The following is a 115,343-nucleotide window of genomic DNA, read 5'->3' on the forward strand; positions in this document are numbered from 1 at the left end:
ATTTTGCAGGCATCCGTGCGTGCATTCTATTTTTAATCCGATAAACAATTTTAACGACTGGAGAGTCAAGATGCAGCCTCGGAGCAAATCCGCACTGGTCCACAGAACTGGTTTTACCCTGATTGAACTACTTGTTGTGATTGCCATTATTGCAATCCTGATTGCACTATTACTACCGGCGGTCCAACAGGCCCGGGAAGCCGCTCGACGCAGTACCTGCAAGAATAACGTGAAGCAGATGGGACTGGCGCTGCATAATTACCATGAAACGCATCGCAGTTTTCCTCCCGGCTGGGTGCAACCATCCACTTCAGCTTCCTGTCAGCCAAGTGTTACCAGTCCCAGCGGCTGTAAACCAGGCTGGGGCTGGGGAACCATGCTGCTCCCCTTCATTGATCAGGCCAACATGTATAATGCCTTGAATGTGAAGAGTACTCAACTGGTCGCCACTCCCTCTCCGGAATCAAAAACGACCATCCCTCTCTTCCGCTGTCCTTCCGACACTGGCAGCCAGCTGAATTCCGATCGAGGTGGCCATGCGACCTCCAACTACAAAACCATCTACGGCAGCCGCGGGACGGGCACATCGATTAACACCAGCCCGCATAATGCAGCCGGCGGTAACGGCTCTTTCTGGTCGAACAGTAATACTCGACTACGTGATCTCACCGATGGTGCCAGCAACACCGTGCTGATTGGCGAAACCGCACGGGGACGTGTGGGTTCGATCACTTACAATGGAGGCGTCTGGGTTGGTTACTACGATAATGGCAAAACAGCATCTGTCGTCTGGAAAACAGAAAACCATTCTGGCTCCCTCATAAACGGAACGTTGGCCTGGGCTTTCAGCAGTCAGCATACCGGCGGTGCCCACTTTCTGCTCGGCGATGGTGGCGTCCGCTTCCTGAGTGAGAATATCGACGGAACGACTTACGAAAACCTGGGAAAAATCAGCGACGGCAATGTGATCGGCGAATTTTAATTTCGGCGGATTTGAATCCACATAAAAACAAAAACTCCCCGATTCTGTTTGAACCGGGGAGTTTTTTTATGGATCCATTCTCAAATTATAGGATGAATTTGCTAAGGTCTTCATCTTCCACAATCGAATGCAGTTTCTGTTGAACATACGGCGCGTCGATCACAATCTTTTTCGTTTTGAGATCGGGTGCTTCAAAGCTGACTTCTTCCAGGAGACGTTCCAGAATGGTATGCAGACGGCGGGCACCAATATTCTGCGTCGTCTGATTCACTTGAAACGCAATTTTTGCCAGCTCTTCCAGACCATCCTGTTCGAATTTGATCTTCACGCCTTCGGTTTCCAGCAAAGCCTGATACTGCATCGTAATCGAACTGGTTGGCTCAGTCAGAATTCTGAGAAAATCATCTCGCGTCAGTTCCTGCAGTTCGACACGAATCGGAAAACGTCCCTGTAGTTCGGGCATCAGATCGGAAGGTTTCGTACGATGAAAGGCACCGGCTGCGATAAACAGCATATAGTCTGTTTTGACAGACCCACTGCGAGTCTGTACTGTGGTCCCTTCCACGATGGGCAGCAAGTCGCGCTGCACACCCTGGCGGCTCACATCGCCGCCTCGACTGCCACCTTCTTCTGAAGTACAGATCTTGTCAAGCTCATCGATAAAGACGATCCCGCTGCGTTCGGCCAGTTGCACGGCTTCTTCGGCAATGGCATCTTTATCCATCAAGCCTTCAACTTCCTGGTCGAGGAGAACTCCGCGTGCTTCTTTCACGGACATTTTACGATGCTTACTCTGCTGCGGCATAATGCGTTCAAACATGCCCTGCAGATCGACGTCCATCTGGTCCATGCCCATATTGGAAAAAACCTGCACGGGAGAGCTTTTCGGGTCGATCGAGATTTCGACTTCTTTCTCTTCGAGTGCCCCCTGGTTCAGCATTTTGCGAAACTTGTCGCGGGTTCGTTCGTAGCGTTCCGATGCGTTTTCTTCCTTACCTTCTTCGGTGGATTCAACGTAGGAAGCTTCCCATTCGGGTCGCGGAATCAACAGATCCAGCAGGCGTTCTTCCACACGGACTTTGGCTTTATCTACGACCTCCACGCGTTTGTTTTCACGGACCAGATTTTTAGCCGAGTCAACCAGGTCGCGGACCATGCTTTCCACATCGCGACCGTAATAACCCACTTCGGTATATTTGGTCGCTTCGACTTTGATGAAGGGTGCATTGATCAATTTCGCCAGCCGTCGTGTAATTTCGGTTTTCCCGACCCCCGTCGGCCCGATCATGATGATGTTTTTGGGCGTGATTTCATTCCGCAGTTCATCGGGGAGCTGCTGCCAGCGCCAGCGATTTCGCAGCGCGATGGCGACAGCGCGTTTCGCGTCATCCTGACCGACGATATGTTTATCCAGTTCCGCGACGATCTGTCGGGGTGTTAACTCTTGCACTGCAGCTCCTCCACGATGATATTATTATTCGTATAGATGTCGATATCTGATGCGATTCCCAGCGATGTTTTCACAATTTCCGCAGCCGACAGCTGGGAATGCCCAATCAGCGCCCGGGCTGCTGCCGTCGCAAAGTTGCCTCCGGAACCGATGCCGATGACTCCATCTGAGGGTACAACAACATCTCCCTGGCCGGTAATCAGTAGACTATGTTCGTCATTGACGACGATGATCAGTGCTTCCAGTTTTCGCAAGACGCGATCGGTGCGCCAGTCACGCGCCAGTTCAGTTGCCGCCCGCGGCATATTACCCGGGTAATCCCGGGCTTTGACTTCGAAGCGTTCCAGCAGAGAAAATGCATCGGCGGTCGAACCGGCAAAACCACAGATAACGTGGCCGTCGAGAATCTTGCGAATCTTGCGGGTATCGCTTTTCATGACAGTATCACCATGGGTCACCTGTCCATCTCCGCCGATGGCAACCTGACCGTTATGACGCACTGTTAATATCGTTGTGGAACGCCATTTCTTTTTATCTTTGGAACCCATATCTCTGATTTCATAAAAATAATTGCTGATGATTTGAATCTTTACCCTTCGCGGCAAGATACCATAGAACAGTCCCGGAAGACATGCAAGCTTATGCCGAGTGATTCAACGCTGACTCACTGTTCATTGTAACGTGTTTCAGATGATTGGAAACCAGCTGAATGGAATGCTTTTTCTCCCGAATACGCAACCTGCGATCATAGTCTTTCTGGAACGCGGTATTCAATCGCAGCCCGGTCGTATGTTTTTGTTCTGATGGGTGAGAAAACGTATTCCACAGCGGTTGAGATCAGAAAATCATCCATTTCGTGGACACAAGCTTGGCGTGGAAGCAAGGAAAATTCACGGATTCCTCCCTGTATTCGCTCATGCCTTGAACTCAAAAGATCGGGTTCAGGATCATTTTCAGCTAAAATATAAGCAGTCTGCACCGCCAACATCCAGGACATTATCCCCCTTAATAACAATGTCCACTCCGTGTTCTCGGTCCCACTTACAGACATAAGAGAATCCAACGGCCAGCGTATCGTTATGTAGTTGATGTATAGCATGTCATCTATCGCTTCCTTTCCAGTCAAGACTGTCATGTTCGCAACCCATTCTGGACCCGCTTTCTCATATTGAGACCTGATATCGCAATAATACCTGAATAATCCGGTGCGCACCAATTCGGCATAATGCGCATTCTCGCCGACGATACGCTTCCATAAGTCCACTTGAAGATAGTGAGGTGGTATTCGCTCCTCATCCTTCGTCTCTACGGGGTCTTCCATTTCCCTCCCGAGTGAACCAAGGTCCGCGACATGCCCTGACCAGTGGAACTCGTCCCACTCTAAGATCACATCTGTAAGCAATGTTGGTTTGTTATTCATACCTCTGACTAACGCTTGAATTAAATCGCGCCACGAAGCGGCGTCGGCTTGAATGAATTTTGTCAGGCCGCACCTTCTGCGCCATTTCTATGCTGCCCTCAGGACTGCGGGTCGAACCCAAAGCCGCGTAGCTCCTGGTCACAACGACAGGCCTTCGCCATGCGCGCGGCCCACGCGATGGCCTCCTCGCGCGACGGTAGTTCGAGTACCGTGAAGCCGCCATTGAGCGGAGGCGCCCACGAGTATCCTCCTGCGGCAAACGTGCCATCAGCCGAGACGAGCACCGGCGGGACTGCTTCGTCGATTACCGCGTGTGCGTCGCGACCAACCGCCTCCAGTTCGCCATCGGGTACGACCATCGCTGCGCCTGGAAATGGAAGACAGTCGTATGCGATGTTCTTTGCCGAACGCCACACTCGGTGGAAATTTGCGAACGCCAGTGTATAAATCTCTGTAGCAGCGCCTTGTCAGGAGCCATTCAACCACCCTTGCTCAACAGCATACTCTACCTTTGAAATAAACCACCCATATATTTCGTAATTTTCTTCCTCGATAAATTGATGCATTTTCAACACTTGATTCTTGTGTATTCCGTTATCCTGCCATGATCGACCTTCGCTATTGATGTTATGAAGAAAAGGCAACAAGCGATCAATCACTTTTAAGAGTTTCGCTTCCTTACTCTTTCCTGCCTCTTGTTCCTCCCAAAGTTCAATGATATTTCCTATAGGATTTCCTGGGTGCAAAGCAATTTTTTCTACACATTTGCGTTCTTCAATATGCGCATCACTTCTATTGGTACTGTAAAGAAAGGTATCTCCCGCTTCGATTTCACCAAGATCATGGAGTAACGCAAGCTTGATGAGCTTCGAAATGTCATAATCTTCCGGAAACAATTCTGCAAACGCCCAGCAGGCCATAGCTAAATGCCATGAATGCTCAGCCGAATTTTCCACTCGCTCGCCGCCATTGATGTAAGAGCGTCGATTTATCGACTTCAAAGCATCTAATTGTAGTAAAAAATCAGAGATATTTGAGATTCTCTCGGACAAACCTGGCCTCCTGACTTGTATCTCATCGATGTTAATAAGTGGTTCTTTTCCGTGATTGACATTGCATATCACGCATAACGCTCTGGGCGGGAACAATCGCTAAGCCATTCGTATTCGGGAATCACTTGTTGTGAGTTCTTCTTTGGCTTCTCCGCTTCTTGTTGCGCGTTATGCCGACGAGTTATCTGGGCGGGATCGGGGAATTCAAATAAAGTCCCAGCGGCCGACAGTCGGTGGCGACGGCCTGTACTCGCGTTAGCTCTGGAGGCATGGAGATCGCCCCTTCGTAAAATACCAAGCTCTCACGTGATGGTCCATCACGATCTCAGGGAAAATGCATCCATCTTACATAGACATAAAGCTATCTGAAATATTTTCGATGTCAAGCAGTATGTGAGGGGATCAGGGCTAGGCTGTGTCCAGTTTTACTGTAGCGTCTCCAGGGCCATTTGGACCGAGTATAATAGATTGTCAGACGCTATGGTTAAATGTGATGCGATTTAGGCTGCTTCACTTCGAACGCACACTGGTCAGATCAGAAAACCACCCACTTTTCTGGAAAGTACAAATTAAAAAACCCTTCTCCACAGGAAGAAGGGTTTGATTTAACTAACTGTCGTGTTGATTCAGTTTATGCCAGTATTCCGTGGGCGACATGACCGGCGACATCCGTCAGGCGGAAATCACGGCCCGCGTATCGGTACGTCAGTTTTTCGTGGTCCATTCCGAGGAGGTGCAATAGAGTGGCATGGAAATCGTGGATATGCATTTTATCTTTGGCGGCATAGTAACCGAACTCATCAGTGGCGCCATACTTGATTCCAGATTTCACGCCACCACCGGCGAGCCACATGGTGAAGCCTTCGGGATTGTGGTCGCGGCCATTTTTCCCTTGCGCAGTCGGAGTCCGACCGAACTCGCCTCCCCAGACGACCAGTGTATCTTTCAACAGACCGCGCTGTTTGAGGTCTTTCAATAACCCCGCGATCGGTTTATCAACTTCTTTGGCATTTTTGCCATGCCCTTCCAGCAGATTCCCATGCTGATCCCATTGGACTTTCTGATCGCTGTGTGAAACCTGAATAAAACGCACGCCCCGTTCCGCGAAACGACGGGCCATCAGACACTGTCGACCGAAATCAGCGGTTTTCTCTTCATCCAGTCCATACATTTTCATGGTGGCTTCGGTTTCGCCGGAGATATCCTGGATCTCGGGAACTTCTTCCTGCATGCGGAAGGCCAGTTCAAACGAACCAATGCGATCGTTCAGAATCTGGTTCGGGCCGGTCTCTGCCTGATGCATACGGTTCAAGTCATTGAGAAAATCGACCTGTTTCCGCTGAACTTTGCGGGAGAGAAAATCATTTTTGATATATTCGATCTGCGCCTGTTTTGCGGCGACCGCTGCATTCCCCAGTGGCGTTCCCTGATAAGGAGCCGGCAGGAATGCGGAGCTCCAGTTCTTCACTCCCCCATGTGCGAGTGTCGGACAAATCGTAATGAAGCCGGGCAGGTTCTGGTTTTCGGTTCCCAGTCCATACGTCACCCACGATCCCATACTGGGTCGCACAAAGGCATCGCTGCCGGTATGCAGTTTGAGTAAGGCGCCGCCGTGGGCCGCATTGGTTCCATGCAGTGAGTTAATGATACAGAGATCATCCACGCATTCTGCCACATTGGGGAACAGTTCGCTGACATGAATGCCACTTTCGCCGTACTGCTTAAACTTCCAAGGCGACTTCAACAGGTTACCGGTAGGGGCAAATTGAACCCGTGGTTTATCAAACGGGAGCGGTTTACCGTCATACTTCTGTAGCTGCGGCTTGTAATCGAACGTATCCATGTGGGAGGGGCCTCCCTTCATGAACAGAAAGATGACCCGCTTGGCCCGGGGCGTGAAATGGGGTTCTTTCGGCGCCAGAGGATCTTTCAATTGGGAGGCTTGCGCTTCATCATTCAACATAGAGAGTAAGGCGAGGTTTCCGAAACCGACGGCTGATTTTTTCAGCAGTTCCCGGCGGGAATATAATGATTGAGGTAGGATACTCATAACGTGTCTCGTTTATTATTGAACAGTTTCAAAATTGATTCTGGTTATTACATTCAGTGACTCTGTGCCCGATTAGCGGAGATAGATAAATTCGCTCGATGCAAAAATGGACTGACAGAGTATCTGCCAGGCACGGGTGATTCGTTTCTCGGAATCAACTTCTTTTGCCTGCAGTTCTTTTTCCAGTTCTTCCAGGAAGTGCAGGGACTTGCTGACTTCCATCTCGTTCGGTTGTCGTCCATAGGATTTCAGGAACAATTCCTGAATCTTCTGTTCGGGTGATAATGCGGTCTGATGTAACACTGTTTCCGCCATCCGATGTGATGCTTCTTCGACCAGTTCGCTGTTCAACAGAAACAGTGCCTGGGGGGCGACAGTGGTCGAGGCCCGATCACCGTTTAATACACTGGCGTCCGAATAATCAAACAACATAAACATCCCATACAGGTGATTGCGAATCACGGGCAGATAAATCGAACGCCGATTGAAATCGTAAGTGACGCCATCTTTAGATTCGTGATTGAAGACAAAGGCACGGTTATCCACATTCAGGAGTGAGCCTCCCAGGGCGGGATCCAGTCCGTCACTGACGCTGAGAATAGAATCCCGAATCGATTCTGCATCGAGTCGACGAATATCGGCACGCCACATCAGTCGATTATCAGGATCGACCGCGGCGGCATGAGCGTTAAATTCGCTGCTCATCTGCCATGTATTGGAGAGTAAAATCAGGCGATGCAGCTGCTTCAGAGACCAGTCTTCCTCCATCAGTTTGGCTGCCAGCCAGTCCAGTAGAGGTTGATTGCTTGGTTTGGCCCCCAGTTTTCCGAAATTATCGGGGGTAGCAACAATTCCTTTACCGAAATGCCAGCGCCAGACCCGGTTTGCAATTACGCGTGAGGTTAAGGGATGCTGTCTGTTGGTCAGCCATTCTGCGAACTTCAGACGGCCGCTCTGTTTCTCGGGAAACGGATTTTGTGGCTGCTGACTCAGTACCACAGGCACATGGCGGGGGACTGTTTCCCCCAGTGTCAGGTGACTGCCACGAATATGAATAGGAACGTCTATGGTCTCCCGTTCGGCTGCTCCCATTGCTGTGGGAACTTCAGGCCGTTCTTTTTTCAGTGATGCAACCTGGTCGCGCAGCGCTTTCAATTTTGCCTTGACCTCTTTGGAATAAGAGGGTTCCGGCTTCTCGGGCAGTTTAAATTCTTTGCCCCCCTCTGTCTGGAGCCGTTCATTTTCTGATTTGACCAGCGCGGCAATTTGATCTTCTTCTGCCTTGATCTTCCGATCCCAATCTGCCTGTACTTTCAGTTCCGCTTCTGTCGCGAGCGAGTTTTCGTTCCAGCGGCCAATTGTCTTGTAACTCTCCATGATTTTGGTGCTTTTCAAGATCCCCGCCAGTCCATAATAATCGTTCGCTGAAATCGGATCGAATTTGTGATCATGGCAACGGGCACAGCCGAGTGTCATGCCCATCAGCGAGACGCCAATCGTATTGATCTGTTCGTCGATGATGTCCATTTCCATTTTGGTTTTATCGACTTCGGCTAGAACTTTCGGACCTAATAACAGGAAACCGGTGGCTGTCAAACGCTCATTGCGTTCGACAACATCTTTCGCTGGCTCCAGCAAATCACCGGCGAGTTGCTCTTTGAGGAATAGATCGTAGGGCTTGTCTTTATTCAACGCATTCACGACATAGTCGCGATATTTCCATGCGGTCCCATACGCCACATTCTCGTCCAGGCCATTTGAGTCAGCATAACGGGCAACATCCAGCCAGTGACGGCCCCAGTGTTCGCCGTAGTGAGGTGAAGCCAGCAGCCGATCCACTACTTTTTCGAAGGCATCGGGAGAGGAGTCGTTCAGAAAGTTTTCGATTTCCTGTGGAGTCGGAGGCAAGCCGGTCAGATCAAAAGTCGTCCGTCGAATCAGTGTGCGTTTGTCTGCAGGGCGGGCGGGCGTCAATCCAGCCTGCTCCAGTTGCTGTAGAATAAACTGATCAATCGGATTCTTGACCCACGACTTCTGTTTAACTTCAGGCAGGACCGGTTTTTTCACTGCCTGGAATGACCAGAACTTGCGTTCTTTTTCCAGATCGTATTTTCCTTGGTCGCTGGGTGCACGCAGCAGACTTAAATCCGCATTAGGATAGGGTGCTCCCATTTTGACCCAGTTAGTCAGGTCTTCAATTTCCGCTTTACTCATTTTTTCGTCGGGAGGCATCTGCAGATCGTTGGACTGATAGTTGACCGCGGTGATCAACAGACTCTGCTCCGGTTTGCCTGGAACAATCAATGATCCCGCTTTGCCTCCCTGAGCAATACCTTTGAACGTATCGACGCGTAAATCAGATTCCTGAGTATCTTCGCCATGACAGTCATAGCAGTGCTTGATCAACAGCGGACGGATCTTCGCTTCAAAAAACTGGATCTGTTGCTGATTGGGTTCTTTCTCAGCAGCCTGAAGTGATGTGACACTCACTGCAGCGAGGGCGATTAATAATCCGCATGAACCCTGTGTTACGAAAGTACAGAAACAATCTCGTAAACGAGCAGACATCTTCATGATTTTTCCCAGCAGTTTCAGGTAGGAACCACACATTGATATTAGTGGAGCGAGAGTCTCTCTCACCAATAATGAGCGGCTATTGAGTGAAGGTAAGAACTTTTGAAGAATGAGCTTATGCCTTACCCTCTATTATATGATCTCTGGTTCAGAAGTCAGCAAAAATACCAACTTAAAACAGTTTCTCAGCGACTTTTTAATCGTTTGGCAGCCATAAACCGCCTAATTTCCAACAAAACTCTTAGAGAGTGCATGGTTCAATTCACTCAGGAATGTCTCGACATTTTCCATTGTATTATACCCATGCAAGGCCACGCGGATGCGTCCGGCATGGTACATAGGGTGAATTTGTTTACTGTGCAGATGCTGATAAATACGTTCTGCTTCGGGGTGACGAAATGCGATAATTCCAGCCAGATGTTCGGGACTGCGGGGCGAAATCAACTCAACGGACGTCTCTTTCAAGCCTTCCAGGCAGGCTTCGACCAGCGGTGTGGTCGCTCGATTGATCTCATCAACGCCGGTGGAAGTAATGTAATCCAATGCTGCCCGGATGGCATAGACGGCAGGGTAATTGGGCATACCCACGGTAAAGCTGGCAGCACCAGGCAGACTTTCCGCTGCTTCAAAACGCTGATCACCAAATGCGTCTTTCAGATTGAACCAGCCTCCGGCGGGAACCGTCCAATCGCGGGCTTTAGCGGAAGGGACGCCCACCAGTCCGCCACCGTGAGAAGCGAGAATCCATTTATGCGTACTACTGACGATTAAATCAATGTCAGTCAAATCCAGAGGAATCCGTCCCAGGGCCTGTGTCACATCCAGAGCGATCAGAGCAGAAGAGTTCGCACGAATGGTCTGAATCACATCCTGCAGAGGTATTTTATAGCCATTAAAAAAGCTGACCAGCGAAATACTGACCACCCGGGTTTTTTCACTGAGCAGCGACTGCAGATCTTCGAGGTTCAACTCCCAGTCTCGAGACTTCCAGACCTTCACGGTCGCCGGGCAACTCTGCTGCAGACCATAGGTATAGCTGGCAGGAAAATCCAGATCGCTGACAATAATTTCATCACCCGTTTTCAGTTGCAGTGCCTGGTATGCAAGATTGAATGCTTCCGAACTGCAGGAGCAGATACTGACTTCTTCAGAACTCAATCCGTACATCTGAGCCAGCAGTTCTTTTGCTGCATCCCATTGAGCTTCATGCAGCTTTCTGCCATCCATGCCCAGCAGTTTATCCTGAAAATACTGCTGAAACGCATTCCCGACGGATAACGGGGGAATGCCTTCAGCGGCCGTATTTAAATAGACGCGTTCCCCCAAACTGGGAAAATCCTGATCTCGCGTAGACTGATCTAACATGAAAACTCCGTTCGATTCACCCGTTAAGTTTTATTGACGCCATGGGCCGGGGCATCCTGTTGACTGATCATTGTCGGCCCAAACTCACTGGAAATTGCCTGCGAACATTCGAGCATGGCTGAAGAAATCCGGGCGCTGTCATCGGCTTCCCCGACCCGTAGAATATGGGAAACACATAAGACTGCCAACAGTCTGCCATCGGCGCCCAGAATCGGCGTCGCTGTATCCTGAACGCCTACAATCAGAGTACTTTCCATCGTGCGGAAACCGGACTGCCTGATGCTGGCAAACTCGCTTTCCCACTTGTTGATCTGCTCTACAGGCGGATCGGACTGCTCCCAGTATTTCTGACGCTGATCGGCCGTGTGGAAGGCCAACGCGACGTGACCGCTGTTGCGTTCGTGTAACTTGAAACTGGCACCGATGCGGACCGCCAGGGAAACGTCCGCGTCGCAGTCCACGCGGGCAATCACCAGCATCTTATTGCGGACGACCAGATTCAGATGACATGATTCGTTCAGTTCGTTTGTGAGCGATTCCATGTGTGGCGTGGCACGGGCGATCAAGGCTTCGGTGCTGGCATGTTTCGCCCCCAGCTCAAACAGCTTGGTACTCATGCGGTACCCCTGGTTGGCATCCCGGATCAGGTAACCCTGCTCATTCAGACACGCCATCACCCGGAACAACTCCTGTTTGGTGCGACCCAGACGTTCTGCAATGTCCGTTAAAGAGAGTGGCTGAGAGATCCCGGACAGGAGCTCCAGCACTTCCAGACCCTTTTCCAGAGCCGGTACCCGGTATGACAATCTTGATTCGGTGCGCTCTAATGTTTTACTCATGAAATATGATTTTACATATAAAACACCATTCGTCAAGCACGAAATCTGAATTTACAATGTAGACCTATCATCAAAAGAGAATACACCTTAGGTCTGTAGTCCCTAAGGTGTCTGGGTGGAAATCGTCTATCGATTATTCTGTCCCGGGGTTTATGGAACCGTATCCACAAGGTCTTCGACGAGCTTTTTGAGAACCTCATGAGTGACCTGCAGATCAACCTGGGTTCGACCCGTCTGGCCTTTCTGCGACTCAAAGCGTTTCAGACTGAAATTGCCATTCGCATGGGAGGACAGAATTACCTCATAAAACCGGGTGCCGGTCGGTTTCTGATCGGGGGGAGTCGATCGAATGAGTACCTGGGCTGCATCCTCGTCATATTCGAGTGGACCGATATTCTCAAGCAGGTATGTGATCCGCTGACAGAGTTTCTGTCCCCACTCTTTGAGTTTGTCAAACGTGGCCTGTGTCAGCGCTGGGACATTGACGCGGATTTCCTGAAAAGAACAGCTCATTGTGTCAACCGAAGTAAAATCGAGAATGACTTCGATCTTACCTTTTGCAGCCAGCGTTACCGTGCGCGGCTGAGCTGAATGAAAGCCGACCAGTTGAATCAGTTCATGATTGAGTTGGTTTAATACAGTCATAGGAGAATCCTCCTGACGAGGATCTTAGTTTTTTTCTTTGGAATTCGTGGAGTGTTTTTTGCCATCGTAGCTCAAAATCGTGGGGCGATCGTCAACGACGGTTTCGATATTCACGGGGCGTTTCCAGATGGTATGCAGGTTGACCAGTGTGTCCTGAGCATAATCCAGTTTGAGCTCTACTCCCAGGTATTCATGTTCCAGGTAGAGTTCGCCTCGATTTTTATAGTTTGCATCCTGCACGTAAATCACAGGACGACCATGATTGCTCAGGCTGTTCAACAGCTGCTGTTTGATCTGTTGAAATTCTCGTGACTGAATTTCATAAGTCTTGTTGGAATCGTTATAGGCAAACGAAAACATTTTCTGCTTATAACAGAATTCGGGGGTCAGAAAGGTATCGATAAAGGTAATATCATTATGGATCCTTCTGACCTCAAAGATCTTTTCGCGGCCTAAACCGAGATCCTGATCCCAGTGTTCCTTCTGATACATGTCGGTGCAGTTCTCGTATTCCGGCCCGAACTGTCCTTTATTCCAGCGTTCTTCAATATCTTTGAGTAGTTCAATCCCCAGTTTGTAGGGATTCAATCGATTGGGACTGGTTGCCATCGTGCCACTGTGATGGTCGGCATAATTGATGAGTCCTTCATCCGTCAGACCGTGCCGGGTCATGATGGTGGAGTGCCAGAAACTGGCCCAGCCTTCGTTCATAATTTTAGTCTGCCCCTGGGGAGCAAAGTAGCAGGCTTCATCGTGGATGATAGTCAGTACATCCCGCTGCCAGTCTTCCAGGGGCGCATATTGTATGAGAAAGTACAGAACATCCCGCATTCGCTCTTTGGGAAACTTCATTTGATCAGAGAGTTCCCGCGCTTTCTGCCGTTTCTGGCTGGCTTCTTCCTCGAGCACTTCTTCCGGATTGATATACCGATCCATATAATACTTGGCCGGAAAACGTCCGCCGGTACTTTCGCTCTCTTCGTCAGTACGTTTCTTCGTCTCTGCTCTGGTTTCTGTTTTCTGTGTTCTGCGAATGTGTGGTGAATACGGATCGATGAGGCTTTCGAGTGACAGACAGGTATCGATGAACGTCTCGACCACTTCGTAGCCGTGGTTGTCAATATGCCGATTCATGCGGGTGGCATGGTTGGCCATCTGATCCAGCATTTTCCGGTTCGTCTGCGAGAACCAGGCATTGTTCTTAAAAAAATCACAGTGACCATAAACGTGGGCAATCACCAGTTTCTGGTCGGTAATATCATTCGCACTGAGCAGATAGGCGTAACAGGGATCGGTGTTGATCACCATTTCGTAGATTTTCTGCAAGCCGTAAGAATAACCTTTCATCAACTCATCATACTGTGCCCCGAACCTCCAGTGCGGATACCGAACCGGGAACCCGCCATACGCGGCGAACATGCTCAGCTCTTCATAGTCCAGGACTTCAAAGATGGTTTTAAAGAAGTCCAGGCCGTAATCGAGCGCATGCTGTTCCATCTCCTGCTGGATATCGCTCAACTCTTTTGGCAAAGGTCGATAAGTTGTCACTACCATAATATTCTCCGTCAGCTCTTGTTGACTATTGAATGATACGCTGACTGGCTGCTGTCAATCACAACAGTTTTTTATTTCCCTGTTCCCAGGAATGTTTTAATGGAACCGTAAATTGCTTCTTTGTCATCAATTTCCGAGAGGATCAGATTATCGAACTCCTCTTCCACTTTGCGGAGTTCTTTTATGAAATCACCCGATCCATACGGACTGCGGACCTGCCCGTAACAGAACAGGTTACAGATTGGAAACAGATTTTGCTTAAGGTTTTCGATACAGTCCGAATTGTCTTCACCCCAATTGTCTCCATCCGAAAATTGAAAACAGTAAATATTCCATTGGGAGGGGGGAAAGTCGCGTTTGATAATGTGGTCGGCAGCCCGGTAAGCGGATGAGATACGTGTCCCGCCACTCTCTCGAATGCGGTAAAACGTATCCTCATCCACTTCATGAGCCACAGCATCATGCACAATATAACGGCGTTCAATGCCGTCATATTGCCGCTTGAGCCAGGTATCAATCCAGAAGGCTTCCGTGCGGACAATTTCTTTCTGCACATCGGTCATCGATCCGGACACATCCATCATATAAATGACCGCAGCATTCGTATGCGGCTCGGTAACGGTTTTCCAACTGCGAAAGCGTTCATCATCTTTCGTGGGAACAATAAACGGATCTTTGGGATCGTAATTATTCGTGGCAATCATCCGTCTGAGTGCGCGTTTGTAAGTACGTTTAAAATGGCGCAGTGAATCCGGACCTGTCGGACGGATCGAAGTATAACGGTCTTTCTGTGATGTAAGCGCATCTTCCCCCTTGGGTTCAATCCGCGGAAGCTCCAGCGCTTCGCCGAGCATGTCGGCCAGTTCTTCGAGCGTCAATTCAACTTCGCGAATATGCTGCCCGCGTTCGTTACCGGCCTGACCGGGACCATCGCCCTCCCCTTTACCGCGGCCAATGGGCTGTCCGACTTCGCCTTCTCCCTGCCCGACACCGCCGCTCCCTTTTTCGCCGTGCTGAAAATGGGGAATCTCGATATTCGGAACGGGGATACTGACAGTCTCGCGGCCTTTACGACCAATCATTTCACCATGATTGATATATTTCCGGAGCTGTTGTCGGACCTTCCCTTTGATAATTTTATCGAACCGTTGCTGGTCACGATCTATTCTTCGCACCATGGTATCGAGCCCCTTTCAGAACAGGGAATCAGAGTGAGTCGGCTCTCATTTAATTCCTTCTTATCCCGGGTTGAATCGTTCTATTCAGACCTGACAATGAATCAGGCAGCGTCACTGTTCTTTTTCGTATCGCCGCGAGCAAAAATGCTGGCAACGTACTGCAGGACGTCTGTCGCAGATTCTTCGTCGTAACCGTAATTTCGAATGAGCCGTGCTTTAACGATGTCGATCTTTTCCTGCGTTTCGGAATCGACGACATTTGAAACCAGACTCGTCAGTTTGATCGTATCCTTCTGGTCCTCAAACAGTTTCATTTCGAGGGCTTTCTGCAGACGATCATTCGTTTTGTAGTCGAACGATTTGCCATCCAGTGACAGGGCACCAATGTAGTTCATGATTTCGCGACGGAAATCATCCTTCCTGGTGTCCGGGATATCAATTCGTTCTTCAATGGATCGCATCAGGCGTTCATCCGGTTCTTCATATTCGCCGGTGAATTTGTTTTTCACGCGTTCTTTCTGCGTGTATGCCTTCACATTATCCAGATAATTGCCACACAGTCGCGTGAGTGCTTCCTCGTCGGCGGCAATCGCACGCTGAACTTCGTTCTTCACGATGTCGGTATACTCTTCCTTCACAACAGTGATAAGTTGACGGTAATGATCACGCATATCATCGTTGGCAATCAACGAGTGATGCTTCAGTCCCTCTTCAAGTTCATTCAGCAGCATGAACGGATTCAGGTTGGAACTATGTGAGTTGACCACCAGGGCGTTCGAGATTTTATCCTGCACATAGCGGGGAGAAATTCCAAACAGCCCTTCGGACTTGGCTTCCTTGCGAAGCTGTTCCACATTTTCGGTGGTGAAGCCCGGCAGGGATTTTCCGTTATACAGATTCATTTTCTGGATTAACGTCAGTCCGTGATGTTTGGGAGTTTCCAGCCTCGTGAGCACGGCCCACATCGCGGCGATTTCCAGCGTATGCGGGGCGATATGTTTACCACGAACGCGTTTGGTATTGTAGTCCTTCTCGTAAATCTTCACTTCTTCACTGAGTTTCGTGACATAGGGTACATCTATTTTTACCGTACGGTCGCGGAGTGCTTCCATGAATTCGTTGGACTGCAGTCGGCGATATTCCGGTTCGTTGGTATGACCGATAATCACGGTATCAATATCAGTCTGCGCGAATTTCTTCGGCTTGATTTTATGTTCCTGTGAAGCCCCCAGGAGGTCGTACAGAAACGCGACATCCAGTTTCAGAACTTCAATGAATTCAATCAATCCACGGTTGGAGATGTTGAATTCCCCATCGAAGTTAAAGGCACGGGGATCGCTTTCGCTTCCATACTGGGCAATTTTGCGATAATTGATATCGCCGGTCAGTTCGGTCGAGTCCTGATTTTTCTCATCTTTCGGCTGGAAGGTACCGATGCCGATCCGATCCTGTTCCGAAAAGGTGATACGTTTCACCACGATCTGATCCATGACTTTGGTCCAGTCGCCGTTGGCTTTTTCAAGACGTTCATTGAAGATAAATCGACTGAGCGGGCAGACTTCGCCTGTAATTTCTACTCCGTAGCCCGCATCTTTATCGGGATCACGCTCCGCATTCAGATAGTCGCAGATCTCCTGACGATTCTTGAGGGGTACCAGCTGCAACGGATCGCCATTCATGGGATCCCAGAGAATCGTGCCGTCTTCTTCTTTCCAGCCAAAGCTGTACAGGGCACCATCTTCGGTACGGGAATAGCGTTCTAGCCCCTGCTTGAGCAGACGGGCAATCGTACTTTTGGAACTACCGACCGGGCCATGCAGTAACAGCACACGGCGTTCGCTGCCATACTTGAGGGCGGCCGACTTGAAGACGTTGACCAGTTCCATCAGAGGTTGGGAAAGTCCGAAGATGCCATCTTTGCCATCGTTTACGGGATCGTCAAAGAAGCGGTAGCGGATGAGACTTTTTTTGCCTTCGACCGGGTAAGTTCCATAGCTCATGATCATGTCATAAACACGCTGGAACGCCGTTCGCGTCACCCGGGGATCCTGTCGAACAATATCGAGGTACTCTTCAAAAGACCCCTGCCAGTGTTCCTGAAGAAATGAGTCCGCATTCAGCTGACCCGAGATTTGATTTAAGATTGATCGACCATTTTCCATGGGACTCCTCCTCCTGGCATTACGAGTGGCATTCCTGCCCATCGATTTATCAGCCAATAAGTTTGAGGTAATTTGATAAGGGAAATTTTTCTAAAGTGCGAGAGCCTTTCACTATGTCCAGAATATTCAGTATCAAACAGACACGCATGGCGCAGGGATAGTTCCCTCATTCAAAATAAAATTGAAATGAGGTTGTTTAACAGACCGTCCATGGCCAACACCTAATTGTAAAAAGTGGGATTATCGTGTGGACGTGACTCGAGCATTTTCAGGGCATGCCACACAGGAATGTAAGGGACCTAATATCATGTTTCGAGCATTACTATTATTTCCCACGTCTTTATTTGAGACAATACCAATATTCAAGTCTGTGATTTTCGCTACGAAAAACGGCTGCATCCATCTACCTTTAAGTGACTACTTGATAACCAGTTAGTAAAACAAAACCGAACACAAACTGTTTCCGGGAATGCACGTGGAGATGCCTGAACGGACTGGCTCTGAGTGGATTAGACAGACTGGATTCGCTCTCTTACAGGAAACACGACCTGCTTCGATCAGCACTCTTCTTACGTCAATAAAAGTGTGAACAGTAAAATAATTTTCGTGGTTTTTTACTGAAGCGTTTGCCAGTCTGCTGAAACCAGGAGCATCCACTTAAGGCTCGAGCAGGGAATGGACCAGCTTAATTACACGGTCTTCGACACCAGGCTGAAAGGGGCCATGAATGCCGAAGTACTTCATGGCTCCGCCGCCTTCATATCCTCCCTCTTTCAAGACCCGTTCCGAGGGAACATAGGCGAAGACTTCATTACAGTAGCCAGCAACCCAGACCTGTCGTCCCGACAGCTCCTCGTGGAGACGGATGGCGTAATCAATTACGGTTTCTCCGCCGAGCCCGATGAGTGTCAGGTCATTGCCGAACTCGATCACCTGGGCAGAGAACGGATACGAGTCAGGAATCGCGCCCTGCTGATCCAACTGCTTGAGCAGGTGCTTTGTCAGTCGTTGAGAATAGATATCTCCCTGCCCCTGTCTGGCTAACAGTTCCTCGCGCGGTGGTGGTTTCACAAAGGATAAATTGGTCCGCTGAAATTGAACTCTCAAGGGGCTATGCAGTGGCTTCAATGGCTTATCCAAAGACCGCGTGACTGCTGACGCCAGCGAACGACCATGCTGCTCGGCCAGTTCCCGGGTGCCTCGGGGATCGGGATTCGCATCGCCACCAAAGCCCAGCATGAACAGCGCAGTGACGCCCGGATATTGTTTTTCCAGTTCGATCTGCGCAAAACCGGCGTAGTCGCCACAGAATTCAAAATAGGCCAGCGTGGTATTATGACAGGCATAGCCAAACAGAATCGCCCGAAGCTTCCCTGCAGGATCGCTGATTTTGAGGACGGGCACGGTATGATCAACGGGGCCATCCGGGTTGATGCGGCCGCGACGGTTAATGGCAAAAGTGGCCCGGTCTTCGCCGTAACTCAGCTGGGCCGGTTTCAACGACTGACTGGCGGAAACGATGACTTTGACCAGCTTGTCTTCAAGTACCTTCGCATAGTCATCGACGTCCTGCTGCTGGGCAGGAGTGAAATCATAAGCCAGCGGTGCACAGCCGCGCACGACGGGTGAACAATGCGTATGTGAGGAATTGAGCAGAATCTGCTCGCGGGTCATTCCTGTCTCCCGGGCAACTCGGGTACCGACACTATCGGAGAGTTCACGCGTCAAACCGATCAGATCAGTGGTGACAATTGCAGCCCGGTTTCCCTGCCCGTCTTTGAAAACGAGTGCCTTGGCCCATAAGGGATGGGTTGTTCCTTCAGCGGGTTTAGTGCGTGAGGCATAGCCGGCCAGCCAGATCTTTTTTGCAGGTGTGATGTCAATTCGCGCGATGCCAACCTGCCATTCAGCCGCGTGGAGAGGAATCTGCAGACTGACAACCAGCAGTACCAGCGAGTACAGAATTGTTCTTAACATGCAGTGACCTCATTGTTGTGTACCGGAATGATTCTCGTGGGAACGGTTCCCGTTTCTCACTGGTATTTTATCCTAGCATCGAGACAGGTGAATGCGAAGGCTGGCGGGCTTCGGCATGATGTTGACAAACCAGGTTCGCAAGTTACCATGTCGCCAGCAACCACTGACTGCAGATTCCTTTCACGACGGAGAGAAGCCATGGATGAGTTTATCGCCCGCTTGCCTAAAGCAGAACTGCACCTGCACATCGAAGGGACCCTTGAGCCGGAACTGGCGTTTCAACTGGCAGACAAGAACCGGATGAAACTGCCGTTTACCTCTGTGGAAGAAATGCGGGCGGCCTTTAATTTCAGCGACCTGCAGTCGTTTCTGGACCTGTATTATGCTTCGGTGAGTGTCGTCTGCAGTGAGGAAGATTTTTATGAACTCACGCTGACTTACCTGAAAAAAGCCGCTTCTCAGAATGTGAAACATGCGGAAATCTTCTTCGATCCCCAGACCCATACGGCCCGGGATATCCCGATGGGAACGATCGTCCATGGAATTTCGGCGGCTTTGAAAGACGGGCAGAGTCAACTTGGAATCTCATCCAAGCTGATCCTGAGCTTCCTCAGACACCTTTCTGCAGAATCAGCGATGGAGACGCTAGAGCAGGCAGCGCCTTTCCGCGATCATTTTATCGGCGTTGGGCTGGACTCTTCGGAACTGGGACACCCCCCTTCCCAATTTGTGAAGGTCTTTGACGCGGCACGCCAGCAAGGGTATCACGTGGTCTGTCACGCCGGGGAGGAAGGTCCACCCGAATATATTACCGAAGCACTGGACCTGCTGCACGCGGAACGCATCGACCATGGTGTGCGCTGCATGGAAGACCCCGAACTGGTCAAACGGCTGGCCGCCGAACAGATTCCGCTGACGGTCTGCCCGCTCTCCAACGTGCGACTGCGTGTCTTTAAGACGATGAAAGAACACACTCTGAAACAGATGATGGACGCAGGCTTGTTGGTGACCGTTAATTCAGACGATCCCCCCTACTTCGGCGGCTATGTGAATGAAAACTTCGCTGCGATTCAGGACGCCTTCGATCTGTCACAAAACGATCTGATCAAACTCGCCCGGAATTCGTTCGAAGCCTCATTCCTGACCGACAAGGAAAAGCAGACTCTGATCGCCGAACTGCCGACCACTTCGGTCTGATCGATTCTTACTTGAGTGTATCCAGCACCTGATTCAGGTACTGCTTCACCTGGGGATCGACTTTTTCGTACCCTTTTTCAGAGCGGGGTTGTCCCAGCGCGTGCCGCATGGCGTTGTGCATCAGGTAGCGGCCGGTATCGGTTTTCATGTGAATTGCATCGCGGTAAATATCGGTAATTTCATCGAAAGGCGCTTTGTTGTTTTTGATATCCGTATTCACCTGGTCCAGCAGATCGATGGCATGGGTCTGTTTGAATTTCCGCTCAGGATATTTTTTCTGCAAAGCAGCCAGCAACGCCTTCATATAAGTGGGGCTGTGCTGCATTTTCCCGGTGACCACTTTGCTGGCATATTCTTCAGCACGGGTCTTACTTCGTGCCCAGCCTGTATGAATGATAAAGATTGCATTGGGCTGCATATCCACCCATTTGGAAATCGTGGCGAGATCTTCGTCCAGCGTTGCACCGTAGTGTGTCTGCACGGAGATCAGATCGTACTGTTTTTCCTTGAGTGCCTGTGGCCAGAGTGTGGACGTTTTCACACAAGGCATCTCCGGGTGTGCCATGATGTAAGGCAGACTCTTGCCACAATCAACGTGCCACTGCACATCTCCCTCCAGTAATGAAGGAACCGTATCCCAGGTCAGCGAATTCCCGATCAGGTAATAACTTTTGGCGTTCTCTTCCGCCTGGAGCACCGAACTGGTTAAGACAAAACAGAGCGTGCTGAGACAGACTGCAAACACGGAAAGCGACTTGAGCATCAGATCTGTTCCTTCGTCTAGCGAGAAGTAATACGCAGAATGAGCATTTCCTGAGAAAACATACCCCCGGCAGGGTTCGAACCTGCGACCTATGCTTTAGGAAAGCATTGCTCTATCCAACTGAGCTACGGGGGCTGAAGTGTGACCTAATATAGTAGCAGTTCAGTGCTTTCGTCAAACGTCTGCTCTGCCGGAATTGAGAGTGACACCAAAAAGAGAGGTCGGGTGCGCCTGCAGCGTTCATTTCATGGGTTCGGCTTTGACATACAACTCTTGGGGGGCAGTTTCGTAATACTTGAACATCGCCGGGCAGATCCAGCCTTCCATGTCGGAATCGGAGAAGCGGTAGTAGTTACCCCCTCCATCGCCGCGGAGCCAGACCAGCTTCTTCTGATACTGGGGAAACGGATTGGCCGAAAACAGCAGACGGAAGCCTTTGTCGGCATCCGGAATGTCTTTGACGATCACATCGATCATTTCCGGGACGCCCGCCACGAATGGTTCCTGTACCAGGCCGGCAGAACTGTCGTCGAAGACCCAGGTTCCCTGATGTCGATAGGGGGCGATGACCATGATTGCGTTTTGTCGGGGTAGACCAGAAGCAAATGGGGGCAGTTTGAGTTGCCACGCGAAACCGCCCGCAATCAGAATCAGGATCAGGGCCAGCAGGCTGAGTCGTGCCCAGTTCGTGCGCGGTAACTTCGTTCCTTGTGGTACAGGTTCCTCAGACATGGGTTGCTCCTTTGATCGGATTTATCAGTTACCCGTTTCTATCAGTTTAACCGATTGTCCGTCGATTGCGAAAAAATTGTCTCTCGGTCATCTGATTGCCGACATTAATTAAAGAATGATATCTTAATTTGAGGTGGATCAGAAAACGTGGCGAAACGTAAGTCAATCGAACCAATCAATGTGAATCAGTGGATCGCGGCCTTTTGCGGGATGATACTGGGGCTGTTACTGGAAGCGATTATCGGCGGCTATTCCTGGATGGAAACCGGACCGATGATCCGGTTTCAAAGTGGTGTCCGCCTACCTGTTATCGGACCTCTCCTGGGCGGGATACTGGCCTATCTGTTTGCGTTGCGTTTCGGCGAGGTCAAAATCCGGGGTGTGTTGAAGCATTCGATTGTCGGAGCAATCGTCGGCCTGCTGATCGGCTATTTTCTGGGTGCCTGCGTCCTGGCCCCCATGCTGGCACAACAGGATCCGTATTACAGCTTCCTCAGAAGTAAGGTCACCGCCGGCTATACACGGTTTTTCATCTTGAACGGCATGCCTGTGTGTGCGATCATAGGATGTATGCTTGGTATGATTTACAGTGTGAAACTCAAACGACGGTAATGAAATGGCCCGTATCCTGAATCGTGCTCGTCTTATTATTTACAGGGCCATTTTTTATTGCGGGATTACTGCTTTACTCCTGCTGGTTGGATATGTCCTCAGCATCGGTCCCGTCTACGCTTTCATGTTTCACCATCCTGATGTTGTTCCGATTGAAACGAAATGGCAAATCATTTCTTTCTACTCTCCCCTCTATGTCCCCTGTGGTCAGGATTGGGTCAGTTCAATCACTGTCAGATATATCGGGTTTTGTCATTCACCCACATTTTATTTCTAAACCCGACAAAGTGTTCTGGAGCATGCTGCTTCAGTATTCATCCTGACTTCGATCACCAGTTGTATTCAAACCCCACGCCGGTCACCCCTGACCAGGAAATCGGATAGACGCTCCAGTGACGATCCGGATTTTGTGTCGCATCGACGGCGTTGGTGGCGATCCACGCCATCCACCAGCCGAGAAATACCTGTGAGGGGTAATGCCGATTGTCATTGATGCGGGAGAGAGGCACCAGCGTGGAACCGGCGTAGAACGCCAGTTTGAGTAAAGGTTTATCGGTCACTTTGGCGGCATCCAGAAACGGAATGGCTCCCATGAAGCTGTGGCCGCTGACACCGTTATTGTCCTGGAAGGGCTTCCACTTTGCATTCGCAGTGGTTTCCCCCGGACGCGAGGCACCGGTGGCTAACTGCATGGCCAGCATCGGGGGTGTGCCGACAATGATCGCGCGAATCGAGCGTTCCCCCCATTCCCCGGTCCGATTCACAAGCGGGATTGTTTCAAACATGGCCCCTGCCACCCAGGCTGCAGCAAACAGCGGAATAGTATAACGGCCATTGCCCAATTCTTTCTGCGCATGCAATCCGTGCAGCCATTCATCGGATGAGGCACTGAGTACACTGGATTGGCTGTGATTCTGTATGCCGCCATCCAATGAGGTATTCGCCATAATCGCGCCGATGCCGAACCCGCCTGCCAGCCAGGTCAATGACTCTTTCGAGTAATAATTGGCATGGTCGCTTTTGACTTGACTCCACAGCGTCAGCCGCTCACTTTCCATTTCGGTTTCGAAACTGGGATTCACGCAGCCGAACTCACCCAGAGGTTCTTCCGACAGAAAACCGGTCACAACTACAGATGCCGGCAATCCATCAGGTAAGGCTTCATCAGCCTGTACATATTCAGTCAATACTTCGCGGGGTGGATTAAGCCAGTCTGAACCCATAGGGTCGTCTCCCCTCAGTACAGCCAGTCCCAATTCTTCCTCTACTGCAGCAGAAGCCTGATCACTCTTGTGCTGAATGCCTGGTTTAGCATCACGCGATGTCGCTGGTGAAAGTTGGGGTGTTGATCTTAACCATTTCCCTCTGGAGGAAGTGTTTGTCGAAATACAGCCCGTTAACTGAACCAGCGCAAGCAGGCACACGGACAGCAGAAAGATGCGTCCGAAGCCCCGACTGCGTGCGCAGTTTGTCTGTAATATCAACGTCTGAGTTTGTTTCATCGAGTGATTTAAGAAGGGAGAAAAACTGAGATGTGAGTTGCTGAACTGAGCATAATGAGCTGAAGAAGGGGGAGGCGAGGAAAGGAATATCTGCCATGATGCAGGTAAAGGTGCGAGTGAAACAGAGCTGCTGTAGCGCTCAACAACACTCAGGAGTCAGCGTTTCACTCAGCACCAGAAATTCAATTGAGGTGTTTTAAATGCTTTGATCTTTCTGCTGGCTGTTTTGTGGATCGGGATACCAGCGGTCGGAATAATAAAGTTCAAAGGCGGCCTGGAAAAATGCCACGGCATTGTGCAGCATCTCCTGATCGGGATTTTTCTGTTGATTGAGTTGATGCGTGGCGCGATCCAGTTGAAAGCCTGCTGATGACTTCCCAAACCCCAGCACGACCATGCGATTTTGTGAATCGAGTAATGCGACATCATGATTATGCTGCATGATGGCCCGGCCCCGCCTGGGATCAGTCTGCAGGACATCGTAACCAAAGAAGACCGAGCGATAATCACTGCCCAGCCGCCCCATGATGGTCGGTGCGATATCCAGCGAACAGGCGAGGGTGCTGCAGCGTGTCCCCGCGGCTGTCCTACCAGGTTGAATCAGCAATACCGGTACACGGTAGGAACTCATGGGAAACAGCTGGCTGCCGGTAACACGGGCGCCGTGGTCACCCATGACGACAAAAATCGTATTTTGATAGAAATCATGGGACTGTGCTTCGCGGAAGAAATAACCGAGTGCCCAGTCTGCATATTTCACGGCATTGGCGCGAGTCTGCTCACATTCAGGAATGCGACCTTCAGGGTAAGTATAAGGGCGATGATTGGAGACCGTGAGAATCGTGGCAAAAAACGGTCGTCCGGACTTTTGTAAACCGTCCAGTTCTGTCAATGCCTTGTGAAACAGGTCCTCATCGCTGACTCCCCAGGCATTCGCAAAGATCGGGTCATGAAAATCTGCCTGTTCGATAAAATGGTTGAAGCCATTGGCCTTCATGAAAGAACGTACGCCATCAAACAGCCCGCGTCCGCCTGTCATAAACAGTCTTTCATAACCTCGACCTGCGAGCACATTTGCCAGCGTAAAGACATGCTCCGAGTGATCTCGCTTGAGGATCGACTCGGTAGGAATGGGAGGCATGGAAGTCATCACCGCTTCCAGAGCCCGCGCGGTCCGGTTTCCCGTTGCATAAAAATTATCAAACAGCAGTCCCTGCTTCGTCAATTTATCGAAGTGGGGAGTCAATCCGCGCTTGTCACCCAGCACCCCGATGAAGTCAGACCCCAGGCTCTCCTCTAGAATCAAAACCACATTATAATCGTGTTCAGGTTGCCCTGTATGGACCACCCGGTCAACGGGATTATTCGAGGACTGTTTCAAGTCATCCCCGTCACCGACAATCTGCCGTCTTAATCTCTGTTTGACTTCCGCATCAGCAATGGTCATATAATTTTTGTTGAAGTCAAAACGACAGGTCCAGGCGTAATACACAAAGCTATATAAACCATTCCAGGAGCATTCATTGGCAACGCGATCACGAGAGACCTGACGGCTCTCGGCACTGGTAGATGACCAGAGGATGGCAATGGCAGTCAGGCAAGTGAAGAAGATTCCATAACGTTTCTGCCAGGGCATGGCTGTCGCAACCTGTGCATGGAAATTTTTTCGCAACAGATACCAGCAGTTGCCTCCACAGAGTCCCACAACCGCCAGCAGCTCGATCAACGGGTAGGATTCCCAGATGTTGCAACAGACTTCCGTGGGATAAACAATGTATTCAAAGGCAATGTAATTCAGTCGAGACTGAAATTCATCAAAGAAAACATATTCTGCAATGCAGAGAAACGGAAGAAACAGAAACGCGATGATCCAGGTCAGATCCAGCAGTAGACGGCTCATCCGACCTTGCAAGCTGTGTTCTGACAGGAATGTGATGTGAATTAACTGGGGGATCACAAAACAGAGCGCCACCAGCACATCATACTGAAAACCGACAAAAAACAGCTGCAGTTCCTGCCAGATCGAGACCTTGTCCAGACTGGTATAGCTTATCACCATCACTGTCCGCAGTAAGAGCAGATAGGCAAGCGTGATGGCAAAGATCGTTGCCAGCACGGAATAACGTCCCGACCAGTTCTGACACGAAATAAAGATACTTCGTAACGCTGTTCGCAGACCAGGATCGGTTCCGGCTCCCTGTACTGAGTCCGTCTGTTTCGCTGTATTCGTTCCTGACAGATTTAAGGCTGTCTCTGCAGGTAGCAGTATTTTAGACATAAAATGAATCTCCTTATTCTTAAAAATCTCATCCTTCATTTTTTCAGCCGCTGCTCCGAAGTTTTTAGTAATTCGCGTTAAAAAATTTTTACGGGTATGTACAACTCTGCTGCCTCAAGAATTCGGCCTGTTTTAAAGTCCGAAATTTCTAGTAGAAGCAGCGAAAATTTTTATCATTCCTGACGGGTAGGCTGTGGTATTTTTGAGCGATCGGTCAAGGTTTCCCGAGCTCCTAACAGTTCGTGTAATTCCGTATGACGACTGTAGACTTCAAAATCGTTTGCTGAAAATCCAAAGTCATGCAGTGCGCCGGCTGTCCAGGTAGGCCAGGGAGACCAGTTGGCACGCGGAGAAGCAAGCACATCAACGGGCAGCCAGATCATCCCAATCAAAGCGGCACTCAACACGAGACTGCAACATGCCTTCAGACCGGAAATTTCAAAAGGCCGAGTCATTTGATGATTTCTGGCTATCTGGGTTAACCGGCGGGCACGATGGGCGACGATGCTTTTCCCGCGACCGAATGCCAGTGGTGTTGGAGACTCATCCTGCTGCGCGGCCCCGTACTCAATAATAGTCAATAAGGTCCGCAGATACTGCGCAATTTCCTGAGGCGAATCGATGGCGGCTTCGTCGCAGGCAAATTCACGCGTGAGCGACGATTCCTGAGAGGCCCACCAGACCATCGGATGGAACCAGAAAATGGTTTCCACCAGACGCTGCAGGAATAACTGTAGTGGATGCCCCGTTTTCAGATGTTCCAGTTCATGACGCAGGATAAAATTGATTTTCTGCGATTCAAATTCCAACAGGTATTCCGGTACCACGATATAAGGGCGATGAAACTGAGAACAGAATGGCGTTTTCAGGCGGTCGCTGGATAACAGTTTGACCTGGGATTTAATATTACTACTGGCATTCCCGTTCAAAACATCAAGATTCTCCGCAAAAGCGTACTGGTGTGGATCAACACTCCGGCAGGTTTTGAGAAACTGGTTCACCTGAAATGCCCGGTACATGAAAACCAGTAGTGACAGTGTTGCTCCTGTCAGCCAGATAAAAAACAGAACGCGTCCTGCCTGCATTTCAAGATTGACGATCGTAGAAGCATTCTGAGAGTCGATCGAAGCCCAGGGCTGAAAGAATCGTGGATGGGGAAACAGCACCGCAACAACGATCAACATCAGCAGGACAACATAACAGACTGTCCAAAGACGACACTGCAGGCGTTCGCTGCTAACCAGCTTCCCCAGCCAGTGGGCGATAATGATCACAACTGACACTTGCACCGAAAGAGAGACCGCCAGTTCCAGAAACTGCGTGGACGTCATGCTTCCTTCTCCAGAGATTCGATGGCTTGTTTCAATTCTTCGATGTCTGATTGTGACATTGAATCTCCTTCGACCAGGCTGAGCACGAACGACTTGACGGAACCGCCAAACAGACGCTGCGTCAGATCGGCGGCCATACTGTTGCTGATCTGTTCCCGGGAAACAGCAGGTTCGTAAACATAGGCTCTCCCCTGTTTCTTTTTACGGAGCACGTCGCGCTGTTCATCCAGGATTTTCAGGGTAGTCATCACAGTCGTATACGCCAGGGGACGTTTCAGTGAATCCACGACATCCTGAACCGTTGCGCGGCCTTTTCGCCAGACAACATCCATCACTTCCAGTTCGCATTTGGTGAGATGAAGTTTGGGCATCACACATTTCCTTTCTTTCGATTGGACTTCAAACAAGTCATCATATTAGAAGTCAATCATAGCATTGGCGGTAATACGCTTCTTATATGAGCTTTTTTATTGCGCAACTCTGCGCGAAAGTTGCTGGTAGGTATTTGTATCGAGTGACTCTGAGAGCAGGCTGACGTGCCCGTCTCCCCAGAGGAAGTTGACGCCGCCGGGGTGACGGCTGGAAAATTCACATTCATCACAGAGTTTGCAGTTCGGGCTTGTCATGGCACTGCCAACCAGGCGGCAGGCGGCATCCTCGCCGAGAGAATCTACTCCCAGCCAGGTAGAGGGAACCAGAGCCATCGTTCTCTCGCCGACAATAATCGTGTGGGTTAACCCCCGTTGCAGATGATGGAATGAAACCGGCACTGATTCACAAAAGGTCCCGTCTCCAGCGGGAGCAGGAATACTGTCATCGGCTTCCAGGGTCCCGAACACGCCGACATAACTGGCTGTAGGCAGCTTGAGAATCGGAGTATGCGCAACAGACAATGCATGTTCTTCGTATAACATGAACGTCGGATCAATAATATCGGACGGACACAGAAAATTGGCGATCACCGTTTCGCGGGCAGTCGTATTGGAAAAATGTGAGAGTACCTGATTGCGATCGACCTGTTCGTACATCGCCCGTTGTTCCAGGTAAGGAAGTAACGGAACAGACCAGCCATACGCCGAATGCTTCGTTCCTTCCCATTGCCAGCCGGCAGGCAGACAACGGTAACTGTCATGATAAGAGTGCAACGCCAGACCGATTTGTTTCAGTTGATTTTTGCATTGCAGTTGCCGGGCTGCTTCGCGGGCTGAGTTGACCGCTGGCAGAATCAGGCTGACCAGAGTCGTAATAATTCCAAAGGTGACCAGTAATTCGAGAACCGTAAACCCTGTGCGGCTGCCTGTCTTATGTCTGCGTGTGCGCACACAGAGCAGCAATTCCCTGCCTTGCCTGCGGAGGGACTGATGTAGCACACAGTTCCTCAAGCCTATCGGTCCCTGATACATGAGTCAAAATCCTTTTCTGTCGAGCGATTTCACTCGGAAGACGCTTTTTACTAATTATTTAGTTTTTTGTCAAGTACTGATTTTCAGACTGTTAATTTGACAACAGTTTCCAGGTCCTGAAGATTTCGAAAATCGGGAACAATACATCGTCAAACCAATCGCTTTTATGAAATCCCCCCTGACTCAGAATATTGAAAATCCAGGGCTGATTCTCTTCCGTGGAAATTGTGAAGCCATTTTCAAACAAGTATTCATTGATCGCTCATGATGTATTAACAATTGATCGGTAGAGTACCCGCAACACACAGGAAAGGGACTTAGTTCCCTGTTCCTGATTAAGGTCAGTCAAGACCCACACCGGCATTACCCCGCCTGCGAAAACTGAAACGCTCACTTACATTTTATTTTTTTCACATTCAGGAGAACGGAAAATGAAGACGTTACGTCTATTTTCTCCGAAGACTACCGGTACGTCCCCACGTCCCTCACACAATCGAAACGGATTTACTTTAATTGAGCTGCTGGTCGTGATTGCGATTATTGCAATTCTGATCGCGCTACTGCTGCCTGCTGTTCAACAGGCCCGCGAAGCAGCCCGCCGCACCCAGTGCAAGAACAATCTCAAGCAGATTGGCCTGGCTTTTCACAACTTCCACGACGTTCATGATCAACTTCCCAATGGTGCCCGCGACGGCGCAGGCACTTCGTTTGCCTGCTGTAACGCGACTGAACGGGAAGGCTGGAGCTGGCTCTATCATATTCTGCCTTACATGGAACAATCCAACGTGTATGACCTGGGTACCGATGACGATCCGGGGGCCACGTATCACCTCGTTGGTCGCAAAGGAATTAAAGCCTACTACTGTCCTTCACGCCGCGGTCCAAAATCTTACAGCGGCTACTATCGCAGTGATTATGCCGGCAACGGTGGTCAGCGTTCAGGGGGAATTACCAGTTCCGTCAGTACGGGAAAACGGGGCGTTGTTGTCCAGACCACCACACGCCAAATTCGCATCAACGATATTCAGGATGGTGCTTCCAATACAATCATGGTCGCAGAGAAAGCATTGCACCCGGATCGCCATGGTGCAGATGGCGGTGATAATGAACCCTGGAATAACGCGGGCTGGGATGAATGTGTCATCCGCCACGGAGCCGGGATCACCAGTGCCGGCGTTGAATATGGCCTGACTCCCCTGCCCGATGTGAAGGCGCCCACCAACACCGTCGCTGTGGTTGACAAAGGGGGCGTCAGCTGGACCAACTGGCATCCCTTCTTCGGTTCCGCCATGATGGTGGGATGAATGCCTGCCTGGCTGATGGTTCCGTGAGATTGATCAGCTACAACATTGACCAGGAGGTCATGCGTCGGGTTAGCCTGACTGACGACCGTGAACCACTCGAGAATTTTTAAGCAAGCTGAATGGCCTGCTCTCTTTTGAAATCGTGAGCACGCAGGGCATCTGCCGTCTTCCCCCCGGAGACGAATGATGCCCTGCTGTTAACGAAGATTATCCCGACGCGCTGATTACAATATAAATCCTATTAATCGTTAAAGAGGTTTACCTGTGAAACTGCTGTCTTGTATTTTGATATTAACTGTATGCTGTCTGCTCTCTGCCTGTGGGGGTAGTGAAGATGAATTGGATTCCGGCGAGATCACTCCCGATGTGAAAGCGCAGATGGAGAAAGAAAAACAGGAAGTGTTCGAATCGGAATCAGCGCATCGTGAGCAGATGCAACAGGAGGCGAAAGGGAAATAAGCAGATCCTGGACCGTACTCACGCGTCGTTTATACTGTTTTCACAGTATTCGATGAATTGAAGTATCGTCCAGTCTCCCTCCCAGGCAAGAGAAATTGATTCGCCGGGTACATGGAGATTCCATTTTTTTGAATTTCCAGTCTCACGATCAATGGAGTTAAATCGTCGAACGGTCCCCAGAACAGGGGGCCGAACGGGTCTTGCGGATGCAGGGGAGGTGGAGCTTCAAGCGGCTTTTCCAGGCCGATTGCTTCTGAAATGATGAGCGCGATCTGTTGCTTTTCAGGTGTATTGAACCAGTTATTTTTCATTACCCAGTTATCAATCTGCCCGCGTGCTTCGAGCTGATCCACAATCTCTTTCTCAACAATTGCTAATTCCTGCGATTCATGACTACTTTTGTGAAACCTTGCTAGCAGCCCAGCCAATATCCATCCAACCAAAGGAATGTGTTTGAATCTGTTCTCCCAGCACCCTGGTGGAGGAGGTGGCGACACAACAGGTGGCCAGACCTGAGTTAATTTGACTGGAGGGTAATCTGATCCGATCAGCATGATTAAGAATTCAGTTCCATTAATTTTATTTCCTCATTGCATCCACATAGCGGTCCATAATCAGATCGCAGTCCAGTGCCTGCAGACGAGGCAGTGAGAGCTGGTAGAGTTGTTCGGCTTCTTCATTTTCTTCAAGTTCTGCCAGGGTGACCGCCAGGTAGGCACGGTTCAAATCGACAATCTGCTGTAGCAGCGCCTGACTGGTAGCGAGGGGAACCAGTTGGGTTTCGCATTGACGAAACAGGGCTTCTGCCGCCCGGTAATTGCGAAAATTCAGTTCGAGCACGCCTTTGAAATACTTAAGTAACAAGGCCACCAGATCATTCAGATGCATCTCTTCCGCTTCCGCAATCAACTCGGCCGCCAGGGGACTGTCCCGGTTGGTTTTCGTCAGGGCATACGCGTAATCAATGATGACCGTCGGGTTATCGGGAGCTTCCTCATAAGCCAGGCGCATGCATTCTATGACGTTGTCATAATCTCCGGTCACCTCATACAGTTCCGACAGGCGTCCCAGATACATCCAGTGGGGCACATCTTCTGATTCTTCGTAGGGTTCCATCAGATCCAGTGCTTCATCGAATCGATCCAGCGCCGCCAGCGCGACGGCGGCACGCGCCGCGAGTTCGAAGTCGGGAATTTTGCCGCGCAGACGATGAACCTGATCTAGAACTTCTTCCCAGTTTCCCCAGGAAAACGCGTGCATCAGTCTGTCATATTTGCGACCGAGCGAATAATAGGCATTCCAGAAACAGATGGGAATCGGCAGCAGAAGAAACCCGAGCATGATATAATCAGACTCATCCGGCCCGGAAACCTGATCCCAGCGATAGACGGCAATTCCCAGTAGTACAGGAATCACCCAGCGCAACTGCCAGTAACTTTTCCGCAGATAAAACAGGAACAGCTGAAAGTTGGTCAGGTACTGCAGCTTGACCATATCAGCGGCCGTCAGATTTTCTTCCACTTGCGGTTGCGGACCGAACAGATCGGTGGTGACAGCGTAAGCATCGTCACTATGCAGAACAATTTCCGTCAGCCCCTGCTCTTCAAACTCGCGAACGGCGTTCTGAGAATTATCCGCCTCGACCCGCCGCGTTTCCCGCTTGCCGTTTTCATTGGTTCCACTGATTAAAAACACCGGCATGGCAGATTTTCTCCCTTTCAATCCTGATGATTTGCTGATTGAATCCAGCAGTGCTCTATTGACAGACAAGCACACGAGAGCGGACTGGCAGCCGGTTACATCATGAACGATTGAGACTCTTATTCCTACCTTGGAATTCAAAATTTCATACGGCACTGAAAATCCATGTTGCCCGGATCAGAACTCACTTCCAGAGATTGATTGTGACGTAAAAAAACGCATCGCCGATTAAAAATCAGGATGCGTTGAATGTCAGCTGAATACAGTCGTGATTACTCAGGCACGACGGGTGAAACAAAGTCGGCAGGTTTGAAAGTCAGAACCGAACAGTGAACTTTTTCCAGCATGCGTTCTGCGGTGTTGCCGATGAAAAATCCACTGAGCCCCGATCGTGCCAGGGTTCCCATGGCGAGTAGATTGACTTTATTTTCGGCGATGAATGCAGGAATCGCCTCTTCGGGTGAACCATCCAGCACATGCACCTGCACGCCGTAAGAAAGTGTGCGAAAATCGGTCTGGGCCAGTTGCTCATTCAATTCGTTTTTCACTTCTTCCTGAATATCTTCAGAGCATTTCTTAAGAGTCTGTTCGTTGATACCCAGCCCTTTGAGACGTTCATCAAGCCTCGTATCAATGGCGTGAACCAGATGTATTTTCATATCAGCCACCTGGGCAGCATTGACGATGAAATTCAGGATGTCGCTGCTGACTTCGCTCATATCGCTGGCGACGACGATCTCTGGAACATCGGGTTCTTCATCAACCTTCACAGCATAAACCGGACAGGGGCACTGACGGAACAGGTTCATGACCGTGCCACCAAACAGACGACCGGTAAATCCGTGTGGTCGCGTACCCACCAGGACCATATCATGGTTGTTTTTGATGACTTCCAGAATAATTTCGCGCCAGGGGGGACCCAGGGCCACTTTAGAAGAACTGTCAACGCCCTGCTCTTTTGCCTGTTCAATCAGAGTCTGCATCACAGCAATCGCTTCATCCGTTACATTTTTATGCAGGTGATCCCTATCTTCCTGAATCAGATGTTTGGTATGTGCTGACAGATCAATGGCGGCGAAGAATTCCAGTTTTGCATTGAACATCCTGGCGACCCAGATCGCACGTTCGACAGCTTCTGCGGTCTGCTCATTCAGATCGGAAGCGACGAGCCGATCAGCGTGGGTCAGATCGACGCCGACAAGAATTGAATTGATTGATTGCATGGTTTTATCTCTTGATGCTTGCGATACATAATTCGGTACTCTTAAAACCATTATGACAAAAGTGAGACGCTGTTCCTAGCCTGAATTCGGGTTTCTCGAAACAGGTTCTGCATGCACACTTAATAATATACCAGAAAGATACCTGACGATCGCAGCGGGACAGAAAGATAAATCGGGCATCCCTTCCAGAGCGTAACACATTTAACCATAGCGTGCCACAATCTATTATACTCGGTCCAAATGGCCCTGGAGACGCTACTGTAAAACTGAATAGAGTCTAACTTTCGATTTGGAAGTATGAGTTATACAGATAACAAGACGCGATTTGCAATCGCTGAAGACTGTGGATCAATTTCACAGCCGTTTATTGTTTGGGCTTTTGCATCAGTACGATAAACTCATGGACTTTATTCACGCGAAAAACGGAGGGATATCCGAGAGGCCTGAGATTATTATATTCGGCCTGGCGATTCCAGATGATCAGATCGTCGTAGAGAAAACCAATCTCCTGCAGACGGGTAGCAAGGTCACTGTGAAAGGGAAAAAACTGGCTGCGTTTACGCAGGTCCATGACGATGGCACAGCAGTAGGCACCAGGTTTCAACGCCGTTAAAACCTGGGAAAAAACACGGTTTAATTCATCGAGAAACGCATTGTAGTCTTCGATGACCCCGAGATCCTGATCATGGTTCCCATAATGACGGACCGCCTTGTGGTCTGCTGAACGTCGCTGGTTCAAGACATTCCAGTAAGGAGGTGAGGTAATACATAAGTCGACGCTTTCCGGTGAAACGTGTTCTTCTAAATTGAGTGCAGAACCATGTATAATGCGTGACTTACATTCAGTCTGGTCGTCGGCTTCGAGATGAAGCGCCGTGAGACGTTGCCGGGCCACTTCCGCATAATCTTCTGACAGTTCCAGTCCGATCCCGGTTTTACCCATTTTTTCCGCGGTGAAAATTGTACTGCCCGATCCAGCAAATGGATCGAGGATCACCTCCCCCTGTAAGGGGAGAAACGTCTCGATGAGTCGTTCGACCAGCATTTCGGGGAAAATCGCGGGATGCTTGAGCCGGACTTCCTCAAGCGACTTGCGAATGTCACTCCAGACACTGATCGAATTCTGGATCCAGCGTTTGCCGTCCAGCGCATTATAGGGTGGAGGCAGCCGCCTGGTGCGTTTCTTTTTGGCTGGTTCATCAGAAGTCGACACGCCGAACTGGGTCCCCTGTGAAAACAGTGACAGTGATTACGAATTTATGATGTTCCTTGTGGTCCATCAATCCAGTAATGACAGATGGTCAATGTCAGGCGCACACGCGAACGAGCGTGCGGACGATTTCGGCCAACGTGGCATTCCAGGTCTGATAAGACACCAGCGTACTCAATCTACAGACTTTGTAAATAGGCATTCAGATCAGCCAGGTCGGCTGGCGTCAAATCTTTGAGTAACCCTTCCGGCATAAGTGAGCTGCTTTTCTTGCTTTCAAAATCGATTTCGTCGGCCTCAATGCGGGTCGTCTGGTTATTGGAATTGCGGAGTGTGAGGCCATCGACAGAACGATAAACGACCAGCCCCGTAAAAACTTTTCCTTCAATGGTCCCGATGACGGTGGTCTGATAGCGGGGGGAGACATCCCGGTTTGGGGCCACAATCGCAGTGAAAAGGTCTTTCCGGGAGAAACGTTTCGCGACACCAGCCAAGGCGGGACCTAATGCGCTGCGGTTACCATGGCATTGAACACAGGCGCGTTTTCTAAACAGCGCGGCACCACGCTCGCTGCTGCCGGCGTCCCAGTCAACCGTTTCCAGCATGGCGTTTAACTTTTCGGTTTCCTCGCCTCCCAGTTTAAGAATGCGTGTATAAACTTCGGGATATTGTTTCGACAACCAGTCTGCCCAGGCCTGAATCAGAGCCCGCTGCCTGGTGAGATCTGCGACATCTGCAGGATTACCGATTTGTTGCCCTGTCCATTTCTGTAAGAGCGTCACAATCCGTGACTGCAGTTTCTGTTCTCTTTTATCGCTCCCCATCCGCCTTAGTGTCGCAAACAACCGTACGGTTTCTTCTGGCGATTTCGGCGGCGCCAGTTTTTCCAGAGCCGAGACACAGGCTTCCAGAACTTCGATCTGTGACGAGCCCAGTCCCTCAAAAAATTTATCACGGTCCTGCTCTTCCGGAGCAGATGAAAGTACCGCGAGCACCGCAGGCTGCAGTGCGAAATCATCGTAAAGATCGCGAATCATTTCCCGATGTTCGGGTTTCTTCGATTCTCCGAACAGAAACACAACGTCGCTGCTCCAGAGAAAATCAGGATCCGCGTCAATTTTTCGCTCAAACGCGGCGATCGCTGTACCCAGGAACTGCCCCGGCAACTGACTCAAAAACAGTACATGCCCGGGCAACCCAAAGCCGGGCTGCTCCACAATCTGGCGGGGCAGGTCGGCGTCAATTTTCACCAGCTGTGCATAAAGTTCTTTAAAGCGATCGTCCCAGTTTGTGTCCTGTGGCAGCTTGAGTCGGAGAAGTTTCTCATCGATGGACACTAGTGATTTGGCAATTTTTTTCGACTGTGCGGTACTGCGGTCACTGGGAATGCGCGCCGCGACGATCAGATAATGAATATCGGTCACGGGATCAGAGTCGTCGGTAATTTTTTCCAGGATGCGATCCAGCAGACTGGGATTGTAGGGAGCGAGCATCGACAGTGTCCGCGCCAGTTCATAGTCGAGCACTTCATGACTGCTGGGAAACGCGTCCATCAGGCGGATGCGAATCGGGTCGAGCTGTCGTTCATATTCTGCCAGGTCAACGCCGTTGGCGTACCCATCAAAGACCGCAGCCATTTTAGTGGGTGGCCCCAGATCACCGAGCCCCAGTTGAATCAGACGTAGTGCATCCAGACGCAAATCGGTCTGGTAGTCCCCCTCGAACACCGTGACCCCGGTACGGACCGCGAGCGGCACAACGCCTCCCTGCTTGATGACATTGGCATACGCGAGCGTAATCAACGCCGCCCCTTCCGAGGCTTCGACGCTGTCTGAAAGTGATTTGAAATCTTCGGCATTCAACGTGGCTGCTGCCTGTGCCGCCGACTGTCTGACATAACGGGCAGATGCGTCCAGCGTTTTCTGCAAACCGGTCAGACACTCACTCTGATCGATCTGATCCCCGAGTTGCAACAGAGTCTCCAGTGCAAAACGGGCGACGAGAGGCGAATCGTCCTGCAGCAGTTCATTCAACCATTTCGATTTCTGCTCGGACGGTCCAGGGTACGCGAGTGACCAGGCCAGGCGGGCGCGAACCCGTTCTGATTTGTCCTGCAGCAGTGGTTCGATCACGGAGTCCGGTACACCACCCAGCAGTTCGGTGATAATTTCAATGCACCGCACGCGTTGTGCATCGGAGCGCCCCGGATTCAGGGCGGCCTGTGAAAAGGCTGCGGGCTCGATTATTTTCACCAGGGGAAACCAGTTCTCGCGCGACCAGCTGCTGAGGGGCTGCGGCGACGAGAGGCAGGCTTCCAGAGCAGGTGATGTTTCTGTTTCGTGATTCGGATTCTCCGCAACTGCTATCGCAGACAAATCTGGTTTCTGTGCTTCGACGGGCCCGGTGTATTCGATCTTGAAAACAGAGCCACGGGTACCACGTCCCCCCACGCTGACATACAGACAACCATCGGGTCCGACGGCGAGGTCGGTCGGCGCAAAGCCAAACTGCCCGACCCCTGTGATAAAATCAATGGGATCGCTGGCATAACTGCCGTTATAGTTTCTCAGTGGGATCGCGTGTACGCGGCCGAAGGTCCAGTCGGCGACGAACAGTGCTCCCTGATATTCCTTGGGAAACTGACGCTGTTGATAACTGCTCACGCCGGTCGGAGAGCCTCGATGAAAGGCGGCAATCGCGGGGGGCATATCCAGAAACGAATCGGGACGTTTCCAGCTGCGACTTCGCCAGCCCGCATTCGAACCGGGCAGTACATGAAACACACGCGTCGGCCGATACCAGGGGAGCGAAATATCGCGTTCGCCATCACTGTCGTAAGTAAAAACATCGCCGTTGGGATTGAAGGCGAAATCATACGCGTTGCGAAAACCGTCCGCGAGCACTTCTCCTTTGGTCAGATTGGGACTGAGCCGCATTAGAGTTCCTGCGTAAGGTTTTTTCACAGGTGATGTTTTGGATGTGATATACTTTTCATTAATCCCTGCGGTATTTCCGAGCAGCAGATACCAGTAACCATCAGGGCCACGCTGAATGGAATGTGTATTGTGTTCGCCGCCGGTACGAGTCTGCAGGAAAACATCCGGTTTGCCGTCAGCACGATCGTCGGCGTTTTCATCTCGATAGCGAATCAGTCCCGCGTCTCCCGTGCAGAGCAGATCTCTGCCGAGAAAATACATTCCCTGGGCACCGGTGGCGGGGCCATCCGCGTACTGCTTGAATGATTCCGCGACGCCATCACCGTCGGCATCAATCAGAATACGAACATAGCCGGGTCCGGAAACCACCACGCGCCCCAGGGAATCAATGGTCATGGAATAAATGTCGTGAGCCAGATCATCATCAGCATAAAGGGTGGCACGAAAGCCTTCCGGAACTTTCAACCCGGAGAACGGTTCGGCTGCAGCAGCGACATTCAGCCTGGCAAATAGCGATCCCGTCAAACAGACCAGTAACAGAATCAGGCGCTGGCCTGTCAAACACGAATGATAAAAAGGCATGGGACCTCAGGTGAGTTAAATAAAAAACTTTGATTGATGGAATTCAAGGAGAGTCAAAAATCAGGTCGGGTATATGGAAGGAACCCGCAGTCATCATAGTACCTGAGTGCAGGTCAAAGCAATCCCGCTGTATCAGGACAGAAGAAAGTGAGTGGGATGCGTATTTACCGTTATTTACTAACTGTCCAGAATTCAGGTAGATCCTCCAGTGTCTCAGACACGATCTGCAGAATCGCCTGTCGTTCCTGTACAGGAAACGCATCCGGATCGACGTCCCAGGACTGTTCCAGTTCGGCTAGAGAGGCAGTCAAAAATGAGTAGACGTTCTGCAAAATCCTGTGCCGCGCTGCGGAAGGCATTTTGTTGAAACTGTCCGTGTAGATCAGATAACTCAGGCGATAGCGAAACAGTTTTGTCTGCAGATCGAAGTCCTTCAAAGAACGTCCGCTGGCATCCCGCTTTCCTGATTTTTCAAACCACGCCTGATAGTCGGTGGTACCATGTAAAGGACCTGTCAGTTCTGCTTCATCGAGGAATAGCAGATAGCGTACCAACTGCTGTTCCACATCTGATCTGAGCCCCAGTTGCTGTTCCATGCTGGCACGGGTGATCAGGTTGTGTCCGTGGACCTGATGATCCAGAATGAGGTGTGCCACCAGATCCGAATGCGGATTCAGATATTTCGCAGTATCGAAGAACTGGTCGATGTGTTTGAGATTCGCCCGGAGAGCCGGATTGGTCTTTGCCGCTTCGATGGCATCCCGATTAAAGAGATTGCCCAGATGAGTCATATCAGCGTGTGTGCCTGTGACGTACCAGCCTCCCCAGCGTTTCTCCAATGGTTTGTCATGGGAGATCTGGGAGTAGCCGGAAATGGGTCGGCCGTGCCGATCGGTGAGAAAAGAGCGGACAAGTAACCCGGGAATCCGCAGACTCGAATCACCACCATGACAGGCCAGGCAGCGTTCCGAGCGTACCAGGTGAGGCTCTTTAGACGCTTTGACGGCGAGTTCATAAAAAATGGTGCCCTTCAACGGGTCGACCGAGGCAAATTCCATCTTCTTCGCCCCGGGAACCCAGCCGACATAGACATCGTCGTTAAAATAAACAACGCGGGGATTTTCCGGATTGATGATTCGCGGATTGAGCGCCGTCTTGGAAAAGACCATCAGTTGAGAGGATTCGGGGATCTGTAAAGCTTTGAGCACATCCCTTAGATAGCCCCATTGCGCATCGTAGTTCAGTTTGAGTGTCCGGGCGGCCAGCGCCTGTTCCAGTCGTGACGCAGGATCAGAGTGTTCTCCCAGTCCATATTCGACGGGAGGCAGTCCAAAAGGGATCGGGTCCTTAAAATCAATCTGCTTCAAGGGTTCAGTTGGTTTGGGGGCCACCAGCGGTTCTTCTGCTTTTACCAGTAAGGTAAAAAACAACAGCAACAGTCCCAATATCATTACCGGTTTTGTCATGTCTGAAGATCTACAATTGATCAAATATCTTTGATGGGTTAAAATAGGCAATGTCATATTATAACAGGTTTTACCAGCGAGATGCGAACAAACCGATTGTCTATGGTACCAGAATCTGTTTGCAGTCAACAGCTTAACGATATAAATCTGAGTGAGGTTGAGTTCACATCACCCGTAGAATTAGTCTGCCGGTGTTGACTGGAGTTTCTAAAATCCCTATGAATCTGTCAGGATTTGTGACTTACTTCACAGAAGAAAACAGTCCTGCAACCGATATAATTTAACAAGTTGGCTTACGGGCCCGTTCGTCTTACATCTGAGTTTTTGGAAGGGTTTCATTTTGAAAACTCCCCGCCGCTTGACCGCCTCTGTTACTATCCTCACCGTTTTAGCTGCTCTGGTTTGCATGCCGTTCGCTTTGCAGGCTCAAAATAGCAACCTGGAAGCTTTTTTAGACAAGAAGAAAGCCGCTGCTACTGATGCCGGCGTCAAAACAGAAGTCAGTGTGAGCCTGTTACCCCAGGATGCCAAAGCGGGAGAGACCGTAACGCTCTCGATTGCAGTCATTCTGCCGGAAGGCGCTTATACTTATTCCACCAACCCGACTTTCGATGGTGCGACGAAAATTAAGATAGTCGATGCCAAAGGTCTGACGGCGATCGACCAGCATTTCAACGCGGACCATCCTCCCAAGAGCGTGTATGAAGTCCTGTTGAAGAAAGAAGTCGAGAAATATTCAAAACATGTAATCTGGAGCCGTCGCTTTAAAGTCAACCAGGATGTGACCAGTCCGTCCCAGGTGATTATTAACGGACAGCTGGATTATCAGGTTTGCAACGCGGATCGTTGTGTTGCGTTACAACATCCCTTCAGTGCCATGCTGACTGGTAAACAGGAAACCGCGCCTCTGTCCTTTACCGTAATTCCTGAACGGCGCTCAAAAGCAGATCCGGTGGAACTGAGTTTTGCTCTCACTCCTGCCAGTTCCAATCCCGGGAAACTGGTGCAGTTATCCATCACAATGAAGCTGGAAAAAGGCTTCCATACATTTGCACTCGACCAGGACAAGACGCAGGCGGGGCTGCCGACCCATATTGAGCTGTTTAAACTGGAAGGATTGAAACCGGTTTCGAAACAGTTTTCTGTCAGTCCGGAACCGAAGCAGGAGTCTCACAGTGAGTACAATCAGCGGACCCACTACGACGAAGTGGTCTGGACGCGTCTCTTTGAACGAATTCCGGATGCCAAGGCCATTGGTGTGGAAGGCAAGCTGAAGTATCAGATCTGTAATGAAGGCAGTTGTCGTCCGCCGCTGCCTGTGGAATTTCAACTGGGCAGTCTGAATAACGCCCAGCCCGTGGCAATGTCTTCACTGGAAGAACTCAACGCCCCCGAAAGCGATGATGAATTCAAGTCTGTTGCTGAAGCGAGCGACCAATCCCTTGCCTCCTACCTGCTTTTTGCCTTTCTGGGTGGATTGATTCTCAACGTGATGCCTTGTGTGCTGCCTGTCGTCGCGATTAAAGTGATGAGCTTTGTGCAGCAGGCGGGCGAGAGCCGCGCGCGAATTTTCGCGTTAAACATCTTCTATTCCCTGGGTGTGCTGGTTGTCTTTTTAGGCCTGGCTTCACTGGCGGTCTTTGCGAATCTTGGCTGGGGCGGTCTGTTCCAGAGTACCAAGTTTAATATCATCATGGCCTGTATTGTGTATGCGATGGGGCTGAGTATGCTGGGTGTATTTGAGATTCCTGTTCCCGGAATGGTGGGGTCCGCCGCCAGTGGTCAGCAGAAAGAAGGACTGACAGGTGCGTTTTTAACGGGCATCCTGGCAACCCTGCTGGCAACTCCCTGCAGTGGACCGTTTCTGGGACCGGTTTTGGCGTGGTCTGTGAAACAGACACCCGGTATTACGTATCTGATCTGGCTGGTCATGGGCCTGGGGATGGCGTCACCTTATATTCTGTTCAGCGTGTTCCCCAAAGCGATCAACTACCTTCCCAAACCGGGAATGTGGATGGTGCGGTTCAAGGAATTTTCGGGAATTGTGTTGATGGGTGCGGTGATCTTTATCATATCGTTTCTGGATGAATCGCTGACAATCCCTGTGCTGATCATGCTGCTGGGAATTACGACCGGCCTGTGGATGATTGGCAGCCTTTACACCCACAATTCTTCAATTCAGAAGAAAATGACCGTACGTGTGTTTGCATTGCTATTCACCGGTGGCATCTGCCTGTTCGGATACAGTATGAGTCAGAAGTCCGCCAATGAACTTCCCTGGGTGCAGTTTAACGGGGCAGAACTGGAAAAATTGAAAACCGAAAACAAAACGATACTGATTGACTTTTCTGCCAAATGGTGTCTGACCTGTAAACTGGTAGAAAAACAGGCGCTCAATACACCAGAGACACTGGAAATGATTAAAAAGCACAATATCGTTCCCATATATGCCGATTACACAGACTACTCTCCCACCATCAAAGCGTTGCTGGATAAATATGAAAGCGTCAGCATTCCGCTGACAGTCATCTTGCCGGCGAATCGACCCGATGATCCCATCATTATTCGTGACGTCTATACACAATCAACTCTGCTAAATGCTCTCAAGGAAGCTGTCGATACGGCTTCGGTGGAGAAATCGGCGAAGCGGGAAATGGTATCGACGACCGCACACTAAACCTGATTCAAATAAGTGACTCTATCCAGGGCGGCACTCTTTTCGAGTGCCGCTTTTTTTAGTATGGTATGTTTCATAATTTATATTTCATCATTTAACCTGCCCCTGCCTCGATGATCTGTCACGATCCTGACCGGCGTACATTCTTAACTGGCATTGAGAAGAATCATGCAAGACAACGCGCCAACCCCCGCCCCGGAAGAGAATGACGAGATTGTTGTCGCAGCGCCACGCAGGTCGACCTGGTCGGAAATGAAGACCGCGGAGGACTGGTGGGCAATCTGGATCGGTGGGGGACTGTTGCTGATCTGTTTTCTGGCAGTCTATCTTTCCCTGCCTGCTGACTTTGCAGAGCAGTTGAAGGCCGCTGAAACGACCGGTGAAAAAGTAAGCGTGCACAGCCCGTTGAAATCGTGGCTGGGCAAACCGGGTTCGTGGAACCAGAATCCGCTGGACTCGCTGTTTCCGGCTGAGAAAAGCAATTTGATTCTGCCGTTATGTGTGGTATTCCTGATCAGCCTGGCAGGTTTTTCCCTGGCGAACAAAGTAATGGGACAATCTGCCGTCAAATTTGGTATCGGGTTTCTCGGTGTCTTTCTTCTGGCGGTACTGGCATACATTCTGACCGGGCAGGATGTCGTCAAACGTTATAACCTGGAATATGCGCTGTGGGCGTTAATGCTGGGTTTGATCATCAGTAATACGATCGGAACTCCTCGGTGGATGAAGCCGGCCCTCAAAACGGAGCTGTATATCAAGACCGGACTGGTCGTCATGGGCGCCAGTGTTTTATTCAGTCGACTACTGACACTGGGTTTGCCGGGAATTTATGTGGCCTGGGTGGTCACGCCCGTGGTGTTGATCAGCACGTATCTGTTCGGTCAGAAAGTGCTGAAAATAGAATCGAAGTCGTTGAACATGGTGATCTCGGCAGACATGTCCGTCTGCGGAGTCTCGGCGGCGATTGCGACTGCTGCTTCCTGCAAAGCGAAAAAGGAAGAGCTATCGTTTGCCATCGGCCTGTCGCTCAGTTTCACGGTGCTGATGATGATTCTCATGCCTATCTTCATTGAAGCTTTGGGAATTGACCCGATTCTGGGTGGTGCCTGGATGGGCGGAACAATTGATTCAACGGGAGCCGTAGCTGCTGCAGGTGAAATTCTGGGAGAGGAAGCCGGGCAGGTCGCTGTCACGATCAAGATGATTCAGAACATCCTGATCGGCGTGACTGCCTTTGGTGTCGCCGTGTACTGGGTAACCTGTGTGGAGAGTAAAAAAGAAGACTCCCAGATCAAACCCGATGCATGGGAAATCTGGTATCGCTTCCCCAAATTTGTGCTGGGTTTTATTGTCGCTTCTGCTTTATTTTCTCTGTTGTACACAACGCTGCCGGGCGGGGATCTGATCGTACCGGCGATGGTCAAGGAATCGTCGAAGGTCTTCCGAGGCTGGTTCTTCTGTCTGGCGTTCGTGAGCATCGGACTGGAAACCAATTTCCGCGAGCTGGCCAAATTCCTCAAAGGGGGCAAGCCGTTGATTCTGTATGTTTGTGGGCAGTCACTGAACCTGCTGCTGACACTGCTGATGGCCTGGCTGATGTTCTCGGTCTTTTATGCCGACGTCGTGAAAGAAGCCTTCAGCAAGTAAACGAACGGCTGTAGTGGCCGGTGTTTATCTCCAGCGAATTGCGCGGTTGGTTTATAATTGCACCTTCCAGAGCAAGCCATGTTCAGGAATACCAGCCAGCGGTGAGATCCCGTATGTCGGCCAGCGCTGGAATTCAGATTCAAACGATAACCAGTTTGAATCTGACATTACCAGAATGGCATGTTGCAGCGGGAACAACCGATATTTCTCAACTGGCGCAAGATTGGTGAAGCTATGGTTCATGACAGGTGTCGGTCAGGTGTGGGTGTGTCGCATTTTCGTGTGTTTTATGGTTCTTTTTGACCGGAAAAATGGTGCTTAACATGCAGTCTTTTCGCGTCTTTTTTTTCAAACGTGTGTCAAACCAGTGGATTTAATAATAACCATATTAACAGGGAGCCATCGATTCAGCAGGCAAGAAAAACGGCCAACGCGCGCGACGCTTAGCAGGGAGTTTCGAGAGGGGCGTGGCGGGGTCAAGTCGAGTTTGTGCATACGTAAAAAACACCCCGAGGTTGAACGCCGGGGTGGTGTGAGATGTTCAGCAGTATCTGATTATGACTGCTGCATTAACCAGACCAGGAGCCCTTTGGCCAGATGCTTCCGATTTTCAGCCTGTTCAAAAACGATGCTGTGAGTACTGTCGAGAACGTCATCAGTGACTTCGAGCCCTCGCTTGGCGGGCAGGCAGTGCATGAAGCGACAGTTCTTGTCGGCTGCGGACAGCAGGCTGTTGTTGATCTGGTAATCAGCGAAGATCTGTTTGCGTTTTTCGGTTTCCGCTTCCTGCCCCATGCTGGCCCAGACATCGGTGTAGATCACAGTCGCATCAGCGACCGCTTTGTGTGGATCGGCTTCCAGTTCAAGCTGAATACTGGGAAACTTTTCTTTCAAAGAATTAACGAGCTTCGAGCAGAGTTCAAATCCCGACGGAGAAGAAACCACGAACGGGACATTCAGCTTTGCACAGCAGTTCGCCAGAGAATAAGCGACGTTATTTCCGTCACCCACATACACCAGCTTCTGCTGTGAGAGATCGCCGGAGATTTCCTGCATCGTAAACAGATCGGTCAGCGCCTGGCAGGGATGACTCAAATCGGAAAGCGCATTGATAACAGACGCCTGGGAGTTGGCGGCGAACTGTTGAATCAGCTCATGCGAGAATGTTCTGAGTGTGATCACATCGGAATAGCGGCCGATGACCCGGGCGACATCTTCGACGGACTCGCGTCCATCGAGGCCTGCCTCTTTGCAGGAAAAGAAACTCGCGCCGCCACCCAGTTCCCACATCGCTGATTCAAAACTGAGTCGCGTCCGCAGAGATGGCTTCTCGAAGACCTGTGTCATGGTTCTGCCCTGTAATAACTGGGGGCGTTCGCCGCGGGCTCTTTTATCTTTGAGCTCCTGTACCAGGGCAAATATCTCGAGTATTTCTGACGAATCCAGATCGTGTAAGGTAACTAAATGTCTCATGGATTTCTCAATCAATGACTGGTTAAAAACAGGAATTCCTGTTCGCTTCTTGAATTAAGATTCGAACAGGAATCAGTGAAAGGTCAATAATATCCTGGAGCGGGTTGGCTGGTGTTATTCTTCCTCGGCCATTTCGCGTAAGACGGTCGCGATGATTTCGCAGCCTTCTTCCACCTGTTCCGCGGTCACATTCAACGGCGGCAGCAGACGGAGCACCGTATCGTGAGTGGAATTGATCAACAGACCACGCTCCATACATTTACTGACGGCAGGTCCCGAGGGAATATTCAAATCAACGCCAATCATCATCCCCTTGACGCGGACTTCCCGAATGATGGGGAGTTCGGTCTGCAACTGTAAAAAGAACTGACGGAAGAGATCGGACATCACCTGACAGTTTTCCAGCAGATTCTGATCTTCGATCATCTGACCGGTCGCGAGACCAGCAGCCATCGCAAGGGGATTTCCGCCAAACGTGCTGGCATGCATGCCCGGCCGGAGACTGGGAGCCACTTCCTCGGTTGTGATGAATGCTCCTGCGGCAACGCCACCGGCAATCCCTTTGGCCATGGTCATGATGTCGGGCTGTACGCCCCACTGCTGATAACCAAACCAGGTTCCGGTTCTTCCCATGCTGGTTTGCACTTCATCGAAGATCAGCAGGCAATTGGCTTCGTCAGCGATTTTTCGTAAACCGGCCAGGTAACCCTCGTCGGGGATATTAACACCTCCTTCTCCCTGAATGGGCTCGACGAGAATCGCACAGGTTTCATCGTCGGCCAGACTGGCGACCGCTTCCAGATCGTTAAACGGTGCATAGCGAAAGCCGGCGACTAATGGTCCGAGCCCCGCATGATACTTGGGTTGTGCGGTTGCAGTCACAGCGGCATAGGTTCGACCGTGAAAGCCATTTTCGCAGGTAATGATTTTCGGTCGTTTTCCATCAAAATGCAGCCGCGCCAGTTTAATGGCACCTTCGACGGCTTCCGCTCCACTGTTACAGAAGAAGGCTTTTCCGAAACTTCGCGTACAGAGGAATTCGGCAAAACGTCCCTGGGCTTCGGTGTACCAGGTATTGGGAACGTGAATCAATCGCGAAACCTGATCCTGAATCGCAGCGACCACCGGTTCGGGACAGTAGCCCAGAATATTACAGCCCCAGCCGGGAAACAGATCGAGGTAACGTTTGCCTTCCGCATCCCAGACATACGAGCCTTCGCCGCGCACGAGGCTGATCGGATAGCGACCGTAATTGGGGATCACATACTTGTCGAATAGCGCAATCGTTTCCTGACTGCTGGCATGACCCGTTACTTGCACTTTTGTACCTCGTTCATTCTGGAATTTCCGTAAATTCACAATATCGGTTGCGGGGAAAGGAATTCTGACACTAATTCCCGAACTCAAGTTCGAAAAAACAGCAAAGTTCCCGCTCTCCACTTAAAATGGCTCTCGTACTGCCGATAGGAAAGGGACCGCTGTCCGGCAGAAAGAAGCCGGAGATTATAGCAAATCCCTCCGGAAATCGCAGTAAACCGAGGAAAAGAATCGGATTCCTCACCAAATTTTCATTCAGAGCCAAACCGTTATCAGCAAAGATGTTCAGCAAATCAGAGTTGATGAATTCCGTGTTATTTCTGCTGAAGCAGTTCTGCAACCTCTTTCGCAAAATAGGTGAGGATGCCATCTGCGCCAGCACGTTTGAAACAGACCAGACTCTCCAGCATCGACTTTTGGCGGTCGAGCCAGCCGTTTTGAGCGGCAGCGGAGATCATGGCATATTCGCCACTCACCTGGTAGGCGAATGTGGGAACTTCGAATTCGGTTTTCACGCGACGTACGATATCAAGGTAAGGCATGCCCGGCTTGACCATCACCATATCAGCGCCTTCACTGATATCCAGACCGACTTCGCGCATCGCTTCATCGGAGTTGGCAGGGTCCATCTGATAGGTCCGTTTATCTCCTGATCCCAGATTTGAGCCTGAACCGACGGCATCGCGGAAGGGACCATAAAAGGCAGACGCGTACTTGGCAGCATACGCCATGATCTGTACGTGCTGATATCCGGCTTCATCCAGGGCTTCACGAATGGCGCCGATTCGACCATCCATCATGTCGGAGGGAGCGATGATATCACAACCAGCCTGAGCCTGTACGACAGACTGTTTACACAGGACTTCCAATGATTCATCATTGACGACATATCCATCTTTGACGAGTCCATCCTGCCCGTGGCTGGTATAGGGATCGAGGGCCACATCACACAGAATTCCCAGATTCAGATTCTGTTCTTTCAGGGCACGAACAGCACGACAGACCAGATTTTCAGGGTTATAGGCCTCTTCTCCCCCTTCTGTTTTCTTCGCAGGATCGGTGGCTGGAAAGATCGCCAGCGCTGGAATCCCCAGATCCGCGGCGGCTTTGGCTGCTTCAACCAGATGGTCGATAGTCAAACGCTGCACGCCCGGCATGGAGGGAATATCGGTTTTCTGGTTCGTTCCATCCTGGATAAATACCGGCCAGATCAGGTCATTCACCGAGAGCTGATTTTCAGAAACCAAGCGTCTAGACCAGTCCGTACGGCGATTTCGCCGCATACGTGTATGAGGAAACATAAAAAAATCAACCCTTGTCAGACAAATTGCATTGATTGGCATATAAATTATATGCGCGGGATTTCAGATTATGGTCGATTTCCGGTTAATTATAAAGCAATATACGATTTTTAAATCTGCTTGAGACTTGAGATTAGACCATTGCAATAGGCAGGCAAGTTCAATACTGTATTATTTAGTAGGGTACGAACCCTCCCACCTGAAGAACTGAGATCACAGACTTCGAAAGCTGAGTCTGCAATCCGACATCAGTGATACCACAATTCATAAACGAACAGTGAGGATCTTCTATGCGAAGAATAAACATGGTGCTCGTCGGCTCCGTTGTGCTGTTTCTAACCGCCTCTCTTGCATCTGCAGGCGACTGGGCACATTGGCGTGGCCCGGAACACAATGGCATTTCTCGTGAAACTAACCTGGTTGCCGACTGGAATCTGGACGGCAAAAACATTTTGTGGAAATCGGATATTGGTGGTCGTTCCGCACCGATCATTTTAGACGGTCGCGTTTATCTCAACTGTCGAACTCATCATGATGTCACTGACCCGGTAGAGAAAATCCATGCCCGGGAACAGGTTGTCTGCTGGGATGCCAAAAACGGTGATCTCCTCTGGAAAGATGAGTTCAATGTTTTTCAGACCGACATCCCCTCACCGCGCGTTGGCTGGGCCAGTATGGCCGGCGATACGGAAACCGGAAATGTTTTCGTGCACTCCGTCAGTGGTCTGTTTCGCTGTTATTCTCCCGAAGGTAAAATTCTCTGGGAAACATCACTGGCCGAAGATTACGGAAAGATCTCCGGCTATGGTGGTCGTACGCAGACTCCGGTCGTTGATGAAAATCGTGTGATCGTCAGCTTTCTGCAGCTTAACTGGGGCAAAACAGCGTCCCCTCCACCAAAGCAGGCTTACTACGCGTTCGATAAAAAAACCGGCAAACTGCTCTGGACTGCTGCTCCCGGTGGTGCTCCATTAGACACAAATTATTCGGTGCCGATCGTCACAGTCATTGATGGCACCCGCATGTTAATCGCTGGAAATGCCGATGGTGGCTGCTATGCGATGAATGCCAGAACCGGAGAAACACTCTGGGGCTTCCAGATGTCCAAGCGTGGCCTGAATACATCACCCGTAGCTGATGGCAAATACGTTTACATCTCACATGGTGAAGACAACATCGATACCGTCGACTTTGGACGTGTTCAATGTATCGACGGATCTTTGCGTGGTGACATTACCAAGACAGGCAGTGTCTGGCGTGTTGATGGCATCAAAGCCGGCTATACCAGCCTGCTGGTGAAAGACGGCATCCTGTATGTAGTAGCTGACACCGGTCGAATGTATGCCTACGACAGTAAGGACGGTAAAGAACTCTGGACCTATAACCTGGGTACTGTCGGAAAAGGATCTCCTGTCTGGGCCGATGGTAAACTGTACGTGATGGAAGTGAATGGCAACATTCACATCCTGAAACCCAGCCGAGAAAAATGTGAAGAACTTTCGCACGTCCAACTGCTGGCACGCGTTGATAAAGGGATGGATGAAATTTATGCCTCCCCGGCCATAGCCGACGGTCGCATCTATTTCGTTACCCGCGACAGAACAATCTGCATTGGTGATAAGAACAGAAAACCAAGCAGTGATCCCGTGCCTCCACTGGCTGAAGAAAAGCCGATGCAGGATAAAATCGCTTCTATTCAACTGGTCCCTTACGAGGTCGCTGTGACACAGGGGGAAAAGATTGACTATGAAATCCTGGCTTACGATGCGAATGGTCGCTTCATTAAAAAGGTCGATGCCAAACTGACTCCGGGTCCAGGTATGGAAGCGGTGAAAGTGGACGGCATGAGCGTCACAACTCCCTCCGATCTGAAAGCCCCTGCTGCAGGTACCGTTTCAGTCAAAGTGGGTGATGCAACCTCAGAAGCACGGATTCGCGTTTTCCCACCACTGCCCTGGAAATTTGATGCCCAGGGATTAAAAGGCAAGCAGGTTCCCCCAGCCTGGGTGAATGCATTTCTGAAACTGCAACCCAACGAGGTGGATGGAACAACGGCATTTAAATCCAGCCCCGGTAAAGGTCGACCCAGTGCCAGCATCTGGCTGGGGCCCTCCAATATGAGTGAACTGGCTCCTAACGGGTACACGGTTCAGGCTGATGTTTATCTCAAAGAGCAAAAACGTAAGCTGGCCAGCCTGGGTGTGACTGTGAATCGATATGACCTGATTCTGAAAGGGAATTCCAGTAAACTGGCGATTCAGAGTTGGGCTCCCCACAAACGAATGGCAAAAGAAGTTAAGTTCCGTGCAAACCCTGACACCTGGTATACTATGAAACTGAAAGTCGATATCAAGGATGGCCAGGCTGTCGTTAAAGGTAAAGCCTGGCCGCGCGATAAACCGGAACCGGAAGAGTGGACCATTGAAGCCACTGACCCCCATGCAAATACCGAGGGCAGCCCCGGGATTTATCTTTACCGTCTCGCCGATGGCTACATCGATAACATCATTGTCTCTGAGGATAAATAATGAAAAAGTCTTTAATTCGATTTGCCCTGTTGAACTCCCTTGCCTGCTTCGCAGTCATGACAACAGGTTGCGAATCCAGCGACTCGACGAAACCATCTCCCCAGGCAAAAACCGAACTGGGCGGATCTGCTCCTCTGGAAGAAGCAGGTTCGACTACGGTTGACGCAGGAGTAGATGTACCTGAAGCAGAACCCGATATGAAAAAATCGGAACCCAAACTGGACACTGATGGAAATCCCATAGAATCCAAGTCAGAAACTCCTGAACCGGCCAAACCGGCAGCAGAGCCCAAACCGGAATCAAAACCTGCTCCCAAAGCAGAGTCCAAACCGGCGCCGAAAACCGAAGAAAAACCAAAGTCTGAAAAGACTTCAGAGGCGAAACCGAAAGCAACTGGTAAATCAGTCGTCACCGGTGACTGGCCCATGTGGGGTGGTGACCCCACTCGTAACATGGTCAATAAAACCACGGGCCTCAATTTAAGCTTCAAACCTGGTGAAGGTGAAGACAAAGGCGAAAACGTCCTCTGGGTTTCCAAACTGGGTTCACAGACTTATGGAAACCCGGTTGTAGCTGGCGGACAGGTTTACGTCGGAACCAATAACGGCGGTAAGTATCGTCCTAAGTATGAGGATGACCTGGGCGTGGTCCTTTGCTTTGATGATAAAACCGGCGATTTTAAATGGCAGCTATCCCGTGAAAAACTGCCTCAGGGCCGCGTGAACGACTGGCCGGAACAGGGAATCTGTTCTGCTCCCTGCATTGAAGGTGAGCGTTTGTGGGTCGTCACTAATCGTTGTGAACTGATGTGCCTGGATACAAAAGGCTTTTATGACAACGAAAATGATGGTCCTCACAAAGACGAAAAAGAGACTGACAAAGAAGACGCCGATATTATCTGGTCTCTGGATATGATCGAAGATCTGGGTGTCTTCCCGCATAACCTCGCCACCAGTTCTCCTGTTGTGCACGGCGACACTGTCTTCCTGCTGACATCCAATGGTGTTGATGAGGCACACTTGGAAGTGCCTGCTCCCCGGGCCCCCTGTTTTCTGGCGGTCAATAAAAATACCGGAGAAATTATCTGGGAAGATAACACACCCTTCGATAACATTCTGCACGGTCAATGGTCCTCTCCTGCGATCGGTGTCGTAAATGGCAAAACACAGGTCTATTTCCCTGGTGGAGACGGGTGGCTGTATGCTTTCACTCCCGAAGGTGACGGCGAAGGTAATGGCAAATTGATCTGGAAGTTTGACCTGAATCCTAAGGATTCCAAATGGGAACTCGGTGGTCGAGGAACTCGAAATGCCCTCATCAGTACCCCTGTTTTCTATAATAACAGTGTCATTCTAGGCGTAGGACAAGACCCCGAACATGGTGAAGGCGTTGGTCATATCTATCGGATAGATGCGACTAAAACCGGCGACATCAGTCCACAGATCTCTGATGGTAAAGATGGCTGGAAAGACAACCCGAATTCAGGAAAGATCTGGCATTACGGCGGTGAAGACGTCGATGGCAAGCTGACCGGTAAAAAAGGTGATCTGCTGTTCCGTCGCACTATGTCGACGGTCGCTATCGATGATGGACTGGTCTACGCTCCGGACTTGAGTGGATTCGTACATTGCCTCGACTTCGAAACCGGTAAACGTTACTGGGAATACGATATGTTTGCAGCCTGCTGGGGTTCTCCGATGGTTGTCGATGGAAAAGTCCTGATTGGAAATGAAGATGGCATGCTGGTCATCCTCAAGGCAGGTAAAGAAAAGAAACTGCTGGATGAGAAAACATTCAACTCTTCTATCTACAGTACCCCCACCATTGCCAACGGCAAAATGTATGTCTCTGATCGATCACAGCTCTATTCGATCAAAGTGACTGACTAACAACAGGTTACAGCCTTTCACTCTGTAATAGATTACCGAAGTCTGTTCTCAACAGACTTCGGTTTTTTTGTGCGCTGCGAATCCGGTTTTGACATAAAACCATTTTTTTGATACACCCCGCTACACCAATCTTCTGGCCAGTTCAGAGCAGGTCTTACCGACTCTCTCTTGTACGTAACGGGTAACATTTTCCTTATGTCTTCTGCCATCATAGTCATTCCCTGTTTCAATGAAGAAAAACGACTGGAAGTACTCCAGTTTCGGAAATATGCTTTGGCACATCCGAAGCATCAGTTTCTATTTGTTAACGATGGCAGTAGTGATCGCACCGGGTTAATTCTTGATGACCTGCAGGCAGCAGTTCCTGAGTCATTTGACGTACTGCATCTGTCCCGCAATCAGGGAAAAGCGGAAGCAGTCAGACAGGGGATGCTGCAAGCCTTCCAGGCAGATGTCGATTATGCCGGCTACTGGGATGCAGATCTGGCGACTCCTCTGGACATGATACCCGAATTTACACAACAACTGGATCAGGTCCCGCAACTCTCTCTAGTGATTGGGGCCCGCGTCAAGTTGCTTGGCAGGCAGATTGAGCGACAGCAGTTAAGACATTATCTGGGACGCATCTTTGCAACAGCCGCCTCGACAGTATTACAACTCCCCATTTATGATACCCAGTGTGGTGCCAAACTCTTTCGTGTCAGCCATGAAAGCCGAACCCTGTTTTCAACACAATTCTTAACCAACTGGATTTTTGATGTGGAATTACTGGCTCGTGCCCGACAGCTGGAAAAGTTTTATCAGTGTGATTCGCTGGAAACCACGGTATATGAACTGCCTCTATCACGCTGGCAGGATGTAGCGGGATCAAAAGTGAAACCACATGATTTTCTGAAAGCATTCTTCGAACTCTGTTCCATCTACTGGTATTACCTGCGTCCTGCACTGAAAAAACCATTCGCCACATTGCCTGTTGCTTCGAGTTCAGACAGAGTCCGCAAGGCAGCCTAGCCTTCTGCAGGGGCTTTAACTAAGCGCGATAAAACGCATAGGCAATCATGGAGTTGACCGCTGATAACACGAATAACAGCACTGCGACGATTACCAACATCCAGTTGCGGATGCTTGCCAGATAAAGCATCAGCGCGACAAACAGGATGGAGATCAGGTACATACCTGCCAAAGCTCGTCCGTCTGAGAGATCATGAAACCATGCTGCACGTGGCAAAAGACCGGGTAATGCCGGCCACATTTTGATCCAGGTCCAGCGGTAGGATGTCCAAACCCCTTTACTTAAAATCAACCAGGAATACGGGTAATAAGTACAGAACAGAATCACCGGTATCACGATTTTGAGTGAAGGTCGTCGTACCGATTTTCGAGATCTGTCAGACATGGTGAATGTTGAACCAGCTGTTGCAGTATCCGCACTTCACGTCACCGTGAGGAGAGACATCGATATTATCGGAAAGTGGTGCATTACACTTCGGACAGGTATAAGATCCCTGACTGGAATCCTGCATTGCAGAACGGAATGATTTCGATCTCATTTTTTTCAGACCTTTGCCTGTCAAAGCACAATAGGCGGTAAAGCCACCAATCACCACGAAGGGAATCGCAATAAAAGAAGCAAAGATCCGAAAGAACAAAGGCGGTGAATGGAATCCCCCGAAAGGCTGTGACCACATGAACCCAAGTACCGTCAGGCCGATGCCAGCAAAGACGCAGCCTATCACTACTCCTACAAACCGGGCTCCTGCCGCTATATTTTTTTGCTGGTTATCGAGTTCGTTCATCTGAGTCCCAATCCCGTTTCGACGAATGAGTAGTCTGACCCGCATTAATCGACTTTAATGCCTTCGACCTTATTTTTGAAGGCAATATCCTGAAGTAAGGCATAGCGAACGATATTCAATGCCAGATTGACCGCATCCTGTGTTAAGTAACCCGCACACGCCACTGACGCTTGCTGCTCCAGAGCGCAACTGATGTCGTATTTACTGTAAATGACTGCCAGATGCCCATCGATCTCAATTCCCTCCAGTAAGGGTTCCACTACGAGTGTCTGTGCTTTCAGCGGCTGATTCACATCGTCGACTTCCATTTGACGACGCCTGACGCGGCGGACATCATACCCTGTCTGCTCTGAAAATAGGGGATGCTCAATCGGAATCCGCTTCAACTCGCGCGTCGGAAACATTTCTCGAATCATCTGACGAAAACTCTGATCAAACGGTTGTGAACCACAACAGGCATCAGCGAACAGCACGGCACCATTCTCCAGCGCCTGTCTGATATTCGCCTGTTCTGACTTCGACAGACTGAACTGACTTCGCCCATGCATATAAATCAAAGGATACTGCATCAGATTCGGATCGCTGGCGGGCAGGCTGGGAGTTTTCGTAGAAGCAATCATGCCCGCCTTCTGATTCAGCGCTTTCAACAAGTTACTGAGAGCCCGCGGTGCAGCGTCCCAGGTTCCTGTGTGCCGAATCTTGGCAATCTGCAGGAATCCGCGTTCGATCTGATTCTGCTTGCCTTCTGTATTCGCCAGCTCTTCCTGATCCAGCTTGTTAGGTGGTTCACGGCCAGTGGCATACGCAATCACGTTAGTACCAATCCGAATTGCCCGGGTGATCATTGAGGTGGCTTTGACCGAACGATCTTTTGACGGGAAACGCATCCACTTATCCCACAGACAGGCCAGATCATCAGGACAGTAAATAATCGACGTGCGACAGCCGACATCGACTCCGTACAACTCGACACTTTCTGCATCCAGGAGATACTCACAACGGAAAACGGGATGGTCGGCAGTCAGTCGCTTCAGCTGTACTTCCCCCTGGGGATACATTTTTTTTATGAGCTCGCGGAATCCCCGATCAAAGCCTGCTCCGTTACAGTTATCAACGGCGAAAATAAAGCCCCCCTGCTCCACGTACTGTTTGAGGGTGGCTACTTGCTTTGCATCGAATTTCGGATCATCCAGACCGCTGAGAAACAGGACCGGCGCCTGCCTGAGTACCGAAACGCCGGCCCCCTGGATTGCCAGATCCAGATTGACGGTTTGCCAGGTAAGCAGCTTCGGCCAGTCGGGACGGCCGGACAAAGCATCGGTCAGGTTCAATATATCATTCTGATGATGATTCCAGTTCGGAAGCGTATCCGGCTTCCGCTTGACCTGAGCATCGGAATTGTATTCCAGTTTATTGATGAGGACCGGAGCTAAACCTTTGGAGAGAAAGAGTAGTACAAAACTGGTGCCCAGTACGGGATCACTTTCCTGACCGGCGCCTTTCCAGGAACCATCCCGAACAGATTGTCGTTCTGTAAGGAATGCCGCGCCTTCACGGTACCAGTCGTGTTTACCAAAAAACCGTGTTCCACTCAGTCGGCCGGCGCGTTCGAGTCCGTACAGATAATACAACAACCAGGAGTTGACTCCAGGATTACTGCCCACGGAAAAGTGATTCGCCATCCAGCGGATAGCACGTTCGATTGACTCATCATCGTCTTTATTAACGCAACAATTGGGGGTTCCATCCGGATTGATCTCCAGCTCATCTCCCAGCATGGAATTCACGATCACCATGGTCGCGATCCCTGCAACGGTCATACTGCCCCGACTGGCTCCGACTTTCGACTGATAACCCCAACCACCATCTGAGCTCTGCTGAGTTCCCCAATACTGTTTGATCAGTTTCCAGGTATTGGTACTGACTGGAACACCGGCATGGACCGCATCTCTGAGCGCCAGAACCGCATACTGACTGTTACTGCGATCAGCTGTTCCCCCTCCTCCGATCGCCATACCAGGGCCATACCCCCAGCCGCCAGCATCGGGACCTGTTTTGACCTGACTTTTTTCGAGCTGCAGGACCAGCGACTGGATCAATGTGTGGTCGCGTTTCCCATCTTTCGCAGCAGCCAGTGCCATAATCATCAAACCGGTCTGATATGTTCCCCGAGGATCAGGAGCACGCAACGTACGCAGATACTTGAGACCACGCTGCACGGGTTCATCTTTGGCTGTCATGCCACTGTTGATGATCGCCATCAAGGCCAGGCAACTGATACCAACTTCATGGCTACCACCACGAGTCGGCCAAGAACCATCTGCATTCTGATTTTTAACCAGAAAGTCACGCCCCCGGTCAATCGAGTCGACGACGGCTTGAGCTGTCAGTTCCTGTGCAGATGCAGTCGCATTAAATGGGAAAAAGACAGCAATGCAGATGGCACCTGTCATCGTCCAGCGCAACGCCCCGTGCGCTCTTCGAAATTGCAAACATTCCATCGCTCTTCTCTTTCGATGCTCTCAATACATTTAATGGGTTAAAGGCAGAATGACAGGAATTCAATCCTGACGCAGATTCATTTCACGTCATTAGATCGATCGCGCGGCCTGTGCCCTTCCCTGTCTGGTAGAGATGATTCGCATGCTATTATAGTTTAAGAAATCTCCCTACTTACCATTTTTGTCCGTTTTTTAATAAATCCTGTACTTTTTCAGCCGTTTTTTAGATTGTAGCAGAATTGCCTGAGCAAGTCAGGACTCTCTGTTTCTCTTGTCATTTAAGAAGAGTATAATCAGAGTCTCTGTAATTCTGTTTCCACATCCACACGTACTGAACACTGGTTGTAGTGACCAGAATCTGGACGAAACCGGAACAATCAGTCGAGATTATTTACTAGAGAGAATGGGATAACATTGGCCAACGAAAAACGCGATTACGATGATTTTCTGGAGAAACTGAAACGTCACCACGATGTCATGGTGGAAGAACTGCATAAAGTCATCATTGGGCAGGACGCCGTCATTGAACAGATACTGGCTGCGATTTTTACCGGGGGGCATTGTCTGCTGGTGGGCGTACCCGGTCTGGCAAAAACATTGCTGGTCAGTACGATCGCCCGTATTCTGGACTGTGAGTTCAAGCGGATTCAGTTTACCCCCGACCTGATGCCCTCTGATATCACCGGAACGAATGTGCTCGAAGAAGAGGATTCCGGCCGCCGTTCCTTTCGCTTTGTACAAGGCCCGGTTTTCACCAATATTCTCCTGGCAGACGAAATCAACCGAACGCCCCCCAAAACTCAGGCGGCTTTACTGCAGTCCATGCAGGAGCGCGAAGTCACTGTAGGGCAGACGACATACGACCTGCCTGATCCATTCTTTGTGATCGCCACACAGAACCCCATTGAACAGGAAGGGACATATCCACTGCCCGAAGCACAGTTGGACCGCTTTATGTTTAATATTAAAGTGGAATACCCCAACCTCGAAGAGGAAGAAAAAATCCTGGCATCGACCAGCCAGAGCGAGAAACCTGAAATCCGAAAAGTCCTGTCAGCGAAATCGATCGTCTATCTGCAACGCCAGATCAATATGATTGAAGTCGGCCCGATGACGATTAACTATGTCACTCGACTGGTGAGAGCAACACGTCCATCAGATGGATCGGCTCCCGCTTTTGTGAAACAGATGGTCGACTGGGGCGCAGGACCACGTGCAGGCCAGTATCTGATTGCAGGCGGAAAAGCGATTGCCGCCATGTCAGGCCGGGCGAGCGTCTCGTTGAATGATATCAGAAGGGTAGCGGTCCCCGTGCTCAGACATCGTATCTCCACCAATTTTCAGGCCCAGGCTGAAGGTATGGTAACCGAAGATATTATTGCCCGCTTATTGGAAGAGATCCCGGAACCCAGTATTCCTAAGTATGAATGATTGTTTCATAACCCAATGCTCGAACAGCAGAACTGACTTCTCAATGAGCAGTCAGTTCTGCTGAGTCGTTAAGCTGATGCTGCAGCACTTTCTGAATTTTGGCTCGCAGGTTCCGAATTTTGATCGGTTGAACCAGAATTCGCGAACGATCCGTTTTCTGAAGTGCTTTTTTCGCGCTGGCATTTTTCTCAGAGAGCACAAGCACAGCAGCCAGATCGGCATCCATCGCCAGCGAATTATTGAATGCTTCCAGAGCACCCGCTCCAATCGAATCTTCCATGAAGACCACACAATCAGGCGCATTTTCCTTAATGCGGTTCAGGGCCCGTTCTATATCGCTGAGAATCAGTACTCGATAACCATGCTTGGTGAGATATTCTCTGAGGACATCCTGGTGTTTGGGACGGTTCTCCACACACAAAATTGTGGGGGGAGCGATCACCATTTTTAATTCCTGCTCAGCGGAGGGCTTCGATTCAGCCGGTTTATCAGCTGTGCCAGCTTCACCTAGTTGGGCACGCACTTCCAGCAGATCCTGAATGGCCTCGGTTGCTGACTGATAACGTTGAACAGGCTGGTAGGCCATCAGCTTTTCCAGCACGTTTACAATGGGAGTGGGCAGATCTGGTTCGAGCGTCGTAATGGGAGGGACCTGTGAATAGCGTGAGGGTCGCTTTCGTTCTTCAATATCTTTCGTTCTGGGGAAGGGGGGCTTACCACTGAGCAGTTCATAAAAGATAGTGCCGACAAAATAGAGGTCGCTGCGGGGATCGTTACGGGGTGCTCCCGTCGATTTTTCCAGTGTTCCGTATTCAACAGCCCGCTGGTGTGCTTCCCCGGCACCACTGGCGTCATCTTCGCCTGCCAGTCCAAAGTCAATCAGTTTAGCAACCCCCTGAATTGACATCAGGACGTTGGTGGGTTTCATATCTCGATGAGTATATCCCAGGCGATTGGCATACTCCAGACCTTCGCAGATATCCACGGTATAGTTAATTGCTTCAATGGGAGATAACTTTTTGCGGATCGTTATGAAATCTCGCAGGTTTCCACCTTCGACAAATTCCATTGTAAAGTAGTGCGTATCGTCCTGAACTCCTACATCATAAATCGACACAATATTTTTGTGTTGAAACTGTTTACAGACTTCAGCTTCCCGATGAAACATTTTGACCGTTTCGGGATCTTGAGCCCAGCGCTGCCGGAGAACCTTAACGCCGACCATGCGACCATCGTGCAATGAAGCAGCCCGGTATACGCGGGCAAAACTCCCGGAAGCATTCTGATACATGAGCTTATTATCACCGAGTACCAGTCCATCGAACTCGTTGGTTTTGAGCCGACCTGCCTGAAAAGAAGTGATGAGATTCTTACGCTCTAACAGGCGAATGAGCTGATCATCATCAGTTGATTTTTCCTGAAGCTCCTGAAGACAGGAATCCATATCCTGCTGTGAAACGAGTCGCATGCTGACTAATTCCACACTGAGCTTTTTCTTTTGTGACTTCTTATTGAAAAAAATCATTCGCGGTCCATGATCTGCCGATGCACATCAGGCAATGTATTAGATTTGCTGTAAACCAAATGGAAACAGAACAGTGAGTTCAAATTTGATTTAGCTGTTCTCTTTCGCGAAAAAGAAAAAATGAGTGCCTCGTTTACATAAAATCCAGTCGCCAGATATCATCTCTGAATTGAATGAGAGCTAAAAAGTATAATAAAACAACGGCCCTGAAATAGATACAAAATTCCAGATATGAATTTTTGAATTAGGGAGAATGACAAATTATAGCACCTGAATTGATGCAAGGGAATCAGTGAACACGCGCGCAGAAAATAATTTGCCAATTTCAGCGTTCGATGAAGCGCATTCGTTCTAAACAGAACAGACTCATGAATTCACGAGCAATGTCCCGTATTTGACCGCGCCACAGGCGAGCGTGGTCTGAATATTCATTCGGGAGCCAACTCCTTCGTAGTGGAAGAGAATCAGATCGGCCCGGGAACCAGCTTCCAGGCTGATTTCCTCAAAACCCAGCAGTCGAGCTGGATTGAGACCTGCCATATCCAGTGACTCCTGCAGGGTAATCCCTGCCATGTCAATCGCGGTCGTCACACAGGTATCGGTTTCCATACCGGACCCAGCCAGTAACTGTCTCTGGCCTGCAATCACAATCGGGCCATCTTCCAAAACTTCCATTTTGACCGAACCTTCTCCATAAATCCCGGGAGGAGATCCCGCCAGCCCGGAGGCATCGCAGGTAATGATTGTGTTCTCGACACCTTTGGTCTTAATAATGGTCCGGACAACACTGGCGGGCAGGTGATGTCCATCAGTAATAATACTGGCCATCAGCCGTGGTTCGCCTAACTGCTCCCAGATGTAATTGGGATGTCGACGCAATGTCCCATGCGCCCCATTGCCCAGATGAGTACTCAATTGAGCCCCGGCATCAACGGCTTCCATGATGTGTTCCGGCTCTGCAGCCGTGTGACCAATTGAAACCACGACCCCGGAAGCAACTGCTTTTTTGATAAACGAAATCGCATTATCGACTTCGGGAGCCAGCGTGATCAGTCGAATGCGATTTCCGGAAAGTTCCTGAAGCCGACAGAATTCATCCCAGTCTGCAGCCCGCACCTGATCCAGTGGATGTGCACCACGAGGGCCCTGCATAGGTGAAATATATGGACCTTCCAGATGGCAGCCGGGAACCATCTGCTGTGCCCAGGAGTTTTCTTCGCACGCTTCACGAATCGCAGTGAATCCACTGACATAATCTTCGTAAGAACTGGTAATTAAAGTGGGACAGAGCCTCGTAATACCATACTGATAATGCTTTTCCAGTACCTGGCAGACTTCGTCGGACGTCAATCCCGGTTTATTAAACCAGATACCACCATACCCATTAATCTGCAGGTCAAATATCGCGGGAGCAATAAAAGGCAGACCTGCTGCTTCTGAATCGGGGAGCAGTTCAATCGAAGAGATCTTATCTCCCTTGATTTTGATACAAACTGCTTCATAGGTATCGTATCTTCGTCCAACTAACTCCATCAATTGCCTCGAGCTCTTAAACAATTTGAATCAGAAAACCTGCAACGAAAATGAGCAACTATTACAGGTTATTTAAACTTAGAAAGTATAAGAATTATACTCCAAAGTCAAAAAAAGAATTTTGAGAACACTGCTTTATACCATGAATTTCATGCAATTTACAGTGTGAGATTAAATGTTTGTGTACTATGAAAAAATTCCCGGTATTTTGTGAGGAATCGGGTGTTTTCGGAAGATGGAACGAGTAAAATTACGAGTAACACAATTTTGTTCACTAAATCCGCTGCTCCCACGGAATTGAGATAATTCATGTATCTGAAAATGGCCAAACGCGTTCTGATGGAGACGGATAAAAGGCTGGTCTGGAAACTGGCTTACAACTTTGGCTTCAAAGGTGCCCTGTCCGTACACAAACATAAAAAACGCCTCAAAAGGGGTGAATTCTTTCCTCCCTTCCTCTATGTCTCGGTCATCAACAGCTGCAACCTGCGCTGTCAGGGTTGCTGGGTCGATGTCGCTGCCAAACAGGAAAAAATCGACGTCGAAGCCATGTCCCGGCTCATTCAGGAAGCCAAAGAGATGGGCAACTCCTTCTTCGGAATTCTCGGCGGGGAACCCTTTATGCATCCCCAGCTCCTGGAAATTCTCGAACGACATCCCGACTGCTACTTTCAAATTTTTACGAATGGGCAGTTTATTACCGATGAAATTGCCAAAAAACTTCGCAAGCTGGGCAACGCGACTCCCCTGATCAGCGTCGAAGGCAATGAAATCATCAGCAACGAGCGCCGCGGGCGAAATGACGTCTACGCCAAAACCATGCAGGGCATTCAGAACTGCCTCAACAACAAATTGCTGACGGGCGTCTGCACGAGTCTCTGCAAAACCAATATCGATGACCTGCTCACCGAAGAATGGGTCGACAAACTGATCGACATGGGTGTCATGTATTGCTGGTACCACATCTATCGTGTCGCCGGCCCTGAACCCAATCCCGAACTTGCGCTCTCTCCCGAAGAACAACTGCGCGCCCGTAAGTTCGTCGTTGATATCCGCGCACGCAAACCAATCGGCGTCATCGACGCCTACTTCGATCACGACGGCACCGCCCTCTGTCCTGCCGCCACGGGACTCAGTCACCATATCAATCCCTGGGGTGATATCGAGCCCTGCCCGGTCATTCAGTTCGCTACCGACTCCATTCACGATCGGTCCAAAACACTCAAAGAAAAATTCATCGGGTCTGAATTCCTCCAGGACTTCAGGCACGTCGTACAACAAAACACCCGGGGCTGTATCATCCTCGAGCGTCCTGACCTGCTCGAAGACCTGATGAAAAAACATGGCGCGAAAGATTCCACCTTCCGCAAACAGGCGATGCAGGAACTGCAGAATCTCGAAACACGCACATCGCAATATTCTCCCGGAAACGAAGTCCCCGAGAAAAGCTGGGTGTATCGCATCGCCAAAAAATTCTTCTTCAACGATTTCGGCGTCTACGCAGGCACCGATCACAGCCAGACCTCTGCACCAGGCATCCTGGCGGCCCGTGAGACTGCATCTGTTTCCTCGAACGACGATCCGCCCAACTTCATTCCGCTCGAAGCCATCAAGAGTGATGTCTGATAAAGCAGCTGTCTTCATGATTGACTCCTGATATTTCTGCATGCCTCTTTTGATCACTCACACTCTTTTGAGCACCCACGCTGAATAAACTCCCCTTGACGCCTGCGCGCCGACGACGATAAACGTTGACCTGTGTCGCGCGCGTGCTCAGTTTACAGTGCACTGAAACACGAGCCACTTGTTCGCCGACTTCACTAAAAATAAGCCTGTTTTTTCCAGATTTGCACTGCCTGAAACCACACATGTTCGCAATGTATGCCTGCGGGTCGCCGCACTTCGCACCCCATCATCCCGGCACCGCCCCGGTAACGTCCTATATCGCGCCCTTATCAACAAACATCGCCACATCATTCTGAATATCCTCTTGCTCCCTTCAGACCATTCCCTAAGATGATCCTCACACAGGAAAACAAACCCGATTCCCCCAACCCCAAGCATGACTCCCTCCTTTCGTGTCGTTTCGTGTTTTTCGTGATAGAAAAATAAAATGGCGGGTAAGCCCGGATGCACATTCGGACCGAGCGCAGCGAGCAGGAAACTGACAGATCAACTTTCTAAAGTAATCACCAGTCACCGACCCGCCTGCGAAATTGCAGGGGCTGCTCCCTGAGTCAGCCTGAAGTGCCAATATCAATTTCACAATCAAAGCCCGCCCCATCCACAGATTCTACCCGATCTCACTGCAGCCAACTGAGATGAAAATCCCGCACCACTGAAAACCAATCAAAAACAGAAAGCAAAATTAGCCGCACGGCGTTAGCCGCGGTTAACTGTGATCGAAAGTAAACCAGTGCTCATCAGAACCATCCTGCGGTAAACGACAGTAGTACCAGTTCCTGGAACCTGTCCTTCCACCCGTTTCAATCTTCCCAGTAAAACAAAGCGTCAAAATGGCGAAGCACATGCTGAGCCAGGATGGTCGGAACCTGCACTCCCGCGGGTAAGAATGTGTCCAGATCGGTCTTATGAAGTCGTGTCAGCCCCCGTTCAGTTAAGATCGTCGTCACAAGCGGAACCAGGTCTTTCAATACCGGCTGCTCGATCACATCAACGAAATCATAATCCGGAAGATAAAAAGCCCCACCTGTCCTGTCCCAACTCCTGCTTCCCTGACCAAGCACATAAAAGGACGACAGTCGACTGAAGAGGATCACCAGTCCATGATAATGATTTCCGGGACTGATTCTGAAATCGTCGTCGGGGCGGTAGAGCCAGCAATCCACATAGCTCGCATAGCCCGAACCATAGTGGCCATACTCCGTCTTGTCTTTCAATCGTGCCCTGCGGCAGATCTCGGTAACGATGTCCTTCACATTCCTGTCGATCACCTGTTCGTCATTGGTTGACCAGGGCCCTTCCTCAGTGATGGCTTCCTGGTGCAGCAGTTGATCGATCTGGGTTTCTGTCAAAATCATAAGTCAGCCGATAAACCTTCGATTTACTTACCGAGAGTCCAAACAGGGAGCAGCCCCCCCGTGGGACAGCCAGAAAAAAGTTGACTCTGCGGCGTGAAATGGATCTAATTCAGTATAGTCAGTTTGCCTCGGTTGTTCTCTCGTTTGCGGCCCTTTATACCATGCCCGATCCACAGACAACACACTCCGATTGTAAACCACCTGTAACCAACCGGACAATCAGCCGGTCGATTGCTGTGCCGGCGTTCGTCGCAGGTCTGGTACTCTTCCTCTGGGGCTTGTCTCTCGAAACACAAAATCCCCGCACGAATGCGGAAGATGACTTTGCCTGGCTCATTCTGGGTGTGGGCGTTTCACTCAGTGCATTTGCCATTGCCCTCTGGTTTTTTCGTCCTGGCATCGCTTTGATTGCGGCCATCGTGGCGCCTCCGCTGGCATTCGTTCTTGCCTCGGTGTTGCTCATTACTTGTGTGATCGCCCAGGGCTTTGGTAACCGTCATCATCAATCTTTTGCCGCGAATGGGGTTTCACAAATTACACCCGCCCGGCAAATGGATGAACTGTACGATGACTGCCGTCGTTATATCACCTACGATAGGAATTTCCGTCCCGAATTCACTTCTGTTGCCTACTTCGGCGGTCGATACAAGCTCGTCATGAAGGTTCCGGTGGAGATCAATTCAAAATCATCCGGCTCGATGATTGGCGAGCCCCGGTTTTATCTTCATGAAGTCAGCGATGTCAGCGTTTCGCCCACAGGCGAGGGTGCTGGTGCCTCATTTTCACGCGATTTCAAATTCGGCCTTCCCGAATGGGAAAAAGTCTATCAGGCGAAAGGCGACTTCAGTGTCATCGGCTTCACCATCAACCCGACCCCCGTGCCTGATTTTGAAAAATACACCGCTGCAGAACGACCTCCCGAGTGAGAAGAAGATCCGACACCACAGCAAACAGACAAAGCGTAAGGGTAGAAAAAGGTGTCAGGAACCTAATTTTTAAGGTTCCTGACACCTTTTATCCTCCCCTGACACCTTTTATCCTCCCCTGACACCTTTTATCCTCCCCTGACACCTTTTATCCTCCCCTGACACCTTTTATCCTCCCCTGACACCTTTTATCCTCCGTACTGCAGACCCGTCGCCCCAGTGCCGCCCATAAGCTGGCAACACGAATGACGGCTGCCTTACAGCTGCGTTGCTCGCCGGAAAAGAACACCTGAGAGATTAACGCCCAGAGAGTGATTGCCGGTGTGTAAATGACATCGGGATCACTGCCAAAGTCGATGTCGTGTTTGTTAAACACCTGCTGCCAGCGCTGATCGTTGATCACATCAGACAGCGGGAGCGAAGCATCTTGCAGCATTGATCGTTTAAAAAGAGAAAACGATGCTGCATTCACGCGGGAAGATGATATAAATGGCATAGGACCTTCCTTGGTCAAATGTCTTCACACACCACCCAAGAAAGGCCCTGCCAGAACGCAGCATAATGCCAGGAGACGTTTTGCCAAACACAATTTCCAGCGAACTGGCAAAAAATCAGAAAATTAAAAACGTGACAGCGTCACGCAGGCATCGTTGCGCAAACACAAATCAAAAAATCAGCGGCAGTGCCATTCGTCGCTGACACCTTTTATCCTCCAATCGCCAACAGAAGGTTTTAAGATGGAGGTGGGTCAAGATTATATATTTTTATGGAATCATGGTTACCCGCTAGAGCTTTCCGTACAGTGTCAGGGATCTCCGTAAATTCATCATCAGATATAATTGATAACGCTAGTTCCATATTCTTGCTTTGAATCAGTACTAGTCCTTCAACAGCTGTCTGCCTTATTTCCTCATCTTCATCGAACAATAAACCGAAGAGCACTACCTCTGCAAATGGGCTTCCAATGTTTAATAACTGTTGCACAGATTCAATTCGAATACGATCATCCTCGTTAGCGGTTAGAGCAGAACGCAATAAAGCTGCTTCAACCATGATTGACATTGGATGATTTGCTAATTCTTTTGCAGTGTTTATTCGAGAGTAAACGTCAAGAAGATATGGAGGCATTGGAGCTGAGCTATCGTTAAGGGACTCCTCAGAACATCCCCAGAGCAACTCAGTACACAGTCGAACCACGTTGTTTTCATTCATAATTAACCTCAATCTACTGGAAAGTGGCCCCGCTTGAGGATATTCAACATCCCTTCAGTTGCCACTCCATCATTAAATGCATCGACATAACGAGACCAAGTTTCTCGACGAATCCAGATCCCATCACCAAGATACATTTCGAAAGCTTTTCGAATACCAGTTGGAGTGCCAGGGAATCTCTTACGAAATTCACCGCCTTACTCCGTTTCGACGGACTCAGTAGTTTCCCGAGGCAGCTTCCCGCAAAATGGCTTTATCCAGTTCCGACTCTGCCAACAGTTTATTGAGTCGGGCATTTTCTTTCTCCAGCTCTTTCAGGCGTTTGGCCTGGTCCATCCGCAAACCACCGTATTCCCGACGCCACTTATAGTACGTCTGCTGGTGGATTGCTAGCTTCTTACACATCTGGGGAATTGTCATCCCCTGGGCAAGATGGACTTTCGCTTCCCTGAGCTTCGAAATGATCTGTTCGGATGAATGACGCTTGGTGGGCATGATCGCCTCCTCCTCAATTGGTCAAACCTATGCCGGCAGGAGCCAGAGGCGGCATATTCTTTACATGGCGACCTTAGTAGCCACACGCTGGAACAGTCGCATCAAAGCATTTTATCTGAAAGAATTAACGGTTCCTGGAACCTTTAATTCTCTCAAAGGGAACCGACAAAACCTTCCCTTAACTTTTTTCTACCACGAAAAAACACGAAACCACACGAAACCACACGAAAGTAAAACAGGGTAAGCCCGGATGCAATCCGGGCCGAGCGCAGCGAGCAGGAGGTTGCAGCTGCCGCGTTCGTTCAAGAATCGAGTCTCCCCTACTTTCCCGACACACCCGGACGAGCAGAAAACGGACAGAGTAACCCCGCACCACTGAAAATCGATCAAAAACAGAAAGCAACATCAGCCGCAAGGCGTTAGCCGCGGTTAACAGTGATCTAAAGAAAACCGTTGATCATCAGACATATCCTGAGTTGAAGGAAAGAATTAACGGTTCCTGGAACCTTTAATTCTCATGTGATGATATTGAGTTGCCTTCAGATTATGACGGGGTGTTGTACATCAAAGTCGATTCAGAAGGAGCGTGAAAAACTAAACTAGTGCTTTCTCAAGCTACAAATTGAGGGTTGGGGGGTGTTGTTTACGTGCTCCGTTGTCGCACTCTCGTGATATCTATCAACCCAAATTTTAAAAATGACACTCCACTAGCACAAGAGTTTGTACGAGCAAATCTTCACTTCTCTGTCGAAGGCTTAATTGGATTCTCTCCTAAATAAAATTCAAGTACCTAAGGTTAATAAACCATCTAGTCCAATTGCCGTGTAATATCCGTTACCCGGATTTCTTTTTGCGCTGGTCCTCGATTCAAATGTCCTGGTAACAATGTTTTCCCGGACAACATAACAAGTTTTTCATACACTTTAGGCTCAAATTCAGGTATCAATTAGTATTAATGTAATCTCTTCGAAAATCGAACAAAAATGATTTCGTTGCCAATATTCGCTAGCCCTACAGCGAATGACTGTTAATCAACAAACCGATCTCTCAAAATGGAAAACAACAATGCCTGGATTCTTTGAAATTGTCATTATTGCCGTAATCGTCTGCGTTTTCGGCACTGGTGCTTTCCTGCTTTATCGTGCTGGTACCCGAAAATGAATGGCGAGCTCAACCGCTTTTGTAATCTAATCCACACATACGTATTCGAGTACATGCTTTAATACCACGCTTTTAAGAGATACTCATTAAATATGATGACCGGGTAACGGGTATTACCAGGACGAAACTAAATGAACTGGTCTCCTGAACTGACTGAATCGGAATAGCGGTTTCGCGCTACAGTTGAAAAGACGTTACAGAAGATTAATGCCCTTTCGACTCCGGAAGAACGCGAAGAACGTCGCTGGAAATTGCCTAAAGCTGACCGAAGTCCGGGTAATGTTAGTTACCCGGTCACCCTGATTGAATATTAAAAATAATAATCACTTATTTTTCATTATTTGGAGAGATAAAAAGTTTAGCAACAGGAGATACTCATGACCCATCAAACGGCTAAACTCTCGACTTTCGACGAATACCTCGAAACAGGTGGCGACACAGCCACAGATCAACATGACCAACACAGGGAACGTCAAAAGATCCTTGATCGTTTTCCTTATCCCGTGACACTCGAATTGTCATTCCCAGAACTCGATTTCGCAAATCGTTGGTGTTGGCAACATTTCGGTTCCAACTACGGTGAATGTTTCCAGAAACAGTCGGAATACCGAATATGTGCAATAGACTTTTCGCATTGCCACATCGGATCGTGGACCAACCATTGGTTAGCAAAAACAGATTATGAATTTGGATTTAACGAATGGTATTTTTCAAATGCTTCCGAGCGTGACCTGTTCTTGGACTTTGTCCCTTATATCAACTGGGGTGAGAACTACCCAAAATAGAATTGAAACATAAAATGGGTCATACCCCGATATCCTCTTCCCCGCCGCGATGGAGAGCGGATTGCCCCGCAGGCACCGCACTGGTTTTCGTAGAGTCAGGTCGACGAACTGAAAACGCGTTTCTGGCAGGAAGTGAAAGGGCCTGAAAAGCCAAACTGGTTTCGCAAACTCCTGGGAGCGATTTTCGGAAGTCGGGACTGAGAAAGCGGACAAATCCCCAGCTCCTTACCAGTTCACCCGAACCATAACACTGCAAATGGGGTCTCAGTTGTCAGCCAGATTCAGGGGGAGCATACGTGCCACTGCCTGGAAAAGAAGCAGGACAGTCTTCCCTCTATAGTTCTAATTGAAGACGCTGGTTCTTTAATATCAATTGGTCACATCTAGAAATTCTGAATATTTTAGACGGAATCAAACTCGGTCTATCAATAGTTCAAGAGTCACGAGATAAGGAACATTGCGTGTGCTACCCTCTCATTCTTGGATCAGTAGAACCGCTGCCTGTTTCACAGTACGCGCCCCAAGAAGATGAAGAGGACTGGCATATTTTCGTCAGAGCTTGCGGCAAGGCTCAGTCTCGCGATGAGCAGGCGATTTTCTCGACGCGTCAGCTCTATCACATCTATGCGCGGCAGACAGGCGACGCGTGTGGCTTCCGGGGAAATGACGAGGAGGCTCAAAGTGCACGCGAGGAACTGGCAGTCTTCCTTGAATGCTCCTTGAAACTGGTGGCCGACTTGCAATTGTACGTGGCGTGTACCGACTTCGACGATTCGGGAGTCATCCCGACGAATTTCGAGAACATTGGACCGCGAGATATCCGCACCTGGAACACAGGCTTCATTGAGGGCGATTTTTTCCAGGTGATACACGAAGAGTGGTTGCAAAACAGAAAGCATTAAAAGGGTCAGGAATCCATTAATTGCCCCCCTTCTCTGCCTCTTTATTACGTTCATCCACTATAGATCAATGAGTAAACGACAAATTGTTCGAGAGTCGCTTGCCAGGTTTCCCTTGTTGAATTTCATAGAAGGCGGCGCTATATTGTGTTCCGTTTTTCTTCAGGGCTAAATCGAACGGCTTACCAGCCTGGATTTGAGCGGGATCAATCATTCGCTGATAAAACGGTTCACCGTCCTTAGAGACGACGATTACGTATTGCCCCTTCCATTGTGATTCTGGCGGCAGGGTATCGACAGCCTCAGCTTTTACCCAGAATGGTTGTTTAAGAAGCTGCCATCCTTTGTCCGCTGGCGGCTCGGTTGTTGTTAAGCGAATGGGGTGCGCTGAAAATAAAAGCCACCACAGGATGATCGCAACAACAAGGACGCCTACGGCAATCAAAGCCACCCGCTTCCCGGAACGTGCTGAAGATGTTTTTAAACTGCGCGATTGATCCGAAGCATCATTCATGGACGTCTTTCTTAAATCGAAGGCATAGGTAGTTGCAGACGAACGTATCGATATGGACTTGATCCCTGTCACCTCCAACTCGCTCATTTGTATTCTGACGCGCAGGCAGCGAATTGATGTAAACGCCATTTTAACTGCAGCCACTCACGTGTCAATTATTTTCCACAGATGTCAGGTGAGAGCGCCCCGTGACGAAGAACAGGGGCAAGGTCAGGGTGTAAATACCCTTTCCACGAATGGCCTGGGTTAAAAGAGCACCCATGACTACGCCTTGTCAGAGCGATTTTTTCGACGTCTGTCGTAGATGATGTATACGATGACAAGCGTCAAAATGCAGCAGGCTTTCAGAATGAATAGTGAAACCGGTTCATACCATGCCCGGGTGTTTATCTCGATGAAATCGGAGACTCCGAAGAGAGCAAATGCGATAACACACGTGATCGATAAATCTCTGTTTTTCGTAGTGTGACGAAGTCGGAAGAGAAACACAGACGAAATGGAAATCCAGAGAATGGCTTCGGCCAAATTGAATATTTGATCAATTTCAAGTGACTGAAGAAAACTCATCAATATACTGATTCCCGTTGCTGCGAGGACGATTAAGAGAAATCCGAAATCCAAATCAGTCGCTGCCCCCTTTTGTGCCGTTCATACTGAATGCTGTTATTGACTATTTTCCTTTTTGGGCGTTTATTACCTGGTATAATTTTTCTCCAAGCTTAGTCGGTTTCTCCTCAGTTTTCTTAACCTCTCCGGACTTCACGTCAATCCATAAGATCGCTTCATGCATTTTTTCCGGGTCTGTTAAACTAAGCTTTAATAAATCTTTGTCCCATTGAAATCCTGACACCATGGGCCTCGGACCTCCGGAACTACCATACCCATCACCAAACACAATTGAATCTTTGTTGATATCCATCAAGTTTGTCCGTCTTTTATTAGCTGTGTGCGTGCCCAGGTAAAAAGAGCCGCCCGTGACATCTTGCTCAAAACGATTGGTGATATTTGTGATATCGGGTAAAGTCGATTTCGAGTCATGATCCAGAATACTCTCAGTCCAGACAATTGTTTCTCCGAAGACACGAAAACCCAGAATTTTCTTTTCAATCTCCAGGTATCCACTCTGTTCAGGTCCCACCCAGATACTCCCTGATTCTGAATCGGAGAATGCGGTCACTGGTGTCGTAAAATGATCTGAACCATCACTGAATTCGTAATTCGTTCTTTTCGCATTGATAGTAACTGCCGACTGCTTATCGGATCGAAGTAACCTGGCTTTCGAAGCTTCCCACTTACCAACTTGCTCCTTTTTAATTTTTTCCGGGATCCCAAAGGGTTTGTTGATCTGTGCATTCTCCTTCTGCTCACACCCTGTGAGCAACACCAACACCATGACACACCCATTGAGTAAATACGATAACTTCATTTTACCATTTCTTAATAACTGATGTTAAAAAGTTGAAATTGCAGTTTGTTGGCAACAGGTACTCCTCTATCATCAGGGAATGGCCAGAAAGTGGCCAGACCAATCCTCAGATACTTACTTCCGGCTTGCCTTTAATCCACCAGGAGATGCGTTTTCAAGAAGCTCCGCCCTTTCCGCGACGCCCGCGGTGTTTCAGCGGAACCATGCCCCTCTCCCCTCCCTTCAAAGCCAATTCCGGCCGAAACGTAGTCAAAATCCTGCCTCTCAAAGGGTTAAAGGGCATGGTTTAACCAACAACAGCGATCAATTCCTGTTCTTGGTGGTCGCTTCCTTGGTTTTGTCCCAGTTTCTGGTTAGACTTAATCGCTGAGGATGAGCGGCCTGAACCTGTTGTGTCAGGCGACTTCTCAAAGACTTTTTTGAAGAATCGGATTGAAGATGGCAGAAGGTACAATCAAAAAGCTGACGGACAAAGGTTTTGGTTTCATCGACTTGGGGAACGGCGAGGATATGTTTTTCCACAATTCGAACCTCGAGGGTGTGAGCTACGACGATCTCCAGGAAGGACAACGAGTGTCTTTCGATAAGGGACAAGGACCTAAGGGACCAAGAGCGGAAAACGTCAAGGTGATCTAATCGCCGAGATATTTCGAAAGATCTGAAGCCGACGAATCTCGTCGGCTTTTTTTATTGTGCGTCAGACAGGACGCTCTCAACCGGAGGGGTCAGTAGTCGTTTAATCGACTCCTGCCCCCTTTTTTATCCGCGGAGGTTAATCTTTGCTCCTACAGGGTATTAAAAAAACAACACAATTCTACTTACCAATAAAATCTCACGCTTGCTCTTGCGTTTTATTACACAGGTAATACAATCTTGAATATTACACATGTAATAAATTGGAGTTCCCGATGACTAAAAGCAAAAAAGCTGTCCATTTATCCCCAGGAGAAATGGAATTGATGAGCATGCTCTGGGAAAAAGGTCCGTTGACGCTCGCTGAAGCACACCAGACCTTTAATGACTACGGAAATTCCATCGCCTATCCCACGATGCAAACCCGACTGAATCGGTTAGCCGCCAAAGGGCTGGTAACAAAAAGCGAGCAGCGACCGGCTCTCTACCAGGCGGTCGCAACACAGAGCCAGGCCACCGAAGGATACCTCGGGCAGGTTCTCGAAAAGCTCACGTCCGGAAAAGTAGTCCCACTCATGAAGCACTTGATCACGGAACGAACTCTGACCCCGGATGAAGTCAAAGAACTCAAAAAACTTTTAGACGCAGCAGAACAGAATAGCCGCAAAGGTAAGTGACGGATGAATTCAGCGTACCATTATTTATTCGATGCTGTATTGAGATCAACTTTGGCGCTCGGCATTACTGCTTTGATCGTCAGAGGACTGCTACTCTGGATCAAAGCGTCCTCGCCTCGCTGGCATCAGGCAGCATGGGCACTGGTTATGCTACAGGGAATCATCTTTCTGCATTTTTCGGTGACAATTCCCTGGTTTCCCACGCACGTCACAAAAAACATTTCGTTCGAACCAGTGCAGCACGAAAACCTGAATGCAACATCCATCAATCCTACTCCCAATCCATTGCCAGTGATTCTCACCAATTCGGATCGTGATCTTTTAACCAGCTTCAACTGGTTCTCTTTTGCCGCCTCGATCTGGATGACTGGTTGCGGACTGATTTTGCTCTGGTGGATTTCCGCCTGCATCTTCTCGGCAAAACGTCTTCGCAACAGTGTACCAGCTACCGAAACATGGGCCAGGGAGTGGCAGGCCGTCTTGAAACAGTACGACATCCGAAAACCAATTCCACTGCACATCACACATGATGCTGGTCCCATGCTCGGTTTATTGCTGCGGGGATTTCACGTTTTTGTTCCCCAACAACTCTGGTCCAGCCTGACTGAAAAAGAGCGTCTAGCCATTTTGCATCATGAACTGGCCCATCTCCGACATGGGGATATCTGGAAAGGATTCCTGGCACGGCTCGTGGTTTGCCTGCACTGGTTCAATCCTCTGGCATGGTGGACTCTCAACAAGCTCGATGAGTGTGCCGAATTGCTCTGTGATGATGAAGTCCTCAACAACAATCCGGATGCCGTCGCCGATTATGCGCGTGCGTTGTTTCGGATCGGCAGTGATCCACATCATGTTCGCTCTCCCTCATCCGCCGCCCGGGGAGGAAAATTGTATCACCGCATTCGACGTATCCTCACTCCTGCCCCCCCGGAAAGGTCCCTGATGAAACGCACTTTGCTGTTTGTCGTCCCCACGCTGTTGCTCGCAATCAATTGTTTTGATTTCCAGCTTGTGGCTGAAGAAAAAACGACTCAGCCTGAATCCATCCCCCGCAAGGTCGCATTCGCTCCTCCGGTGACAAATCAACCACGGGAAAAAACACACACGCTCTCAAAAGAGGAACGCTTCAAATATATCTCCGGAACAGGTTTGAATGTTTATATTTGGGACACAGGAAACCTGAAGTTAAAATCACAAGGATTTGGCGATGAACCTTCTTCTCTCTTTAATGTGGTCAGAATTCTCACAGGCCTGCAGCCTGTCGACCTGGGTGGGAATTCCCAGCTCTGGGTGAACACGAAACTGGGCGGAGATTTTATCATCCGCAAGGGGACATCAAGAGAAGCCATCATTGAGGGCCTCGGCTCTGTGCTGAACCAGGATCTGAAGCTGCAGGCCTCCCTCGAATTCAAAAAAGTCGACCGAGAAGTCTACGTGGCACGAGGAACATTTCAGGCGGCCCCGATAGGCCCTGCATGGAGGCGGCCTGAGGATAAATCCTATTTAATCTACGGCAAGGAAGGTCCCGGTCCTGATAAACAACATGGCGAAGAGAATGCCGGGAAGTTCCCAGACTTCCTCAAAGCCATCGGCTCCCGTGTCGGCCGCCCTGTCCTGAGTGACGTCAAAAATCCGCCCCAAGGGTCCATTGGCTGGCGAACCTATTTCGATCAGTCCGAACGCACCACATGGAACGATTTTCCCAGACAATTTGCCAAGAATCCTCAACTGGTCCTCCAGCACGTATCTGAACAAACCGGCCTGACGTTCCACGAGGAAAATCGCGAGGTTCGCCTGCTCTTCCTGCAGGACTTGGGAAATTGACTTTGTTGCGTCAAGGCTCTGACCTCTCCCGCTGTTGCGCCGCATTGCGGATGGCTCGTCGATTTTCGTACGTCATGGGCACGCCTGCCAGCGTCTTTCTCTCTGATGATGTCAACGATTGCACGCCCAGCGTCACCTGATCTGCGGGCGGGTGCCCCATGCGGGTCAGCAGTTCGACGAGGTCCTCTTCGAATCGTTTCTGCCACTTGTCTCCGTAGGTCTGCTTGCTGAAAGCCACGATCTCGGAGGCAGAGATGCCGTCCAGTGATACGAGTTGATACCATTCCTCCTGTACTTTGACTTCCGGCTGGGATTCCTGCCAGCGTACTGCGGCGAAGGGAGAGGTTCTGGGATCGTCTTTACCTGACAGGAAATGCAGGTTTGCGCTCATCAGGTATACTACCAGCAGCATGATGATAAACAGCAGCACGAACACGCCGATGATAATTCGGACCGGGGAAGTACGTGGCATGCAGAGCTTCTGGTCCGTAAAAGGCAATCCCGGCAACGCGATTTGATCCTGTGCGGCGTTCCCCGTTGTTTCATCCTGAAGACTGGTCAGCAACGTCAACAACTCCTGGCGTCGAGGTTCCAGCTGCAGACGTACCGCCCGTTGATTTAAAGAATAGACCCAGGAATATACTGCCACCAGAGAACCAGCGAGCAGGAGGAAAAAAATGAGCGCATACAACTCGCCTCCCGACCGTGCTAACCAGGAAGTATGCGCAAAGAAAATCAGGATGGAAACGCTGGGCGGCAGCAGGTACCACCAGAAGACATTCCGCAACAACCAGATTTGATCATCCACTTCAGTGATAGAACGTTGCACACAACTCAGCAGCGGCTCATCCGGTTCACTCGGCTGTTGCTGATGACGTCGGCGATAGACGAGCATGAAGCCGGACATCCAGATCAGGACCGGCACCGTCAGATACCATGACCAGGTCGATTCCGTCATGACTCCCAGAGTGATCCAGATGGGAATCAGCATTAAAGCGACCCCCACTTCCCCAAAATCGCGATAGAAAATTTTCGTGCGGAAATCCTGCTGGTCGCGCTGCACTTCCTGGCGCAGCAGATCTGCATCGATTGTGACGCGTGTCCGGGACGCTTGTGCCTGCCAGGCTTGCTGAAATTCGTCAGGAGCCATCAGTTTCCCCTTTCATCAGTTCATTCAGTCTTTGTTTGGCCCGGTTCAGTTTCACGCCCACATTACTTTCTGAGATCCCTAAGACATCGGACATTTCGCGATAACTCAGTTCATCCAGGTAGAGCAGCACCAGCGCGGCATCCGTTCTGGGTAACTGACGAATGGCGCAGTACAGTTGCTCCACGGTATCCCGCTGCTGTGCCGCTTCGGCGCAGTTCACCCCTTCCGTAATCACGGTATGAACTTCCAGCAGAGGCTCTTGATTTTTACGGCGCGGCTTCTCTTTGCGCTGCCAGTTCATCGCCGTCTGCAGCGCCACGCGATAAAACCACGTCGCGGCAGTCGACCTCTGCTCGAACTTGGGCAAAGACTTCCAGGCCTGCAGCAATATTTCCTGTGCCAGATCCTGTGTATCCTCGCTATTAAGGGTGTAGGCGCGCGCCACCTGCATAACCGCCGAGCCATGCTCGTCCAGCCAGTTCAGGAACAGCGTCTTTTGCGCTTCGTCCAACAAACCCACCCCCCTTTCCATAAGTATTAGTAACTTGAAAAGAGGAGGACTTACAGAAAAATTGACACTTAAATGAATTTTGCAGGAAAAAAGGAGTCGGCGAGCATTGCCTTCCCCTCGCGAGTGAGATCGTCATCTCGAGAGCATAGTCTCGGTAGTTTTATTATGGGTTCTGCCCCCCATACAGTCATCACGAATTGACTATGACAGAAACCGAGGCAATTCAAGGATCCAATCCTTAAAGCTATCAATATAGTGCTTGAAAAGTCCTTGTTCCGCATAGTAATAATAAACGGGGCTCTCAGGGCACTGAAGAGATGAGACACAGAAATAATCGCCATTTCCAATCGAATAAAATGGGATCATCTCAGCCGACCAGGTCGGGTTCTCTTTAGATTCAAACTCGTAGGTGAGTTCAATCGTGTCGTTTCCATTGTTCGATCTGCCACCAACATTAAGAATGTCACCGGGAAACTCATACTCCGCCATGAGATCGATAAAATCACGCACCTCGGCGGGAATACGACAAGCGTATCGACCTTCAAGTGACTGCCATTCTTCTGAAGAAGGGGATTCCAAACCAGGTGATTCCCGCTGAAGACATGCATCTAAAACCAGACGAATTTCATCCTTTGTCATAGACTGATTTCCTGCACTCCTGTTAAATACTTTTTGACAATCAATGGCTACTCACCAGGAAATCACGAGCTGCTAAGGATCTTCTGGCTCGCGTTCTGATGGCCACTCCCATCCATCTCGACGTCCGACATAGTCGCCATGCAATCCCATGCCACTGAGGTCGACCGGCATTGGCTTCCCCTGGTAGGTGAGACCGACATCCTGACAGTCGATCCAACCAGACAATGAGGCTAATAGATCATGGATCGCGTCATCACGTTCTTCTTGCAGCATCTCTGACAGGATCAGTCGTTGCGTTGGATTCAATGTCTCGATGAATTCATTGTATTTTGCATGATCGGGAGCTTTTGAAAAGACTCCACACTCCCCAACGGATGAACTGGATCCGTAGAGTCGCGTTTTGCCTACAAACTCGTCAATGATCGCCTGATAGACGTTGAGTGCTGTTTGTGGTGCTGACATTTCATCTTTCACTTGTTTGCAGTCATTTGTCCTGCGACAGATTCACAATCAACGTTGCATCCGCAATGGAACTGGTTGATGCCTTCCCCTGAATGCCGGATTGAAACTGAGTGGCCTGGCCTGGCATCTGTTTTGCCCACCACTGGCTGGCATCCAGGATCGACCACTTGCCATCATACTGGCATGTTGACAGATCCAGAAGCACTTCGCCAGCGGTCTGCGGGCGTTTCGCAGGGTCCTTCTCCAGACACTGCATCACGATCTGTTCCAGATCCGCTGAGACCGGTTTCCCCAGTCGTGCCGAGATGCTTTGCGGCTGTTCCTGCACATGCTTCATGCAGATCTCGATGATGGACTCTCCGTCAAACACCGTCGTTCCCGTCAGCAGGTAATAGGCGACCGCTCCCAATGCGTACAGATCGCTGCGACCATCGACGGCGTCGGGATGATTGATGCCTTCCGGAGAGAGATACATCGGTGTCCCCGCCATCGAATTGGTAGAGGTTAACGAAGCCTGCTCTCTGCCATCGACGGCTTTGACCAGACCGAAATCGAGCAGCTTGATAAAGTCGTAAACGCCGCCACGATGTGTCAGGAAGATATTCGCCGGCTTCACGTCGCGATGGATGACGCCCAGCTGATGCGCTTCGGCCAGCGAACCTGCAATCTGTTTCAGTAGATGGATCACCCGGCTTTCCGGCTGCGGTCCATACTGCTTCACCAGATCATCCAGGTTGATGCCGTCCAGCAGCTCCATCGCATAATAGAAAACGCCTTCCGGGGTACGTCCATAGTCATAAATGGCAATTGTATTGGGATGATTCAACTGGCTGGTGAGCTGCACCTCGCGCTCAAAGCGGGCGACTGCTTCATCAGTGGTTTTCTCAATATCAAGTAACTTGATTGCTGTCGGCCGCCTGAGCATCGCATGCTGGCCGCGATAGACAACGCCCATCCCCCCTTCTCCCAGTTTTTCTTCGAGCGCATACTGCCCGAGTTGTTTGGCTTTGATCACCGCGCGACGGGTTTCCTGTTCTTTGCGGGCAACAATAATTGTAAAGACAAAAATCACAATCGCACCCAGAGCCAGCAGCGCGAACAATCCCCAGAAACTGTAACGCAACAGATACAACGGACGGTATGCCTCAGCAGCATCCATCTCAGTGGCGACTCCAAAATCGTATTCAGGCAGCCAGACCCAGGCACCGACAACAGGCACACCTCGATAATCGCGATACCCGTTCGCATCAATGCCGGCTTCTCCCTGAACAGCAGAAGCCGCCATGCGGGTTAAGGGGCGATCTGCCAGCCTCAACTCAGGTCGTTTCCCCTCAATCATATTGACCTCCGGGTCACGGATCTGCACGTTGAGTATTGATTGAGCATCAGCGCGATCGGGAATCAGTCCGATCATTTTCAAATCATCGTCGAAACGGCTTTGAGATAACATTGCCCCTTCACTGTCGAACGCATACGTTTCTCCGGTTTTCCCGGCCTGGGCAACTGAAAGTATTCGGGTGAAGTTGACTTCGGGACGAATTAATAAGGAGAGCGCGGCGATCGGTTTTCCAGCAGCATCTTTCACGGGCGCCATCGCCAGCATCGTGGGTAACCCGGCTTTGAGTTCTCCCGTTGCGTCTTTGCGGACGAACACGCTTTCGAAGGGGCGTGTCACGGTTGCTTGTCCCTGCTTCACCTTATCCAGCGCCGATTGCTGAATCGGTAAATCTCCCCGGCCGATCGGTTCATCCCGTGAAGACGCTAACACTCTGCCTTCCAGGCTGATCAAGCCGATATCCAGATAATTCAGATGTTCCAGTTCCGATTCGAATTCCTGTCGCAGTTCCACGAGCGCCTTTGAATGCAGTAATGCCTCACGGTCGTCGGCTTTCTGTTGATTCAAGGCAACGAGTTCTACGGACAACTTCTGCACACGCGGTTCTTCCGCCATCACCTCCGCCAGGGACTCTTCCCGCTCCAGCCAGATCTGCAAGGCCGCGACATCCGCATCCAGAATGGTCTGCAGATTATTCGCGACAGTCTGTCTGGCGGATTCTTCCACAATCGAGCGAACAATGAACCCCAGTATCAACAGCAGGATCGTGCCGGCAATCGGCCAGATCCACATGCTCCCTTTGGAGAACAGCCGGGATCGTGAAAACGATTTCAGAATCGAGTGGGAAAAAGATCGGCCCAGTGAGGTTTTCGAGATATTCATGAAACAGGATCAGGATCCGGGGGGGGTTACGAGCGATTCGAAGAATACTAGAGCGCATCACATTTAACCATAGCGTCTTTCAACCAAGTAGACTCGGTCCTAATGGCTCTGGAGACGCTACAGTAAAACTGGACACATTCTAAAGTGTGACATGAAAACTGTCTGGCAGCAAGAAATGAAGCAGATTTATTCATAATTCAACACTGACCTTCCGTTGCAGTGAACAACAATTTCATCCTGGTCCGCGCAATAAAAAAAGCCGCGCCTCTGTAGAGGTCACGACTTTCATCGTATTGCTGTCATAACATTGCGACGGTGGGGTCGCTGCAAGAAGGACGGCGAATCGGGTAGTGCCTGGCACTCACCACTAATGATTCCGGTCCATGCTAAGGTTTAGGATCCTCCGACGGAATTTGATACGACAGAATACTGATTTCATTGTATGCATCGTCAATACACTCGTCGATGGGTGAATTAAATCAAAACAAAAAATTCACGATGACACGGGTATTGAAGCTAAAATAATCACTGCCTGATGCAGGTTGTAAAATTCATCGGCATTCACAGGCCTGACTGTTTGCCTCGTTTTTCAAAAAAAAGGAAAAACAGCCGGTCTGGTGATCGGCCGGAAAACAGGTCCCCCGCAGCAGGAGGGGAGATCTTAATGATTTCCGGAACGGGAGCAAGAGGAATCCGCGGGGAAGATTTTCTCCGCGATTCAGGTGTGACAATTACTGTCAGCGGGGTGCCTGCAGCATTGGCACTGCCGGAAGTTCAGGCTTTTTTGGCGCCACTTCGCATCAGCAGCCAGCCAACCACTGCGATAGAAACCAGCACAATCCCATATTCCATGGGCGAGATATTATCCCAGCGTTTGTTCAAATAGCTGATATAAAAAGCGGAATACTCGCGCCAGGTATCCTGAATTGTTTCCACCATAGTACACCTCAAAACTCGAATATCAACCAGTGGTTTTTTGACAACAGGAACTCCCGCGATTGACTTCTCAGACATTCAGAAGCGATTGATAACATCGTTCCGTCGCTTCATTAAAGAGAGCCCCGTTTGAAACATACTTCATGGATGACAGCCAGGCGGAATATTTTTGAATTTTCCAACTCTTGTCAGCAAAATGCAGAGAGCCCTCTGTACTTCAGAAACACAGAGGGCTCTCTCATCAAATATCATTTTGGCCGCGGCTTTAAATGTAATCGTTGATCACATTTTCGATCCATTCCTGACGACCACTCATGTTCGCGTCGGAATCTCCTTTTTCCAGCATGTAGGTTTCCAGATCAGCAAAAGAGACGCTTCCTTCTTCGATCTGTTTTCCGATCCCGTCGTTGTAGCTGGCATATCGCTTAGCAACAAAATCGGAGAGGATGCCGTCTTTACGAATCTGAGCCGCAATTTTCGCGCCTCGGGCGAACGCATCCATGCCGCCGACATGTGCATAGAAGAGATCAATCGGCTCAAAGCTTTCGCGGCGGACTTTCGCATCGAAGTTGACTCCGCCGGGCGCCAGACCGCCCTGCTCCAGAATGGCCAGCATACACTGTGTCGTCAGGTAAATATCAGTCGGAAACTGATCGGTATCCCAGCCCAGCAGCAGGTCACCCGTATTCGCGTCAATACTGCCAAGTGAACCCTGAATGGAAGAGTAAACCAGTTCGTGCATCATTGTATGACCGGCGAGTGTCGCATGATTGGTTTCAATATTCAGTTTGACATGGTCCAGCAAATCATAGGTACGCAGGAAATTCAAACAGGCGGCTGCATCGAAATCGTACTGATGCTTGGTCGGCTCTTTGGGTTTGGGCTCGAACAGAAACTGTCCTTTGAATCCGATCTTCTGAGCATGCTCAACCGCCATATGCATGAAGCGGGCCAGGTGATCGAGTTCCCGTTTCATGTCGGTATTGAAGAGATTCATATACCCTTCACGGCCCCCCCAGAACACATAATTTTCTCCGCCCAGTTTGTGGGTCACTTCCATTGCTTTTTTAACCTGGGCGGCTGCGTAGGCAAAGACGTCTGCATTCGGGCTGGTGGCTGCACCATGCATGAAACGGGGATGGGAAAACATGTTCGCAGTCCCCCACAACAGCTTGATGCCCGTTCGTTCCTGGGCTTCGAGCAGCTTGTCGGCAATGCGATCGAAATTCTCGTTGGCTTCTTTCAGTGTCGCTCCATCGGGGGAGACGTCTTTATCGTGGAAGCAGTAATAAGGCGCCTGAAGTTTTTCAAAGAATTCAAAGGCGACATCGACCCGTTTGAGCGCGTTTTCGACGGAATTGGAGCCATCATCCCAGGGACGCTGCAGGGTAGGGCCACCAAAGGGATCACTGCCGGTTCCCCGAAAAGTATGCCAGTAACAGATGCTGAAGCGAAACAAATCCCGCATCGTCTGACCTTCAATTTCTTCTTCCGGACAATAATGCTTGAAGGCGAGTGGATTTTTGCTTTGGGGACCTTCGTACTCAATTTTCGGGACGTCTGCAAAGTATTCCATGGTGCTTACCTGTTTTGAGGTTAAAACGTTGTAAATCAATCACTTCAATCGCCGATTCTAAACAGAAACCAGGGTAGAGAGTAGCCTGCAGAAGTTATTGAACAAACATTACAAATGGATTTTCAAAGTGATCTTGCCTCAGATTTATTAATCTGGGAAACTTGGCAGCTGTTTGAGGAAACCTCGAGGCAAATCCTTTCCCCGTCCCATCAAAGTCGACCACTGAGTATCCACTCTGATTGCGCCTGTCTATTACAAAATGATCAAATGCAGTCTGACTGACGGCATCCGTAAATGACTTGTAACCTTATCAAATTCCTGATGTTATGCATCCTGTTCACAAGCTGTGTTTCAGGCGGGAGTCGACCTGCGCCTGTGACCGTCAGTAATCCGATCCAGATTACGGGTACCAATCAGGACGTGGTATGGGAACGCGTGGTCGATACGATCCATAACTACAAGTTCGCCATCGCCCGCGAAAACAAGCTGGATGGTCGCATTGAAACGGAGTACAAAGTCGGTGCAAGCTTCCTCGAACCCTGGCATGGCGATACAGTAGGATTTGATAATCGACTCGAAAGCAGCCTGCAATCGATTCGCCGTCGCGTCTTTGTCAGCGTGACGCCCATTGAAGGCGGCTATCTGCTGGGTGTCGAAGCCTTCAAAGAAATTGAAGATGTCAATACGACGACCTCCACAGCACCAGGCGGAGCGACTTTTCAGCAGGATCTCAGTTTGCGTCGCGACCTGAATCTGGTCCAGGAACACAGCAACCCGGTCGGCTGGATACCACGTGGACGGGATCCCGTTCTAGAGCAGGATCTGCTGGATAGCCTGCAGCTCGCGTTTTCGAATTAACGCGCTCATCCAGGCTGATCCAGGGTCCTGGAGTCTAATCAGTTCTCTGCTGCTTATCATCACATTGCTATTTGCAGAGGATCAGCTTTCCGTTCTGAGTAATTCTCAGGCGGTAGGTGGTCTCACCGTGCCGAATCAATACCTCCTGTTTGCCTTGCAGGATCGTTTCTGAACCGATCACTTCTGCAGGAATTTCTTTTTGGGGGGCGGCGGATGGAGACAGATGTTCTGTTTTTTCTTGTTCGCTCATGGTTTGATACGTACCAAAATTAAGAGATTTCAAAAATCGCATGTCAATACGCCCCAAGTAATCGTGAATTTTCACCATTACTAATTGAAATGCTCTAAATTTATTTCCGCATTGTCGGACCTGATATAAATCAAGCAATATCTGCCGAATTGATTTTCGCACCGAAAAGTGTGAAAAATCGAGTCAGCCCTTACTTGCAATTGATCCGACTGACCGATAACATAATGATCCTGAGACTCAGTGTCAATAAAGAGCTGACATCAAGTCTCGTATAATTACTGAATTATCGGCAAGACGGCTTATTTTCAGATACCCGCCGGAATCTGTATGCACGTTGCATGAACGCATACCTGAGAGCACGTTGCCACTTCACCTTTTCACCAGAAAGAAGAGAAATGGGGCAACACTCAAATTCCCGCCACACCCTGTGCCAGCGTAAGCGTGGGTTCACACTGATTGAACTTTTGGTGGTGATCGCCATCATCGCCATTCTGATTGCTTTATTACTACCCGCAGTGCAACAGGCACGCGAAGCAGCCCGCCGCAGCCAATGTAAAAATAACCTCAAGCAATTTGGACTGGCATTACACAATTACCTTTCCGCGTACACTGTCTTTCCCCCTGCATTCAGTGTGAGCCCTGGCGGAAGTAGTGGCTATACACCAGGCGGACAATGGTCCATTCACGCCCGAATTCTTCCATTTGGAGATGCAGCCAACCTGTTCAACAATATTGATTTCACAACCAACTATTCTAATCAGAGCGATGCGAGCATCGCTTATACTCGCGTCCCTTTTTTCATGTGTCCCAGCGAAGTGAATGATAAAACTCGGACGGACTCTTCCGGAGCCCCCCAGCATTATCCAGTCAGTTATGGCTACAACGGAGGCACCTGGCGCGTTTTCACCAATACCAGCCTGAGCGGAGGCGATGGCTCTTTCTACCCGAACAGCAAAACCAAGCCGCGGGATTTTACCGACGGGACTACCAATACGCTCTGTTTTGCGGAAGTCAAAGCATTCACTGCTTATAACCGGGACGGCGGTGCGGGCACTTCATCTATCCCCAGTAATGCCGGTGGAGTGGAATCCTTAATCGCTGGTGGTGGAGAAAACAAAGGCAACAGTGGACACACGGAATGGGTAGACGGACGCGTGCACCAGACTGGTTTTACGACTACATTGCCCCCCAACACCAAAGTCGTCGTACCAACTGCCTCCGGAGCGATCGATGCAGGTGATTATACTTCCTGTCGCGAAGCGCAGAGCTGTACCGGCCCGACTTATGCTGCTGTCACGGCACGCAGCTATCACACCGGCATCGTCCATGCCCTGCTGATGGACGGATCCGTTCGTTCGCTCAGTGAAAATATTGATCTCAATACTTATCGTGCACTGAGTACCCGCAGCGGTGGTGAAGTGATCGGCGAATTTTAAAAGGTGTCTCACATCGACTCGATAATCACAGGCCCTGCGGAATTTCCGCAGGGCCTGTCTGTTTTCACCCCGATCAGAGTTCTGTGTTCTCCGGTGGTTTTCTACCAGACTTCATCAAGGTCATAATTTCATTCAGCCCCAGCAAACGTGCCAGCAACAAATAGCTGATCACAGCCGAAACGACGGGCACCAGCACCCGGATCAGTCGAGCAAGAAACTGTTCTGAGGCAGGCAGCAGAGATAACTCAACACTGATGAGGACGGACATCACTAAAGTGGCAATCCCTGCCCGCAACGTCGTACTGGTTAACTGCCTGAGATCCAATGCCCCCGTCTTTTCCCGAATCAGCCACAGACTCAGGCCAGACTGAATCATCGCCGCCAGCGACGTCGCCAGCGCCAGACCTTCGCCCTGCATCCACCAGATCAATGCCAGGTTTAACAACAGATTGCAGAATACAATCACCACGCCAATCCTGACGGGGGTCCGCGTATCCCCCACGGCGTAAAATCCTCGATTCAGGATCAACACGGCCATAAAAGCGACCACACCCAGACCATAATAGCGAATCATCTCTGCCGTCTGGCGTGCATCGAAAACATCAAAATCCCCGTACTGAAACAGTAGCGTCGATAAAGGTCCCGCCATCAGAAACAGCCCCAGACTGGCCGGTAATCCCACACCAATCACCAACTGTAATCCCAACAGTAGATCCTGCCTTAACAGGTCTCCCTCCTGTCGTTCCGCATGACGTGAGAGTCGGGGATAGAGCACCGTCCCCAGCGCGACCCCAAACACTCCCAACGGAAACTGATACATCCGCTGACCAAAATAGAGCGCCGATGCCGTTCCCGATTCAAAGATTTCCCAGGCAGGAACCTCCCCTGTCCCTACCACTCCTTCAGGCCGCGCCAGGCCCCAGGCCAGTACGCTGTCGATCAGAGTATTGAACTGGGTAATCGACAGGCCCACGACAATCGGAGCCATACTGGCAGCAATGGTCTGTATCTGTGTAAACCCTCCCTGCCAGTCCATATGAGGGCGATATCCCAGCGAAAACAACTTCAGGCTGGGCAATACCAGTTGCAAGACTCCTCCCGCCAGAATCGCAAGACAGACGATGGTAATCTTGGCAGAGGCGTCAGGATACCAGGGAGCAACCAGCCAGATCCCCCCCATCCAGAACAGATTGAGAATCGTAGGCAACAAAGCGGGAATCGAAAAATGATTCAACGCATGCAGTGTCGCATTCACCTGTGCTGCCATACAGACCAGAATCAGATAAGGTAACAGTAACCCGGAGAGCCAATAAAGCAGACGGGCCTCTGAGCTGGCCGACTCGAAACCACTCAGAAAGATCAGCAGGATCTCACCAGTTCCGACGAGCATCACCGAAAAGAGCAGCAGCCAGAATAATACAGCGGTGACCAGCTTCCACGCAGATTCACGGCCCTGATTTTCCAGTTCCCGGATGAAAGTGGGCAGAAACGCCGTAGAGAGCGCCCCTTCTCCCAGAAGTCGGCGCATCAGATTCGGCAGCTTGAAGGCAACGGAAAAAGAGTCCATGATTGGACCATTGCCGAACAGGGTCGCCATGCCAATGTCGCGGACCATTCCCAGGATGCGACTCACCAGAGTCAGCAGACTGACAACCCGGAGCCCCGAGAACAACTTGCGCGTATTCTCAGCGGCAGCCACCTGTGAGTGTTCTTCAGAAGAATGTGAAGGTGGAGCAGGTTCATCCATGAAACATAAATCGAATCAGGATAATACGGGTTCGAGTCGTGCGGAATTAATATCGATCAATTCGAGTATTTCCAGCACACGGTCCAGTGGCAGATTCCACTCACGAGCCCAGATAATAATATCCAGATTCTCCATTCGCAGCCAGAAAATCCGATCGAGAATCCGGTCTGCTAACAGATCATGTTCAAGCTGCAGTGACTTTAAAAAACCGAAACGAGTGTCACTGAATTCCTGCCAGCACCTGTTTCCTAACAGATGCTCCATCTTCTTACCGATGCAAAAATAATACCAATGATTTGCATACCAGTCAGAGATAGCAAGCTTGCCCAGATCACAGCCATTCTTTTGGCTTTCGATCCATTTGTGTCGTTCCGCTTCTAAAGGGGCTTCCTCATAGATGCTGGCGACCTCAACTGGATCCAAGAGTTCCGACGACATGCTTCACCTCAATGTGCGTCTGAGATCCCAATAGAGCACGAAACTTTGGCAATCGCTGTAAGGTTCAAACAGCGTCAATGAGTTTCGTAAAAACCTAATTACCGGTAATTTATACCCCTCCCCGAAATCCATGGCAAGATTCATTTCAGTGAGAAAGGAATAATTTTGAAAGGAAGTTTATGAAGATACGTGCACGCTTTAAGTGGTGAATCGGGATGTATTTATCAAAAGATCAGACGCAACCACTCAATAAAAACAACAATCGTTCCAGTTCCAGACGAGGCGCTAAACGGCTTTTGCCTTTTAGATTCAGATCGGTTTCTAACAGCCAGTGACTGATTTTTTCCGCCCTCTGCCTGGTCAGTCGCCTCAGATAGCGTTCTGTCGAATCGATATCGCGGGGGAACACGCCCGCCTGTCGAATCGCCTGTTTTAAAGGGGTTCCCTGCACTGCCTGCTGTGTGGCTTTAAAGTATTTCCGCCAGACGAAGTTCAATCCCCCCAGGATCTTCTGAGGCGCTTCGCCCGCGACCAGCAGGTTATCCAGATAATGCAAGGCATCCCCGATCTTTCCATCCCGGACGGCATCTGTCATCGCCCAGGTCGTTTCCGCCTTCCAGCCCCCCACCACTGAACGAATATCATCAGGACTGATGCGGGGCTGATCTCCCACGAAAGTCGTTAGTTTTTCTAATTCCTGATGGATCTGTCCACAATGAGTTCCCACCAGTTCAACCAGCAAACTCGCAGCTTCCCGTGAAATCTGCTTCTGATGCAGTTGTCCAGCGGTATCACAAATCCATTTTGTTAATGCCCCCCCCTTAAGCTCTTTACACTCCAGATCCAGACCGATTTTCGCAACCAGTTTGGCCAGACGCGTCGATTTACTCCAGCTTTTCACATCCAGAATGAGAGTCGAACTTTTGGAAGGAGCCTCCAGATATTTCTCCAGTTTGCCACGAAAGGCACTGACGAACTTCTCTGCCTCATCCACAATCACCAGACGCTTGTCCCCCCACATGGAAACCGTTTTCAGCTCATCAAACAGGGTCGAGGGGGGCAGCTCTTTTTCGAGCCGTTTACCATCGAAGCGGGTAATACTGGTGTCCTCCTCTTCACCCAGGACAAGCGGTTCGATCGCTTTGATCGCTTCCTGCTTCATATAGCGATCATCGCCATGCAAAACCACAACCGGCCCAAATTCACTGGCGGCAGGATTCAGCAGAAATTCGGTAACGTGCTGGCTCATGAATAACTCTTATTGACCAAAATCAGGGGGATGACGTACATTGACTCCCGTAAATTGGAGATGACTTGAAAACACAGGGAACTTTCCTGTCTCTCATTACAATCGATTTGAGTTTTGATTTCGAGAGATGCCGCCCGCAGATCCCGTAAAAACTATAAATCCCCCTGGAGCACATTCCCATTTCATCGGAACCAGAATCACACGTGGAACATCTAACTGAGATCAAATCTGAGATTCTGCCCCCGCTGCCCCAACTTTTACAACCTGCTTTACTGGAATCGGCAGAAGTCTTTTTTCAGTGTCCGGGTGAAGACTATCCGATCTCAAAAGCCATCCACCTGTCCCGGCTGGCCGCTTTTTACCCCAAATGCCGCGAGTGTCCGCACAAAGAACATACCGGAAACCTGTCCCTCGAGATCATCGAGCGATTAAAGCAGACGCAACGCAGTCGTTCTTCCACACAAAACCCGTTCACGACCGAAGGCGTGCGCGGCATCTATCTGAATCAGATCAACCGGACCCAGGCCGCTCATCTCACCGGCGCCTTTTCCACGATCCTCTGGGAATCGCTCCCCTTAAAAGGTGTCGCTCCGCAAAAAACGACTTCGTTCAGTAAACCCAAAGCTGTTGTAATGCCCGTAAGTCAGGAGCAAAGTCGGGGACCGAGTGTCGTCATCGGTTTTGATGAACGCCCCTCCTCACCAGACATCATTACCGGTGTCGCCAGTGCACTCCGCAGAAATGGCTGCCGGGTCATCGATCTGGGGCTGACGGTCCCCTCGATCCTCTCGTTCGCAACAAACCATCTGCAGGCACAGGGCGCGATTATGGTCACTGGCGCTCAATTTGGCCCTTCTTATACGGGACTCGACTTCCTGCTGGAAAATTCACAGCCGGTCTCAGCAGGACGACACCTGGAAAAGATCGAACAGATCTCCCTGCGGGGATTTGGACGCGCCTCCCGGCAACCGGGATCACAGCGAACTTTTCATCCCATGGAAGCCTATCGGGCACAATTCCAGAAACACTTTCATGCCCTGCGACCGCTCAAAATCAAAATCGCCTGTTCGCTGAGACTGGTCAGAGAAACCCTGAATGTGCTGTTTGATAAACTGCCCTGTGAACTCAACTGGGTAGACATTCCGCATCAGAAACGCGATCTGCTCAATCCACAGGACAATGATGTGCAAAAAATGCAGAAGCAGATGCAGGCAGATTCGGCTGACCTGGGCCTGATCATCGATGATGACAGTCGTCGCTGTGCCTTCTTCGCGGAAACCGGAACGCTCCTGTCGAATTTAAAAGTTTCCCGATTTTTGATGCAGGCACTTTCCCGGGAACAGTCATCCCGAAACTTCCTGCTGGATCAGTCAGGACAAAAAGAACTGAATGAAGTTCCGGCGGGCTGGAACATTCACACACACACAGGAACACTGGCAGACAGCTATTTCCAGATGAGACAACAGCAAGCCGTTTACGCAGGGGGTCAATCCGGATATCATTGGTTCAGGGACGCTGTTCCCACCTGTGATGCGATCCTGACACTGGCTCATGTTCTGGCTGCTTTGAGTTTCAGTGATGCCCCGTTTAGCGAAGTGATCTCTCAATAAGCTTGTAGAGACGCTGAACCACTCCCGAAAACATGCCGACACAGCCAGCGGATTCCTGATTGTGTTAAACCCGAGTTTTCCCAGCTCTGCTTATTTTCATGTCCCCTTCTGCCAGCATCGATGCGGTTACTGCGACTTCACGCTCGTTGCACAAAAAGATCATCTGATCGAAGCATATCTCAATGCAATGGCAGAACAGACAGCCAAACTGGGAGAGGGAATTGAACTAAAGACACTCTTTCTGGGTGGTGGCACGCCAACCCATCTCAGTATCGATCAGCTTTCACGATTATTCGAGACCATCTTTTCCCATTTTCGACTGGCCGAAGAATACGAATTCAGTATCGAAGCCAACCCGCTGAATCTCAGCACTGAAAAAATTGACTTTCTCAAACAGTCCGGAGTCAACCGTGTCAGTCTGGGCGTCCAGTCGTTTGATTCCGATATCCTTACGTTCCTGGAACGCGATCATCGATCTGATCAGATTTTTGAAATCGTGAAGTCACTGCAGTCCCGCATCAGTAATACCAGCCTCGACCTGATCTTTGCCGTTCCCGGCCAGAGTCTGGACGGCTGGAAACAGACGCTGCAGACTGCGGTGCAGCTGAATGTCCCCCACCTTTCAACCTATGGTCTGACAATTGAAAAAGGCACTTCATTCTGGAGTCGGGAAAAAGCCGGATTCTTTGATCTGCCTCAAGACGAGCTGGCCGGAGACATGTATGAATTTGCCTTAGAATTTCTGGAGGAAGCGGGCCTGAAGCATTACGAAATTTCCAACTTCGCCCGTCCCGGATATGAATGTCGCCACAATGAAGTCTACTGGACCGGCTATCCTTACTATGGTTTTGGCCCCGGTGCCGCCAGTTACCTGGACGGCGTGCGACGCCAGAACCATCGCAGTGTGATCACCTGGTTAAAAAAAGTGCAAGCCGGTGAATCACCCATCGCAGATCAGGAAACATTAGCACCTGAAGAACGGGCACGCGAAGCCATTATCTTCGGCTTAAGACGCCGCGCAGGAATCAATCGACGCGAGTTCCAGGAACGCTATGGCTTTGATCTGCATCAGTTGGCCGAAACTGCCATCCAGACGAATGTCGAAGCTGGTTTACTGGAAGAGACAGACACTCATCTCAAGCTGACGTCAGCGGGCTGCCTGCTCGCCGATTCCGTCGTCGTCGATTTTTTATGAACCGGCAATTCAAGGTCGTGAGGGATATTCCTGGGTCACCTGGACTTCATATTTTCCCGGAAACGTCGTCCAGCCAGTATCCATTTCCCGTCCCAGAATATTGAACTGCAACGTTCCTTTAGGCACAAGAAAATAAAGCCCCCCTTTAGAATCTTCATGCACACAAGGATAGATTTTATTATTCACACGTGCTTCCATATGATAGCCTAATCCGCCCAGCAGCGAATTCAGACCCACGGAATTCCGATAATGCAGCAGGTCGGGCATCACGCCTTGCGTCCCAATAAATTCATTCCAGCTGGTGTAGAAATGATTCAACGAACTCTGCAGTTCGGCTGACCGGGGTTGATCCAGTTGGGTTCCCTGTTTGCTGATGTATTCCATCAACGCCGGATCGCCTGTCAGATCGACTCGCACCAGTTCGGTTTTTGCTCCCGGTTTCAAACGGACTTCCAGTCCCCCCTTTTCAAGGCCATAGAACAACATTTCCATCAGATCGCTCTGCACACGTCGCGGGGTTTCCAGCAGGTTATGATTGACTGCCTTGATCACCTCTTCTGATACACCCGCATTCTCAGGCTGCAGTCGCTGTTCGAGTTTGGCGGCTTCAGGCGAAATCCGCGCCGCGACCAGATTCCCTTCGAGCCGCAGCCCGAAGTTCCAGTAGAAATAGCCGGCGATTCCTGCCATCGCCAAAAAGAAAAACAGAAACAGGACCACTCCCCCTACATTCGATTTACGTCGCTTCCTTAAATATTGAGCCGTTGCACTCGAATGAGGTCGCGGTGCCATCACATCGACGACGGGAGCCTGCTCCGGAGCCTGACTGGCAGGAGGCGGAGTGGGGGCATCCTGAGGTTGTGGAGTCGAATCTGCAGGAGCACTGTCAGCCGCAGGTGGGGCTGCACCCGCTGCAAAAGGATTGGGAATGACCAGCTTTGTGCCACACCGGGGGCAGTCTCCCTGCTTTCCTGCGGTAGCATCAGGAACTTTTAATGTGGATGTGCAAAAAGGACAATCGAACTGAATCGCCATTGTTAAGCTCAGAAATAAATAGACTATAAAAAACGGATGGAACCAGATGAAGGAGTTCAATTATCCGGAAATCAGCTGGGGGCAGCTTCGGCAGGGAACTAGAGCGTATCACATTTAACCATAACGTCTCACAATCTATTATACTCGGTCCAAATGGACCTGGAGACGCTACAGTAAAACTGGGCACAGTCTAGTGTGCGACTGTACGGAATTATAATGATTCGCCGACGAAAAACCAGAGTGTTTTCGGTCTCTCTGACCTGATCACTCAGATTCGAGGACCAGTTATTTTAATGATTCCAGATATGCCAGCAAATGCGCGGCCTGTTCGGCTGTCAGATCCCGCAATAACTGATCGGGCATGATCGATTTTTTCTGCATGGTCAGACTCTCGATCTCATGCGGAGCAATTTCCAGCACCTCATTTTTCGCGTCTTTCAGACGCACCACTGTCTCATCTTTTTTCAGTAGCAGGCCGCTCACGACTTTGCCAGACCGCAGTAAGACAACACACGTGAAATACTTCTCGTCGATCTTCCGGGAAGGTTCAATAATATTTTCCAGTAATTCCTGCCTGGAAAGTTTCTTACCAATTTGCGTCAGATCGGGCCCCAGTTCTTTTCCGTGCTGATGCACGCGATGACAATTGCGACATTGCAGTCCCGCCATTTCAAAAAACAGTTTTTTCCCCTCGCGCGAATCTCCCGCTAACGAAATCAGCGCAGTGGAGTCTATCTTGACGCCCAGGCGTTTGACTCGTTGATCCTCAGGCAGAAAACGTTCGAACAGATCGCGTATTTGGGGACTGGGGTTTTCAGTCCCCAGTTGAATAATCAGTTTTCGCATCTGATCGGAAATCGGCGTTTCATCCAACGTGCTGAGTAATCTCAGGCCGCCGCTGGTAGTGCCCAGGACTTCCTGAAGTTTCTGGCTCACAAATTCCTGATCTTCAATCTGGACGGCATCTTCCAGCAGATTATTCTGACGATTTCTCAAGCGAGATACCTCAAAAGTGCTGTCTCCGGCAATCCCCGCCATGTCCTGAATCCAGTTACGTATCAGATGCGTGCCCCGGGTATCGACGATGGTTGAACCGGAATAAGGCATGCGGCCTTTCCCCAGCTTACTCATGCGATACAGGAGCACCGAACGATAGGGGTCACTGGGAGCAATCACCTGCGCATCTTGAATACCAAACGTTCCCTGAGTCGGCTTCACTCCCAGAGCTTTCATCGCATCAAAGTCCAGAGCCGCATCCAGTTCGATTGTGGCACCGCCGCCGCCATTACTCCGATGACAGTGTCGGCAGTTGGTATGCAGATACGAACGTGCCCGGGAATTCAATGCCGCTCCCTTATCATAGGGATCGACCAGGTAATGGGCGCTCGCCCCTTTGGAATCGCTCCACACCGACTCCGGCAGTACTTTAATATGGGCCAGTGATCTCAGTTGATGATCCACTGTTTCGCCGTACTTCTGACTTCGATTTAACTGCGGTTCTTCAAAGGACAGGATCGACAGATAATTCTGATACGGCGTATGGCAGACCGCACACTCGGCCCGACTGGGAATCGGCCATTCATAAGAAACCTTTTTCTCCGGACGCTCAGGTATCGCGATTTCCAGTTGAATCTGATCACCAGTCGCTGGTACCAGTGTGGCGTCTGTCTGTTCTTCATTCCAGCGATAGGAATATCCGAGCCAGCGAGCCCCGTTGAAATGCATCAGTTGGGTTTCCAGGCGATAGGCGGTCTCGGGATTACCGCGTTCGGTCTCGATGGAAATCGTTTTCACCAGCACACTGTCTTTGGGAAAGTTCCATAACTTTTTCCTGACGACGTCAATGGTCGTCTCATCAGGCAGCGCGACAAATCGTTCTGCGGTGGCATAGTCGGCCCAGGCTGGCGCATTGATGCTGTAGGGAATGACGCCGGGAGCCACTTCATGCTTCGTGGTATCCTGGAAGAGACCAGTCTGACTTAACAAAGTCGGAAACTCAGGATTGTGATCTGATTCCTTGATCGGCACCAGACGATGAAATCCGCCCCCTGCAATATCGACAATATAAACTTCTCCCGTATGATCGACGGCAAACGCTGTCACTTTCAAAGTCGAATTGGCCAGCTCCTCATGCCAGTTGACCCGCTTGTCAGAATACCTCAGTCCCCAGAGTTTTCCGGTCGAGTAATCGCCGTAGATATAAGTATCATTTAACTCTTTCAGTCGCGGACTCTGATAGAAATAGCCGCCTGTAATCGAACGTGCTTCCCGATGGGAATGCGCCACAGTCGGGGGCAGAATCGGTGTGGGCCCCGGCTTCAAATCCGGCTTAACCGGCTGACGTCCTTCGCGAATGCTCCAGCCGTAATTCCCGCCTTTTTCCACGCGGTAGACGAGTTCCCATAATTCCCAGCCCACATCTCCCACCCATAAATCACCATTCTCAGGATGAAAGCACATCTTCCAGGGATTGCGAAATCCAAACGCCCAGATTTCAGGACGCACATTTTGTTGATTTACAAACGGGTTGTCGGCTGGAATTGAATAAGGCTTCTCTTTGCCGGCGTGATCCACATCAATGCGCAAAACGCAGGACAGCAGATTGCTGACATCCTGGCCCGCGTTATGTATATCCGGAGGGGAAGCGGGTCCGCCATCCCCTGTCGAAATATAAAGATAACCATCCGGGCCAAACCGCAGACAGCCTCCATTGTGCCCCCCCGACAACCAGTCGATCAGAATCTCTTCCGAATCGGGGTCGCAAGATGGAGGATTTGTATCCAGTACTTTGAACCGCGAAACGCGGGTCCCCTCAGGCAAACCCGGTTTCAGCACATAGCAGATATAGACATAGCGATTCTCGGCAAACCGGGGATGAAAAGTGATTCCATAAATTTCATTCAACGCTGGCTCTTTGAGTTTCAGATCAAAAAACAGATCTGCTTGCGAAGTCTGTTGATCTTCATAATTGAACGAAAAGATTTTCCCTTTGCGTTCTGCCACGAAGAAGCGTTTCTCACCGGGAGCCGTCGCAATCGCCAGCGGCTGATTGAATTTCAGTTGGGGAAAGGCCCGCTCCGTTTCGTAAGGTAATGCCGGATCGGGTGTCCCTTTAACGCGCGATGTAGTCCAGGGGATTCGCTGTTCCAGACCAAACCGGGCATCTTCTGCCTGAACCGCTGCAATCTGAATCACAAAACAGGCGAGCACCGCAGAAAAAAGGAACCTGACATCCAAACGATTCTTATTTTCAATGGCTGACATACCAGAATTTCCTCATTCGTCTTTCGTCAGGACAGTTCGCAAGCTTGGAAGGCTTCAAAAAACACTGATACTATTCAACCTTGCGGGACTGGCAAATGCAATTGCGAAACCCCCGCATTCGCTGCGGAAACGGAATCTGTACCGAGCAAACCGGTTATCGCATGTTAACCGGATCGACATCAATGATGTATTCGATCCCTTTTTCACGAGGCAGTTTCCCTTCGACTTCATGCCAGAGCTGCAGGATCTGTTCGACATCAATCGCCGCCAGCTGAAAATGATAGCGAAAATACTTTTTCAACCGAATAATGGGAGCCGGCGCAGGTCCTAGAATCTGCACCTGTAGCTGTTTTTCATTCGCGGCAACACTCAGAATCTCCGCCAGTTGACGGGCAAAGTGCTCGACGTGTTCTTCCTGAGGCCCCCGTAAAATCACGCGTGCATAATGCGAAAACGGAGGCGCCAGCATCTCTTTGCGATGCCCCAGTTCCAGTCGGGCAAACCCGAGAAAGTCATGTTCCGCTGCTTTCACAATCGCAGGTTCTGTCGGGGAAGAAGACTGCACGAACACGCGCCCCCCCTGCATCCCCCGCCCCGTGCGACCTGCGACCTGCGCAATCAACTGAAAGGTACGTTCGGAAGCAAACAGATCGGGTTGATGCAACATTGTGTCCGCGTCGACAACTCCGACCAGCGTTACATTCGGAAAGTCTAATCCCTTGGCAATCATCTGGGTGCCCAGCAGAATATCCACTTCACCATCGGCAAACGCATTCAACACGCGTGCATGGCTGCCCACGCCGCGCATCGTATCGCTGTCCATCCGCTGACAGGAATAACCGGGAAACTTGGCTTTGACCTCTTCCTCCAGTCGCTGGGTGCCTGCGCCGACAAAACGAAGTCCCGGCGCCCCACAACCGGGGCAGTTTGTGGGTGGCCTGGCGGAAAAATCACAACTGTGACACACTGCCAGATTCTTATCGCGATGCCACGTCAGTGATATCTCACAATGCGGACACTTCACCGAATTTCCACACCCCTTACACCACAGCGCGGGCGAATAACCCCTCAGATTCAAAAACAGAATCACCTGCCCGCCTGCCCCCAAAGCATGCTGCATGCCGGTAAATAACACACGGCCGATCGACTCGTTGCGTCTGATCTGCACATCATTTCGCACGTCAACAATATTTACGCCCGGCATCGGCAGATCGTTAACACGTCGCGGCATGGAAATCAGCGTGTCTTTTTTCTCAATCACCCGTAACCAGGAATTCAACGTCGGCGTGGCGGAACCCAGGATTAAGGGAACACGCTCCAGTTCAGATCGTTTGCGGGCCACCTCGCGTGCGTGATAGCGGGGCGCCGTCTCCTGCTTGAAAGAGGTTTCATGTTCTTCATCAATGATAATCAACCCCAGATGCGGTGCCGGTGCAAACACAGCACTGCGGGCACCGACGATCACCTGCACCTTGCCGGCGGCGATGTTCTGCCAGTGATAATGCCGGTCACTGTCTGTTAAATGGCTGTGTAAGACTGCCACCGAATCAAAGCGGGAACGAAACCGTTGAATCGCCTGGGGCGTCAGGCTGATTTCCGGAACAAGGACAATCGCCTGCTGTCCATAGCTCACGACTTCTCGAATCGCCTGAATATAGACTTCGGTTTTGCCACTCCCGGTGACGCCGTGCAGCACAAACGTTTCACTTTGCTGGCCGCGAATGGCTGTCAGAATCTGATCCAATGCCAGTCGCTGATCCCGATTCAGCTTGAGATCATCCTGTTTCTGAATATGCGCATGCACGATATCGTCATCATTTTCAAAATGCTGCATCCGTTTTTGATGACTGCTGATCAATGCTTTCTTTTTCAGCGAATTCACCGGGCCGGAACCACATCCCGCTACCTGCGTCAGCTCTTCTAACGTCAGCGGTCTGGCAGCAGATTTGAGTGCATCATAAACGGCGCGTTGTTTCGCAGGCAGTTTCTCAATGAGGTCGTTCTGTTGTGCTTCGTCTGCCGCATCCGCGGTTCCCACTTCAAATACCGTCACCATCCGGGTCCCGGCCTGGTTTTTGACTCCCGCGGGAACCACACAATCCAGGACCTGTCCCCAACTGCACAGATACCGGTCGGCAATCCAGCGCGTGAGTTTCAGCATTTTGGCATTAAACAACGGACGACTGTCCAGAATCGCTTCAACCGTCTTCAGACGCACGCTGGGCAGATTTTCATCCCCAGGCCCCACGCCCACACAATAACCGGGCGCGAACTGGTTTCCTCTCCCAAAGGGAACCTGCACGCGATGTCCTGCCCGCAACAGTGGCCTCAGTTCTTCCGGTACTTTGTAGTGAAACACGCGATCCACGGGTCGATTCAGAACAATTTCCGCGAGGTACAGATCCTGCGCCGACTCCCGTTCCCAGGGCATGGGGTTCTCGGGAAGTTCCTCTTCTTCGAACAGGCTCTGTTGCTTCGGTTTACTCATCACGCCAGCTGGATATACTAAGGGAAAGGGTTCTTTTGTTTTGTAACTCTTTCACGTGATGAACTCAACAAACAAACTCGACTATCGAGTTTTCGTGATAAAAGATTCCTCGACTTACCTCAAGGCGGACATAAACCTTAGCCTTGACCTGAAATCGGGATAGAAACGATCAATTAATGCGTATTGGAATACTAGGCGGAACGTTTGATCCTGTGCACAATGCGCATCTCCTGATGGCAGAACAGTGCCGCGAGCAATGCGAACTGGATCAAATCTGGTTTATCCCGGCCGGCAACCCGCCTCATAAGGAAGACCAGGGAGTCACATCCGGCAAACAACGTCGTGAAATGCTCGATTTCGCGATCGCCGGACACCCCGCTTTTCTGATCAAAGATCTGGAACTGCACCGGGAAGGCCCCAGTTATACCGTCGTGACGCTGCAGGAACTGAAAGCCCTGCATCCCCAGGACGAGTTCTTTCTCATTATCGGCGCGGATTCCGTTCGAGACCTGCACACCTGGCGTGAACCAGAGGCCATTCTGGAACTGGCCAGCCTGATTGGCGTGAATCGCCCTAACATTAGTCTACCAGATCTGACCGACCTGAAACACAAATTCGGCGAGTCCATCGACTCAAAAATCTTCTGGGCCACGATGCCGGGCATCGAAATTTCCTCAACTGACATCCGCCAGCGAATTCACAAAAAGAGAAGTGTCCGCTATATGACACCGCGATCCGTCGAAGTTTATATCCACAATAACAGACTATATTTAGAGTAAGATTTCCCTGAACTTTTATTTTCACTTCGTTTATGAGAGGGGAACTCTTATAAATCAGTGCTGACTACTGGAAATTCCTGCCGGTTTCGATCAGAATTAGTCAGTAGACACGCGCCTTGGTATTTTAATCGATGCCCGTTGTACGACGTCGGTGTTAAATGGAGACAAAATGGGAATGGATCACCTGCGTTCTGAAATTGCGTACCCACTGAAACCTGCCTGAAAATCTCGCCAGATATTATAGAGACAACTTTGATCCTGTTCATCAACAACACCACCAGAGAATCGGATTGAAATTAAACCTGTCAGTGTGACTCATCACTCGGCCTGACCAACCTGACAGAATTCGCAAGGAAAATATGGTTGTCATGGATTCGAAATCTACAACAAAAATCAATACAGAACTGGAAGAAGGAGCCTCGCTTTCAGCCTTTGATTATGCACCGAGAACACGCATTGTGTTCGGCAGTGGTTCACTGAACCGTCTGGGAGAACTCGCAGTAGCAGAAGAGGCGAAACGAGTCCTGCTGGTCACCGACAAAGGACTGGCAGCCGCCGGACACGAAGCCCGGGCCGTCGCATCACTCCAGGACAGCGGCATTGATATCACCATCTTTGATGACGTTCATGCCAATCCTACCACAAAAGATGTTGAACGGGGCCTGCAGGTCGCCCGCCAGCATGAGATCGATCTTATTGTCGGTCTGGGGGGAGGCAGCAGTATGGACTGCGCCAAAGGCATCAACTTCCTGCTGACCAATGGCGGTAAAATGGAAGACTACTGGGGCGTCGGCAAAGCAAGCAAACCGATGCTCCCTTTAATCGCTGTCCCCACAACCGCCGGTACAGGCAGTGAAGCACAGTCCTTCGCTGTGATCGCCCATCCCGAAACGCACATGAAAATGGCCTGTGGTGATAAAAAAGCAGCCTGCCGTGTCGCGATTCTCGACCCCGAGCTCACACTGACTATGCCCCGCTCGGTCACACATGTGACCGGCATCGATGCTTTGAGCCACGCTCTGGAAACGTTCGTCACGAAACCACGCAACGAAATTTCCCAACTCTTCAGCCGCCGCGCCTGGACGCTGCTGGCAAACAGCTTCCCGCAGGTACTCAACTCACCCAATGATTTGCAGGCCCGCGGCAATATGCAGCTGGGTGCCCACTTCGCAGGCGCTGCCATCGAGAATTCCATGCTGGGCGCCACGCATGCCCTGGCGAATCCCCTTTCTGCCCATTTTGGTCTCACACACGGGATTGCCATCGGGATCATGTTGCCTCACGTCATTCGCTTTAATGCAGAAGTCGTAGGGCAACAGTACTCGCTGCTCGCCTCTGACATCGGCCTCTGTGATCCACAAGACCCTGCGGGCGCAGGCTTATTGGCCGAACACTTTCAGTCACTGGTCTCGCTGGCCGGTGCGCCGACCACACTCTCCGAATGTGAAGTCGACCCGAATCTGGTTGACCAGCTGGCTGAAGAAGCGTCCCGCCAATGGACTGGCAACTTCAACCCCCGTCCCGTCGATCAATCCTCGCTAAGGGATTTGTACGAATGCGCGTTTTAACTGATTCCCGATTCGTAAACTGGTTCACTCCAGCATTGATCATCACACTGCTGCTGGCCTGCTCAATCTGTAGAGTCACCGCTGCTGAAAAACCAGATGTTCCAGGCAAGCCAGGTCCGGCAGCAACCGATGACTCCAGAGAAGCAGGAAACTGGTCTTCGTTTCGTAATGGCAAACTGCAGCAGGGAATCGCAGAATCAACGCTGCCCGCTGAACTGGAACTGCTCTGGCAACATTCCTCATCCGATGGCATTGCCTCCACTGCTGCGATTGTCGGCGACCGTGTCTATATGGCGGGTCTCAATGGCTATGTCGAATGTCTCGAACTCAAGACAGGCAAACCGATCTGGAAGTACCGCTCAATTGAAAACCCCGATCCCAAAGAATTTGCCCCCGGCTTCAAAGCGTCGCCGCTGGTCACAGCGAATGGCGTCTATCTGGGTGACGAAGACGGGATTTTCCACGCCATTGATCTCACAACGGGAAAAAAACTCTGGCAGTTCAAAACCGACGCGGAAATTATCAGTAGTGCGAATATCACTGCAGACGGGAAACTTCTGTTTGGCAGTTACGACAATTCACTGTACTGCCTCAACGAAAAAGATGGCTCCCTCATCTGGCGTTTTGAAACCGACGGTTACGTCAATTGCTCGCCTGCCATTGTAGAAAATTTCACGTTTGTGACTGGCTGCGATGAACAGCTCCGCATCATTGATATCGCCACCGGAAAGCAACACAGCATTATGCCTCTAGCCACCTATCTGATTGCTTCACCAGCTTTGATGGGAGACACCCTGTATGTAGGCACCTATGCCAGCGAAATTATTGCCGTCAACTGGAAAGACCTGAAAGTCGAATGGCGTTTTAAAGACCCCAAAAAAGAGTTTCCCTATCATTCTTCAGCTGCCATTACCAACGAATACGTCGTCGCAGGCGGCCGTGATAAACAGGTACATTGCGTCGAACGCAAAACCGGAAAATCGGTCTGGGATTTTGGCACACGGGGGCGCGTTGACAGCTCTCCGGTGATCCTCGGAAACCGGGTGTTTATCGGTTCCTCTGATGACAACCTGTATGAACTGGACCTGAAGACAGGGAAGACCAACTGGAAAAAGAATCTGGGTGATGATATCACCGCTTCGCCGGCAATTGGCTCAGGACATTTGATCATCGGCACAGAATCCCGAAATGGTGCCTTGTATTGTTTCGGAAAGAAGTGACAATAAGTAGTAACCCCCGGAAACAGCTAAAACGCGGTCGCTGATTCCACTGAACATTTAATTAATACGTTGAGAGAAATATGGATCTGGAAGCAACAGGCACCACCGAAATCGGCAGTTACTTTGTCTCGAACTACCCCCCTTTTTCTCAATGGAAGCAGGAATACGTCACCCGCATCCACGAGGTTCTGCACCAGAGCCCTGATACATCCATTCCGATGGGCCTCTACATCCATATTCCCTTCTGCCGCAAACGCTGCAAATTCTGTTACTTCCGTGTCTACGAAAAACAGAACGCCAAAACCATTGAACGCTACGTACAGGCGCTGCAGCAGGAATTCGAAATGCTGAGCCAGGTCGAAGCCATCAAGGAACGCACCCTGGATTTCACTTACTTTGGCGGCGGAACTCCCTCTTATCTCAGCTCAAAACAGTTGCTCTCCGTTCGCGACCGATTGTCCAGCCTGCTCTCCTGGGAAACGGCCAAAGAAGTCACTTTTGAATGTGAACCCGGAACGCTGAATCAGGAAAAGGTCGAGACCCTCAAAGAGATCGGCATTACACGTATCTCCCTGGGAGTGGAAAGCTTTAACGACAAACTGCTCGAAGCCAACGGTCGTGCCCACCTGACTCCCGAAGTCTACAAAGCCTACGATTGGATTCAGCAGGTCGGCTTTCCGCAGGTAAACATCGACCTGATTGCCGGTATGATGGGAGAAACCGATGAGAACTGGTCCGAATCCGTCGAAAAAGCGGCCGAATTCGCACCGGATAACATCACGATCTACCAGATGGAACTCCCGCACAACACGATCATTTCCAAAGAAATGAAAGAGATGGGCCTCAACTCTCCCATCGCCGACTGGACCACAAAACGCCGCTGGATGAATGAAGCCATCGAAACACTGCAGGCAAAAGGCTATCATCTGGCCAGCGGAAACGAACTGGTCAAAAACCCCGAATCAGATCGTTTCGTTTACCGCGACAATCTCTTTCGCGGCAACGATATCATTGCCACAGGAGTTTCTTCATTCGGGCATATGCAGGGCGTACATTACCAGAACCTCGACCGGCTGGAAGACTATCTGGAAACCGTCGAAAAAGGAAATCTGCCCATCAATCGCGCCCTCGAGCCTTCCGAACACCAGCGGCTCATTCGCGAATTCATCCTGCAACTCAAAGAGGGTCGCGTGCTGACCCAGCCGTTCAAGGATAAGTTTGGCGTCGATCTGACCGAAGAATTTTCGGAGGCTTTGGGAAACCAGCAGAAAGCGGGCTATCTCACCTTTGACGATTCGCAGGTCAAGCTGACCCGCAAAGGCATGCTGCAGGCAGACAGTCTGCTGACCGAATATTTCGAACCAGAACACCGTATGGTAAGATACACATAAAATTTCTATGCTACCAGATAGCTGATACTCCTCCTGACCCTCCCCTGATAAAAGAAATCATTTTCAAGTGAACCCACAAGACGAACTCGATGCACTTGTCAAATTGTTTCCCAACGAACAACGACTGTTCGAACGGGCTGAACACGTTTCCTCTGCCAGTCTGCCGGAACCTTATAAATCGTTACTCGCACACTATCACCATATGACCGTCACAATGGAGGAATATCACAAGACCTCCGTTGACGTAACCGTGCTCGACCAGCGACTTGATGGAAATATCTACAGCAGACAGATCCTGTTATCCAAGAGTGGCACCGACGACGTCGTCCAGTTCGGGATCGTCAGATTTAATTTTGATTATGTTACCCAGGCCGTCAAAGATGAAATCCTGGCGGGTGAAATTCCGCTGGGTCGTGTATTAATCAATCATAACGTACTCCGGCATGTCGACCTGGGAGCAGTACTTCGTATTACAGCAGGTCCCGGTCTGTCAAAAGTCATGAAAATCGAACCAGGCCAGGTAACCTATGGACGCCTGGCTACCATTTTTTGCAATCAACAACCGGCAATTGACCTCTTGGAAGTTTCGTCCCCGCTGCTATAACCCCCTGAAATCAGTTGGGGAATTGTCTGCCGTGAACCTTCACAGTTTTCACTTTGATCGACTCGATCCCCAAAACGGTGGAGACACTATAATAGAACTGCTTGCTCGCTAAATTGACTTTAAACTGACTGACTAAAGGTTTTCCATGCTTGATACGGACCTGAAAGAACAGCCTGAACTCGAATCTGAATACGATGTCGTGATCATCGGAGCCGGCCCGGCAGGCTCTACAGTGGCTGCCCTGCTGGCCGAACAGGGACGCAAAACCCTGGTAGTCGATCGCGCCCGCTTTCCCCGCTTCCACGTCGGCGAATCATTGATTCCGGAAACCTACTGGCCACTCAAACGACTCGGCCTGATCGACCAGCTCAAACAGACTGCCTTTCCCAAAAAACTCAGCGTCCAGTTTGTGACAGATGAAGGTGTCGAGACGAGGCCCTTCTACTTCCACGACTACAAAGACCACGAAAGCTCACAAACCTGGCAGGTCTATCGTGCCGAATTCGACCAGATGCTCATCGACAATGCCCAGTCTAGGGGGGCCACCTTTCATAATGAACTTCAAGTGACTGACCTGCTGACCCAAGAGGAACAGGTCACCGGCGTCAAAGTCAAATTGAGTAATCAGGAAACACGCGAAATCTCCGCAAAACTGGTCGTCGATGCCAGCGGGCAATCCGGTTTCATCGCCAATCGACTGAAACTCAAACAGAATGACCCGGTTTTAAGAAAAGGAACAGTCTGGGCACACTTCAAAAATGCACAACGCGATCCCGGCATCGACGAAGGGGCCACCCTCATCCTGCAAACTGAAGGCAAACAGTCCTGGTTCTGGTACATCCCGCTTCAGGACAACGTGGTCAGCATCGGCTGTACCGGCGACATGAACTACATGTTCTCCAAAGAGCGCGGGAATAGCGAAGAAATCTTCTTTCAGGAAGTCGAACGCTGTATCGGCATTAAACGCCGCCTGACCGAAGCCCAGCCGGTCACCGAGTTCATGACCACCAAAGACTTCTCGTATCATTCCAGCCAACCGGCAGGTCCTGGCTGGATGCTCGCCGGCGACGCGCTCGGCTTCATCGATCCGGTCTACTCCAGCGGTGTGTTCCTGGCGATGAAATCGGGTGAACTGATCGCCGAGGCCATCAACGAAGCGTATGAAACAAACGACTTTTCAGTCGAGCGTCTGAGCCAGTGGTATCCCGGTTATAAGGAAGGCGTCGATAACTTCCGTAAGCTGGTTTACGCGTTCTACACACCCGGTTTCAGCTTCGGAAACTTCCTCAGACAGTACCCACAGTTCAAATCGAACCTGGTCGACATTCTGATCGGCGATGTCTTCAAGCCAGAAGTCGCCGAGATGTTTACCGTCATGCAGGAAGAAATTCCCGAACTGGCGGACACCGATGACTCCCCGGTTACGATGAAGAAATAACAACATCAGCAGAGAGATCAACAGCCGCTGATTCTTCACTCTGCGCATAAAAAAGCCCTGCTCCGGTCATCGCCGCAGCAGGGCTGAATTCTCAAGAAATCAAACTATTTCTTCTTATATTTGGGTGCTTCGCCCAAAGGATACAGGTCCCATTTGCGAACCCACATCTCAGCCATTTCGGTCTGCACCAGCAGTTTGCCATGATCTGGTTTGGCGTTGTAACCTGCGTTTACAACCACGCCGTTGACCAGGTATTCAATCTCGCCACCTTTGCTGATCACATCCATCCGCGTCCATTCGCCGAACTTGCTTTCGACATCATCTTTACCGCGGAAGCCAACTTTGTCGGCCCAGTCAGGATCACGTCCAAACCAGTTGATGCGGCCGGAACTCAAAGTGATTTCTTCGCCGTCTTTCTTCCAGACTTTTTCGCCATCCCGGTCTTTGGTAATTTTCGTGGTCAGTGAAGTAGGAATCGCTTCGCCGGTCTTGGGGTCTTTGCCCGTTAAGACCAGGATATCACCCACGCCCCCTTCGATAATCTGTGCTTCAATGGATGCCATCCAGGTATTTCCGTATCCGCCATCGGGACCATGGCAGTGAATCAGCACGCCGGAATCACGGGCACGGTCTTCCCGCTTGCCCCAGGTCTTTTCGCCCCACTTGAATTCGATGACCATGTGATAATCACGGTAATCACCTTTCGTAATCAGACCGCCGTAACCGTCGCCGGAAATATGCAGCATGCCATCTTTCACAGTGAAGATTTCACGGGGATCTTCGTAAGCGGTACCGCGATTCCAGACATACAGGCCGTCCAGATTTTTGCCATTGAACAGATGGATGACACCGTCCTTGGGTGTGATGACTTTGTCTTCCGCTTCCGCACCCACACTCCAGACAGCAGCCAGACAGACACAGGTGATCGTGAGTAGTCGTTTCAAATACATATGCGCTTTCCTGAATTAAATGGCACCAGGCGAGATCACAATCTCTGCCCCGCACTACAATAAGCCCGTTTGCGGGCTCAACCGAAAGTAATTTCTTTAATAAATTAAGTTATTGAATCCACTGACTCTTGGCAAGAAGGAAGCTCAAAAAAGTCGCCACTAGAGTCAAAATAGAAAAACCGGGACAAATCGGTCTACACCTGCTTTTGCATCAACATAAAAAAAGCCTGCAACATGGCAGGCTTGTAGCGTGAACTCAGGCAGATTACGACCGATTCTTGATCGCGACCGCGGCTGCATCGTGGGGGTGCAGACTCTCCAGGTGGTTGATCTCCACGCGGAAATCTTTTACGCCGGCATACCCTTCCAGCGCACCCTTCAGTTTGCGGGCGGCGTCTTCGCAGAACATCAGGTTCGCGCCGTTCAGCCGGGCAAACTCCTGTTCGTCTTCCCGTTTGACGGCTGTCTGCACGGGTGTGGCAATCACGCGTTCCAGATAATCAATCAGGGACTCGATCGGAAATTCTTCGATGTCGCTTTCCAGTTCGACGCAGACATCCGCATGACTTCGCTGGCTGTGGGGTACTGCCAGGATCGCTTCCGGGGTTCCCAGCCACTGCATGATTTCATCATGTGTCAGTTCGCTGCGATCGTTGAATCGATTTTCGAAGGCCTGCTGGATTAGCTGACGGGATAAGGCAGCCGAACAGGGGCACGCACTGGAATAAGTCAGTCTGACCTGCAGTTGATGACGAAAGACGCCTTGCTGGCAGGCACTTTGAATCTTGACCGGATAGGCACGCCAGCCGGCATGATCAGAGAGCAATGCAGGTCGTTTCAGGGAATGTTCGTAGTTTAGTGTCAGATAACTGCTGGAACTCATCCCCTGATGAGTGTGAATAAAATCCTTCAGAATTTCGTTGACCACAGGCAGTGTGAGTTCGGTATCCGCCAGTCGAGTGTTCAGACTCAGAAACAGCCGTGACATGTGAATGCCTTTGACGTTTTCATCATCCAGGCTGACGGCAGCATCGGCCCGGGCCGGTGTGCGAAAGATTTCGCCCGATGCGTCGCGTAATCGCAATACGAGTTCCACCCCGGACATGCCGACACGTTCCAGCGTCCCCCCCGTTAAAGGCAGCGACTCATTGGCGACATCAGGCATCAGGTTTGTCGTGGATGCCACCCGGGAGTCTGTGGACGTAACTGATTGCGCACCCTGATCGGTAGATCCCATCTGTTTGAGATTCAGAGCATCGGAAACAAATTCAAACATACAAACGTCTTTCGTTGGTCTGTCACTGCTGTTACGCTGCTGGTACAGGAAAACTTAATTCTGGAATTTCCCTCAAGTCTTCTTAACAACGAGACTCGCAGGAAGAACTCCAGCGATTCAACTAACCAGCCAGTAACAGTCTTCTTATTCATCTAAAATTAATCGAAACCACTCTCTGGTTTCTACTATAGCAAAGCTTTACCTTTATATCATTTAGTCCCATAGATACTTTTTTCAAGTATCAAAATTATCTTATTACCAGGCTTTGATCGAAATAAGCTCTTTTCTGCCCTGAAATTACGTGATTTCGGCTGACAGAATCAGATCTGAATGATCTGGTTCACATCACCCGTTAATTAAGACAGTTGATGTCCCCCCCCTGAACAACCGTAACTACTGCCGTTTTGGTCTGGCAGAAGAAACAGAGAGTCTGTTGACGCGTTCCCAGCCTTGGGGAGGCTGCAAAGTTTCAATCGGAATCCGTTCCGGCTCCTGTCCGATAAAACCGGGACGCTGCAGGGGAGTATGCATGGAGGCCTGTTGAATATTGAGCCCATTGGTCTGTTGAGTCAGAAAGTTTGACAAGCGATTCGTTTCGGTATGCATTGGGTTCAGAGTCAATGCCTGGGTCACAGCCGGATACACTTTCGCCATCTGATTGGCCTGCAGGCAGGCATACGCCAGCCGATACCAGTCATCAGCAGAAACCTGATCCCGATTCTTCAGCGCCTGCTCCAGCGATGCCATAGAATCGGTCCATCGCTGCTCAGCACCATAAGCGATGCCCAGCATCCACTGTGCTTCGGCCCGTTGGTCTATAGTCGCGCTCGTGTTATGACAGATCGGGCGTAAAATCGGTGTTGCCCGGTTCGGTTCCCCCAGCTTGATCTCCAGTCCTGCCAACTTCAGCCGTGAGACGATGTTGTATGGTTCGACCTGTAACACGCGATGATATGTTTCCACCGCAGAGGAACTCAGCCCCGCCAGTTCTTCCAGTTCCCCCTTGAGAATCAAGGCACGAATATTCGTCGGATCCAGCGTCAGCCCCAGTTCCAGGTTTTTCAACGCATCCGTGTACTGTTTCTTCTCATACAGCAGGTAAGACAGGTCAATATAAGGCCGGGGATCATCGGGGGCCAGAACGGTCGTCTTGTGCAGTTGTTGGATTGCTTCTTCCGAGTAACCATTGGCAATCAGAAATTCGGACAGCTGCTGACGCACAGCAGCATTATTGGGATTCGATGCGACGGCCTGCTTCAGGAGTTCTGCGGCCTGCTCCTTGCGGCCACTCTCGGTCGCGACCCGCACCTGTTCTACCAGATCCTGCGACTCAGAATCCAGAATCGCCATTTTCTGTTTCCAACTCACACAGCTCGAACAGATCAGTAATAGAACCGCCAGAAAAAACCATCCAATACTTTTACAGAATATCGCTCCCCGCGCGCAATCTGAGCGACTCAAATTCGGCACGCCGAACCGGGACTCAGTAAACGTGTTGGCACAACGATCTCTCATACGCTCTGGTGATCTTCCTCCATGAAGTCACGAAGCTGAACCGAAAATATCAGGTAACCCGCTTGAAATCAGACAGGGTTCTGCTGCATTCAGGCCGCGAACGTTACCATTTTTTCGAATTTTGGGGTAGAGGAACTCAGCTGTTTTTCAGGCCAAAACACCTGCCTGATACCTTCCGCTGACTGACTATCGGTCCAACTGAGACTCTGACTCTCAATTTTCTCATTAAGTCTTTTCAACACATCAACTTATCATCATCTTTTGATCAGAAACCCGCGTCGGGCTGCTCAGAACGGCGAATGAACCTCAAAAACAGGTGCAATCCCGCCAAATCTGACTTTAGTTAAAATAGAGACTATCGCGAATTATTATAAATTACTGTTTAAAAACTTAGTTTAACCGACCGGAGCAACAAACCCAATCATTGACATCGGTACGATCGTCCGGGTACAAAAGGGTAACTTATGGATAAGTTTTCGATATATTCGAAATAATTGGAAATATAGAGAATCTGGCGTGATGGACTACGTCTTCTTTCGGCATGGCTTACTGCCCCTGGTCGTGCAATCGTTAAGCTCGATTTAAAAAGGTCGAATGGATGATGAGTCTTCGTAAAAAAATGAATCTGAAAAAAGTATGTCTTACGGTCGGTTGTTTCCTGACCATCGGCATGATGTCCCTGGCTGAGTCCAATGCAGGAATTATTCCCTGGACGTACAACGCTATTTTTGGCCCGAGCCGTAACGGTGCCATGGCCTATGGTGCCGGATACGCTCCTGCCCCCTATTCCGCCAATTATGGTGGATACGGAATGATGAATAGCGGTAACTGCTGTGGTCAACCCGGTTACACCAGCTACTATGGTGGTACCATGAATCGCAGTCAGTCAAGACGCAGTTCCCGTGCTGCTTACCGCTGGTATCTGCTCAATAACCCTCAAGCAGTCGGCGTCAGTTACCGTAATTTCAGTGGCGGAAATGCATACGCTTCCACTGGTAGTTATTATGGCCCGACTGGCTGTGGATCCTGTGGAATGGGTGGCTGCGGTATCGGCGGATGTTCTACCGGCGCCTGCGGTGCAGCCGGCTGCAGTACCGGTCAGTGTGGGGTTTCCTACAACCCGGCTACCGCCAGTACACCCACTCCCGACCCCAACTCCGGGAATCCGGTTCCACCACCGCGTGAAGTGGAAAGTACAACACCTAAAACATTTGCCGATGAACCAATGAATTCCGGCAGACCGCAACCGGGTGTGGAAGATTCCGGATTCGAAAAGCGACGCTATGATCGCAGCCCCATGGAAACAACTCCCATGCCCAAGAATGAAGCCGAAGACTTGTTCAAAGTCCCCCTGAATCGGGATGTGGAAGAACTGCCTATGCCGGGTGCAACCCCTGCTACTCCTGCAACTCCACCAGCGACAGAACGCAAGCAGCCGGCATTTGGTCCAGAGGAAAAAAAGAGCGATGATTTCTTCGGAGGCGGCAGCACAGATGCCTTCAAGCCAACCCCCGACGGCAAACTTCCTAAAACCGCCATCCCCCAGAAAAAGACGGCTCCGATTCAGGAACCGGCAATTAAAGCCCCGAAAGCAGAGCAGGAAACCAACTTTCCTCCACTGCGGGTCCGCCCGCTGAATCTGGATCAGAAAATCACCTGGAAATCAGCGCCTCGTGCCGAACGCCTGACGATTCGCACCAGTTTTTCTGCCCCCAAGGTTGCCAAGCAGGATGTACCCGTGAATTCAGGCTGGTTTGCGATTACCGATTCTGCAAAAATTGCCAGCAAGTAATCGCAGTAACTCAAAGTCTCAACAAAGTGCAAGTGCCTGACCGCCTTGCACTTTTTTTATGCGCCAGTCCCGTTATCGTAAGAAGAATATGATACCACTTTCGGTTTCCCCTCTTTTTGATCTCACATCCGGATTCGGAACATGCAAAACTCAGAAATCGCACGCCAGTTTGAGGAACTGGCAGACCTGCTGGAAATTCAAGGCGCAAACCCTTTTCGACTCCGCGCCTATCGAAACGCCGCACGGACCATCTCTGGTCTGCCCGACTCCATTCAGGACATTGTGGAATCAGATCCCAGTGAACTGCAGGAGCTGCCGGGCATCGGCAAAGACCTCGCCGAAAAAATTGTCACCATTGTCGAAACATCAACACTCCCTCAGTTGGAAGAACTCAAAGAACAAATCCCGGCAGATGTCGTTCGCATGCTGGACATTCCCGGAATTGGTCCTAAAAAAGTCGCGTTTTTGTTTTCCGAACTTTCAATCCACTCCCTTGAGGACCTCAAAGCTGCTGCCGAAAACGGCGTGATCGCCGAGCAGAAAGGCTTCGGCAAAAAAACAGAACAGATCATTCTGGAAGGACTCGAACATCTCAGCCAGGCCGGCAACCGTGTTCGGCTCGCAGAGGCCAAAGCGCAGTCCGATGCCATCATTCATGATCTCAGTAAACTCGATTCGGTTCAGCAGATTTCGGAAGCCGGCAGTTGTCGCAGGCGTAAAGAGTCCGTCGGTGATCTGGATGTGCTTGTGACTTCCAGCCAGCCTGCCGAAGTCATGGACGCGTTGGCGGATCACGAACTCGTGAACAAAGTGCTCGCCCGCGGCGATACTAAACAACGCGTGCGGCTCAACTCCGGTCTCGAACTGGATCTCCGCGTCGTCCCCGAAGAATCGTATGGCGCTGCCCTGCTCTACTTCACCGGCTCCAAGGAACACAACATAGTCCTCAGGCGCCGTTCCCAGGATCGAGGACTCAAACTGAATGAGTACGGCCTGTTTCGCGAGGACGAACTCGTTTCAGGCAAGACTGAGGAAGAAGTTTACAAAGCTCTTGATCTTCCCTGGATTCCGCCGGAAATCCGCGAAGACCGCATGGAATTTGCCGCTGCAGAAAAGAATGAACTACCAGAACTGATCGAACTGAAAGACATTCGCGGCGACTTGCATATGCATACGACGGCCACCGATGGAACGGCTTCCATTCTGGAAATGGCGGAAGGCGCTAAAGCCAAAGGCTATCAATATATCGCCATCACCGACCATTCCAAACGGGTCACTATGGCTAACGGTCTGGATGCCAAACGCCTGCGGGCGCACTGGAAAGCCATTGAAAAAGCACAAGACAAAGTTTCCGGCATACAGATTCTCAAAGGCATCGAATGCGACATCCTGGAAGATGGCAGCATGGACCTGCCCGATGAGGTCCTCAGCGAAGCCGACTGGGTTATTGCAGTCTTGCATTATGGTCTCAAGCAACCTCAGAAACAGATCAATCAAAGACTGCTGAATGCCATCCAGAATCCGAACGTCTCGATCATCGGCCATTTATCGGGTCGCCTGATCGGCAAACGCCCCGGCGCTGATCTCAATTATGGCGAGATCCTCAAAGCTGCCGCCGATTATGGCACCATGCTGGAGATCAACGCGCATCCCATGCGACTCGATATCGATGACATCCACGCAGCCCGGGCCAAAGAACTGGGCATCCCGATCGTTATTAATACAGATGCCCATAGCGTCGCCGGGCTGGATGTCATGCAGTATGGCATCTATCAGGCGCGACGGGCCGGGCTTACGAAAAAAAATGTCGCGAATACAAAAACCTGGAAGCAATTTCAGAAATTATTGAAAACATCGAAATAAATTTTCATCCGCTCTCATAAAAGTTCCGTTACCGCTTCTAACAATTGAGACTGAACAGGAACGAACCTTCATGCCGAATTCACTGGAACTGCTGATCCGCTCAGGCAATCCCTTGATCTCCATCGAGACACTGGACGAACAGCGTGCTTTAGATGTGATCCGGGATATCGCGCTGAAGTTGAAGAAGCCCCTCTTTGAATGGTCGACGACGGCCGGCTTATGCAAGCTGGAAAATGGCAGTCTGAAATCGCCCACCGTGCCCGGCGGAAAACCGGAACAGTCTTTGGCCTTCATTCGTCAAAATACGGACCAGGACCTGTTTGTTTTTAAGGACCTGGGAGCCTACTGCCGGGACAGTGTCGTCAATCGCATGCTCCGCGATTTAATGGACACCTGCCATCAAAAAAAATCGACACTGATCCTGATCGATGCATTCCCTTTACCCGATGAGATCAAACGTTTCACCATCGGCTACGAACTGGGCTGGCCCACGACCGATGAATTATCAGATGTCATCAAGCAGACCTACAATAAGATCAAACGGGAAAGCGAGTCTGAAATCAAAGCCAGACTGACTCGCCGCGAAATGGAACAACTCGTATTAACCATGCGGGGGCTCAGCTGCAGTGAAGTCGAACGTGTCATCAGTTCAGCGATCCTGCAGGATAACGATCTCAACGCCAATGATCTGCCCCACATCATTGAAGCCAAACGCACACTCCTGGGTTCCACAGGCTGCCTGGAATCGATCGCCGTCGATGTCAAATCAGAAGAAGTGGGCGGCCTCAATAAACTGAAAGACTGGCTGAAACTGCGCCGGGGTGGCTTTACTCAGAAAGCCCAGGACTATGGAATCGAACCACCGCGCGGCGTACTCATGCTGGGTGTCCCCGGCTCCGGAAAAAGCTTGTGTGCAAAAATGGTCGCAGCGGACTGGAATATGCCGCTCCTGCGTCTGGACCCGGGCATGCTCTATCAGAAATTCATCGGTGAAAGCGAAAATCAGCTCAGGCAGGCCCTCTCCCAGGCAGAATCCATGGCGCCCGTCATTCTCTGGATTGATGAAATTGAAAAAGCTTTCGCGTCTGCATCGGGTTCATCCGCGGATGGAGGGCTCTCCAAACGCATGTTCGGCACCCTGCTCGCCTGGATGCAGGACCATCGACATCCGATTTTCATCATCGCCACTGCCAACGATATCTCCGCGCTTCCGCCGGAACTGATGCGCAAGGGACGCTTTGATGAAGTCTTCTTCGTCGACCTGCCAACTGCGGCGGCCCGCGAACAGATTCTGAAAATTCATCTCGAACGACGGAAACGCGATTCAGATCAATTCGACCTGCGCTCACTCGCAGCACTGGCGGAAGACTTTACAGGCTCTGAACTGGAACAGGCGGTCATGTCCGGACTGTTCGCCGCGTTTTCCGAAAATGCCGAAATCGAAGACCGGCATATTGCCTCGGAAATTCAGAAAACACGTCCGTTAGCGGTGCTGATGCAGGAACGGATCAGCCAACTGCGACTCTGGGCACAAAACCGCTGCGTTCCCGCTGATTAACAACGGCCTGACTGTTTCTCCCGGAAAACAGCCATGTTGTTTTTTTGCAACGTGTTTATACAACATCATTAACTTCTGTAAAATTGGCTGCAGACAGCCAAATCTGGAAGCAACGAGTTGAAAATCAGTGGGAAATGCGGGACAATTAACCCAGTTGTTTGCGCAATCTCCTGATTTCAAATTGAGGATATCTATGATTTCTCCCACCACATTCAGAAGAGTACTGTATTCCGTTCTCGGTCTTTCTCTCGCCATCTATGCCTGCTCTGCCAAAGCAGCCGACAAAGAAGAAAAAACGGAGAAAACCAACGAAGTCAAAATCAAAGACATCACACTCAAAGTTCCGGAATCCTGGAAAAGTTCTCCCCCTTCCAACAACCTGCGGCTCGCGCAATTTGAAATCCCCGCAGTCAAAGGTGATAAAGAACCAGCCGAACTGGTCATTTCATCCTTCGGCGGTACGGGTGGCGGAGTCTCTGCCAACGTCTCTCGCTGGGTTGGCCAGTTTGCAGCAGGAAAAGATCGGGAAGTCAAAGTCACTCAGGGGGAATCCAAAGACGGTAAATATATTTTTGCCGACCTCTCAGGGACCTACAACAAGTCCATCGGACCTCCATTCCTTCGCAAAACCGAAGCCGTTCCCGACTCTCGTATGCTGGGCGTCATCCTGGCCGTCGAAGGAAAAGCTTACTACTTCCTGAAGTTAACCGGCCCCAAAAAAACCGTCGCTTCCATCGTCGATGAATTCCGCGCCTCTTTCGGTGCCAACGCCAAAGATGAAAAGCCATTCGAACAATAACGAATGGCTGCTTTTTTATTTTCATCACGACTTATTTCAGGTTCTTAACAAACTCCTTCTCTGAACGATAGCTACCGGACCATCATGCTCACCCAGCGAATCCCATCAGCCTGGATCAGGGGCGTTCTGCCCCTGATGTTATTCTTACTTGTTGCTCTCTTTCTCAACATTGCCAATCGAAATCTGGCTGCAGAGGAAATTGATCCGGAAGAAGACGATTATCCCCCCGGTCTATTAGGAACTTACCAGTCTGGGAACACGCAGATTCAGCGGATTGATCCCGATATTGCTTTTGACTGGGGAAAACAGGCGCCCTTACCTCAGATTCCGGCAGAACGATTTTCTGCAGACTGGACCAGCCTGATCCTCG

At 50.3% G+C, this 115,343-nt stretch carries 93 protein-coding genes, 1 tRNA gene and 1 pseudogene (1 of these 95 only partly in view); 36 read left to right on the plus strand and 59 right to left on the minus strand.

Annotated elements, in window-relative coordinates:
• The first annotated feature begins 70 nt into the window (after nucleotides 1-70).
• Nucleotides 71-982: a DUF1559 domain-containing protein gene (locus Pan161_RS21450; protein WP_145230702.1), complete on the plus strand. Its 912-nt coding sequence runs from the start codon at nucleotides 71-73 to the stop codon at nucleotides 980-982.
• Nucleotides 983-1,067: 85 nt separating this feature from the next.
• On the opposite strand, the gene hslU is transcribed toward Pan161_RS21450, so the two are convergent.
• From hslU to Pan161_RS21520, 14 genes are all read right to left on the minus strand, one after another.
• On the minus strand, nucleotides 1,068-2,432 hold the full coding sequence (hslU, locus tag Pan161_RS21455) for an ATP-dependent protease ATPase subunit HslU (protein WP_145230704.1): 1,365 nt from the start codon (nucleotides 2,430-2,432) through the stop codon (nucleotides 1,068-1,070).
• A complete protein-coding gene (gene hslV, locus Pan161_RS21460) occupies nucleotides 2,420-2,980 on the minus strand; it encodes an ATP-dependent protease subunit HslV (RefSeq protein ID WP_145230706.1) in 561 nt (186 codons plus the stop codon). The genes hslU and hslV overlap by 13 nt, the downstream gene beginning before the upstream one ends.
• A gap of 197 nt (nucleotides 2,981-3,177) precedes the next feature.
• Complete coding sequence (locus Pan161_RS31530; RefSeq protein WP_145230708.1) at nucleotides 3,178-3,753, minus strand: hypothetical protein; 576 nt, start codon at nucleotides 3,751-3,753, stop codon at nucleotides 3,178-3,180.
• 197 nt (nucleotides 3,754-3,950) lie between these two features.
• Nucleotides 3,951-4,211, minus strand: a complete 261-nt coding sequence (locus Pan161_RS31440) for a YciI family protein (RefSeq protein ID WP_390620710.1) — start codon at nucleotides 4,209-4,211, stop codon at nucleotides 3,951-3,953.
• A 108-nt stretch (nucleotides 4,212-4,319) separates the two neighbouring features.
• A complete protein-coding gene (locus Pan161_RS21475) occupies nucleotides 4,320-4,904 on the minus strand; it encodes an HD domain-containing protein (protein ID WP_145230710.1) in 585 nt (194 codons plus the stop codon).
• Between the two features lie 631 nt (nucleotides 4,905-5,535).
• Nucleotides 5,536-6,954: a DUF1501 domain-containing protein gene (locus Pan161_RS21480; RefSeq protein WP_145230712.1), complete on the minus strand. Its 1,419-nt coding sequence runs from the start codon at nucleotides 6,952-6,954 to the stop codon at nucleotides 5,536-5,538.
• A 72-nt stretch (nucleotides 6,955-7,026) separates the two neighbouring features.
• On the minus strand, nucleotides 7,027-9,528 hold the full coding sequence (locus tag Pan161_RS21485) for a PSD1 and planctomycete cytochrome C domain-containing protein (RefSeq protein WP_145230713.1): 2,502 nt from the start codon (nucleotides 9,526-9,528) through the stop codon (nucleotides 7,027-7,029).
• 222 nt (nucleotides 9,529-9,750) lie between these two features.
• Complete coding sequence (locus Pan161_RS21490; protein WP_145230715.1) at nucleotides 9,751-10,893, minus strand: aminotransferase class V-fold PLP-dependent enzyme; 1,143 nt, start codon at nucleotides 10,891-10,893, stop codon at nucleotides 9,751-9,753.
• A 23-nt stretch (nucleotides 10,894-10,916) separates the two neighbouring features.
• Nucleotides 10,917-11,732: an IclR family transcriptional regulator gene (locus Pan161_RS21495; protein ID WP_145230717.1), complete on the minus strand. Its 816-nt coding sequence runs from the start codon at nucleotides 11,730-11,732 to the stop codon at nucleotides 10,917-10,919.
• 150 nt (nucleotides 11,733-11,882) lie between these two features.
• Entirely contained in the window at nucleotides 11,883-12,377 is a 495-nt protein-coding gene (locus tag Pan161_RS21500) for a hypothetical protein (RefSeq protein ID WP_145230719.1), read from the minus strand.
• Nucleotides 12,378-12,401: 24 nt separating this feature from the next.
• The gene (locus Pan161_RS21505; protein WP_197995451.1) at nucleotides 12,402-13,931 is read right to left on the minus strand and encodes a SpoVR family protein; all 1,530 of its coding nucleotides are present in this window, start codon (nucleotides 13,929-13,931) and stop codon (nucleotides 12,402-12,404) included.
• A gap of 71 nt (nucleotides 13,932-14,002) precedes the next feature.
• A complete protein-coding gene (locus Pan161_RS21510) occupies nucleotides 14,003-15,109 on the minus strand; it encodes a DUF444 family protein (RefSeq protein WP_145230721.1) in 1,107 nt (368 codons plus the stop codon).
• 101 nt (nucleotides 15,110-15,210) lie between these two features.
• Entirely contained in the window at nucleotides 15,211-17,271 is a 2,061-nt protein-coding gene (locus tag Pan161_RS21515; protein WP_145230723.1) for a PrkA family serine protein kinase, read from the minus strand.
• A 657-nt stretch (nucleotides 17,272-17,928) separates the two neighbouring features.
• Nucleotides 17,929-19,248, minus strand: a complete 1,320-nt coding sequence (locus Pan161_RS21520) for a neutral/alkaline non-lysosomal ceramidase N-terminal domain-containing protein (RefSeq protein ID WP_145230725.1) — start codon at nucleotides 19,246-19,248, stop codon at nucleotides 17,929-17,931.
• Between the two features lie 198 nt (nucleotides 19,249-19,446).
• Here Pan161_RS21520 and Pan161_RS21525 point away from each other — a divergent pair, with 198 nt between their 5' ends.
• On the plus strand, nucleotides 19,447-20,445 hold the full coding sequence (locus tag Pan161_RS21525) for an adenosine deaminase (protein WP_145230727.1): 999 nt from the start codon (nucleotides 19,447-19,449) through the stop codon (nucleotides 20,443-20,445).
• Nucleotides 20,446-20,452: 7 nt separating this feature from the next.
• Here Pan161_RS21525 and Pan161_RS21530 read toward each other — a convergent pair whose 3' ends face one another.
• The 3 genes from Pan161_RS21530 to Pan161_RS21540 all read right to left on the minus strand — a co-directional run bounded on the left by Pan161_RS21530 (nucleotide 20,453) and on the right by Pan161_RS21540 (nucleotide 21,940).
• Nucleotides 20,453-21,208: a hypothetical protein gene (locus Pan161_RS21530; protein ID WP_145230729.1), complete on the minus strand. Its 756-nt coding sequence runs from the start codon at nucleotides 21,206-21,208 to the stop codon at nucleotides 20,453-20,455.
• A 61-nt stretch (nucleotides 21,209-21,269) separates the two neighbouring features.
• A tRNA-Arg gene (locus tag Pan161_RS21535) sits at nucleotides 21,270-21,343 on the minus strand.
• A 105-nt stretch (nucleotides 21,344-21,448) separates the two neighbouring features.
• Entirely contained in the window at nucleotides 21,449-21,940 is a 492-nt protein-coding gene (locus Pan161_RS21540) for a DUF6717 family protein (RefSeq protein ID WP_197995452.1), read from the minus strand.
• 147 nt (nucleotides 21,941-22,087) lie between these two features.
• On the opposite strand from Pan161_RS21540, the gene Pan161_RS21545 reads away from it, so the two are divergent.
• Nucleotides 22,088-22,552 carry a hypothetical protein gene (locus Pan161_RS21545; RefSeq protein ID WP_145230730.1) on the plus strand — a complete coding sequence of 155 codons (465 nt, stop codon included), beginning with the start codon at nucleotides 22,088-22,090 and terminating at the stop codon, nucleotides 22,550-22,552.
• A 329-nt stretch (nucleotides 22,553-22,881) separates the two neighbouring features.
• Here the strand turns inward: Pan161_RS21545 and Pan161_RS21550 are convergent, their stop codons facing one another.
• The 5 genes from Pan161_RS21550 to Pan161_RS21570 form a co-directional block, all read right to left on the minus strand.
• A complete protein-coding gene (locus Pan161_RS21550) occupies nucleotides 22,882-24,054 on the minus strand; it encodes a phosphatase PAP2 family protein (protein WP_145230732.1) in 1,173 nt (390 codons plus the stop codon).
• Nucleotides 24,055-24,250: 196 nt separating this feature from the next.
• The gene (locus Pan161_RS21555) at nucleotides 24,251-26,332 is read right to left on the minus strand and encodes an LTA synthase family protein (protein ID WP_197995453.1); all 2,082 of its coding nucleotides are present in this window, start codon (nucleotides 26,330-26,332) and stop codon (nucleotides 24,251-24,253) included.
• Nucleotides 26,333-26,505: 173 nt separating this feature from the next.
• Nucleotides 26,506-27,663 (minus strand): M56 family metallopeptidase, encoded by a 1,158-nt coding sequence (locus Pan161_RS21560; protein ID WP_145230736.1) that lies wholly within the window; start codon nucleotides 27,661-27,663, stop codon nucleotides 26,506-26,508.
• Nucleotides 27,660-28,034 carry a BlaI/MecI/CopY family transcriptional regulator gene (locus tag Pan161_RS21565; protein ID WP_145230739.1) on the minus strand — a complete coding sequence of 125 codons (375 nt, stop codon included), beginning with the start codon at nucleotides 28,032-28,034 and terminating at the stop codon, nucleotides 27,660-27,662. Before Pan161_RS21565 ends, Pan161_RS21560 begins: the two co-directional genes overlap by 4 nt.
• A 96-nt stretch (nucleotides 28,035-28,130) precedes the next feature.
• Nucleotides 28,131-29,033, minus strand: a complete 903-nt coding sequence (locus Pan161_RS21570) for a DUF1559 domain-containing protein (RefSeq protein ID WP_232103386.1) — start codon at nucleotides 29,031-29,033, stop codon at nucleotides 28,131-28,133.
• A gap of 464 nt (nucleotides 29,034-29,497) precedes the next feature.
• On the opposite strand from Pan161_RS21570, the gene Pan161_RS21575 reads away from it, so the two are divergent.
• The 3 genes from Pan161_RS21575 to Pan161_RS21580 all read left to right on the plus strand — a co-directional run bounded on the left by Pan161_RS21575 (nucleotide 29,498) and on the right by Pan161_RS21580 (nucleotide 30,829).
• Nucleotides 29,498-30,370 (plus strand): DUF1559 domain-containing protein, encoded by an 873-nt coding sequence (locus Pan161_RS21575; protein WP_197995454.1) that lies wholly within the window; start codon nucleotides 29,498-29,500, stop codon nucleotides 30,368-30,370.
• Entirely contained in the window at nucleotides 30,367-30,480 is a 114-nt protein-coding gene (locus Pan161_RS31445; RefSeq protein WP_197995455.1) for a hypothetical protein, read from the plus strand. Before Pan161_RS21575 ends, Pan161_RS31445 begins: the two co-directional genes overlap by 4 nt.
• A 154-nt stretch (nucleotides 30,481-30,634) precedes the next feature.
• Complete coding sequence (locus Pan161_RS21580) at nucleotides 30,635-30,829, plus strand: hypothetical protein (protein ID WP_145230743.1); 195 nt, start codon at nucleotides 30,635-30,637, stop codon at nucleotides 30,827-30,829.
• 29 nt (nucleotides 30,830-30,858) lie between these two features.
• Here the strand turns inward: Pan161_RS21580 and Pan161_RS21585 are convergent, their stop codons facing one another.
• The 6 genes from Pan161_RS21585 to Pan161_RS21610 all read right to left on the minus strand — a co-directional run bounded on the left by Pan161_RS21585 (nucleotide 30,859) and on the right by Pan161_RS21610 (nucleotide 39,947).
• Nucleotides 30,859-31,182, minus strand: a complete 324-nt coding sequence (locus tag Pan161_RS21585; protein ID WP_145230745.1) for a hypothetical protein — start codon at nucleotides 31,180-31,182, stop codon at nucleotides 30,859-30,861.
• A gap of 226 nt (nucleotides 31,183-31,408) precedes the next feature.
• On the minus strand, nucleotides 31,409-32,530 hold the full coding sequence (locus Pan161_RS21590) for a tetratricopeptide repeat protein (RefSeq protein ID WP_145230747.1): 1,122 nt from the start codon (nucleotides 32,528-32,530) through the stop codon (nucleotides 31,409-31,411).
• Nucleotides 32,531-32,802: 272 nt separating this feature from the next.
• On the minus strand, nucleotides 32,803-33,753 hold the full coding sequence (locus Pan161_RS21595) for a universal stress protein (RefSeq protein ID WP_197995456.1): 951 nt from the start codon (nucleotides 33,751-33,753) through the stop codon (nucleotides 32,803-32,805).
• Between the two features lie 364 nt (nucleotides 33,754-34,117).
• On the minus strand, nucleotides 34,118-34,966 hold the full coding sequence (locus Pan161_RS21600) for a DNA methyltransferase (RefSeq protein WP_145230751.1): 849 nt from the start codon (nucleotides 34,964-34,966) through the stop codon (nucleotides 34,118-34,120).
• Nucleotides 34,967-35,142: 176 nt separating this feature from the next.
• A complete protein-coding gene (locus Pan161_RS21605; protein WP_145230753.1) occupies nucleotides 35,143-38,481 on the minus strand; it encodes a PVC-type heme-binding CxxCH protein in 3,339 nt (1,112 codons plus the stop codon).
• Nucleotides 38,482-38,651: 170 nt separating this feature from the next.
• Nucleotides 38,652-39,947, minus strand: coding sequence for a hypothetical protein (locus Pan161_RS21610; RefSeq protein WP_145230755.1), 1,296 nt, complete (start codon nucleotides 39,945-39,947; stop codon nucleotides 38,652-38,654).
• Nucleotides 39,948-40,287: 340 nt separating this feature from the next.
• Between Pan161_RS21610 and Pan161_RS21615 the strand changes: the two genes are divergently transcribed.
• Together Pan161_RS21615 and Pan161_RS21620 are read left to right on the plus strand one after the other, a co-directional pair.
• Nucleotides 40,288-42,624 carry a protein-disulfide reductase DsbD family protein gene (locus Pan161_RS21615; RefSeq protein WP_145230756.1) on the plus strand — a complete coding sequence of 779 codons (2,337 nt, stop codon included), beginning with the start codon at nucleotides 40,288-40,290 and terminating at the stop codon, nucleotides 42,622-42,624.
• A 168-nt stretch (nucleotides 42,625-42,792) separates the two neighbouring features.
• Nucleotides 42,793-44,271 carry a YeiH family protein gene (locus Pan161_RS21620; protein ID WP_145230758.1) on the plus strand — a complete coding sequence of 493 codons (1,479 nt, stop codon included), beginning with the start codon at nucleotides 42,793-42,795 and terminating at the stop codon, nucleotides 44,269-44,271.
• A gap of 555 nt (nucleotides 44,272-44,826) precedes the next feature.
• Here Pan161_RS21620 and argF read toward each other — a convergent pair.
• The 3 genes from argF to hemB all read right to left on the minus strand — a co-directional run bounded on the left by argF (nucleotide 44,827) and on the right by hemB (nucleotide 48,362).
• Entirely contained in the window at nucleotides 44,827-45,744 is a 918-nt protein-coding gene (gene argF / locus Pan161_RS21625) for an ornithine carbamoyltransferase (RefSeq protein WP_145230760.1), read from the minus strand.
• 114 nt (nucleotides 45,745-45,858) lie between these two features.
• A complete protein-coding gene (locus Pan161_RS21630; RefSeq protein ID WP_145230762.1) occupies nucleotides 45,859-47,064 on the minus strand; it encodes an aspartate aminotransferase family protein in 1,206 nt (401 codons plus the stop codon).
• A 311-nt stretch (nucleotides 47,065-47,375) separates the two neighbouring features.
• Nucleotides 47,376-48,362, minus strand: a complete 987-nt coding sequence (gene hemB / locus Pan161_RS21635) for a porphobilinogen synthase (RefSeq protein WP_145230764.1) — start codon at nucleotides 48,360-48,362, stop codon at nucleotides 47,376-47,378.
• 290 nt (nucleotides 48,363-48,652) lie between these two features.
• Between hemB and Pan161_RS21640 the strand changes: the two genes are divergently transcribed.
• The 3 genes from Pan161_RS21640 (at nucleotide 48,653) to Pan161_RS21650 (ending at nucleotide 53,790) form a co-directional block, all read left to right on the plus strand.
• Nucleotides 48,653-50,890, plus strand: a complete 2,238-nt coding sequence (locus Pan161_RS21640) for an outer membrane protein assembly factor BamB family protein (RefSeq protein WP_232103388.1) — start codon at nucleotides 48,653-48,655, stop codon at nucleotides 50,888-50,890.
• The gene (locus tag Pan161_RS21645; RefSeq protein ID WP_145230766.1) at nucleotides 50,890-52,779 is read left to right on the plus strand and encodes an outer membrane protein assembly factor BamB family protein; all 1,890 of its coding nucleotides are present in this window, start codon (nucleotides 50,890-50,892) and stop codon (nucleotides 52,777-52,779) included. The genes Pan161_RS21640 and Pan161_RS21645 overlap by 1 nt, the downstream gene beginning before the upstream one ends.
• A gap of 195 nt (nucleotides 52,780-52,974) precedes the next feature.
• A complete protein-coding gene (locus Pan161_RS21650) occupies nucleotides 52,975-53,790 on the plus strand; it encodes a dolichyl-phosphate beta-glucosyltransferase (protein ID WP_145230769.1) in 816 nt (271 codons plus the stop codon).
• Nucleotides 53,791-53,809: 19 nt separating this feature from the next.
• Here Pan161_RS21650 and Pan161_RS21655 read toward each other — a convergent pair whose 3' ends face one another.
• Genes Pan161_RS21655 through Pan161_RS21665 form a run of 3 tightly spaced genes read right to left on the minus strand, consistent with a single transcriptional unit; the run spans nucleotide 53,810 to nucleotide 57,076 of the window.
• Nucleotides 53,810-54,175 carry a hypothetical protein gene (locus tag Pan161_RS21655; protein WP_145230771.1) on the minus strand — a complete coding sequence of 122 codons (366 nt, stop codon included), beginning with the start codon at nucleotides 54,173-54,175 and terminating at the stop codon, nucleotides 53,810-53,812.
• Entirely contained in the window at nucleotides 54,168-54,575 is a 408-nt protein-coding gene (locus Pan161_RS21660) for a hypothetical protein (protein ID WP_145230773.1), read from the minus strand. Before Pan161_RS21660 ends, Pan161_RS21655 begins: the two co-directional genes overlap by 8 nt.
• Nucleotides 54,576-54,619: 44 nt before the next feature.
• The gene (locus Pan161_RS21665; RefSeq protein ID WP_232103389.1) at nucleotides 54,620-57,076 is read right to left on the minus strand and encodes a DUF4159 domain-containing protein; all 2,457 of its coding nucleotides are present in this window, start codon (nucleotides 57,074-57,076) and stop codon (nucleotides 54,620-54,622) included.
• 414 nt (nucleotides 57,077-57,490) lie between these two features.
• On the opposite strand from Pan161_RS21665, the gene Pan161_RS21670 reads away from it, so the two are divergent.
• The gene (locus tag Pan161_RS21670) at nucleotides 57,491-58,507 is read left to right on the plus strand and encodes an AAA family ATPase (protein WP_197995457.1); all 1,017 of its coding nucleotides are present in this window, start codon (nucleotides 57,491-57,493) and stop codon (nucleotides 58,505-58,507) included.
• 40 nt (nucleotides 58,508-58,547) lie between these two features.
• Here the strand turns inward: Pan161_RS21670 and Pan161_RS21675 are convergent, their stop codons facing one another.
• The gene (locus tag Pan161_RS21675; RefSeq protein ID WP_145230775.1) at nucleotides 58,548-60,032 is read right to left on the minus strand and encodes a protein kinase domain-containing protein; all 1,485 of its coding nucleotides are present in this window, start codon (nucleotides 60,030-60,032) and stop codon (nucleotides 58,548-58,550) included.
• Between the two features lie 366 nt (nucleotides 60,033-60,398).
• Entirely contained in the window at nucleotides 60,399-61,565 is a 1,167-nt protein-coding gene (locus Pan161_RS21680; protein WP_145230777.1) for an N-acetylglucosamine-6-phosphate deacetylase, read from the minus strand.
• Between the two features lie 309 nt (nucleotides 61,566-61,874).
• Here Pan161_RS21680 and Pan161_RS21685 point away from each other — a divergent pair, with 309 nt between their 5' ends.
• The gene (locus tag Pan161_RS21685; RefSeq protein ID WP_002643837.1) at nucleotides 61,875-63,191 is read left to right on the plus strand and encodes a radical SAM/SPASM domain-containing protein; all 1,317 of its coding nucleotides are present in this window, start codon (nucleotides 61,875-61,877) and stop codon (nucleotides 63,189-63,191) included.
• 860 nt (nucleotides 63,192-64,051) lie between these two features.
• On the opposite strand, the gene Pan161_RS21690 is transcribed toward Pan161_RS21685, so the two are convergent.
• Entirely contained in the window at nucleotides 64,052-64,606 is a 555-nt protein-coding gene (locus tag Pan161_RS21690) for a hypothetical protein (protein WP_145230779.1), read from the minus strand.
• Nucleotides 64,607-64,704: 98 nt separating this feature from the next.
• Between Pan161_RS21690 and Pan161_RS21695 the strand changes: the two genes are divergently transcribed.
• Nucleotides 64,705-65,532, plus strand: a complete 828-nt coding sequence (locus tag Pan161_RS21695; RefSeq protein ID WP_145230781.1) for a hypothetical protein — start codon at nucleotides 64,705-64,707, stop codon at nucleotides 65,530-65,532.
• A gap of 148 nt (nucleotides 65,533-65,680) precedes the next feature.
• On the opposite strand, the gene Pan161_RS21700 is transcribed toward Pan161_RS21695, so the two are convergent.
• The 3 genes from Pan161_RS21700 to Pan161_RS21710 all read right to left on the minus strand — a co-directional run bounded on the left by Pan161_RS21700 (nucleotide 65,681) and on the right by Pan161_RS21710 (nucleotide 67,239).
• Complete coding sequence (locus Pan161_RS21700) at nucleotides 65,681-66,028, minus strand: hypothetical protein (protein WP_232103396.1); 348 nt, start codon at nucleotides 66,026-66,028, stop codon at nucleotides 65,681-65,683.
• A 236-nt stretch (nucleotides 66,029-66,264) separates the two neighbouring features.
• On the minus strand, nucleotides 66,265-66,744 hold the full coding sequence (locus Pan161_RS21705; RefSeq protein ID WP_145230783.1) for a HEAT repeat domain-containing protein: 480 nt from the start codon (nucleotides 66,742-66,744) through the stop codon (nucleotides 66,265-66,267).
• A gap of 216 nt (nucleotides 66,745-66,960) precedes the next feature.
• Complete coding sequence (locus Pan161_RS21710) at nucleotides 66,961-67,239, minus strand: transposase (protein WP_145230785.1); 279 nt, start codon at nucleotides 67,237-67,239, stop codon at nucleotides 66,961-66,963.
• 22 nt (nucleotides 67,240-67,261) lie between these two features.
• Here Pan161_RS21710 and Pan161_RS31535 point away from each other — a divergent pair.
• The 3 genes and pseudogenes from Pan161_RS31535 to Pan161_RS21725 all read left to right on the plus strand — a co-directional run.
• A pseudogene (locus Pan161_RS31535) lies at nucleotides 67,262-67,366 on the plus strand (IS110 family transposase); the annotation flags it as partial.
• A gap of 1,411 nt (nucleotides 67,367-68,777) precedes the next feature.
• Nucleotides 68,778-69,185, plus strand: coding sequence for a hypothetical protein (locus tag Pan161_RS21720; protein WP_145230787.1), 408 nt, complete (start codon nucleotides 68,778-68,780; stop codon nucleotides 69,183-69,185).
• 461 nt (nucleotides 69,186-69,646) lie between these two features.
• Nucleotides 69,647-70,087, plus strand: a complete 441-nt coding sequence (locus tag Pan161_RS21725; RefSeq protein WP_145230789.1) for a hypothetical protein — start codon at nucleotides 69,647-69,649, stop codon at nucleotides 70,085-70,087.
• 64 nt (nucleotides 70,088-70,151) lie between these two features.
• On the opposite strand, the gene Pan161_RS21730 is transcribed toward Pan161_RS21725, so the two are convergent.
• The gene (locus Pan161_RS21730; RefSeq protein ID WP_145230791.1) at nucleotides 70,152-70,598 is read right to left on the minus strand and encodes a hypothetical protein; all 447 of its coding nucleotides are present in this window, start codon (nucleotides 70,596-70,598) and stop codon (nucleotides 70,152-70,154) included.
• A 670-nt stretch (nucleotides 70,599-71,268) separates the two neighbouring features.
• Nucleotides 71,269-71,736: a hypothetical protein gene (locus Pan161_RS21735; RefSeq protein ID WP_145230793.1), complete on the minus strand. Its 468-nt coding sequence runs from the start codon at nucleotides 71,734-71,736 to the stop codon at nucleotides 71,269-71,271.
• Between the two features lie 434 nt (nucleotides 71,737-72,170).
• Between Pan161_RS21735 and Pan161_RS31055 the strand changes: the two genes are divergently transcribed.
• From Pan161_RS31055 to Pan161_RS21750, 4 genes are all read left to right on the plus strand, one after another.
• Nucleotides 72,171-72,314, plus strand: coding sequence for a hypothetical protein (locus Pan161_RS31055; RefSeq protein WP_232103397.1), 144 nt, complete (start codon nucleotides 72,171-72,173; stop codon nucleotides 72,312-72,314).
• A 148-nt stretch (nucleotides 72,315-72,462) separates the two neighbouring features.
• On the plus strand, nucleotides 72,463-72,660 hold the full coding sequence (locus tag Pan161_RS21740; protein ID WP_145230795.1) for a cold-shock protein: 198 nt from the start codon (nucleotides 72,463-72,465) through the stop codon (nucleotides 72,658-72,660).
• A 272-nt stretch (nucleotides 72,661-72,932) separates the two neighbouring features.
• A complete protein-coding gene (locus tag Pan161_RS21745) occupies nucleotides 72,933-73,334 on the plus strand; it encodes a BlaI/MecI/CopY family transcriptional regulator (RefSeq protein ID WP_145230797.1) in 402 nt (133 codons plus the stop codon).
• 3 nt (nucleotides 73,335-73,337) lie between these two features.
• Nucleotides 73,338-75,158, plus strand: a complete 1,821-nt coding sequence (locus Pan161_RS21750; RefSeq protein ID WP_145230799.1) for a M56 family metallopeptidase — start codon at nucleotides 73,338-73,340, stop codon at nucleotides 75,156-75,158.
• Nucleotides 75,159-75,168: 10 nt separating this feature from the next.
• On the opposite strand, the gene Pan161_RS21755 is transcribed toward Pan161_RS21750, so the two are convergent.
• The 7 genes from Pan161_RS21755 to xylA form a co-directional block, all read right to left on the minus strand.
• Nucleotides 75,169-76,308, minus strand: coding sequence for a hypothetical protein (locus Pan161_RS21755; protein ID WP_145230801.1), 1,140 nt, complete (start codon nucleotides 76,306-76,308; stop codon nucleotides 75,169-75,171).
• Entirely contained in the window at nucleotides 76,298-76,822 is a 525-nt protein-coding gene (locus Pan161_RS21760; RefSeq protein WP_145232818.1) for an RNA polymerase sigma factor, read from the minus strand. The genes Pan161_RS21755 and Pan161_RS21760 overlap by 11 nt, the downstream gene beginning before the upstream one ends.
• Before the next feature lie 198 nt (nucleotides 76,823-77,020).
• On the minus strand, nucleotides 77,021-77,458 hold the full coding sequence (locus Pan161_RS21765; RefSeq protein WP_145230803.1) for an SMI1/KNR4 family protein: 438 nt from the start codon (nucleotides 77,456-77,458) through the stop codon (nucleotides 77,021-77,023).
• Nucleotides 77,459-77,530: 72 nt separating this feature from the next.
• Complete coding sequence (locus tag Pan161_RS21770; RefSeq protein WP_145230805.1) at nucleotides 77,531-77,920, minus strand: DUF6547 family protein; 390 nt, start codon at nucleotides 77,918-77,920, stop codon at nucleotides 77,531-77,533.
• 22 nt (nucleotides 77,921-77,942) lie between these two features.
• Nucleotides 77,943-80,138, minus strand: a complete 2,196-nt coding sequence (locus Pan161_RS21775) for a serine/threonine protein kinase (protein ID WP_145230807.1) — start codon at nucleotides 80,136-80,138, stop codon at nucleotides 77,943-77,945.
• A 774-nt stretch (nucleotides 80,139-80,912) separates the two neighbouring features.
• A complete protein-coding gene (locus Pan161_RS21780; RefSeq protein WP_145230809.1) occupies nucleotides 80,913-81,152 on the minus strand; it encodes a hypothetical protein in 240 nt (79 codons plus the stop codon).
• 187 nt (nucleotides 81,153-81,339) lie between these two features.
• Nucleotides 81,340-82,650 carry a xylose isomerase gene (xylA, locus tag Pan161_RS21785; protein ID WP_145230811.1) on the minus strand — a complete coding sequence of 437 codons (1,311 nt, stop codon included), beginning with the start codon at nucleotides 82,648-82,650 and terminating at the stop codon, nucleotides 81,340-81,342.
• Nucleotides 82,651-82,944: 294 nt separating this feature from the next.
• Here xylA and Pan161_RS21790 point away from each other — a divergent pair, with 294 nt between their 5' ends.
• On the plus strand, nucleotides 82,945-83,508 hold the full coding sequence (locus Pan161_RS21790; protein ID WP_232103401.1) for a hypothetical protein: 564 nt from the start codon (nucleotides 82,945-82,947) through the stop codon (nucleotides 83,506-83,508).
• A gap of 67 nt (nucleotides 83,509-83,575) precedes the next feature.
• On the opposite strand, the gene hemP is transcribed toward Pan161_RS21790, so the two are convergent.
• Entirely contained in the window at nucleotides 83,576-83,758 is a 183-nt protein-coding gene (gene hemP / locus Pan161_RS21795) for a hemin uptake protein HemP (RefSeq protein WP_145230813.1), read from the minus strand.
• A 395-nt stretch (nucleotides 83,759-84,153) separates the two neighbouring features.
• Between hemP and Pan161_RS21800 the strand changes: the two genes are divergently transcribed.
• The gene (locus Pan161_RS21800; protein WP_145230815.1) at nucleotides 84,154-85,194 is read left to right on the plus strand and encodes a DUF1559 domain-containing protein; all 1,041 of its coding nucleotides are present in this window, start codon (nucleotides 84,154-84,156) and stop codon (nucleotides 85,192-85,194) included.
• A 73-nt stretch (nucleotides 85,195-85,267) separates the two neighbouring features.
• On the opposite strand, the gene murJ is transcribed toward Pan161_RS21800, so the two are convergent.
• The 3 genes from murJ to holA all read right to left on the minus strand — a co-directional run bounded on the left by murJ (nucleotide 85,268) and on the right by holA (nucleotide 88,628).
• Nucleotides 85,268-86,941 carry a murein biosynthesis integral membrane protein MurJ gene (gene murJ / locus Pan161_RS21805; protein WP_145230817.1) on the minus strand — a complete coding sequence of 558 codons (1,674 nt, stop codon included), beginning with the start codon at nucleotides 86,939-86,941 and terminating at the stop codon, nucleotides 85,268-85,270.
• A 15-nt stretch (nucleotides 86,942-86,956) separates the two neighbouring features.
• Complete coding sequence (locus Pan161_RS21810) at nucleotides 86,957-87,379, minus strand: hypothetical protein (RefSeq protein ID WP_145230819.1); 423 nt, start codon at nucleotides 87,377-87,379, stop codon at nucleotides 86,957-86,959.
• Between the two features lie 232 nt (nucleotides 87,380-87,611).
• Nucleotides 87,612-88,628, minus strand: coding sequence for a DNA polymerase III subunit delta (holA, locus tag Pan161_RS21815; protein WP_145230822.1), 1,017 nt, complete (start codon nucleotides 88,626-88,628; stop codon nucleotides 87,612-87,614).
• A gap of 203 nt (nucleotides 88,629-88,831) precedes the next feature.
• Between holA and Pan161_RS21820 the strand changes: the two genes are divergently transcribed.
• A complete protein-coding gene (locus tag Pan161_RS21820; protein WP_145230824.1) occupies nucleotides 88,832-90,238 on the plus strand; it encodes a phosphohexomutase domain-containing protein in 1,407 nt (468 codons plus the stop codon).
• A gap of 61 nt (nucleotides 90,239-90,299) precedes the next feature.
• Entirely contained in the window at nucleotides 90,300-91,433 is a 1,134-nt protein-coding gene (gene hemW / locus Pan161_RS21825; RefSeq protein ID WP_232103403.1) for a radical SAM family heme chaperone HemW, read from the plus strand.
• Between the two features lie 9 nt (nucleotides 91,434-91,442).
• Here the strand turns inward: hemW and Pan161_RS21830 are convergent, their stop codons facing one another.
• From Pan161_RS21830 to priA, 3 genes are all read right to left on the minus strand, one after another.
• Nucleotides 91,443-92,468 (minus strand): hypothetical protein, encoded by a 1,026-nt coding sequence (locus Pan161_RS21830; protein ID WP_145230828.1) that lies wholly within the window; start codon nucleotides 92,466-92,468, stop codon nucleotides 91,443-91,445.
• Nucleotides 92,469-92,753: 285 nt separating this feature from the next.
• Nucleotides 92,754-95,732 (minus strand): PQQ-dependent sugar dehydrogenase, encoded by a 2,979-nt coding sequence (locus Pan161_RS21835; RefSeq protein WP_145230830.1) that lies wholly within the window; start codon nucleotides 95,730-95,732, stop codon nucleotides 92,754-92,756.
• Nucleotides 95,733-95,886: 154 nt separating this feature from the next.
• On the minus strand, nucleotides 95,887-98,220 hold the full coding sequence (gene priA / locus Pan161_RS21840; RefSeq protein WP_145230832.1) for a replication restart helicase PriA: 2,334 nt from the start codon (nucleotides 98,218-98,220) through the stop codon (nucleotides 95,887-95,889).
• A gap of 176 nt (nucleotides 98,221-98,396) precedes the next feature.
• On the opposite strand from priA, the gene nadD reads away from it, so the two are divergent.
• The 6 genes from nadD to Pan161_RS21870 all read left to right on the plus strand — a co-directional run bounded on the left by nadD (nucleotide 98,397) and on the right by Pan161_RS21870 (nucleotide 105,220).
• Nucleotides 98,397-98,999, plus strand: a complete 603-nt coding sequence (gene nadD / locus Pan161_RS21845; RefSeq protein WP_145230834.1) for a nicotinate-nucleotide adenylyltransferase — start codon at nucleotides 98,397-98,399, stop codon at nucleotides 98,997-98,999.
• 359 nt (nucleotides 99,000-99,358) lie between these two features.
• Nucleotides 99,359-100,567: an iron-containing alcohol dehydrogenase gene (locus Pan161_RS21850; RefSeq protein WP_145230836.1), complete on the plus strand. Its 1,209-nt coding sequence runs from the start codon at nucleotides 99,359-99,361 to the stop codon at nucleotides 100,565-100,567.
• Complete coding sequence (locus Pan161_RS21855; protein ID WP_145230838.1) at nucleotides 100,555-101,787, plus strand: beta-alanine-activating enzyme beta-propeller domain-containing protein; 1,233 nt, start codon at nucleotides 100,555-100,557, stop codon at nucleotides 101,785-101,787. The genes Pan161_RS21850 and Pan161_RS21855 overlap by 13 nt, the downstream gene beginning before the upstream one ends.
• Nucleotides 101,788-101,867: 80 nt before the next feature.
• Complete coding sequence (locus Pan161_RS21860) at nucleotides 101,868-103,178, plus strand: coproporphyrinogen-III oxidase family protein (protein ID WP_145230840.1); 1,311 nt, start codon at nucleotides 101,868-101,870, stop codon at nucleotides 103,176-103,178.
• A 67-nt stretch (nucleotides 103,179-103,245) separates the two neighbouring features.
• Nucleotides 103,246-103,782: a hypothetical protein gene (locus Pan161_RS21865; protein WP_145230842.1), complete on the plus strand. Its 537-nt coding sequence runs from the start codon at nucleotides 103,246-103,248 to the stop codon at nucleotides 103,780-103,782.
• A gap of 145 nt (nucleotides 103,783-103,927) precedes the next feature.
• Complete coding sequence (locus Pan161_RS21870) at nucleotides 103,928-105,220, plus strand: NAD(P)/FAD-dependent oxidoreductase (protein WP_145230844.1); 1,293 nt, start codon at nucleotides 103,928-103,930, stop codon at nucleotides 105,218-105,220.
• A 104-nt stretch (nucleotides 105,221-105,324) separates the two neighbouring features.
• Here the strand turns inward: Pan161_RS21870 and Pan161_RS21875 are convergent, their stop codons facing one another.
• From Pan161_RS21875 to Pan161_RS21885, 3 genes are all read right to left on the minus strand, one after another.
• Nucleotides 105,325-106,170 carry a 3-keto-disaccharide hydrolase gene (locus Pan161_RS21875; protein ID WP_145230846.1) on the minus strand — a complete coding sequence of 282 codons (846 nt, stop codon included), beginning with the start codon at nucleotides 106,168-106,170 and terminating at the stop codon, nucleotides 105,325-105,327.
• Between the two features lie 265 nt (nucleotides 106,171-106,435).
• Nucleotides 106,436-107,446 carry a GTP cyclohydrolase FolE2 gene (folE2, locus tag Pan161_RS21880; protein WP_145230848.1) on the minus strand — a complete coding sequence of 337 codons (1,011 nt, stop codon included), beginning with the start codon at nucleotides 107,444-107,446 and terminating at the stop codon, nucleotides 106,436-106,438.
• Between the two features lie 393 nt (nucleotides 107,447-107,839).
• Complete coding sequence (locus Pan161_RS21885) at nucleotides 107,840-108,796, minus strand: tetratricopeptide repeat protein (RefSeq protein WP_197995460.1); 957 nt, start codon at nucleotides 108,794-108,796, stop codon at nucleotides 107,840-107,842.
• A gap of 763 nt (nucleotides 108,797-109,559) precedes the next feature.
• Here Pan161_RS21885 and Pan161_RS21890 point away from each other — a divergent pair.
• From Pan161_RS21890 to Pan161_RS21910, 5 genes are all read left to right on the plus strand, one after another.
• Nucleotides 109,560-110,753, plus strand: a complete 1,194-nt coding sequence (locus Pan161_RS21890) for a hypothetical protein (RefSeq protein ID WP_145230852.1) — start codon at nucleotides 109,560-109,562, stop codon at nucleotides 110,751-110,753.
• Nucleotides 110,754-110,894: 141 nt separating this feature from the next.
• Entirely contained in the window at nucleotides 110,895-112,616 is a 1,722-nt protein-coding gene (polX, locus tag Pan161_RS21895; RefSeq protein ID WP_145230854.1) for a DNA polymerase/3'-5' exonuclease PolX, read from the plus strand.
• A 70-nt stretch (nucleotides 112,617-112,686) separates the two neighbouring features.
• Nucleotides 112,687-114,174 carry an AAA family ATPase gene (locus tag Pan161_RS21900; RefSeq protein ID WP_145230856.1) on the plus strand — a complete coding sequence of 496 codons (1,488 nt, stop codon included), beginning with the start codon at nucleotides 112,687-112,689 and terminating at the stop codon, nucleotides 114,172-114,174.
• A 193-nt stretch (nucleotides 114,175-114,367) separates the two neighbouring features.
• Complete coding sequence (locus tag Pan161_RS21905) at nucleotides 114,368-114,973, plus strand: hypothetical protein (RefSeq protein WP_145230858.1); 606 nt, start codon at nucleotides 114,368-114,370, stop codon at nucleotides 114,971-114,973.
• A gap of 135 nt (nucleotides 114,974-115,108) precedes the next feature.
• Nucleotides 115,109-115,343, plus strand: partial view of a DUF7133 domain-containing protein gene (locus Pan161_RS21910; RefSeq protein WP_197995461.1) — the 5' portion only. It continues 3,941 nt past the right edge of the window; only the first 235 of its 4,176 coding nucleotides appear in the window; the start codon lies at nucleotides 115,109-115,111; its stop codon lies beyond the right edge, outside the window.

Source organism: Gimesia algae (genome assembly GCF_007746795.1).
Taxonomy (GTDB): Bacteria; Planctomycetota; Planctomycetia; order Planctomycetales; family Planctomycetaceae; genus Gimesia; species Gimesia algae.

What these genes read in the sequence shown, in the direction of transcription:
- xylA (WP_145230811.1), bottom strand. Translation starts at nt 82,650, where the DNA reads ATGGAATACTTTGCAGACGTCCCGAAAATTGAGTACGAAGGTCCCCAA.
- Pan161_RS21660 (WP_145230773.1), bottom strand. Translation starts at nt 54,575, where the DNA reads ATGAACGAACTCGATAACCAGCAAAAAAATATAGCGGCAGGAGCCCGG.
- Pan161_RS21685 (WP_002643837.1), top strand. Translation starts at nt 61,875, where the DNA reads ATGTATCTGAAAATGGCCAAACGCGTTCTGATGGAGACGGATAAAAGG.
- priA (WP_145230832.1), bottom strand. Translation starts at nt 98,220, where the DNA reads ATGAGTAAACCGAAGCAACAGAGCCTGTTCGAAGAAGAGGAACTTCCC.
- Pan161_RS21740 (WP_145230795.1), top strand. Translation starts at nt 72,463, where the DNA reads ATGGCAGAAGGTACAATCAAAAAGCTGACGGACAAAGGTTTTGGTTTC.
- Pan161_RS21485 (WP_145230713.1), bottom strand. Translation starts at nt 9,528, where the DNA reads ATGAAGATGTCTGCTCGTTTACGAGATTGTTTCTGTACTTTCGTAACA.
- Pan161_RS21745 (WP_145230797.1), top strand. Translation starts at nt 72,933, where the DNA reads ATGACTAAAAGCAAAAAAGCTGTCCATTTATCCCCAGGAGAAATGGAA.
- hslV (WP_145230706.1), bottom strand. Translation starts at nt 2,980, where the DNA reads ATGGGTTCCAAAGATAAAAAGAAATGGCGTTCCACAACGATATTAACA.
- Pan161_RS21505 (WP_197995451.1), bottom strand. Translation starts at nt 13,931, where the DNA reads ATGGTAGTGACAACTTATCGACCTTTGCCAAAAGAGTTGAGCGATATC.
- Pan161_RS21905 (WP_145230858.1), top strand. Translation starts at nt 114,368, where the DNA reads ATGATTTCTCCCACCACATTCAGAAGAGTACTGTATTCCGTTCTCGGT.
- argF (WP_145230760.1), bottom strand. Translation starts at nt 45,744, where the DNA reads ATGAGACATTTAGTTACCTTACACGATCTGGATTCGTCAGAAATACTC.
- Pan161_RS21710 (WP_145230785.1), bottom strand. Translation starts at nt 67,239, where the DNA reads ATGCCCACCAAGCGTCATTCATCCGAACAGATCATTTCGAAGCTCAGG.
- Pan161_RS21870 (WP_145230844.1), top strand. Translation starts at nt 103,928, where the DNA reads ATGCTTGATACGGACCTGAAAGAACAGCCTGAACTCGAATCTGAATAC.
- Pan161_RS21575 (WP_197995454.1), top strand. Translation starts at nt 29,498, where the DNA reads ATGAAGACGTTACGTCTATTTTCTCCGAAGACTACCGGTACGTCCCCA.
- Pan161_RS21450 (WP_145230702.1), top strand. Translation starts at nt 71, where the DNA reads ATGCAGCCTCGGAGCAAATCCGCACTGGTCCACAGAACTGGTTTTACC.
- Pan161_RS21855 (WP_145230838.1), top strand. Translation starts at nt 100,555, where the DNA reads ATGCGCGTTTTAACTGATTCCCGATTCGTAAACTGGTTCACTCCAGCA.
- Pan161_RS21665 (WP_232103389.1), bottom strand. Translation starts at nt 57,076, where the DNA reads ATGGAATGTTTGCAATTTCGAAGAGCGCACGGGGCGTTGCGCTGGACG.
- Pan161_RS21495 (WP_145230717.1), bottom strand. Translation starts at nt 11,732, where the DNA reads ATGAGTAAAACATTAGAGCGCACCGAATCAAGATTGTCATACCGGGTA.
- Pan161_RS21850 (WP_145230836.1), top strand. Translation starts at nt 99,359, where the DNA reads ATGGTTGTCATGGATTCGAAATCTACAACAAAAATCAATACAGAACTG.
- Pan161_RS21490 (WP_145230715.1), bottom strand. Translation starts at nt 10,893, where the DNA reads ATGTTAGATCAGTCTACGCGAGATCAGGATTTTCCCAGTTTGGGGGAA.
- Pan161_RS21605 (WP_145230753.1), bottom strand. Translation starts at nt 38,481, where the DNA reads ATGCCTTTTTATCATTCGTGTTTGACAGGCCAGCGCCTGATTCTGTTA.
- Pan161_RS21560 (WP_145230736.1), bottom strand. Translation starts at nt 27,663, where the DNA reads ATGACGTCCACGCAGTTTCTGGAACTGGCGGTCTCTCTTTCGGTGCAA.
- Pan161_RS21780 (WP_145230809.1), bottom strand. Translation starts at nt 81,152, where the DNA reads ATGTCTGAGAAGTCAATCGCGGGAGTTCCTGTTGTCAAAAAACCACTG.
- Pan161_RS31530 (WP_145230708.1), bottom strand. Translation starts at nt 3,753, where the DNA reads ATGGAAGACCCCGTAGAGACGAAGGATGAGGAGCGAATACCACCTCAC.
- murJ (WP_145230817.1), bottom strand. Translation starts at nt 86,941, where the DNA reads ATGGATGAACCTGCTCCACCTTCACATTCTTCTGAAGAACACTCACAG.
- Pan161_RS21655 (WP_145230771.1), bottom strand. Translation starts at nt 54,175, where the DNA reads ATGTCTGACAGATCTCGAAAATCGGTACGACGACCTTCACTCAAAATC.
- hemB (WP_145230764.1), bottom strand. Translation starts at nt 48,362, where the DNA reads ATGTTTCCTCATACACGTATGCGGCGAAATCGCCGTACGGACTGGTCT.
- Pan161_RS21750 (WP_145230799.1), top strand. Translation starts at nt 73,338, where the DNA reads ATGAATTCAGCGTACCATTATTTATTCGATGCTGTATTGAGATCAACT.
- polX (WP_145230854.1), top strand. Translation starts at nt 110,895, where the DNA reads ATGCAAAACTCAGAAATCGCACGCCAGTTTGAGGAACTGGCAGACCTG.
- Pan161_RS21620 (WP_145230758.1), top strand. Translation starts at nt 42,793, where the DNA reads ATGCAAGACAACGCGCCAACCCCCGCCCCGGAAGAGAATGACGAGATT.
- Pan161_RS21720 (WP_145230787.1), top strand. Translation starts at nt 68,778, where the DNA reads ATGACCCATCAAACGGCTAAACTCTCGACTTTCGACGAATACCTCGAA.
- Pan161_RS21695 (WP_145230781.1), top strand. Translation starts at nt 64,705, where the DNA reads ATGGATCTAATTCAGTATAGTCAGTTTGCCTCGGTTGTTCTCTCGTTT.
- Pan161_RS21790 (WP_232103401.1), top strand. Translation starts at nt 82,945, where the DNA reads ATGACTTGTAACCTTATCAAATTCCTGATGTTATGCATCCTGTTCACA.
- Pan161_RS21775 (WP_145230807.1), bottom strand. Translation starts at nt 80,138, where the DNA reads ATGAATATCTCGAAAACCTCACTGGGCCGATCTTTTTCCCACTCGATT.
- Pan161_RS21690 (WP_145230779.1), bottom strand. Translation starts at nt 64,606, where the DNA reads ATGATTTTGACAGAAACCCAGATCGATCAACTGCTGCACCAGGAAGCC.
- Pan161_RS21525 (WP_145230727.1), top strand. Translation starts at nt 19,447, where the DNA reads ATGGATGAGTTTATCGCCCGCTTGCCTAAAGCAGAACTGCACCTGCAC.
- Pan161_RS21830 (WP_145230828.1), bottom strand. Translation starts at nt 92,468, where the DNA reads ATGGCGATTCAGTTCGATTGTCCTTTTTGCACATCCACATTAAAAGTT.
- folE2 (WP_145230848.1), bottom strand. Translation starts at nt 107,446, where the DNA reads ATGTTTGAATTTGTTTCCGATGCTCTGAATCTCAAACAGATGGGATCT.
- Pan161_RS21875 (WP_145230846.1), bottom strand. Translation starts at nt 106,170, where the DNA reads ATGTATTTGAAACGACTACTCACGATCACCTGTGTCTGTCTGGCTGCT.
- Pan161_RS21595 (WP_197995456.1), bottom strand. Translation starts at nt 33,753, where the DNA reads ATGCAATCAATCAATTCAATTCTTGTCGGCGTCGATCTGACCCACGCT.
- Pan161_RS21610 (WP_145230755.1), bottom strand. Translation starts at nt 39,947, where the DNA reads ATGACAAAACCGGTAATGATATTGGGACTGTTGCTGTTGTTTTTTACC.
- Pan161_RS21500 (WP_145230719.1), bottom strand. Translation starts at nt 12,377, where the DNA reads ATGACTGTATTAAACCAACTCAATCATGAACTGATTCAACTGGTCGGC.
- Pan161_RS21770 (WP_145230805.1), bottom strand. Translation starts at nt 77,920, where the DNA reads ATGTCAGCACCACAAACAGCACTCAACGTCTATCAGGCGATCATTGAC.
- Pan161_RS21530 (WP_145230729.1), bottom strand. Translation starts at nt 21,208, where the DNA reads ATGCTCAAGTCGCTTTCCGTGTTTGCAGTCTGTCTCAGCACGCTCTGT.
- Pan161_RS21590 (WP_145230747.1), bottom strand. Translation starts at nt 32,530, where the DNA reads ATGCCGGTGTTTTTAATCAGTGGAACCAATGAAAACGGCAAGCGGGAA.
- Pan161_RS21540 (WP_197995452.1), bottom strand. Translation starts at nt 21,940, where the DNA reads ATGTCTGAGGAACCTGTACCACAAGGAACGAAGTTACCGCGCACGAAC.
- Pan161_RS21650 (WP_145230769.1), top strand. Translation starts at nt 52,975, where the DNA reads ATGTCTTCTGCCATCATAGTCATTCCCTGTTTCAATGAAGAAAAACGA.
- Pan161_RS21515 (WP_145230723.1), bottom strand. Translation starts at nt 17,271, where the DNA reads ATGGAAAATGGTCGATCAATCTTAAATCAAATCTCGGGTCAGCTGAAT.
- Pan161_RS21890 (WP_145230852.1), top strand. Translation starts at nt 109,560, where the DNA reads ATGATGAGTCTTCGTAAAAAAATGAATCTGAAAAAAGTATGTCTTACG.
- Pan161_RS21810 (WP_145230819.1), bottom strand. Translation starts at nt 87,379, where the DNA reads ATGTCGTCGGAACTCTTGGATCCAGTTGAGGTCGCCAGCATCTATGAG.
- Pan161_RS21640 (WP_232103388.1), top strand. Translation starts at nt 48,653, where the DNA reads ATGCGAAGAATAAACATGGTGCTCGTCGGCTCCGTTGTGCTGTTTCTA.
- Pan161_RS21765 (WP_145230803.1), bottom strand. Translation starts at nt 77,458, where the DNA reads ATGACAAAGGATGAAATTCGTCTGGTTTTAGATGCATGTCTTCAGCGG.
- Pan161_RS21680 (WP_145230777.1), bottom strand. Translation starts at nt 61,565, where the DNA reads ATGGAGTTAGTTGGACGAAGATACGATACCTATGAAGCAGTTTGTATC.
- Pan161_RS31440 (WP_390620710.1), bottom strand. Translation starts at nt 4,211, where the DNA reads ATGGTCGTACCCGATGGCGAACTGGAGGCGGTTGGTCGCGACGCACAC.
- holA (WP_145230822.1), bottom strand. Translation starts at nt 88,628, where the DNA reads ATGAGCCAGCACGTTACCGAATTTCTGCTGAATCCTGCCGCCAGTGAA.
- hemP (WP_145230813.1), bottom strand. Translation starts at nt 83,758, where the DNA reads ATGAGCGAACAAGAAAAAACAGAACATCTGTCTCCATCCGCCGCCCCC.
- Pan161_RS21860 (WP_145230840.1), top strand. Translation starts at nt 101,868, where the DNA reads ATGGATCTGGAAGCAACAGGCACCACCGAAATCGGCAGTTACTTTGTC.
- Pan161_RS21555 (WP_197995453.1), bottom strand. Translation starts at nt 26,332, where the DNA reads ATGTCTAAAATACTGCTACCTGCAGAGACAGCCTTAAATCTGTCAGGA.
- Pan161_RS21675 (WP_145230775.1), bottom strand. Translation starts at nt 60,032, where the DNA reads ATGATTTTTTTCAATAAGAAGTCACAAAAGAAAAAGCTCAGTGTGGAA.
- Pan161_RS21755 (WP_145230801.1), bottom strand. Translation starts at nt 76,308, where the DNA reads ATGGCTCCTGACGAATTTCAGCAAGCCTGGCAGGCACAAGCGTCCCGG.
- Pan161_RS21705 (WP_145230783.1), bottom strand. Translation starts at nt 66,744, where the DNA reads ATGAATGAAAACAACGTGGTTCGACTGTGTACTGAGTTGCTCTGGGGA.
- Pan161_RS21835 (WP_145230830.1), bottom strand. Translation starts at nt 95,732, where the DNA reads ATGTCAGCCATTGAAAATAAGAATCGTTTGGATGTCAGGTTCCTTTTT.
- Pan161_RS21550 (WP_145230732.1), bottom strand. Translation starts at nt 24,054, where the DNA reads ATGAAACAAACTCAGACGTTGATATTACAGACAAACTGCGCACGCAGT.
- Pan161_RS21730 (WP_145230791.1), bottom strand. Translation starts at nt 70,598, where the DNA reads ATGAATGATGCTTCGGATCAATCGCGCAGTTTAAAAACATCTTCAGCA.
- Pan161_RS31055 (WP_232103397.1), top strand. Translation starts at nt 72,171, where the DNA reads ATGCGTTTTCAAGAAGCTCCGCCCTTTCCGCGACGCCCGCGGTGTTTC.
- Pan161_RS21510 (WP_145230721.1), bottom strand. Translation starts at nt 15,109, where the DNA reads ATGGTGCGAAGAATAGATCGTGACCAGCAACGGTTCGATAAAATTATC.
- Pan161_RS21645 (WP_145230766.1), top strand. Translation starts at nt 50,890, where the DNA reads ATGAAAAAGTCTTTAATTCGATTTGCCCTGTTGAACTCCCTTGCCTGC.
- Pan161_RS21885 (WP_197995460.1), bottom strand. Translation starts at nt 108,796, where the DNA reads ATGGCGATTCTGGATTCTGAGTCGCAGGATCTGGTAGAACAGGTGCGG.
- nadD (WP_145230834.1), top strand. Translation starts at nt 98,397, where the DNA reads ATGCGTATTGGAATACTAGGCGGAACGTTTGATCCTGTGCACAATGCG.
- Pan161_RS21900 (WP_145230856.1), top strand. Translation starts at nt 112,687, where the DNA reads ATGCCGAATTCACTGGAACTGCTGATCCGCTCAGGCAATCCCTTGATC.
- Pan161_RS21700 (WP_232103396.1), bottom strand. Translation starts at nt 66,028, where the DNA reads ATGCCATTTATATCATCTTCCCGCGTGAATGCAGCATCGTTTTCTCTT.
- Pan161_RS21520 (WP_145230725.1), bottom strand. Translation starts at nt 19,248, where the DNA reads ATGTTAAGAACAATTCTGTACTCGCTGGTACTGCTGGTTGTCAGTCTG.
- Pan161_RS21480 (WP_145230712.1), bottom strand. Translation starts at nt 6,954, where the DNA reads ATGAGTATCCTACCTCAATCATTATATTCCCGCCGGGAACTGCTGAAA.
- Pan161_RS21800 (WP_145230815.1), top strand. Translation starts at nt 84,154, where the DNA reads ATGGGGCAACACTCAAATTCCCGCCACACCCTGTGCCAGCGTAAGCGT.
- Pan161_RS21565 (WP_145230739.1), bottom strand. Translation starts at nt 28,034, where the DNA reads ATGCCCAAACTTCATCTCACCAAATGCGAACTGGAAGTGATGGATGTT.
- Pan161_RS31445 (WP_197995455.1), top strand. Translation starts at nt 30,367, where the DNA reads ATGAATGCCTGCCTGGCTGATGGTTCCGTGAGATTGATCAGCTACAAC.